We start from the raw sequence: 113,250 nt of genomic DNA, 5'->3' as shown, positions 1-113,250 counted from the left end.
CCGGGTACCCGATCGCCGAGATCCACGAGGACGGCTCGTCCGTCATCACCAAGCCCCCGGGCACCGGCGGCTTCGTCGACGTCGGCACGGTCACCGCGCAGCTCCTCTACGAGACGCAGGGCGCCCGGTACGCGGGCCCCGACGTCACCGCGCGCCTCGACACCGTCACCCTCACCCAGGACGGCCCCGACCGCGTCCGCGTCGACGGGGTGCGCGGCGAGGCCCCGCCGCCCACCCTCAAGACGGGCCTCAACCGGCTCGGCGGCTTCCGCAACGAAGTCGTCTTCGTCCTCACCGGACTCGACATCGAGGCCAAGGCCGCTCTGGTTCGCGCCCAGACCGAGGACGCCCTCGACCGCGCCAAATCCCGTCCCGCCGAGGTCCGTTGGGAGCTGGCCCGCACCGACCGCGCCGACGCGCCCACCGAGGAGAGCGCCAGCGCCCTGCTCCGCCTCGTCGTGCGCGACGGCGACCCGGACGCGGTGGGCCGCGCGCTCAGCGGCGCCGCCATCGAGCTGGCCCTCGCCAGCTACCCCGGCTTCCACGTGACCGCGCCGCCCGGCAAGGGCTCGCCCTACGGCGTCTTCGAGGCCGCGTACGTCGACCGGGACACCGTCGACCACGTGGCGGTCCTGCCCGACGGACGGCGCACACCCATCACCTCCGGCGCCGGAACCCTCGTACTCGAAGAGCCCGAACGGCCCCCGCTGCCCCCGCCGCTGCCGCCGGGGCCCACCCGCCGCGCCCCCCTCGGTCTCGTCGCCGGGGCCCGCAGCGGCGACAAGGGCGGCGACGCCAACGTCGGCCTGTGGGTGCGCGACGACGACGCCTGGCGGTGGCTCGCCCACGAACTGACCGTCGACCGCTTCCGCCTGCTGCTTCCGGAGACCGCGGAGCTGCCGGTAACCCGCCACGACCTGCCCAACCTGCGCGCCCTGAACTTCGTCGTCGAAGGGCTGCTCGGCGAAGGCGTGGCCGCACGGGCCCGCTTCGACCCGCAGGCCAAGGGCGTCGGCGAGTGGCTGCGCGCCCGCCACCTGGACATACCGGAGGTACTCCTGTGACCGTCCTCGCCTCCGCGCTCGACCCCGCGAGCGCCGAGTACGCCGAGCACCGCAGGGCCATGCTGGACCGGCTCGCCGAACTCGACGCCGAACAGGCCAAGGCGCTGCAAGGCGGCGGCGAGAAGTACGTCGCCCGGCACCGGGGGCGCGGCAAACTGCTCGCCCGCGAACGCATCGAGCTGCTCCTCGACCCCGACACGCCCTTCCTGGAGCTGTCCCCGCTGGCCGCCTGGGGCAGCGATTACCCCGTCGGCGCCTCCATGGTCACCGGCATCGGCGTCGTCGAGGGCGTCGAATGCCTGATCACCGCCAACGATCCGACCGTCCGGGGCGGCGCCTCCAACCCCTGGACGCTGAAGAAGGCCTTCCGGGCGCACGAGATCGGCCACGCCAACCGGCTGCCGTCCATCCACCTCGTGGAGTCCGGCGGCGCCGACCTGCCCTCGCAGAAGGAGATCTTCATCCCGGGCGGCGCCCTCTTCAAACACCTCACGCAGTCCTCCGCCGCCGGCATCCCCACCATCGCCGTCGTCTTCGGCAACTCCACGGCCGGCGGCGCCTACGTGCCCGGCATGAGCGACCACGTGATCATGGTCAAGGAGCGGGCGAAGGTCTTCCTCGGCGGCCCGCCGCTGGTGAAGATGGCGACCGGCGAGGAGAGCGACGACGAGTCGCTCGGCGGCGCCGAGATGCACGCCCGCACCTCGGGCCTCGCCGACCACCTCGCCGAGGACGAACACGACGCGCTGCGCCGGGCCCGCCGCGTCGTCGCCCGCCTCAACTGGCGCAAGGCGTACGCCGACCCGGACCCGGCGGCCGTCGCGCCCCCCGAGTACGACGAGGACGAACTGCTCGGCATCGTCCCCGACGACCTGAAGAAGCCCTTCGACCCGCGCGAGGTCATCGCCCGCATCGTCGACGGCTCCGACTTCGACGAGTTCAAGCCGCTCTACGGCAGCTCGCTCGTCACCGGCTGGGCGGCCCTGCACGGCTACCCCGTCGGGATCCTCGCCAACGCGCGGGGCGTGCTGTTCAGCGAGGAGTCCCAGAAGGCCGCCCACTTCATCCAGCTCGCCAACCAGCGCGACATCCCGCTGCTCTTCCTGCACAACACCACCGGCTACATGGTCGGCAAGGAGTACGAGCAGGGCGGCATCATCAAACACGGCGCCATGATGATCAACGCGGTCAGCAACTCCCGGGTGCCGCACCTTTCGGTGCTCATGGGGGCGAGTTACGGCGCCGGCCACTACGGCATGTGCGGACGCGCCTACGACCCCCGCTTCCTCTTCGCCTGGCCCAGCGCCAAATCCGCCGTCATGGGCCCGCAGCAGCTCGCGGGGGTGCTCTCCATCGTCGCCCGGCAGTCCGCCGCCGCGAAGGGGCAGCCCTACGACGACGAGGCGGACGCCGCGCTGCGCGAGATGGTGGAGCGGCAGATCGAGTCCGAGTCGCTGCCGATGTTCCTGTCCGGGCGGCTCTACGACGACGGGGTCATCGACCCGCGCGACACCCGCACCGTCCTCGGCCTGTGCCTCTCCGCGATCCACACCGCGCCCTACGAGGGCGCGCGCGGCGGCTTCGGCGTCTTCCGGATGTGAGGACCCCCTCCTATGCGTGATGCGAGGAACTCCCCATGATTACTTCCCTGTTGGTGGCCAACCGGGGCGAGATCGCCTGCCGCGTCTTCCGCACCTGCCGGGAACTCGGCATCGCCACCGTCGCCGTGTACTCCGACGCCGACGCGGACGCCCTGCACGTACGCGAGGCCGACACCGCGGTACGGCTGCCGGGGGCGGCGCCCTCGGACACGTACCTGCGCGGCGACCTCGTCGTGAAGGCCGCGCAGGACGCGGGCGCCGACGCGGTCCACCCCGGCTACGGCTTCCTCTCCGAGAACGCCGGGTTCGCCCGCGCCGTCCTCGACGCCGGCCTCGTCTGGATCGGGCCGCCGCCCGGCGCGATCGAGGCGATGGCGTCCAAGACGCGCGCCAAGGAGCTGATGGGCGTCGCACCGCTCGCCCATGTCACCGAGGCCGACCTGCCCGTCCTGGTGAAGGCGGCGGCGGGCGGGGGCGGCCGCGGCATGCGCGTCGTACGCGAACTCGCCGCGCTCGAAGGGGAGCTGGCGGCCGCGCGGGCCGAGGCCGCCGCCGCCTTCGGGGACGGCGAGGTGTTCGTCGAGCCGTACATCGAGGGCGGCCGCCACGTCGAGGTGCAGATCATGGCCGACGCGCACGGCACCGTGTGGCCGCTCGGCACCCGCGACTGCAGCCTCCAGCGCCGCCACCAGAAGGTCATCGAGGAGGCCCCCGCGCCCGGCCTCGCCCCGGAACTCGTCGCCGAACTCCACGAACGGGCCGTGCGCGCAGCCCGCGTCACCGACTACCGCGGCGCGGGCACCGTCGAATTCCTGGTGGCCGGCGGCCGGGCCCACTTCCTGGAGATGAACACCCGCCTCCAGGTCGAACACCCCGTCACCGAGGCCGTGTTCGGCATCGACCTGGTGGCGCTGCAGATCCGCGTCGCCGAGGGCGAAGCCCTCGACGCGGCGCCCCCGGCCCAGCGCGGACACGCCGTCGAGGCCCGCCTCTACGCCGAGGACCCGGCGGCCGGCTGGGCCCCGCAGACCGGCACCCTGCACCGCCTCGACGTCCCCGGCGACGTGCGCCTGGACACCGGCTACACCGCGGGCGACACCATCGGCGTGCACTACGACGCGATGCTCGCCAAGGCCGTCGCCCACGCGCCGACGCGCGCCGAGGCCCTGCGCAGACTGGCCGGCGCCCTGGAACGCGCCGCCGTCCACGGCCCCGTCACCAACCGCGACCTGCTCGTACGCTCCCTGCGCCACCCCGAGTTCACCGCGGGCCGCATGGACACCGGCTTCTACGACCGGCACGCCGCCGCCCTCACCACCACCACCCCCGACCCGCACGCACCGCTCGCCGCCGCGCTCGCCGACGCGCACGGCCGCTCCCGGTTCGGCGGCTGGCGCAACCTGCGCTCCCAGCCCCACCTCAAGCGCTACCGCACCGAACCCGACGGCACCGAACACGAGGTCCGCTACCACCACACCCGGCAGGGGCCCGCCGCCGAAGGCGTGACGGTGCTCGGCGTGAGCGAGGGGCTCGTGGTGCTCGAAGCCGACGGCGTACGGCGCACGTACACGGTCACGCGGTACGGGGACCGCGTCCACGTCGGCACACCCCGCGGGGACACCGCCCTCACCGCGCTGCCGCTGCTCCCCGAACCCACCGCCCACCGCGCGCCCGGCTCCCTGCTCGCCCCGATGCCCGGCACCGTCGTCCGCGTCGCCGAAGGGCTCACCGAGGGCTCGCCGGTCAGCGCCGGGCAGCCCCTCGTCTGGCTGGAGGCCATGAAGATGGAGCACCGCATCACCGCTCCCGCCTCCGGAACGCTCACCGCCCTGCACGCCGTACCCGGCCGCCAGGTCGAGGTCGGCGCGCTGCTCGCCGTCGTCCAGGAGGAAGAAGCCTCATGAGCACCGCTCGCACCACGTCGCGCAGCACCGTCCTCGAAACCGACGAGCACCGGGCGCTGCGCACCGCGGTCGCCGCCCTCGGCCGCCGGTACGGCCGCGACTACCTGGCCCGCGTCGCCGCCGCCGGCGGCCACCCCGACGAACTCTGGGCGGACGCCGCCGGACTCGGCTACCTGGGCGTCAACCTGCCCGAGGAGTACGGCGGCGGGGGCGGCGGCATCGCCGAACTCTCCATCGTGCTCGAAGAGCTGGGCGCGGCCGGCTGCCCGCTGCTGATGATGGTGGTCTCGCCCGCGATCTGCGGCACGGTCATCGCCCGCTTCGGCACCGAGGAGCAGAAGCGGACCTGGCTGCCCGGACTCGCCGACGGCTCGCGCACCATGGCCTTCGGCATCACCGAACCCGACGCCGGCTCCAACTCCCACCGCATCACCACCACCGCCCGCCGCGACCCCGACTCCGGCGACTGGCTGCTGACCGGCCGCAAGGTCTTCATCTCCGGCGTCGACATCGCCGACGCCACCCTCATCGTCGGCCGCACCTCCGACGCGCGGACCGGCAACCTCAAGCCGTGCCTGTTCATCGTCCCGCGCGACGCCCCCGGCTTCGGCCGGCGCCGGATCGACATGGAACTCCAGGCCGCGGAGAAGCAGTTCGAGCTCGTCCTCGACGACGTGCGGCTGCCCGCCGACGCGCTCGTCGGCGACGAGGACGCGGGGCTGCTCCAGCTCTTCGCGGGCCTCAACCCCGAGCGCATCATGACCGCCGCGTTCGCGCTCGGCATGGGCCGTTACGCGCTGTCCCGCGCCGTCGAGTACGCGCGGGAACGCAGCGTGTGGAAGTCCCCGATCGGCGCCCACCAGGCCATCGCGCACCCCCTCGCCCAGTGCCACGTCGAGATCGAACTGGCCCGCCTGATGATGCAGAAGGCCGCCCGGCTCTACGACGAGGGCGACGACGTCGGCGCGGGCGAGGCCGCCAACATGGCCAAACTCGCCGCCGCGGACGCCTGCGTGAAGGCCGTCGACCAGTCCGTGCACACCCTCGGCGGCAACGGCCTCACCAAGGAGTTCGGGCTCGCCTCCCTCATCGTGGCCTCCCGGGTGGCCCGGATCGCCCCGGTGAGCAGGGAGATGATCCTCAACTACGTCTCGCACCAGACGCTTGGCCTGCCCAAGTCCTACTGACCCGCCGAGGAGCTGCCATGAGTCTCGTCGTCTCCTCGCCGCGGCGCGGGATCACCGACCTCACCCTGGACTTCCCCGACCGCCGCAACGCGCTCTCCGCGGAGCTGGTCGGCGCCCTCGCCGAGGCCCTCGCCGGCCTAGGCGACGACCCGGCCGTCCGCGCCGTCCAGCTCACCCACACCGGCACGGCGTTCTGCTCGGGCGCCGACCTGAAGGCGCCACCCGACCCGCGGGACTTCGTACGGCTGCTGCGGCAGATCGTGGAGCTGCCCAAGCCCGTCGTCGCCCGGGTGGACGGCCACGTCAGGGCGGGCGGCCTCGGGCTGCTCGGCGCCTGCGACCTGGCCGTCGCGGGCCCGGCCGCCACGTTCGCCTTCACCGAGGTGCACATCGGCGTGGCCCCCGCGGTGATCTCCCTGCCCCTGCTGCCCCGCCTCGACCCGGCAGCCGCCTCCCGCTACTACCTCACCGGGGAGCGCTTCGACGCGGCGGAGGCGGCCCGGATCGGCCTGATCACGGCGTACGGGGCCGACGCCGGGGCCACCCTCGAACCGCTGCTCGACGGGTTGCGCGCGGCGGCGCCGGGCGCCCTGGCCGAGACGAAGAAGCTGCTCACGGCTAGGGTGCTCGACGCATTCGACAGCCAATCGGACGCCCTCGTGGCCCTGTCCGCGCGCCTCTTCGGCTCCGCCGAGGCGCGCGAGGGCATGACGGCGTTCCTCGAACGACGGGAGCGCCCATGGGTGCTGTGACCGCCGCCGACGGGACCGCGCGGGACCGCGCGCCCAAACAGGACCGCAGCCGCGCCACGCGGCTCAGACTCCTGGAGGCCGCCGTCTCCTGCCTCGCCGAACACGGCTGGGCGGGCTCGACGGTCTCGGTGGTCGCCGAGCGGGCGGGCGTCTCGCGCGGCGCGGCACAGCACCACTTCCCGACCCGGGAGGACCTCTTCACGGCGGCCGTGGAGTACGTCGCCGAGCAGCGCTCCACCGCGCTGCGCGCCCTCCCCGCAACCGACCCGGCCTCGGTGGTCGCGGCCCTGGTCGACCTCTACACCGGCCCGCTCTTCCGCGCGGCGCTCCACCTGTGGGTGGCGGCCTCGAACGAGCCCCAGCTCGGCACGCGGGTCACGGAACTGGAGGCCCGCGTCGGCCGCGAGACCCACCGCATCGCGGTGGGTCTCCTGGGCGCCGACGAGTCCCGCCCCGGCGTCCGGGAGACCATCCAGGGCCTCCTGGACATGGCGCGGGGCCTGGGCCTCGCCAACCTCCTCACGGACGACGGGGCGCGGCGGGAGCGGGTGGTGGCGCAGTGGACGGTGCTGGTGGAGGGGGCGCTGCGGTGAGCGTCGCCCGCTGAGCGTCAGCGCGCGATGTCCCCGAACCCGTCGATCTCCCGGGGGCTGCGGGAGCCCGGCCCCACGTACCGTGCCGAGGGGCGCACGAGCCGGCCCGTCCGCTTCTGTTCGAGGATGTGCGCCGACCAGCCCGCCGTCCGCGCACACGTGAACATCGACGTGAACATGTGCGCCGGCACCTCGGCGAAGTCCAGGACGATCGCCGCCCAGAACTCCACATTGGTGGCGAGGACCCGGTCGGGCCTGCGGGCGTGCAGCTCGTCCAGGGCGGCCTTCTCCAGCGCCTCGGCGACCTCGAAGCGGGGCGCCCCCAGCTCACGGGCGGTGCGCCGGAGCACCCGCGCCCGCGGGTCCTCGGCCCGGTAGACCCGGTGCCCGAAGCCCATCAGCCGCTCGCCCTTGTCCAGGGCCTGCTTGACGTACGCGACCGCGTCCCCGGTCCGCTCGATCTCCTCGATCATGCCGAGGACCCGCGAGGGGGCACCGCCGTGCAGCGGCCCGGACATCGCGCCGACCGCGCCGCTCAGCGCCGCCGCCACGTCCGCGCCGGTGGAGGCGATGACGCGGGCGGTGAAGGTGGAGGCGTTCATGCCGTGCTCGGCGGCCGACGTCCAGTAGGCGTCGACGGCCTGGACGTGTTTGGGGTCGGGCTCGCCGCGCCAGCGCTTCATGAACCGCTCGACGACCGTGTCCGCCTTGTCGATCTCCCGCTGCGGCACCATCGGCAGCCCCTGCCCGCGGGCCGACTGGGCCACGTACGACAGGGCCATGACGGCGGCGCGCGCCAGATCCTCGCGGGCCCGCTCCTCGCTGATGTCGAGCAGCGGGCGCAGCCCCCAGACGGGGGCGAGCATCGCGAGGGCGGACTGGACGTCGACGCGGATGTCACCGGAGTGCACCGGGATCGGGAAGGGCTCGGCGGGCGGCAGGCCGGGGTTGAAGGCGCCGTCGACGAGCAGGCCCCACACGTTCCCGAAGGAGACGTGGCCGACCAGGTCCTCGATGTCGACACCGCGGTAGCGCAGCGCGCCACCTTCCTTGTCCGGTTCGGCGATCTCCGTCTCGAACGCGACGACTCCTTCAAGTCCGGGTACGAAGTCGGACATCAGGCGGCTCCTCGTGATGGGTTCGACATGATGGTTTTCGAGTGAGGCAAGGCGATCAGCTCATGACCATCGGTCAGAAGTGGGCGAACACGGCCCGGTTACGCGGTCCAATCCGCCCATCTGTGGCGAATTCGTCGACTCGCGGTCCGGAACGTGCACTCCGGTGATGCCCAGTGAGGCTGGTGGTCACCCAACCGATTCGGCAGCAGGACGATATCCCTTGGTGCCACCTTTGGCGATGCGATACGGCACTCAGTGCCACACGTCACCTCGCCGGGCCGCACCGCGCCCGCGGGCCCGGCCCCCGATGCGGCAGGATGACTGTGTGACCGACGCCAGCGCCGCTTTCCCGACATCCCCGCCCGAGCCGGCCGACATGCGTGAGCAGTACGTCACCGAGGGGCTCACCGAGGACGACCTGCCCGCCGACCCCATGGAGCAGTTCGCGCGCTGGTTCAAGGAGGCGGCCTGCGAGGGCGGCGCCGTCCACGAGCCGAACGCCATGGTCGTCTCCACCGCCGACGCGACCGGCAGGCCCAGCTCCCGCACGGTGCTCCTGAAGGGCTTCGACGAGCGGGGCTTCGTCTTCTTCACCAACTACGGCTCCCGCAAATCCCGTGAGCTGGCCGCCAACCCGTACGTCTCGCTGCTCTTCCCCTGGCACGCGGTGGCCCGTCAGGTGATCGTCTCCGGCCGCGCGGAGCGCGTCGGGCGCGAGGAGACCGTCGCCTACTTCCGGACCCGGCCGCACGGCTCCCAGCTCGGCGCCTGGGCCAGCGCCCAGTCGTCGGTGCTCGGCTCCCGGGACGAACTGGACCGCGCCTACGCCGACTTGGCGGCCCGCTACCCCGAGGGTGAGCAGGTCCCGGTGCCGCCGGAGTGGGGCGGCTTCCGGGTGCGGCCGCTCGCGGTGGAGTTCTGGCAGGGCAGGGCGGACCGCCTGCACGACCGCCTGCGGTACGTACGCCGGGAGGCGGGGGAGGGGTGGCGCGTCGAGCGCCTGAGCCCCTGAGGCCCTTCAGGCACTGAGCCCCTGAGGCCCGTGGCGGGGCCCGCCTACGTCGGCGGGGCCCCCGTCAGGACCCCGTCCAGGAACGGTTCGATCGCCGCCCGCCACGCCGCGGGCTGGTCGTAGTGGACGAGGTGTCCGGCGTCCGCCACCTCCGCGTACTCCCCGCGGGGCAGGACGCGGACCATCTCCTGGGACTCGGCCCGGCCGAGCTCGCCGTCCTGGCCGCGCACGACGAGCGCGGGACAGCGGACCTGGATCAGCTCCTCCCAGTGCGCGTCGTGCACCCACGTCTCGCGGGACTCCAGCATCTGCGCGCGGTCGAAGACGGGCCGCCAGCCGTCCGGGCCCTCCGTCATCACCTCGGCGAAGAACTCGCCGCGCGCGGGGTTGGGCCGCTCCACCCAGGGGTCGTCCTCGCCGAACCACCTGCGGACGTCGGCGAGGGTCGCGAACGGCACCGGCCAGGACTTGAACCAGTCCTCCCACTCCCGCTGGGAGGCGGCCCCGAGCGCGGAGGCCCGCATGTCGCAGATGATCAGGCCCCGGACGAGGTCGGGGCGGCGCGCGGCGAGCTGCCAGGCGGTGAGCGCGCCCATGGAGTGGCCGACGAGGACGGCGGGCGCGAGGTCGAGCTGGACGAGGGCGGCCTCGGCGTCGTCCACGTATGCATCGCGGGTGTAGGGGCCCTCGGCGGGCTTCTCGCTCCTGCCGTGGCCGCGCTGGTCGAGGGCGACCGCGCGGTGCCGCTCGGAGAGCCAGCGGGCCGTACCGACCCAGTGGGAGGCGCGGCCCATCAGGCCGTGCAGCAGGAGCACCCCGCCGGGCGGCCCCTCGGCCTCCCTGAGCTTGGGAGGATCGGCGTACTCCCAGGCGGCGAGGCGTACGCCACCCGCGCCCGTCACGTCGATGCGCCGCACCATGATTCCTGGCACCCCCCTTGGTTCCGCTCGGGTTCCACGCCTGGTCCTGCTCCACGCCCCCGCACGTTATCGAACTTTCTTTCGAAAAAGGCCGGTTTGCCGGTAACACCCCTCGTTCGGGTGACCACGCTCAAGGATTGACCGGCGCGGCCGAGGGGAGATCTTCATCGGGAGGCGGACCGCTCGGGGAAACCGGTCCGAGGGGAATGACCCTGAGAGCTCGGGGCTCCGGGTCAGTACAGGGGAGGACAGGCCCCGGCGCTCACGGGCGCCGGGGCCCTCGCCTTCTCGCGGCAGGCGGGGCGCACACGGGCGCGCGCCGGGCGGGCGTCCGAGCTCACCAGACGGGCACATCCTCCAGCCCCCTCTCCGGCCGTGCGGCCAGACCTGGCGCCGACACGGTCAAGAGCCCTCAGGTCATATGCCTCTCGCGACAGCCTCGCACGCAAAACGCTCGGGCGCTGCGATTCCGCACACTGAATCTTGGACTCCGCAAGATCTCGTGGAGATCGTGAGGCCTTGTCAACTTCCCCTCCGACAACGGAAGTTGACCTCAGCCCTCCGCAAGGGCGCGAAACCGCCCGGGGCGGGGGCCCGGCCGCCGGGTGAGGACGGCCGGGCGGACCCGCGCGACGGTCAGCGCTTGGCCACGAAGACGTGCGAGGCGACCTCCGCGGTGAGCTCAGCGGCCTCGCCGCTGCTCCCCACCAGGACACCGCCCGCCGACTCCGTCACGCTCACCACGGAGCCCGGCTGCACGCCGGCCCGCCGCAGTGTGTACATCAGCTGGGCGTCCGTCTGGATCGGCTCGCCGATGCGGCGCACCACGACCGTCTTGCCCTCGGAGCCCGGGTCCAGCTCCGTCAGGGAGACCATGCCCTCGTCCAGGAACGGGTCCGCGCCGTCCTTCTCGCCCAGCTCCTCGAGGCCCGGGATCGGGTTGCCGTACGGCGACTCGGTGGGGTGGCGCAGCAGCTCGAGGACGCGGCGCTCCACCGCCTCGCTCATCACGTGCTCCCAGCGACAGGCCTCGGCGTGCACCTGCTCCCACTCCAGACCGATCACGTCGACGAGCAGGCACTCCGCGAGGCGGTGCTTGCGCATGACGCGGGTGGCCAGGCGGCGGCCCTCCTCCGTGAGCTCCAGGTGCCGGTCGCTGGCGACCGCCACCAGGCCGTCACGCTCCATGCGCGCCACGGTCTGGCTCACCGTCGGCCCGCTCTGGTCGAGCCGCTCGGCGATCCGGGCGCGCATGGGGACCACACCTTCCTCCTCCAGCTCGAGGATGGTGCGCAAATACATCTCAGTGGTGTCAATCAGCCCCGACATGGGTGCCCCTCAGAATTCGCTCGTGCGCTGGCCCTGCCCTCAATTCTGACGCATACCACTGACAAGCGTGCCGCGCCGGTGGAATTCCCGCCCCGGACCGGCCTGCGACAGTGTTGACAGGGTGCAGGTCCAGACCGCAACGTGATGCGAATGAGCTCGAAGAGCGAGAGCAAGCTGGCAGGTCAGTATTTCGACGCCGCGATCGACCTGCTGCGGCGGGTCCGCGACGAGGAGTCCGGGAACGTCACGGACGCGGGCACCCTGCTCGCCGACGCGGTCGAGTCCGGCGGCCGCCTCTTCGCCTTCGGCGCCGGCCACTCCTCCCTCGCCGCGCAGGACGTCGTCTACCGCGCGGGCGGCCTCGCCCTCATCAACCTCCTCGCCGTCCCCGGTGTCGTCGGCGTCGACGTCATGCCCGCCACGCTGGGCTCCGCCCTGGAGCGGGTCGACGGCCTCGCGGGCGCCGTCCTCGACTCCTCGCCGGCCCGCCCCGGCGACGTCCTGGTGATCGTCTCGCTCTCCGGACGGAACTCCCTGCCCGTCGAGATGGCCATGAACGCCCGCGCGCTCGGCCTGAAGGTGATCGGCGTGACCTCGGTGGCGTACGCCACGAAGACCCGGTCCCGGCACGTCTCCGGCACGTTCCTGAAGGACCACTGCGACGTCGTGATCGACTCCAAGATCGGGGTCGGGGACGCTGAGCTCACCCTCGACGGCGTCGACGCGCCGTTCGGGCCCGCCTCCAGCGTCGTCACCAACGCGCTGATGCAGGCCATGACGGCCGCCGCCATCGAGGAGCTGACCGCACGCGGCGTCCAGCCCCCGGTACTCCGTTCGGGCAACGTGGACGGCGGCCACGACTGGAACGGCCGGATCTTCCAGGAGTACGGCGACCGGATCTTCTACCGCCACTGATCCCCCTCCGGCCGGCCCGCAAGCCCCCGCGGGAAGCGGACGCGCACCGTCAGGCCGCCGTTGTCCGTGTTCGGGTGGGCCGTCGCCGCCGTTCCGTGGGCGTGGGCGATCGCCGCCACGATGGAGAGGCCGAGGCCCGCCCCCTCGCCCGGGGCGTGCGTGCGCTCCTGGGCGCGGCGGAAGGGCTCGAAGAGGTGCGGGACCGCCTCCGGCGGGATCACCGGGCCCGTGTTGGTGACCTCCAGCGTGCCGTCGCCGGTGACGCGGACCGCCACCCGGCCCTGCGGCACGTTGTACCGCACCGCGTTCGCCACCAGGTTGTGGATCAGACGGTCGAGCAGCACGCCGTCGCCCTCCACGGTCAGCGGATCGGCCCGCACCGACACGGTGACGCCCCGCCCCGCCGCCTCCCCGGCCAGGCCCTCCGCGACCGCGTGCGCCAGCACGTCCACCGCGACCGGCTCCCGCCGCTGAAGCCCCTGCTCCGACGTGGCGAGCAGCAGCAGCCCCTCGATGAGGCGCTCGCTGTCGTCGGCGACCGAGACGAGCTTCGTACGGATCCTCGCGACCTTCTCCGGGCCCGGCTCACCGGCGAGCCCGATCTCGGCGGCCGCCCGCTGCACCGCCAGCGGGGTGCGCAGCTCGTGCGCCGCGTTGGCCGCGAACCGCTGCTGCGCGCCGACGAGCCGCTCTATCCGGTCCAGCATCTCGTCGAAGGTGTCGGCCAGGTCCTTCAGCTCGCCCGGCGGCGCCTCCAGCGCGATCCGCTCGTGCAGGTTGGCCCCCGAGAGGCGCCGCGCCCTCCCCGCGATCACCGCCACCGGGCGCAGCACCCGCCCCGCCATCCACCAGGCAAGCGCGACCGACAGGACGGCGTACGCGGCGAGGACGATCACCGAGACCGTCAGGAGCCGGTTGAGCGCCGCCTCCCCCGCGAGGTCGCTGATCTCCGTGACGGCGAGGCCCTTGTCGAGGCCGGACGGCACCCCCTCCATCCGCCGGGCGGGCACCGCCGAGGCCACCGGCACGGGCACCGGCACCGTGTTCCACGGCGGCACGGTGCCCCGGGGCACGGCCGTGGTCACCGCCGTACTGATCGACGTGTACACGCCCTGCTGCACCAGCAGGTAGACCAGGCCGGTCAGCAGCGCCCCGGCGAGCACCAGCAGCCCCCCGTACAGGGCCGTCAGCCGGGACCGCTCGCCGCTCATCCGCATCCGGAGGCGCGCCGGCGCCCGCCGGATCACAGCGAACGCCCCGCGATCCGGTACCCGGCGCCCGGCACCGTCTCCACCACGGCCGGCTCGCCCAGCTTCGCGCGGAGCTTGGAGAGGGTGACCCGCACCGCGTTGGTGCGGTAGCTGGTGTCCTCCTCCCACACCTGTTCGATCAGGTCCTCGCCGCTGACCACCGCGCCGTCCGCCCGCAGCAGCGCCTCAAGGACCGCGAACTCCTTGCGGGACAGCGACAGATGACGCCCGTCCCTGCTGGCCTGGCGGCGCGCGGTGTCCAGGACGAGGCCCGCCCGCTCCAGCACCGGAGGCAGCGCGGGCCGTGCGCGCCGGCCGAGCGCCAGGACGCGGGCGAGCAGCTCGTCGTACGCGAACGGCTTGGTCAGGTAGTCGTCCGCGCCGAGCCCGAGCCCCGCCACCCGGTCACGCACCGTGCCCGACGCGGTCAGCATCAGGACCCTGGTCAGCAGCCGCTGCCCGACGACGCGGCGGCACACCTCGTCGCCGTGCAGGCCCGGCAGGTCCCGGTCGAGGATCATCACGTCGTACTCGCCGAACTGGAGTTTCCGCAGCGCGGACAGGCCGTCGGCCGCGACGTCGACGGCGAGCGCGTCGCGGCGCAGCCCCTCGGCGATCATCTCGGCCAGGAATTCCTCGTCCTCCACCAGCAGTACGCGCATGGGCCCCTGTGTACCTGAGAGTGACCTTTCGCCGGTGTAAGCGTCCCCGTTGAGAGAGACGAAACCCCGCTCCCCGCCAGCCTGTGCGCGTCAGTCACGTCACGCCGCATCCAAGGGGAAGCCACATGAGGACAGCCCGCACCACCCGTACCCGCTCGGTGGCCGTCGCGTCGGCCTTCGCCGCCCTCGCCCTGTTCGCCGGGGCCTGCTCGAACGACTCCGGCTCGTCGTCCGGCTCGGGCTCCGGCTCGTCGGACCGCGCCGACGGCGGAAAGGGCGCCGACGCCGACAAGGCGTTCAAGGAGCGCGAGTGCCTGCGCAAGCACGGCCTGAAGGTCGCCGAACCCAAGTCCGGCGAGGACGTCCGCGGCATCACCATCGGCGGCGACCTGAGCAAGGAGAAGATGCAGGCCGCCATGAAGGAGTGCGGCATGGGCGGCGGCTCCAAGGGCGGCGGCGTCTCCCAGGCCGACAAGGACAAGATGCTCGAGTACGCCCGGTGCATGCGCAAGAACGGCTTTCACATGCCCGACCCGAAGTTCGACGGCGGCGCCATGCAGGCCCAGCCGATGCCCAAGGGCGCCGAGGCCAAGAAGATGGAGAAGGCCGCCGAGGCGTGCAAGGGCATCGTCGGATGAGGCGCCGCACCGCGGTCGCCGCCACCGTCGTCACCTTCCTCGCGATCACCGGCGGCGGGGTCGCCGTCACCGCCCTCGCCGACGGGGGCGGCAAGCAGGACTCCGGCCACCGGGACGCGGGCCTGCCCCCGGCCACCACACCCGTCGAGCGCGGCGACCTCAGCAGCGGCACACAGGTCGACGGCACCCTCGGCTACGCCCAGGAGTGCAAGGTCAACGCGGGCACCACCGGCACCCTCACCTGGCGCACCGGCACCGGCTCCACCATCCGGCGCGACGGCCGGCTCTACGAGGTGAACGGCACCGCCGTCCGCCTGATGTACGGCACCGCGCCCATGTACCGCACCCTGAAGCCCGGCGACAAGGGCACCGACGTACGCCAGCTCGAACAGAACCTGGTGGCGCTCGGATACGGCTCCGGCCTCGCCGTCGACGACACCTACACCGATGCCACCGCGGCCGCCGTCAGAGCGTGGCAGAAGGCCCACGACCTCAAGCGGACCGGCCGCGTCGGCCCCGGGCAGATCTCCTTCCAGCCGTCCGCGGTCCGCGTGAAGTCCGCGGCCGCCACCGTCGGCGACCAGGTCGGGCCGGGCAAGCCGGTGCTCTCGACCACCGGCTCCGAACGGGTCGTACGCGTCGAACTCGACGTCGCCGACGGCGGTTCGGCGAAGAAGGGCACCAAGGTCACCGTCACCCTCCCGGACGGTGCCACGGTCGACGGCAGGGTCGCCTCCGTCGGCAGGACCGCCGAGCCCGGGGACGACCCCAACGACAAGACCCCCAAACTCCCCGTCACCATCGCCTTCGACGACCCCGGCGAGGTCGGCGGCTTCGACCAGTCACCGGTCACCGTCGACCTCACCGGCGAGACCCGCGAGAACGTCCTCTCCGTCCCCGTCAACGCGCTCCTCGCGCTGCCCGGCGGCGGATTCGGCGTCCAGGTCGTCGAGAACGGCCGCACCCGCGACGTCAAGGTCCGCCTCGGCATGTTCGGGCAGGGCCGCGTCGAGGTGAGCGGCGGCGGGCTGCGGGAGGGCATGAAGGTCGGGGTGCCCAGGGCATGAACGGCACCGAAACAACCGCGCCCGTCGTTGAGTTGAACGCCGTGACCAAGGAGTACCCGGGGGGTGTCGCCGCCCTCCGCGGCGTCGACCTGACCGTCACCGCGGGCGAACTCCTCGCCATCGTCGGCCCGTCCGGCTCCGGCAAGTCCACCCTCCTGCACATCGTCGGCACCCTCGACCGGCCCACCGCGGGTACCGTCGCCATCGCGGGACACGACGTCGCCGCCCTCGGGGACCGCAGCCTCTCCGCGCTGCGCGCCCGCCACATCGGCTTCGTCTTCCAGGCGTTCCACCTCGTCCCCGGCATCAGCGCCCGCGACAACGTCGCCGAAGGCCTGCTCTACTCCGGCCTCCCGCGCGCCGAGCGGCGCCGCAGGGCCGCGTACGCCCTGGAACGCGTCGGCCTCGCCGACCGCATGGGACACCGCCCGCACGAACTGTCCGGCGGCCAGAAACAGCGCGTCGCCATCGCCCGCGCGGTCGTCGGCGAACCCGACCTGCTGCTCGCCGACGAGCCCACCGGCGCGCTCGACTCCGCATCCGGCGAGGCCGTCATGGCCCTGCTGCACGAGCTCAACGCGGAGGGCGCGACCATCGCCGTCATCACCCACGACACGGAGATCGCCGGACGGCTGCCGCGGCAGGTCCGGATCAGGGACGGGCAGGTCGTCGCGGACACGCGGCGCGCGGAGGCCGCCGCATGAGGGCGCGCGGGCGTACGCGGCGGGGCGGGGCCCCGAAGGCGGCGCGGCTGAGCCCCCGCGACGTCCTGCACGTCGGCTCCGCCGGGCTGCGCAGCCGTCCCGTACGGGTCGTCCTCTCCGCGCTCGGCATCGCCATCGGCATCGCGACCATGGTCGCCGTGGTCGGCATCTCCTCCTCCAGCAAGGCCCAACTGATGGCCGAGTTGGATGAACTGGGCACGAACATGCTCGTCGCCTCGCCGGGCGAGGCGATGTTCTCCGGCGAGAAGGTGACGCTCCCCGAGGACGCGGCCGGCCGGGCAGCGCGCGTGAAGGGGGTCGAGGACGTCGGCGCCACCGGCGACCTCGAACGCTCCGTGCGGCGCAGCGAGAAGATCTCCGAGGACGAGACCGGCGGGATCACCGTGAAGGCCGCGACGGAGGGGCTGCTGAAGGTGCTGCGCGGAGAGACGGCGCGCGGCAGCTGGTTCAACGCCGCCAACAGCCGCTACCCGTCGGTGGTCCTCGGCCACGTCGCGGCGGAGCGCCTCGGCATCACCTCGCCGGGCCAGCAGGTGTGGATCGACGACCGGTACTTCACCGTCATCGGCGTCCTCGGCCCGCTGCCGCTCGCCCCCGACATCGAGCGGTCGGCGCTGACCGGCTGGGACGCGTCGAAGAAATTGCTCGGTTTCGACGGGCACCCGACATCGGTGTACGAACGCTCCACCGACGGCTCCGTGGGCGACGTGCGCAGGCTCCTCGCCCCCTCCATCGACCCGGAGAACCCGCGCAACGTCCAGGTCACCGACCCGTCGTCGGCGCTCAAGGCGAAGGCCGCGACGGAGGGCGCGTTCTCCACGCTGCTCCTCGGGCTCGGCGGGATCGCGCTGCTGGTGGGCGGGGTCGGCGTCGCCAACACCATGATCATCTCGGTGTTGGAGCGGCGGTACGAGATCGGCCTGCGCAGGTCACTGGGGGCGACGCGGGGCCAGATCCGCGTCCAGTTCGTGACGGAGTCGCTGATGCTGTCGGGTCTCGGCGGCCTGGCGGGCGTCGCGCTCGGCGCGGCGGCGACGGCCGCGTACGCGGTGTCCGGCGGACTGCCGTGGGTGGTGCCGCCCTGGGCCATGGCGGGCGGCTTCGGCGCGACCCTGGCGATCGGCACGGTGGCGGGGCTCTATCCGGCGGTACGGGCGGCACGGCTCTCCCCGACGCTGGCGCTGCACGCGGTGTAGCGCGGCGGGGACGGGCGCGGTCCCCGGCAGTCCCGGGCCTCGGCGATCCGGGCCCCGGAATCCCGGGCCCCTAGAAGGGAGCCAGGGCCGCGCCCGCCTTGTCCAGGAGGGTGAGGGTGCGCTGCACGAGCAGGCCGTCCTCGTCGAAGCCGAAGACGTCCACGGCCTTGGTGCCCCGCCGCGCCAGGCAGAGCGGGCGGCCCGTGGTGAAGCCCGCCCGCTTGGCGGTGATCGGCGACCAGGCCGCCCCGTCGTGCGTCGCCCAGCCCAGGTGGCCGGAGGCGAGCACGCCCACCAGCAGCACGCGGTTGCCGGTGGCCAGCAGCTGCAGGTTCATCCACCAGGCGGCGACCGGGTCCCCGCGCTCGGGGCGGTACAGCGGCGGCAGTTCACCGGTGGGGCCCTCACCGGTCTGCCAGTCCGATGCGGCGCGCTTCAGGGTGGCGTGCCGCAGCCGCGTACGCGACCGGTCCTGGACGACGACGTGCAGCGTGCGGTCGGCGGTGCGGACCGCCGCGACCCCGCTCGCCGCGGCGACGCCGTCGAGTCCGGGGACCGGGGCCGTGGCCGGTGCCGCCGGGCGGCCGCGGGCGAACGTCCAGCGGGTGTGCACCACCTGCCAGGCGCGCGGGTCGTTCCAGGGCGGCAGGGAGTAGTCGTGTCCGACGTGGAACGCGTCGAGCCTGCCCGCGTCGTGGACGGCGTCGGCGGGCGAGGGCAGCAGCGCGAGGTTGCTGCCGCCCGCGACGAGCAGCGGGTCCCGGCCGCCCGCCCTGCCGGGCGGCGGGACGGTCTGGACGTTGTTCGTCCAGTCCACGTCCGGGCCCGCCTGCGAGAACTGCCGTACGAGCCGGTGCTCGCCGTCGACGTACACCAGGTCGAGGGCGAGCGGGGTACGGGACGCGGCCGCCAGGGGGGTGCCCTTGCGGGCCGGGTTCCGGGCGGGGTTCACGGGCTGCGGGTGCGGCGGGTAGGGCTGACGCGGTGTCAGCCACCGGATACGGATCCGGCCGTCGGCGCCCAGCAGGAAGATGTGCCGGGACTGCGCGTCGGAACTGCTCGCGGCGATGCTCGTGGCGTCGAAGCCGTCGACGCCCTGCGGGGGCGGCGGGACGGTGTCCCGGGGCAGGACCGGTGTGACGCCGAGCGGGCCGGTCTTCCCCGCCTTGTCCCGTACCGCCGTGAGGAGGTGCTCGGTGGTCGCGGCGAAGAGCCGCACGCGGTCCGGGGCCGTGTGGTGCTGGGTCGCGGCCAGCGCGATCGCGGCCCTCGGGTGGGCGGGGTCGAAGACCTTCGCCTCGTCCCAGTCGACGTCCCGGAAGCTGCGCGGGACGCGGTGGTTCTGGGGCCGGCCGTCGGCGTCCGGCCAGGTCAGGGCGGCGCCCTTGGGCTGGGCGTACTGGACGGCGACCACGTTGTCCGCGTACTGCCAGCGTTCGGAGGTGCCGACGCCCCACTTCGGCAGCGGGTAGGGGGCGAGCCGGAAGGTGTTGTTGTTCCACTGGAAGCGGTCCACCTCCGGCACCGACACGGCGAAGAACACCGGCCGGAACGTGAGGACGCGCGGATCGAGGAGGGTACGGGGGTCCAGCTCGGCGCGGTAGCAGTAGAACCCGGGCCGGTACCCCGAGAGGGAGACCGCGAGCAGCCACGACAGGATGTACTCGGCCGTACCGGTGGCCGGGTTGGCCCAGGCCCCCGGCCCCTTGTTCAGATGTCCCTCGATGTCCAGATAGAGCGTGGCCCCGGCCTCCAGGCCGGCGCGCCGGGCGAGGCCGACGGCGGCGAGCCCGTCGTCCCCGCCGTCGACGGTGCGGAAGATGCCTCCCGGCACGGCGGGCTTGTTCTTCGCCGGGTCGGCCTTGGCCCCGTCGATCTGCGCCGCCCCGAAGGGGACCCAGATCGGCAGCACGGTCCAGCCCGGGTCCCTGAGGTCCCACAGCCGGGCGGACCAGGTCGTGGCGTCGTCCCCGCGGAGGTGGGCGAGGTAGAACCCGATGAAGCGCAGGTTCGAGCGGCGCCACAGCCACGACAGGCGGGGGTCCCAGACCATGATGTCCATGCCGGGATACGTGGTCGGCATAGCGGCCCGCTCAGTTGATGGTGGACAGGTTGCTCGTCACGGCGATGTCGGTGCCCGAGGTGGGGGTGTACTCGTTCCACTCGGCCATGAGTTCACCCTTCTCCGCGGGCTGCAGCACCGGGAACGGGGTGGTGGCGCCGTTGTGCGCCTTCGCCAGCCGGGCGACCTCGATCTGGGTCCCGGACAGGATCCGGGTGATCGTCGTCAGCTCCTGGCTGTTGGTCAGCTCGCGCGCGGAGTCGATGACGACCTGCGCCCCGGCGGTGAACCCCTCGCTGGACTCGACGCGGATCGCCACCGGCGACTGGCTCGGCCCGACGACGGAATTCGACTTGCTGATCACCGCGTCCTGGATCCGCACGGCGGAACGGCCGGGGTTGGCGGGCGGGATGCCCGGATAGTTGCGGTCGTCGTACGCGGCGATCTCCTGGGCGATCGTCCAGTACAGCGCGGGCGGTGACGGCTCGGCCGGGTCGTCGATGACGCCCCGCTCGACGAAGTTGACCCAGCGGGTCTCCCACCCCTTGCGCACGGTCAGGACGACCCGGGCGCTGCCGGCCCGCAGGAACGCCTGGCGGTTGGCGTCCGGGTGCTTGATGTCGCGGATGAACGCCCAGCTCTCGGGGATGTCCCAGAAGTACGAGTAGAGGAAGCTGACGACGTTCTCCCACTCGATGGCCTGGTTGACGAAGCGCACGAGGTTCTCGTACTGGCGCACCGTCGTCCACGCCGCGGCGTCCGGCTTCAGGGCGTCGGAGTCGAAGCTCGTCCCGTGGGTGATGTCCACCTTCGCGTCCTTGAAGGTGTCCACGACGTCCTTGGGCATGGTCGGGAAGCGGTTGCCGAGCAGATACCGCAGCACCGCCCGCATGACCTCGTCGTTCTCCTCGCGGCGCAGCGTGAGCGTGTCCACGCTGCCCAGGCGCTCCTCCAGGGCCGCGATCCGCCCCGCGATGTCCTGCTGCTGGTCGTAGTAGCGGGTCTGGGCGGCGGTGAACAGGCCGTTCCACACCTCGTCGCGCCACTGGTCGTAGGCGGCCCTGGTGGGGCGCACCTCGGCGGTGAGCACCAGGGACTGGGTGGAGACGCGGTCCCACACCAGGACCACCACCGGTGAGCCCGTCGCGCCCGCGAGGAAGTCGCCGCCGGTGTCCTTGTGCAGGACGGTGCCGGGGTCGAAGACCTTCTCGCCGAACGGGTCGAAGGGGATGTCCGTGCCGACGACGGTGAACTGGCCGAGCGCTCCCTGCAACGCGACCGCGCCGTCGTCCGGCGCGAAGTCGGTGCTGGAGAAGCTCGTCATGCGGCCGGCGATGGTGACGCGGACGATCTCGTACCCGTCCGGGATCTTCATCGTCACCTGGGTCGTCGCACGGCCGTTGGGCAGCGAACCGGAGTTGACGGCGTACGGCTGGGGCGGCAGCGGGACCGGGGGGCGGGGCAGGCCCTGGGCGCCGTACCGGTCGGCGAGGACCAGGTAGTGCGGCTGCTTCTCGGTCGGCGGATCGGTCTTCGGCGGGGCGGGGTCCTCCTTGCGGACCGCGTCGGTGATGTCGTTGTGCGGCACGTCGAAGGCGAAGGGCTTCAGCTGCGCCCGCAGGCTCTCCAGCTCCACGTAGGGCCTGCGCAGCGCGGCGCCCGGCTCCGGGACAACGATGTCGTACGTCTCGCGCAGCCCGTACCGGTAGAGCCTGACCCGCCACTTGCGCATCAGGCTGAAGTAGTCGATGCGCATCGGGTCGACGTCGCTGGGGTTCCGCAGCTTCCTGGTGGACGTCTGGGAGGAGCCGGTGACCGTGGTCGTGCTGATGGTGACCTTGTGCTCCTGCTTCGCCCGCGCCGAGGCCTTCTGGGTGAGCGTCGTCGCGTGCTTGCGGCTGTCCGTCGCGGACTGGGAGGACGAGTCCTGCGCGGTGTAACCGGAGGTGGCCGAGCCGGAGATGACGGGGATGCCGCCGGAGACGGTCCCGGTGACGTTGAACTGGTTGGAGTGCTGCTGCTCCGACGAGGTCGACTGCGCCAGCTCGGTGTTGTCCGTCACGCCCGTCTCGCTGAAGGTCTCCAGCTCGTCCGTGACGATGGAGGTGAACTCCTTCTTCTGGACCGACCACTCCTTCTGGACGACCGCGGTCTCCTCCAGCGGCGCCAGCGGGATGGTGGCGACGAGCTCACCGCGCTCGATGCCGGCCGGCACCATCTCCAGCCGCTCCAGGTTCATCAGCCCGACCCGGGACGAACCGGCGTTGGCGGTGAGGCCGTTCACCGCCACCACCGCGGAGTGCAGCGCCTGCCGGGCCGGCCCCGTGACCGTCCCGTTTGCGCCCGCCGCCTCGGCCTCCTCCAGGGCGGCCCTGCGGACGGCGACGACCTCCTCGCCGAGCGCCCGCAGCTCCCCGGCGGGAACCGCCGCCAGCGCCTCGGCCCGCGGCGGCTCGCCGCCCGCGCCGAGCAGGCCGATGAGGTCGCCGACGGCGGAAGAAGCATCTGGGGCCGCGGCGGCCACCCGGCCGCGGACGGCCGCCGCCTCGTCGGGCCGCAGGGCGAGCTGGCGGACGTACGCCGCCTTCACCAGCGCCTGGCCCACTTGGGCCGACTCGATCTCCAGGGGCACCAGAGTGGCCTTGAGGATCTCGCGGCCCGCCTGGGCGAGCGGCTGAGCCGGAGTCGGATTCGGGAGGCCGGGCAGCCCCCCGACGGTCCCCGCGCCCGCCGCCGCTCCCGCTTCCGCCGTGTCACGTACGTCCTGTCCACCCATCACACGCCCCTAGGCCACCGAGTGAGGTACGCGGGGCACCGCCGCGCCCTATGCCACCGTCAAGTGTGCCGTGCGTCACACCCCGTGAACATCCCCGATCTCAGGGACTGCCACCCGCCCCAACCATGTGGTAGGGAGCGGCAGTTGTGGGGAGAGCGGCAGTTGTGCGGGGAACGGCCGTGGTGTCAGGGCTCCAGTGACCGGGCCAGGTCCAGCGAGGCCGCGACCCGTGACGCCACGCTCTCCGCGTACGCCGCGTCGCTCCCGTCGAACTGCCCCCGCCCCGCCCCCCGCAGGAACGTCACCACGCCCAGCGTCCGCCCCCGGCTGCGCAGCACCGCGCACAGGGCGTGCACCGAGTCCTCGGGCCACTGCCGGGCCGCCGCCCACTCCCGCACCCGCTCCGGCGAGGCCCCCGCCCCCGCGGTCGCCCGCACCGACCCGACGCGGGCCACGCACTGCGGCGCCGGATGGCCCTCGGGGTAGCGCACCGGGATGCCCGCCATGGCGACCGGCAGGCACGGACCCGGCGGCCCCGCGGGCGTCGCCGCGACCCGCACGAGCCGCACCGGGTCCTCGCCCGCCAGCAGATCCACCAGGGCATGGTCGGCGAAACCGGCGAGGGCGAAGTCCAGCTGGACCGTGGCCGCCTCCGTCGGGTCCTCGCACTCGGCGGTGGCCCGCGCCGCCCGGTGCAGCTGCTGCGAACGGAACCGCAGCTGCGAGGCCACCTGCTCGGTCTGCTTCGCCTCCGTCACGTCCTGGAAGAGCCAGCCGACGCCCAGCGGCACCGGCTCCTCCGCCAGCGGCGAGGCGAGCCGCACGAAGCCGCTGCGCCAGCAGCGCCGCTCGACCGCGTCCTCCTGGCCCGCCCCCGACCGCACCGACACCCACAGCTCGGCCGGCGCGGGCGGCGTCCCCTCGGCCAGCACATGCGTCAGCGCGCTCTCCAGCTCCTCGACGCCCTGCCCGAGCAGATCGGCCAGGGGCCGCCCGAGGACGGTGGTGCGGCCCACCCCGAAGGCGCGGGCCGCGTGTTCGTTGACCACGGCGGGCCGCAGGTCCGCGTCGACGAGGACGACACCCCACGAGGCGGTCTCGAAGAGCGCCTCGCTCAGCGCGATGGACCGCTCCAGGTCGATCTGCGCGTGGACCTCGCTGAAGGCGCAGTACATCCCCGCGGGCTTGCCGTCCCCGCTGCGCACGGCCGCGGACTGCATCCGTACGAGCACCCGCCCGCCGTCCTTGGTCACCAGCGCGAACTCGTGCACCTGCCGCCCCGGCGCGTCCATCGCGGCGAGGAGCCGCTCCTCGACCTCCCCGGCGTCCGCGGCGCGCACCGCCCACCCGGTGAACCCGCGCCGCCCGACGGCCTCCGCGGCGGACCATCCGAGGATCCGCTCCGCCTCGCGGTTCCAGTGCGTCACCACGCCGTCGGCGTCGAAGGCGCACAGCGCCGCGTCCATCCCGTCGAGCAGCGCCGCGAGCAACTCGGCACCGCCGGGCCCGGGCTCCTCGGGCCCGAGTTCGTCAGTAGTCCCGCTCTGCCGCGAAGCACTCACCTGGAACCCCCTACAGGCCGTGTCCTCGTCCTCATGAGCCGCTCGTACTGCATGAGCTGCGCGATCTGCCGGTACCGCACGTCAGATCATTCAACTGGAACGTGACGCACCCCACAGGGAGTTCCCGGAAGTTGGAGGGAAATCGTTGTGCGGCCCCGGCCCGGAAAAACCGGTTGAACGCCCTCGCACCGCTTCCTAGGGTTGGCATCACTCGAAGAAAGGAGGTGATCCCGCGGTGATTTCATTGCGGACGCGAGAGGTGGCTGCGGGCTAGCGGCCTGCCACCCCACCCAGTGCGGTGCCGGGCCGGCGCGTGAGACGAGCGTGCAGCCGGCCCAGACCAAAGCAGTCACCCGACCCGCGAGCCGCCGGTACGTCCGGCCGGCTTCCTTTCGCCCGGCCCGTCCGGCGCGGCAGGAACCACGGCTCGCGGGTCGCCTGCGTTCCCCCGTCTCAGCCCTTGCTCACCGCCGTGAGGATCTCCGGCAGGCGCCCGGCAAGGCGCGGCGCCGCGAGCCGCAGACCCGCCTCCGTGACCGCCGCGCCGTACGCCGCGCCCAGCGGCAGCAGCAGCCAGCTCCAGGAGGACGCGCCCGAGGCGTGCAGCCAGATCGTGAGGGCGAGGACCGGCGCGCAGAGCAGCGCCGCCGCCACCATGCCGCCGAAGATGGAGATCCAGGCGAGACCGGCCTGGCCGGGGGCCACGTTCTTGTAGCCCTCCTGCGGGATCGAGTACGGGAAGCGGGTCGAGGACCACGCGCCCGTGGCCAGCATCGCGCCGAGCAGCGCGAAGGAGAGGCCCACGACCTCCGCCAGGGCGGGCCAGTCGCCGAGCATCGCGGTCGTCAGGACGGTGACCAGCGCGGCGTACGGGAGGGTGATGACCAGCAGCGCGAGGGCCCGGCCGCGCAGCTCCACGTACGCGTCGCGCGTCGAGGAGATCGTCGCCGCCACCATCCAGAACGCCGAGGTGTCCTGGCCGAACTGGTTGTACATGAGGACCCCGAGCATCCCCGCCGCGAAGCACGCGAAGTAGACGGATCCGGTGCCCTGGAGGGCGTTGAAGACCGGCACGATCAGGCCGATGGCCAGGGACGTCACCCAGGCCGCCTTCGTCTTCGGGTCCCGCCAGACGTAGCGCAGGCTGCGCTCCATGACGGTGCCGGTGCGGCCCGCGGGCAGCAGGCCGGCGAGGGCGCCCGAGGTGCGGGAGGTGCCCTTGTCCGGTTCCGCCGCCGCGAGCGTGGAGCCGTCCGGGGCGGTCATCAGACGGGTCAGGCTGCGCTGCCAGAGGGCGAGGAGGGCGGCGAGGGCCGCGGCGCAGAGCACGAGCTGGAGGCCCGCGGTGGCGTACGCGCCGTCGCTCACGGAGTCGACCGCGCCGAGCGCCGAGGCGGGCGGGAGCCAGCGGACGACGTCCGCCGCCGGGTCGAGCGTGGCGATCCCCGACGAACCGAGCCGCTGCGCCCCGAAGTTGACGACCTGCGCGCCGACCGCGATGACGAGCCCGCTGAGGACCGCGAGATCGCGGCCCTTGCGGCTGGTGAGCAGGCGGATGTTGGCGGCGGCGACCGCGCGGGCCAGCGCCACGCAGACCAGGAGGGTGAGGGCGACCGCGACGACGCCGGTGACGGCCGCCGCGGCGCCGTGGGCCAGCGCGACGGCCGCGCCGGCCGCGAGGCTGAGCGTGAACAGCGGCCCGACGCCCACGAGGGAGGCCACCAGCAGCGCGCGCACCAGGGGGCGCGGGCGCAGCGGCAGCATGACCAGGCGTGTGGGGTCCAGGGTCTCGTCGCCGCTGGGGAAGAAGAGCGGCACGACGGCCCACCCGAGCGCGAGCACCGCGGTGAGCAGGACGCAGACGGTGGCGGCGTGGGCGTCGCCGCGCAGCGCGATGAGGCCGAGGAGCTGGAGCGCGGCGAAGAGGAGCGCGAGGACGACGGAGACGACGTAGGCGGCGCGGCGGCCCGCGGACTGGCGCAGGCCGTTGCGCAGGAGGGAGAGCTTCAGGCGGACGAGGACCGGGGTGATGCGGGTCACCGGGCGCCGCCGCCCAGCCAGTCGAGGTCGGATGCCATGTCGCGGCCCCCGGCGCCGACGAGTTCGAGAAACGCCTGCTGCAGCGAGGGTGCCGTGCCCCGCACCTCGGTGAGGGGTCCCTGCGCGCGGATGCGGCCCGCGGCCATGACGGCGACCCAGTCGCAGAGCGACTCGACGAGCTCCATGACGTGGGAGGAGAAGACGACGGTGGCGCCGGAGGCGGTATAGCGCTCCAGGACGCCGCGGATGGTCTGCGCGGAGACGGGGTCGACGCCCTCGAACGGCTCGTCCAGGAAGAGGACTTCGGGGTTGTGGAGGAGGGCGGCGGCAAGACCGATCTTCTTGCGCATGCCGGTCGAGTAGTCGACGACGAGCTTGTGCTGGGCGCCCGCGAGGTCGAGGACGTCGAGGAGCTGGGTGGCGCGCTTGTCGACCTCGGCGCCGGGCAGTCCGCGCAGTCTGCCGGTATACGCGAGGAGTTCGCGGCCGGAGAGGCGCTCGAAGAGGCGCAGCCCCTCGGGGAGCACGCCGATGCGGGCCTTGACCTCGACGGGGTCGTGCCACACGTCGTGGCCGACGACCTCGACGGTGCCGCGGTCCGGCCTGAGCAGGCCGGTGGCCATGGAGAGGGTGGTGGTCTTCCCGGCGCCGTTGGGGCCGACGAGTCCGATGAACTTGCCCGCGGGCAGCGCCAGATCGATCCCGGCCACCGCGACCTGTTCGCCGAACCGCTTCCAGAGACCCTGGATCCGTACCGCCGCCACTTCGGTCACCGTGCCGCCCTTCGCCGCTTTCGCCCGTGTACCGCACGATACGACGGTGGCGGCCCCGGGGTGACGAGGGGTCAGCGGCGCGCTTCCCTGCCGCACGCGTACGCCAGCGGCGAGATGATCTCCTCCGCGTCGGGCAGCCAGCGGTTGGCGGCGGTGGGCCTGCACGCCCACTGGACCGCGCCGATCGCGCCGTACCGCGTGGGCGGGGCGGCGACGTAGGTGCCCTCGCCGAACGGGACCAGGTCGATGGCGGCGGGCGGCCAGCCCAGCTTGCGCACGAGATCGGGCACCTTGGCGGTGGCGCCGGGCAGCACGAAGAACTGCATGCGGCGGTTGGGGGTGCAGGTCACCGGGCCGAGCGTGAGCTCCATCCGCTCCATCCGGGCGAGCGCGAGGAAACCGGCGGTCTCGGGCACGTCGATCGCGTCGAAGGTACGCCCGGTGGGGAGCAGGATCGAGGCGTTGCCCTGCTTCTGCCAGAGCCTGCGGGCCACGGTCGCGCTGCCGGTGGCCTGGGTCGCCCAGTCCTCGCGGGCCGGGTGCGCGCCGGGCGCCTCGCACGCCGGGTCCCCGCACGAGCACCGCTCGACGCCGTCGACCGACTCGAGCCAGGTGCCGGGGAACACGTCCCAGTGGCGCTCCTCCGCGTATCGCACGGCCGTGTCCAGCAAGGCCTCTCCGCGCTGCTTCGGGATCTGCGCGGCTGACGTGACTCCGATGGTCTCTTCCACGCAGTTCTCAACTCCCGGTGCCACCTCGGGTTACGGGCGCACGCGTGGGCGGGGGAGGAGCATCGATCCTGCGAGCGGGGCGCATGGGTGCACGGGTGGGGGCGCGCATGGGGATTGGCATCCGGGGGCGGGTAGCCAGGTCAAGGGCAATCAGAGGACGCCTCGGAGGAAGCCCGGGGACCCGTCAGGTCCGCACAGATATGTGCTTGTAGTTCTTTATGGCTTCTTTTGCTTCTTTTGTGGCGCATCTTCGCCTTGCCCCAAGGGCATTGATCATCCTGAGGCGGTCCACCGCGGCCGCCCGTTCCGATGGTCCACGGTGCACACAGGGGGTTCGCCATGGCCGCCAGGCCGCTCGTCGCACGACAGCCCAACGAAAGGCTGCAGGCGCTCATCCAGGAAGCCGGCTGTTCCAACGCCGGACTCGCCCGCCGGGTCAACATGTGCGGCGCGGAACACGGACTCGACCTGCGCTACGACAAGACGTCGGTGGCCCGGTGGCTGCGCGGGCAGCAGCCGCGCGGGCGGGCCCCCGGCATCATCGCGGAAGCACTCGGCCGCAAACTCGGCCGGACCGTCACCATCGACGAGATCGGCATGGCGAACGGCAAGAACCTCGCCTCCGGCGTGGGGCTCCAGTTCTCGCCGACCGTCCTCGGCGCCATCGAGCAGGTCTGCGAGCTGTGGCGCAGCGACGTGGGCCGCCGCGACTTCCTCTCCGGGTCGTCCGTGGCCGCCTCCGCGCTCGTCGAACCCAGCAGGGACTGGCTGATCTCCTCGCCGGACTCGCAGGTCGGCCGGACCGCCGGGCCGCGCGTCGGCATGTCCGACGTCGAGGCCGTCAAGGCGATGACGGAGGCGCTGACCCAGCTCGACCACCGGTTCGGCAGCGGACACGTGCGGCCGGTCGTCGTGCACTACCTCAACTCCGTCGTCTCCGGACTGCTCGCGGGCTCCTACCGGGAAGCGGTCGGACGCGAACTCTTCGCCGCCGTCGCGCGGTTGACCGAACTCGCCGGATACATGGCGGTCGACACGGGGCAGCCGGGCCTCGCCCAGCGCTACTACATCCAGGCGCTCCGGCTCGCCCAGGCGGCGGGCGACCGGGGATACGGCGGATACGTGCTGGCCGCCTCGATGAGCCATCTCGCCGCCCAGCTCGGCAACCCGCGCGAGATCGCGCAGCTGGCGCGGGCCGCCCAGGAGGGGACGCGCGGCAGGGTCACGCCCCGCGCGCAGGCGATGTTCTACGCGGCCGAGGCGCGCGGGCACGCGCTGCTCGGCGACGCGCGGTCCACCCAAGTCGTGGCGGGGCGTGCGGTCGAGGCGATGGACCGGGCCTCCGGAGAGGCCGGCTCCGGCGACGACCCGGTGTGGATCCGGCACTTCGACCATGCGTATCTGGCCGATGAAATGGCGCATTGTCACCGGGACCTGGGCCAGGCCGACGCGGCGGCGCGCAGCGCCCAGGAGTCCCTGGACGGGCACCCGGAGACCCGGGCGCGGCGCCGGGCGATCGGCCTGGTCCTGCTGGCCACGGCGCAGGTGCAGAAGCGCGAGGTCGAACAGGCCTGCCACACGGGCCTGAAGGCCGTCGAACTGCTCGGCACCCTGCGGTCCAACCGCGGCGCGGAGTACCTGGAGGACCTCCAGGACCGCCTGGAGCCCTACCGGGAGGAGCCGGTGGTACGGGAGTTCGGGGCGCGCCTCGACGTCCAGGCGGCGTGAGGAGCCCGCGCGCGTCCCCGTGAACAGCGCCGGCGGAGGAGGATTCGTTACTGCCGCCGCCGGGCGCGGGGCGGCGGTCCTGGCTGCGTGGCAGAGGTATGTGGCGACCCGGTAGCGTGACCCGACGGTTCCGTAGGTCCCCCATATGTAGGAGTCCCGGTGACGCAGCAGAGCGGTCAGGGCGCTGCTTCCTCCGATCCGCAGCAGCCCGCGGCCCGGCCCGCCCACGAGGGCGTCGTGCTGCCCGCGGACGGCAGCGAGCCGCTGTTCCCCGGCACTACGGGCGGGCACAGCGCCCCGGCGGGCGGCAGCCCCTGGGGCCGCCCCTGGGGCCCCGAGGAGGCCGGCCCCCCGCCCGGCCAGGGCCAGGAGTGGACCACACCCCCGCAGCGCCCCACGGCCCAGCCCCTCCCGGCCGAGAACACGCCCCCGGCCCAGCCCTCGCAGTACGGCGGCTACGCCCCCACGGGCGCCCCCGACGCCTCGTACGGAGGCGGCCAGGGGTACGGGGGACAGCAGCAGTACGGGGGCCAGGGATACGGCGACCAGCAGTACGAGGCCCAGCAGTACGGGGCCCAGCACTCCGCGGGCCAGGGATACGGCCCGGGCCAGCAGCCGGGGCGGGCCGGTCAGCAGGGTTACTCAGGGCAGCAGGGGCAGTCGGATCAGCAGGCCTACCCGGGTCAGCAGGGTCAGCAGGACTATCCGAGCCAGTCGGGCCAGCAGGACTTCCCGGGTCAGCCGGGTCACCAGGGCCACCCGGGCCACCCGGGACACGCGGGTCCGCAGGCCCCTGGCCCGGACGGTCGGGGTGGCCCCGCCTACGGTGACCGGACCCGGCACGGCTCGCATCGGGCGTCCGGTGTCGCGCCGGTGCCGGCCCCCGGCGACTCCGCGTACCCCGGTCCGCAGGGGCAGGGCGCGCACGGGGCGCAGGCGGCGCACGGCGCTCACGCTGCGCCGCAGCAGGGGCAGGACGCCTCCGCGGGGCCGCGCTCGAGACCGGGCGCGCACGCCGCGCCCCACACCCGACAGCCGCTGCCGCCCGCCGCCGCGGCCCCGCCCAGCCTGCCGCTGCCGCCCGTCGCGGCGCCGGGCGCACCCTCCGACAGCGAGGCCACCCAGTACATCGCCCCCGTGCCCGCCACCCCGGCCGGCGGTGACGAGCAGGCCACCCAGTTCATCGCCCCCGTGCCCGCCGCCGGGACCGGCGGTGACGAGCAGGCCACGCAGTACATACCCCCGGTGGGACCCGGCGCCCTGCCGCCCGAGGCTCCCACCGGCGACGCCACGCAGTTCCTCGGCCGCACCCCCGCGCCCGGCGCCGCGTCCGACAGCGACCCCACCCAGTACATCGCGCCCATCCCCGGCGGCAACGGCCCCGCGGGGCCGGGTCCGGCGGAGCGCACCGCGCCGCCCGAGCCCGCCGCGGCGCCGTACGGCATACGCCCCGGCGCCCCCGGCGACCGGCAGCCGCCCGCCGAGTTCGACAGCCTCTTCCGCACCGAGCCGGAGGCCGAAGGCCCCGCCGCCACCCAGCAGATGCCCCGCGTCCAGGCCCAGGGCCCCGTACCCGTCCCCGAGCCCGCCGGCAACGGGCGCGGCAGCGGCGGCGGGCGGCGCGGCGGCCGCACCGGTTCGAAGGTGCCGCTGATCGCCGCGGTCGGCGTCGGCATCGCGGTGCTCGGCATCGGCGCGGGCGCGCTGCTCAGCTCCGGCGGCGGGGACGACGACGAGACACAGGACGAGGGCAAGCCGGTCTCCGCCTCCACCGACCCCGACGAGCGGCCCTCGCCGGCCGCCGACCCCGCCAAGGAGCAGGCCGTCGCCCTCGACCGGCTCCTTGCCGACAGCAACAACAGCCGTGACACGGTCATCGCCTCCGTGCGCAACGTGGGCAAGTGCCAGAACCTCGGCCAGGCCGCGAAGGACCTGCGCGGCGCGGCCCGGCAGCGCAACGGCCTGGTGACCCGGCTCGCCGCCCTGAAGGTCGACAAGCTCCCTGCCAACGACCGGCTGACCGCCGCCCTCAACAGGGCGTGGAAGGCCTCCGCGGCGGCCGACAACCACTACGCGGCGTGGGCGGACCAGGTCGCGGGCAAGAAGGGCTGCCACAAGGGCCACGCCCGCCCCACCTCGCAGACGGTCGCGGGCAACAAGCAGAGCAACGCGGCGACGACCTCCAAGGAGCAGGCCGCGAACCACTGGAACGCGATCGCCCGCAAGTACCACCTGACCGAGCGGACCAGGACCCAGCTCTGACGGACGGCGCCGGCCCGTCCGTCACACCCGGCCCGTCCGTCACACCGTCTGCTCCAGGGTCTTCTCCACGTTCACGAAGCCCTCGCGGGCCGGGACGAGCCGGCCGTCCCGCACCACCTGGAAGGTGACGCCCGAGTTGATCAGGCGCGGGAACTCGCTCGCCGCGAGCAGGTCCTCGAAGCGCCAGCTCAGCGTCGGCGTGAGGCCGCCCGTCGTGACCCGCAGACCCCCGTCGAGGGCGCGGCGCACGGTGCGGGACGACACCTCGCCGCCGTCGAGCGACTCCACGACCTGCTTCAGGACGGTGTACGCGACCCACGTCGTCTGCACGCCCGCGTCCGCCGGGTCGACCCGGTTGTCGCCGAACGCCTGCTCGCGGATGACCTCGCGCATCCGGTTCCACCGGGGGTCGCCAGTCGCCGGGTACCAGCCGGTGACGTACGCCCCTTCGTAGGGGCCGCTCGCGCCGCCGGTGCGGTCGACGAGGGACTGGTCGACGCTGCCGAGCACCGAGGAGATCCGTACCGGCGGATACTCCTTCCTGGTGCGGCGGAACGAGTCGTAGAAGGTGTCGGTGCGCGCCCCGAGCGCGGCGGTGACGCAGCCGTCGTCGGCGCCCGCGGCCCTCAGCGCCTGCTCGGCCTGCGGGGTGAGGTCGGTGCCGTCCTCGGGGGCCCGGATGTCCGCGACCGGCTTGTGGTGGCCGTCGGCGAGCCCCTGGTTGAGGAGCTTGGGCAGCTCGTCCCCGGCGAGGGTGTCGGGCCGGACGAGGGAGACGCGGTCGCAGCGGGCGGCGAGCTGGCGGCCGTTGCCGGCGAGGAGGGCCGGCTCACCGCCGTTGACCGGGTAGGAGAGCGGGCTGCTGAACTCGTCGTCGGTGATGCCGTAGCCGCCGATGTAGGGGATGCCGGCGCCCTCCAGCGGCGCGAGGAAGGAGCTGCCGTGCTGGCTGTAGGCGCCGACGACCGCCACCACGTCGTTGTCGACGGCCTCGCGCGCGCACTCCGCGGCGCCCACCGGGTCGTTGTGGTCGTTGCAGGTGAGGACCTTCAGCTCGTGGCCGTCGATGCCGCCGTGCGCGTTGACCCAGCGCGCGTACGCCTGCGCCATGGCGGGCACGCCCGGCTTGTTGGTGGCCTTGGTCTTCTCGGGCGCCCAGGTCATGACGGTGATGGGGTCGTCCCTGGTACCCCCCGTGGTGCCAGGGATGACCCCGCAACCGGATATCAGGGACGTACACGCCGCCACGGCGGCCGCGGAGAGCAGAGCGGTACGGGTGGGGCGGGGGAGGGGAGTGCGTCGCCAGCCGGTCATGTCCCTGCACGATTCCGCTGCGCGGCCAACCGTGGAGTGACGTGCGTTCAACGGACAGTGACATGAAGGTGAACGGGCGGGGTCCGGTTCGGGTGGGCGGGATGGGAACGTACGATCCATGACCGTGCAAGGTTCGGAGAACTCTTCCCGTCGCGGCCGTCGCTCCAGCACCATGGGTGGCATGCCGACCAACGACATGCCGTGGTGGCGCTGGCGCAGCAACGTGCGCTCGGCGCTGCACATGCTCTCCGACCCCGCCTTCCAGCGGGAGTGCTGGCTCGCGGGCCGCGAGGAGTACGGGGACGTGACCGACGCGGTGTACCGGCTCGTCGAGGACACCTGGCTCGACAACTGGTCCGCCGAGAAGTACGTGGGCACCATCTTCCGCGACCCGCAGGAGGCGGCCCTCGTCGACACGGCCGTGCTGCGGGTCCTGCGGATCATGCACGAGGTCGGGCCCGACGCGCAGGTCTCCGTCTACCTGGAACACCCGGGGTGGCCCGAGGCGGTCCGCGCGGCGCGCGACGCGCACGTACGCCTGGCGGCGGGCGACGGGGAGGACCCGGACGAGCCGCCGAAGACTCTCGAGGTGCTGCGGATCCTGACGCGGTCCGCCTGACGGCCCGACCGCCCGTCACACCGTCCGACCAGCTGTCCGCGCGACCGTCCGACCGGCGGGACGATTGCCCTCCGCGGTCTTCGCTGTGGGAACCTTGGCGGCATGAACGAGCAGTCCACCGCCCCCGCCGCCCCCGCTGAGCAGTACGTCCTCACCCTCTCCTGCCCCGACAAGCAGGGCATCGTGCACGCCGTGTCGAGCTACCTCTTCATGACCGGCTGCAACATCGAGGACAGTCAGCAGTTCGGCGACCACGACACCGGACTGTTCTTCATGCGGGTGCACTTCTCGGCCGAGGCGCCGGTGACCGTCGACAAGCTGCGGGCGAGCTTCGCCGCGATCGGCGACTCCTTCCACATGGACTGGCAGATCCACCGCGCCGAGGACAAGATGCGGGTCGTCCTGCTCGTGTCGAAGTTCGGGCACTGCCTGAACGACCTGTTGTTCCGCTCCCGGATCGGCGCGCTGCCCGTGGAGATCGCCGCGGTCGTCTCCAACCACACGGACTTCGCCGAGCTCGTCGCCTCGTACGACATCCCCTTCCACCACATCCCGGTGACCAGGGACAGCAAGCCGCAGGCCGAGGCGCGGCTGCTGGAGATCGTGCGCGAGGAGCGGGTGGAGCTCGTCGTCCTCGCCCGCTACATGCAGGTGCTCTCGGACGACCTATGCAAGGAGCTGAGCGGGCGGATCATCAACATCCACCACTCGTTCCTGCCGAGCTTCAAGGGCGCGAAGCCGTACCACCAGGCGCACGCGCGCGGTGTGAAGCTGATCGGCGCGACCGCGCACTACGTGACGGCCGACCTCGACGAGGGCCCGATCATCGAGCAGGAGGTCGAGCGGGTCGGCCACGGCGTCACCCCCGACCAGCTCGTCGCGATCGGCCGGGACGTGGAGTGCCAGGCGCTGGCGCGCGCCGTGAAGTGGCACGCGGAGCGCCGGATCCTGCTGAACGGCCGCCGCACGGTCGTCTTCGCCTGAGGACCCGGCCCCCCTACATCCGGCTCAGCGAGGCCGCCGCGAACAGCACGTCGCGGATGGCCTCGCGGTCGCCGTCCTGACCCGCGGCCGCCTCCTCCGGGGAGACGTGTCCTGCGGCCAGCCGGCAGAACTCCACGCCGTCGAGCGCCACATGGGCCACCTCGCGCTCGCGGGAGGCCCTCGCCGCCGGCGAGTCGAGCGGGATGAGCCACTCGCCGCCGCCGAGCCCCTCGATCTCCAGGCGCAGGCTGCGGCCCGGCGCGCCCGCCGCCACCAGATGGCGGGGCGGCGCGGCGAGCCCGGAGCGGCGGCGCCCGGCGAGAGTGCCGGGGAGCAGCCGCGCGGCGAGGTCGATCATGTGGTGGAGGTGCCGGGGCGCGGGCGGCGCGTACGGATAGTCGACGGCGGCCGCGATGTCGCCCGCGTGGATCCAGCACTCGAAGGCGCGGTCCACCATCGAGTCGCGCAGCGGCAGTTCGACGGTCTCGTGCGCCTCGGGGCCCGCGCCGCCGCCGGGCACGGCCACGGTGCCGTACGGCACGGGGAGGCGGCCGGAGCCGTCACCGGCGAACGAGACCGTGCGGGTCAGGTCGTGGGTCTGCTCGCGCCAGGGGGTGCGCACGGCGCGGGTGGGCGGGAAGTACGACGCGCGCCAGTACGCCTCGGTGCGGTGGCCGGGGTCCCGCGGGACCCGGACGTCGGTGCCGAGCGGGTCGTCGAGCCCCAGGGCCAGCCCGACCATGCCGTCGACCGCGAGGAGATGCGCGATGACGCCGGCCACGGTGGTCTTCCTGCTGACCGGGCCGTCCCCGTCGAACCAGCGCAGCCGCACCGGGGCGTGCCACTCCACGTCGGCGATGTCCTGAAGGAGCGCGTCGAGGCGGGCGGTCTCCGCGTCGTACGGGACGGCCCACTCGGGGACCGGGATGCGCGGCGGGCGGCGGCCGAGGCAGCTCTCCAGGACGCGGGTGCGCAGGCCCGGGTCGAGGTCGAGGCTCTCCTCGGGGTGGAGAAGTCCGACGGCGTCGCGCAGCCGCAGCGCCTCTTCGGCGCAGGGCCCGCAGTCGCCCAGGTGCTCCTCGACGGCGGTGGCCTCGTCGGCGGAGCAGGCGGAGAGTGCCCAGGCGCCGAGGAGGGACTTCAGGACGGGGTGCTCGAGGACGAGGGGCGCGGCCGTGGGCGGCGGGTCGGGCACGGGCCGTCCGGTGTCCTCGACGGAGGAGCGGGGCATCGGTATGCGCGGGCCCGCCTCGGTCTCGTGCGGGTCGCCCGCGGTGCCGCCCCCGGCGTTGTCGGAGCCGGTCACAGCGCTGTCCCGGGGCCGGGGGAGGTGCCCCGGGCCATGCCGGTGGAGGATGCGGCCGCGGTGTCGTTGGCCGTGGAGAGCAGCTGCAGGCCGAGCCGGAGCCTGCGGCGGGCCTCGTCCTCGGTGACGCCGAGGTCGGCGGCGGTCTGGCGGTAGTCGCGGCGCTGGAAGTACGCGAGCTCCAGGGCGGCCCGCAGCGGGGTGGGCATGGCGGTGACGATGTAGTCCGCGCGGGCGGCGGCGGAGGCCCTGCGCACCTTGCGCTCCAGGTCCTCCGTGGTGCCCTCGCCGCCGCGGGCGAGGGCGGCGGACTCGGTCTGGCGGAGCCTGCGGACGGCCTGCCGGTGCGTGAGCGTGGCGATCCAGGAGCGCAGCGGGCCCTGCCTCGGGTCGTACGCGTCGGGGTTCTCCCAGACGTGGGTGAAGACCTCGCGGGTGATGCGGTCGGCGGCGCGCTCGTCGCCGAGGACGCGGTGGGCGAGGCTGTGCACGAGCGAGGCGAAGCGGTCGTAGAGCTCGCCGAGCGCGGCGGCCTCCCCGTGCGCCAGCCGCTGCTGCATCCGGCGGTCCCAGCGCCGCGGCGCGTCCTTCGGCATGCGGCCCCCTCGTGCGCTTGCCCTGTTCTGCCTTCTTCGACGGTACTTCCCGTACGGCGCTCCGTGTCTCTGACGCCGCATCGAATGTAATCGGCGCCGCTGACGGCGGGCTTCGGTTTGCGGCAAAGTGCGCCCCTTGTCGGAGACCGGATGATATTGACGGGAGCCCACTGGTGTTTCATGGGGGAGTGGTGGGGCAGCTGAAGCAGAACGAAACGTAGGGACTGCTTCCGGATCATGCCGGGGCAGCGCGCTCCGGTCCGCGGACAGCAGGGCGAGTACAGGGACAGCAGGGCGAGCGAGAGGCGTGGCGCGTGACGCTCAAGGTGACGGTGGGCGAACAGGCCGGCTGGGCCGTGCTGTGCGTCTCCGGCGAGATGGACCTGCTGACCTCGCCCGTGCTGCGCCAGCGCGTGCACGAGGCCGTGGCCGACGGCCGCAGGCGCATCGTCCTCGACCTCTCCGAAGTGCTGTTCTGCGACTCCAGCGGCGTCGGCGTGCTGATCGCCACGCGGCGGCTGATCCGCTCCTTCCAGGGCCATCTGCGGCTGATACTGCCCGCGCAGGGTGCCGAGGACGGCTCCCACGTCAACCGGGTCCTCGCCGCCCTCGGCGTACGCCGCCTCTTCGAGGTCTTCCCCGACGTGCCGGCCGCACTCGACGACGGCGCGACCCCGCTCTCCGCCTAGGACACGTCCGCTCCCCGGGCCCGGTCAGGCGTCCTGCCGGAAGAGGCAGAACGGGTGGCCGTGCGGGTCGCGCAGGACCCGTACGTCCTTCTGCGGCTGGTGCTCCTCGACCGTCGCGCCCAGGGCGCGGGCCCGCTCGGTCTCCGCGTCCAGGTCGTCGACCGCCAGATCCAGGTGCGCCTGCATCTGCTGGGTGCCGGGGCCCTGGGGCCAGACCGGGGGCGTGTGGTCGCTCTCCAGCTGGAAGCTGAGGCAGGGGCGCTCCTCGCCCGCCGGCCGCAGGCGGACCCACTCCGGCTCCCGCTCGGCCTCCTGCCAGCCCAGCAGGGCGCGGTAGAAGTCGGCCAGGGCGGGCGGGTCGGGCGTGCCGAGCACATAGCCACCGAGTGTCGCAGTCATGCCACTCCCTTGCCCGCGAACCCGGCCCGCACGCCTGCGCGCGCCGATCATGTCGTCGTACGCGGATGACGTCAGAGACTCACGAGACGTGCCGTTTGGCCGCCGTCACAAAGGAGTTGATGGCATCGCGCGAGACGCGGCGCCGCTCGGCGAGCGCGTCCCTGTCCTCGGCCCGGTGCACGTCGGCCACCTGGTCGAGGGTCTCCCACGCCAGCCGGACCAGCTCGTCGTCGCTGGTCAGCAACTGCACCCGGAACAGCGCCTCCTGCGCCTCCGACCGCATCTCGTACGACCGGAAACGGGTCTCCTCGCTCTCCTCGTGGCGCCGCTCGGCCCTGTTGAACCAGCGGTCGACCAGCAGCCGCCGGTAGTTGACCAGCGCCCCCGCGTACGCGCAGTACGCGTCGATCCGTTCCTGGCGCAGCCGCTCGCCGCGCGTGAACCGCTCCGTCCGCTCGATCGCCCTCCGCTGGAAGGAGTGGGTGAGCCCCGCTCCCAGAAGAGTCCCAAGTACCGCTATGACACTCGCCGCAACCGCTTCCACGCCCGACAGTGCAGCACATCACACCCGTGCCACACCCTTGTCCCGGAATCTCGGCGGTCCTGACACAACCATCTCTTTCCCGCCTGCGGGTACCCGTCAGGACGTACGCTCGCTGCCGGGGAGACCCACCCCACGAGCAACCACCCAACCGCGGAAGTGAGGCGGCCCGAAGATCATGGACAGTGCCGAGTACGAGCGTAGGATCGCGGCCCGGTTCGCCACCTTCGACCAGGACGGCAACGGCTACATCTCCCGTGAGGACTTCAGCACGGCGGCGGCCGCGCTGTGCGCCGAGTTCGACGCGCCCGCGCGGTCCGAGCACGGCCAGGCCCTCTACATCGGGGCCGAGGCGTTCTGGCAGGGCATGGCCGGCATCGCGGACCGCGACGGGGACCAGCGGATCACCCGGGACGAGTTCGTGGGCGGCGCCGTGAAGCGGCTGCGGGACAACCCCGGCCGGTTCGCGGAGATCGCCCGCCCGTTCCTGGACGCGGGCCTCACCGTCGCCGGCGCCGACGCGGACGGCGCGGTGACCCCCGAGGCGGCCGGCCGCGCGCTCAAGGCGCTCGGCGTGCCCCAAGACGTCGCGGGCCAGGTGGCCGCCGCCCTGGACGCGGACGGCGACGGCCGGGTCACCGAGCAGGAGGTCGTGACGGCCTTCGCGCAGTACTTCACGGTCCCGGAGTAGGACGGGACGGTCCGCGTCAGGCGGAGAACCGCTCGCGCAGCTTGTACTTGAGGACCTTGCGCAGCGTCTCGTTGCGGGGGAGCGCCTCGACCAGCTCCAGCTGCTCCGGCAGCTTGTAGGTGGCGAGGCCTTCCCCGCGCAGGTACGAGGTGACCTCCCCGAGCGTCAACTCCCCTGCGCCCGCAGCCTGTTCGATGACGGCGCAGACGCGTTCGCCGCGCTCGGGGTCGGGGAGCCCGATGATGGCCGCGTCGCCGACGGCCGGATGCCCGTGGAGGAGATCCTCGATCTCCTTGGCGGAGATGTTCTCGCCCTTGCGGATGATGATGTCCTTGGCCCGGCCGGTGAGGACCAGATGGCCGCTCTCCCGGAGGTGGCCCAGGTCCCCGGTGATGAGGAAGCCGTCGTCGTCGAAGACGCCGGCGCTCTGCGCCGGATCGAGGTAGCCCCGGCAGACGGCCTCCCCGCGCAGCCGCACCTCGCCGTCCGTGCCGGGCGGCAGCTCCTTGCCGTCCGCGCCGGTGATCCGGATCTCCATGCCTTCCGGCGGCAGCCCCTCGGTGGTCGCGAGGTTCTCCGCGGTGTCGTCCGGCGCGCCCATCGTGATCATCGGCACCTCGGTCATGCCGTACCCGTGGGTGAGCTGACATCCCATCTCGCGCACCACCGCGTGGTAGATCTCCGGCGGTTTGGGCGCGCCGCCACCGGCGAGGAGGCGGAGGGTGGGGATGAGCCGTTCGCCCGGCGGCAGTCGCCGCTGCTCGGCGAGGAACATCGAGTAGAAGGCCGTGGAGCCGCCCGCCACCGTCACGCCGTGCCGCCGGTAGCCGTCGAGCGCGGCGGGCAGCGCGAAGTGCTCGAACATGACGGCGGGGAAGCCGTAGAGCAGCAGCATCACGGTGTAGTCGGGGCCCGCGATGTGCGCGAAGGGGAACGCCATCGAGCCGACGTCCGACTCGGTCAGGTGCAGGGCGTGGGCCAGGCACGAGCCGCCCGCGATCAGTGAACGGTCGGTGTGCAGGACGCCCTTGGGGTCGGAGGTGGTGCCCGATGTCCAGTAGATCCAGCGCACCGCTTCCCCGTCGGAGGGCGGCGGTGGCAGGACGGACGGGTCGCCGTCGGGCAGCGAGTCGTACGCCTCGAAGACCCGCGGTCCGGCGCCGGGCATGAGGCGGCGTGCCATCTCCGTGTGGTCGAAGCCGCGCCAGACGCCGGGCACCGCGAAGAACTCCGCCCCCGACTCCCGCAGCACGAAGCCGACTTCACGGTCGCGGTGGAAGGGGATCAGCGGGGACTGGACGGCGCCGATGCGGGCGAGGGCGAAGGAGAGCAGGGCGGTCTCGATGCGGGTGGGCAGCTGCCAGGCGACGACGGTGCCGGGCCGCACGCCCAGGGCGTGGAGGCCGGCGGCGACGCGCTCGGCGCGGTCGCGCAGCCCGCCGAAGGTGAGCGTGCGGTCGTCTGCGGGGTCGGCGGCGGACTGGACGAGCACGGGCCGGTCGGGGGTGAGCGCGGCCCGGCGCGCGATCAGCTCCCAGAGCGTGCGGGAGTCACCCAGTGCGTACGCGGTCTCGTTGCGCGCGGCCCCCATGCGTACCCCTCCCGGACTCACGAACATAACTGACGGATCGTCAGATGGTCCGGTGAGCGTAAGCCCCGGCGCCTTGTCGGTCCAGGGGTGCGGAGCTAGCCTGCCTCCTGACGGAGCGTCAGGTCGCGCGTCGGAACCCTTCCCGAAACCGGACCGCAGGAGCCGCATGGACCTCACGTACACCGAAGAGGAGGAGGCCTTCCGGGCCGGGCTGCGCGACTGGCTCACCGCCGTGCTGCCGAAACTCCCCGCCAAGCCCTCCCCGCGGGACTGGCCCGGACGCCGTGCCTACGACACCGCCTGGCAGCGCATGCTCTACGACGCGGGGTACGGGGAGGTCCACTGGGACGCCTCCCCCACCCAGCGGCTCATCTTCCTGGAGGAGACCGAGAAGGCCGGCGCGCCCTACGTCGGCGCCAACTTCGTCGGCCTGCTGCACGCGGGCCCGACCATCGCCTCCGAAGGCACACCCGCACAGCGCGCGCGGTGGCTGCCGCCCGTGCTCCGCGGCGACGAGGTGTGGTGCCAGGGCTTCAGCGAACCCGACGCGGGCTCCGACCTCGCGTCGCTGCGCACGCGCGCGTGGCGCGACGGCGACCACTACGTGGTCAGCGGCTCCAAGATCTGGACCTCGCACGCCGAGGTCGCCGACTGGTGCGAGCTGCTGGTGCGCACGGCACCGGTCAGCGAGGACGTGCCCAAGCACCGGGGCATCACCTGGCTCGCCATGAAGATGGACACCCCCGGCATCACCGTACGGCCGCTGCGCACGCTCGCCGGGTCCACGGAGTTCGCCGAGATGTTCCTCGACGAGGTGCGGGTGCCCCTCGCCCACCGCGTCGGCGCCGAGAACGACGGCTGGCGCGTGACCATGGTGACCCTCTCCTACGAACGGGGCACCGCCTTCGTCGGCGAGGTGGTGGCCTGCCGGCGCGTCCTCGGCGAGCTGGCCCGCGAGGCCCGCGGGAACGGCCGCTGGGACGATCCGGCGCTGCGCCGCAGGCTGGGCAGGCTGAGCGCCGAGTTCGCCGCGCTGTGGCGGCTCACCCAGTGGAACGTGAGCGAGGCCCAGCGCACCGGCGGCGTCCCCGGCGTGGGCGGCTCGGTCTTCAAGCTGCGGTACTCGCACGCCCGCCAGGAGCTGTACGACGCCGCCGCCGAGGTGCTCGGCGCCGGCGCGCTCGACCTCGACCAGGACTGGGTCCTGGACCGCCTCTCCTCCCTCTCGTACACGATCGCCGCCGGCACCTCGCAGATCCAGCGGAACATCGTGGCCGAGCGGATCCTCGGCCTCCCGAAGGGCCGGTGAGGACCCCATGGACTTCCAACTGACCGGAGAACAGGTGGCCTTGCGGGACGGCATGCGGCAGCTCCTGGCCGGCCGCTTCACTCTCCGTGACGCCACGGACCGTATCGACCGCGCGCTCTGGCACGAACTGGGCGAGGCCGGCTTCTTCTCGCTGGCGCTGCCCGAGACGGAGGGCGGCGTCGGACTCGGCCTCCCGGAGGCCGTGTTGGTCTTCGAGGAGGCGGGCCGCGCGCTGCTCCCTGGCCCGCTGGTGGCGTCCTTCCTGGCGGCGGGCGTCGTGCCCGGCGCCGCGTCGGGGGACGTCGTGGTGACCGCCGTCGACGGCCCCCTCGTGCCGTGGCTCGACGGCGCGGACGTGGTGCAGGGCGACACGACGGGCGCCGTGCCGCTGCGCTCCGTCGATCCGCTCACCCCGCTGCACCGGGTCCCCGACGCCGGGGGCCTCCCCCGAAGCGCGCTGCTCTACGCGGCCGAACAGCTCGGCAGCGCCGCCCGCACCTGCGACATGGCCGTCCAACACGCCCGGCGGCGCGAACAGTTCGGCCGGCCGATCGGCGCCTTCCAGGCGGTGCAGCACCTCTGCGCCGAGATGCTGGTCCGGGCCGAGCTGGCCCGCGCCGCGGTCTACGCGGCGGCCGTGACCGGGGACCCGCTGGACGCCTGCGCCGCCAAGGTGCTGGCCGACGACGCGGCCGTGCGCAATGCGCGGGACTGCCTCCAGGTGCACGGCGGCATGGGGTTCACCTGGGAGGCAGACGTCCATCTGCACCTCAAGCGGGCCTGGGTGCGGGCCGAACTGGGCCGGACGGCACGGGACGCGGAGGAGGAACTCGCAGCGGCGCTCTGAGGGGGCCGAGGGGGCTCCGGGAACCCGGCGGGTGAGGCAGTGGTCTGTCCGATATAGTGCGCTTTATCCGCTGTTTCGTCGATCGGGCCCGTCCACGCGGACGCTTACTGAGCGTCGATATCGGGTTGTGTCCTACGCGTGACTCGTCACGGCATGGAGTCGGCGCCCGGCTCTAGTACCTTGTGTGGGATGCGAGTGGTTCTGAGGCCGGGCCATGCCGGTGTTGCCCGTGAGGCGGCGCCGGGTCCGGCGATGCGCGCCGCTCGCAGCGCAGGGCGGGGTTTCGCCCCCGCCTGTTCGACCCCCTGCGGTGCGCGTCGCACAGTATGCAGCACGCGTACTCCTTCGCGCTGGAATATGCCCGAAGCGCTTGTTGGGGTGACTGAACGTCAATCATGCTGTCTCCCAAGGGAATCACGTTCCGTGACCCTGTGGAGTCGCGAGGCGATGTGTCCGCCGGTTCGGATGGTGTGAGCGGTGCAGGTGCTTCAAGTTCAGCTGGAGGTCGGGGCTGATCCCGCCGAGGTGGGACGGGCCCGGCGATGGGCCCGTTCGAGGCTCGCGGGATCGGGCATAGAGGCCGACGAGCCGGTCGCCGAGACGCTGATCCTGTTGATCTCGGAGCTCGTGACCAACGCCGTCGTGCACACGGGCTGCCCGGCCGTGCTGCGCATGCTGTTCCCCGGCGTCCCCACCGAGGTGCCGGGGACGGTCCGGGTCGAGGTCGCCGACCGCAGCGCCCGCCCGCCCGCGCAGCGGCATGCCGACGGCGACGACACCAACGGCCGGGGCCTTGAGCTCGTCGACGGCCTCGCCGACCGCTGGGGCTGGCAGCCCGAGGGCGCCGGCAAGAGCATCTGGTGCGAGGTCGACCGGTGCGACGGCGGCGTCGAGGCGGTGACCTTCGAGGGGACCACCCACGACGGCGCGGCCTACGAGGCGGCGGCCTGCGACGGCCCGGTCTTCGGGGGCCCGGCCTTCAGCGGTCCGGTCTTCGGTGGTCCGGTCTTCGAGGTGACGCCGCGGGGCATGACGGCCTGCGACGGGGCTGCTTATGGAGCGGCGCTCTACGGCAGGACGGCCCACCTGGACGCCGACGTCGCCTACGAGGCGGTCTGACCGGGGCTGCCCGGACGGTACGACCGGGACCGCCCGGACCGAGCCATCGGTCCCCGGGTGGGTGTTGACGTACCGTGTCCGATTGATCACGCTTGTGTGCAGCGATTCGCCGCGAGGGGACGTCGAGGGCGCTCCATCCCGTACTCGGTGACGGAGGTCCTCGGCGAGGTGTGGGTCGCGCGTCCGGCGCCGGTCCCGTCGTGGCCGCACGGCGGCAGGGCCGGGCGTCGGAGCCGGATGGCGGCGTGCGCGGCGGCGCGCTCGGGGCGCAGGCCGCCGCGTCGCCGTCCGGGAGCGGTCACAGGACGGCGACCGGGGCCACCGGGGTGCCCGTGCCGCCGACGAATGGCTCCGGCATCGCGGAGAGCAGGAAGCCGTACCGGGAAAGTTCTGCACAGGCTGTGGACAAGTTCTCCAGATTCCAGTTCTGGCCCTGGAGCATGCCCATCTCGACGAGGTCGAGCGCGTGCACGGGCAGCCACAGGTCCTCGATCTCCGGCGGGAAGATCTCGAAGGTGAGGGTGTCGTTGGCGACGGCCGCCACGTCCCGCGCGTGGAACCACTCGGGCGTGCGCAGCGAGAGCCCGGGCGACGGGTGGGCGTACGCGTGCTTGTCGCCCGCGAGGTAGACCTGCACCTGTCCCGTGCGTACGAGGACGATGTCGCCGGCCCGGACGGTGACACCGCCGAACTCCGCCGCCTCGTCGAGGTCTTCGGGCGTGACGGCGTGGTCGCCGGGCAGCCGGTCGAGGCCCTTGGCGCGGGCCACGTCGAGGAGCACGCCGCGCGAGACGACGTGGCGCGCCTTGTCGATGCCGCTGAACCGCGCCCCGGAGTGAGCCGTGATGGTGGTCGCGGGGCGGCCGTTGTAGATCTTCCCCGAGTGGGAGGCGTGCGTGAGGGCGTCCCAGTGGGTGGCCGTCTGCAGGCCCATCGTCACCGCGTCGTCGCTGGTGGCGACCGTGCCGGGGCCGAAGAGCTCCTGGTTGATCTGCACCATGGCGTGCAGCGGGTTCACCCGCCCGGGGATCATGCCGGTCTGGACGCCGTCCTCCTTGAGCGGCAGCGCGAGCGGGACGCGGCGCCCGGTGCGGACCTCGGCGGTGGCCGCGCGGACCACCTCGTCGGTGACGAGGTTGAGGGTGCCGATCTCGTCCTGCTCGCCCCAACGCCCCCAGTTGTTCACGCGTTTGGCGATGTCGTGGAACTCCTCCGGCAGTGACATGGGTCCTCCGCGGGGCTTGTCTTCGGGTATCCGACGGGTCATAGAATCTAACGGTCCGTCAGAAACCGCGGGAAGGGGCCGGGCGTGGGGAACTTCTTGGCAGGCAAGGTGGTGGCCGTGACCGGCGCCGGGCGCGGCATCGGCAGGGCCGTCGCGCTCGCCGCGGCGGCCGAGGGGGCGAAGGTCGTCGTCAACGACTACGGCGTCTCCATGGCGGGCGGCGAACCCACCAGCGAGGTGGCCGACGCCGTGGTCAAGGAGATCCGGGCGGCGGGCGGCGATGCCGTCGCCGTCGCCGACGACATCTCCACCATGGCGGGCGGGCAGCGCGTCGTCGACGTCGCGCTCGCCGAGTACGGGCGCGTCGACGGAGTGGTGTGCGTCGCCGGGATCCTGCGGGAGCGGATGCTGTTCAACATGTCCGAGGAGGAGTGGGACCCGGTGGTCGCCACGCACCTGAAGGGCACGTTCACCGTGTTCCGGGCCGCGTCGGCGGTGATGCGGAAGCAGGGCTCGGGCACCCTCATCGGCTTCACCAGCGGCAACCACCAGGGCTCCGTCGCCCAGGCCAACTACAGCGCGGCGAAGGGCGGGATCATCTCGCTGGTGCGGAGCGCGGCGCTCGGCCTGAACAAGTACGGGGTGACCGCCAACGCGGTGGCCCCCGTCGCCCGGACGCGGATGTCCGCCAACGTACCGATGGAGCTGAAGGAGATCGGGGAGCCGGAGGACGTCGCCGCGCTCGTGGTCTACCTGCTGAGCGAACGCGCCCGCGAGGAGAGGATCACCGGCCAGGTCTACACGATCGCCGGCCCCAAGATCGCCGTATGGGCGCAGCCGCGTGAACTGCGCGCCGGGTACGCCGACGGGGCCTGGACCCCCGAGAAGATCGCGGACTTCCTGCCCGGGACGGTGGGCACCGATCCGATGCCGATGCTGGCGCAGCTGGAGGCCATGGCGAAGGCGGCGGCCGGCAAAGACCGGCCGAACGCGTAGGCGGGCGGGGCGGAGCGGGGCGGGGGAGGGACGGTGGACTTCGGCTTCGGAACCGAGGACGAGGAGTTCCGCGCCGAGGCGCGGGGATGGCTCACGGAGCACCTCACCGGCGAGTTCGCGACGGCGGCGAGGCGGGGCGGGCCGGGGAGCGAGCACGAGGGGGGTGCGGTTCGGCGGGCGTGGGAGCGGGAGTTGGGGCGGGGTGAGTGGATCGGGTTGGGGTGGGGGGTGGGGGTGGATGGATCGGGTTCGGGTTCGGGCTGTGTGCCGGGGGCGGGGGTGTACGGGAATCGGGTCGCCACGTTGACCCAGCAGGTCGTCTGGGCCGAGGAGTACGCGCGGGCGAAGGCGCCGGGGCGGTACGGGCACATCGGGGAGAACCTGCTCGCGCCGACCCTCCTCGCGTACGGCAGCCAGGAGCAGCGGGACGAGTTCCTGCCGCCGATCGCCCGGGGCGAGGCCCTGTGGTGCCAGGGGTACAGCGAGCCGGGGGCCGGCTCCGACCTCGCGGGGGTGCGGACGCGGGCGGAACGGGACGGGGCGGAATTCCGGGTCACCGGGCAGAAGATCTGGACCTCGCTGGCGCGGGAGGCGGACTGGTGCTTCGTGCTGGCGCGTACGGGGGGCAGTGCGGGGCGGGGGCACGAGGGGCTGTCGCTGTTGCTGGTGCCGATGGATCAGCCGGGGGCCATCGAGGTGCGGCCCATCCGGCAGCTGACCGGCACCAGTGAGTTCAACGAGGTCTTCTTCGACGGGGCACGCGCGCGTGCGGAGCATGTGGTCGGTGGCGTCGGGGCGGGGTGGCGGGTCGCCATGGGGCTGCTCGGCTTCGAACGGGGCGTCTCCACGCTGGTCCAGCAGATCGGCTTCGCGGAGGAGCTGGCGGAGGTGGTGCGGGAGGCCGTCGCGTCCGGGGCGGTCGGGGACCCCGTGGTGCGGGAGCGGCTGGTGCGGCAGTGGGCGGAGCTGCGGGTCATGCGGTGGAACGCGTTGCGGACGCTGGGAGGTTCGGGGGCCGGGGGTGGAGGGTGTGGAGTCGGTGGCGGGGGCGGGGCGCCCAGTGTGGCCAAGCTGCTGTGGGGGCGGTGGCATCAGCGGCTCGGGGAGCTGGCGATGACGGTACGGGGGGCGGCAGCCGCCGTGGGCCCCGCCGACTGGGACGCCGCCGTCCCGTACGAACTCGACGCCCTGCAGCGGCTCTTCCTCTTCAGCCGCGCGGACACCATCTACGGCGGCTCGGACGAGGTACAGCGGAACATCATCGCCGAGCGGGTGCTCGGTCTGCCGAGAGAGGCCAGAGGGCCTCGGTGAGGGGTGCGGGATGAGGGGCGTTGTCTTCGACGGGACGCGGGCCGAGGTGGTCGACGACCTGGAGATACGGGAACCCGGGCCCGGCGAGGTGCTGGTCGCGGTGGCCGCCGCGGGGCTGTGTCACAGCGACCTCTCGGTGATCGACGGGACGATTCCGTTTCCGCCGCCCGTGGTGCTGGGGCACGAGGGGGCCGGGGTCGTCGAGGCGGTCGGCGCGGGGGTCACGCATGTGGCGCCGGGGGACCATGTGGCGCTGTCCACGATCGCCAGCTGTGGGGCGTGCGCCGACTGCAACCGGGGGCGGCCGACGATGTGCCGGAAGGCGATCGGGGCGCCGGACCAGCCGTTCTCGCGGGGCGGGAAGCCGGTGTACCAGTTCGCGGCGAACTCCGCCTTCGCGGAACGCACGATCGTGAAGGCGGTGCAGGCCGTACGGATCGCGGACGACATTCCGCTCACGTCGGCGGCGCTGATCGGGTGCGCGGTCGTGACGGGGGTGGGCGCCGTGCTGAACCGGGCCGCGGTCGGGCTCGGGGACACGGTGGTGGTGATCGGTACGGGTGGGATCGGGCTCAACGTGTTGCAGGGGGCGCGGATCGCGGGGGCGCGGACGATCGTGGCGGTCGACGCGAACCCGGAGAAGGAGGCGGTGGCGCGGCGGTTCGGGGCGACGCACTTCTTCCGGTCGACGGAGGGGGTGCGGGGGGTGCTGCCCCAGGGGGCCGACCACGCCTTCGAGTGCGTGGGGCGGGTCGAGCTGGTGCGGGAGGCGGTGGACCTGCTGGACCGGCACGGGCAGGCGGTGCTGCTCGGGATGCCGGGGGCGACGGCGGAGGCGTCGTTCGTGGTCGCGTCGATGTTCCTGGACAAGTCGATCCTGGGATGCCGGTACGGGAGTTCGCAGCCACAGCGGGACTTCGCGCTGTACGCGGAGCTGTACCGGGGCGGGCGCCTGCTCCTGGACGAACTGGTGACGGCCACGTACCCGGTGGAGGACTTCGCCAAGGCGACGGAAGACGCGGCGACGGGCCGGGTGGCACGGGCGGTGCTGAGGTTCTGACGGGTGGGGTTGGGCTGAGGTCTGCGCCTTGGGTTCGGTTGTGGGTGCGGGGCCGCGGGGGTATGTACGTACTCGCTATCCCTGCGCCACGCTGCACGAACAAAGACGCTAGCGTCTGCTCGGTGCTCCGTGCGCACATACCCCCACGTCCCCTCCCGTCTCGCACGCGAGTGCGAGACGGTGGGGCGTAGCTGCCGCCGGGTTACCGTCCCTACCCCAACCCTGCGTCGCGGGGTAAACGGGTGGGTGGGTGGGAGATATCCGCCGCGGAGCGGCGGGACTGTTCGTGCCCGCAGAGGGGGGCCGGGACCCGCCCGCCCCCCAGCCCCCCCCCGAGCCCCGGGTAAGTCCAGCCCCCCCCGCCCCCCGAGCCCCGGGTAATTGGCGCGACGTTGTCCCCGGGGACGAATAGCTTCGGGCGATGAGTTACCGCCAAGTCCTCTCCGCCGAAGTCGCCCGCTGGGCCACCGTGGCCGTCGCCGCGCGGCTCCCCGTCGCGGCCGCCCCCCTCGCCCTCGTCTTCCTCGTCCGGGAGCGCCCCGGCGGCTACGCCCTGGGTGCCGCGCTCGCCGCCGCGTACGTCGTGGGCGAGATAGCCGGCGCCCCCCTGCTCGGGATGCGGATGCGGGCCGAGCGGGCGCGGCCGCACCTGGCCGCGGGGCTCGCCGTGGGCGCTCTCGCCTTCGCGGGCCTCGGCGCGCTGCCGGACGCCCACCCCGTGGCGCTCGGCGCCCTCGCCTTCCTCGCGGGTGCCGCGCCGGCCGCCGCCCCGGGCGGGCTGCGCGCGCTGCTGACCGCGGTCGTGCCGGACAAGGCCGTCGCCCAGGCACTCGCCGTCGAGTCGATGCTGACGTTCGTCATCTGGGCGGTCGCCCCCGCCGCCGTGACGGGGCTCGCCCTTGGCGTGTCCGCGGGGCTGCCGCTGCTGCTCGCGGGCCTGTTGATGGCATCGTCCGTGGCCGCGCTCTGGATGCTGCCCGCGGGCTGGCGGTCGGACGCGGACGACCGCGGCGGGGAGTCCATGGCGCGGATCCTCGTGCGGGCCTGGCCCATCTTCGTGACGGGCGCGGCCAGCCTGTCGATGCTCGCCCTCGCCGAACTGGTGCTGCCCGCGCTGCTGGAACAGCGCGGCATCGGCGTCGGCTGGGCGGGCCCGCTGCTCGCGGGGCTCGCGACGGGGTCCGCCGTGGGGTCGTTCGTCTACGGGCTGCGCCGCTGGCCGGGGCGGCTGCGGACGCAGAGCATGGTGCTGATGGCAGGCGTCTCGGCGTGCCTGGTCCTCGTCGCCGTGGCGCCCGGTCTCGGCTGGCTCTTCGCCGCGCTGGGCGTCGCCGGCGTGCTGCAGGCGGGGGCCATGCTCACCCGGAACCTCTCGCTGCGCGAGGTGCTGCCGCCCAGCGCCCTCGCCGCGGGCTATTCGGTGATGTACGCGTCGGTGAGCGCCGGTTACGCGGCGAGCGGGTCGCTCGCCGGCGGGCTGCTGAGCGTGGTGTCGCCGGCCACGGCCATGCTGGTGGGGGTGGGTCTCGGCGTGGTGCTGACCGTGGTCGGGGCGTTGGGTGAGGTGCGGCCCGCGGCGGAGCCGTCAGCCGGTGATGACGTCCCGGAACGTACGCCGGTAGGTGGTGGGGGTGACCCCGAGGGCGGCCTGTAGGTGCTGCCGCATCGACTGGGCCGTGCCGAAGCCCGCCTCGCGGGCCACCTGGTCGACGGAGAGGCCGGTCGACTCCAGGAGGTGCCGGGCCCGTTCCACGCGCTGCTGCGTCAGCCACTGGCCGGGGCTGACGCCCACTTCTTCCCGGAACCGCCGGGTGAAGGTGCGGACGGACATCGCTTCCTGCGCGGCCATGTCGCGCAGTTGCAGCGGCTGGTCGAGCCGGCCGAGCGCCCACGCCCGCGCCGTGCGCGTCGTGGCCAACTGCGGTTCGGGCACAGGGCGTTGGATGTACTGCGCCTGGCCGCCGTCGCGGTGCGGCGGTACGACGGTGCGGCGGGCCACCTCGTTGGCGACGCCGGTGCCGTGGTCCCGGCGTACGACATGGAGGCACAGGTCGATCCCGGCGGCCACCCCCGCCGACGTCAGGACGTCGCCGTCGTCGATGAACAGCACGTCCGCGTCCACCTCGACCCGCGGGAAGAGCTCCTGGAAGTGCTCGGCCGACGACCAGTGCGTGGTCGCGGGCCGGCCGTCGAGGTGGCCCGCGGCGGCCAGGACGTAACCGCCCGTGCAGATGGCGACCAGCCGTGTGCCGGGCCTGATGTGGGCGAGGGCGGCGGCCAGTTCGGGGGTGAGGCGGCCCTCCTCGTACACCGGGCCGAGTTCGTACGACGCCGGGATCACGACCGTGTCCGCGGCAGCCAGCGCCTCGGGGCCGTGCTCGACGAGGATCGCGAAGTCGGCGTCGGTGCGGACCGGGCCCGGTGGGCGGATCGAGCAGGTCACGACCTCGTAGAGGTGGCGTTGCTCGGGGGTGCGTGCCCCGTTGAAGATGCGCTGCGGGATGCCCAGTTCGAAGGGGATCACGCCGTCAAGGGCGAGGACGACGACGCGGTGGGCGGGCGCGGGTCCGCCGGTGGCGGGGGCGGCGGTGTGGGCCATGGCCCGATCCTAGCGAATGCTGTCCCTCGGGCCACTCGTTCGGGATGCAACGGTTGCCGATGCTGTGTGACGTGACCCAGACAACCGAGACGGCCGCGCGGAGCTCCGCCCCGCCGAACGCGCCCAGGCTTCGTACTCCCCGTATCCACCGCGCGTGGTTCGTCGCCGCCGTCACCTTCGTGACGATCATCGGCGCCGCCGCGTTCCGCTCGCTGCCCGGTCTGCTCTTCGACCCGCTGAAGGAGGATTTCGGCTGGTCGCGCGGGACCGTGGGACTCGCGGTCTCCGTCAACCTCGCCCTGTACGGACTGACCGCGCCCTTCGCCGCCGCGCTCATGGACCGGTTCGGCATCCGCAAGGTCGTCGCGGTCGCGCTGACCGTGATCGCCTGCGGGTCCGGACTGACGGTGTGGATGAACTCCGCCTGGCAGCTGCTGCTGTGCTGGGGGCTGCTCGTCGGGCTCGGCTCCGGTTCGATGGCGCTCGCCTTCGCCGCCACCGTCACCAACCGGTGGTTCACCGAGCGGCGCGGCCTCGTCAGCGGAATCCTCACCGCGGCCTCCGCCTCCGGCCAGCTGATCTTCCTGCCGGTCCTCTCCTGGATCGTCGAGACGTACGAGTGGCGGCCCGCCGCCGTCACCGTCGCGCTCACCGCCCTCGCGGTCGTCCCCTTCGTCTGGCTGCTGCTGCGGGACCACCCGGCCGACGTCGGCCTGAAGCCCTACGGATCCGAGGAGTTCGTCCCGAAGCCGCCGCCCGTGCCGGGCGCGGCACGGCGCGCGGTCACGGCCCTCTTCAAGGCCGCCCGCACCGGGCCCTTCTGGCTGCTCGCGGGCAGCTTCGCGATCTGCGGGGCCTCGACGAACGGGCTCATCCAGACCCACTTCGTGCCCGCCGCGCACGACCACGGCATGGGGGTCAGGGCCGCCGCCTCCCTGCTCGCCGTCATCGGGATCTTCGACATCGTCGGGACCGTCGCGTCCGGCTGGTTCACGGACCGCTTCGACTCGCGGCGGCTGCTCGCCGTGTACTACGCGCTGCGCGGTGTCTCGCTGCTCTTCCTGCCGATGCTGCTCGCACCGGACGTCCGCCCGCCGATGATCTTCTTCATCGTCTTCTACGGCCTGGACTGGGTGGCCACCGTCCCGCCGACCCTGGCCCTCTGCCGGGAGCAGTACGGCGACGACAGCGCCATCGTCTTCGGCTGGGTCCTGGCCTCGCACCAGCTGGGCGCCGCCCTGGTCGCGTTCCTGGGCGGTGTGGCACGGGACGCCTTCGGCTCGTACAACGTGGTCTGGTACGGCTCGGGGGCGCTGTGCGCGGCGGCCGCGCTGATGGTGCTGGTGATCAGGCGGCAGACCCCGGGGCGGGCGGCGGCCGCGGTCGCCGTGTGAGGCGCGCGCGGCGGGTGGGGCGGGGCCGGGTGGTCGTCCGGGCTCGGATGCGCGCGGCTCAGGGGGTGAAGCCGCCGAACCGGCCCCGGTGGAAGAGCAGCGGGGCCGGGTCGGCGTCCGACGTGCCGAGGGCGTCCACCCGGCCCACCACGATGAGGTGGTCGCCGCCGGTGTGCACGGCCTGCACCGTGCAGTCGATCCAGGCGGGGGCGCCGGCCAGCCGCGGGGAGCCGGAGACGGGCGCCGCGTCGAAGGCGACCCCCGCGAACTTGTCGGCGCCGCTCACCGCGAACGCGCGGCAGAGCTCGCCCTGGGCGGCACCGAGGACGTTGACGCAGAAGGCGCCCGCGCGCGCGATGCGCGGCCACGTCGTCGACGTACGCGCCACCATGAAGGAGACGAGGGGCGGGTCGAGGGAGAGCGAGGAGAACGACTGGCAGGCGAAGCCCGCCGGACCGGTGCCGTCCTCGGTGGGCGGTGCCGTGATCACGGTGACGCCCGTCGCGAAGTGCCCGAGCACCCGCCGGAACTCGTTCCGGTCGAGCGGCGCCCGCTCGTCCTCGCCGACCGCGCGCAGCCGGGGTCGCGGCAGCGCCTCGACGGGAGCCGTGGTGGTGCTGGCTCCGACCGACCTGAGGTATCGAACGGCCGTGGCCGCCATCCCTGCGTGTCCCATCACCGTTCCATTGAAGCTGACGGGGCGTCAGATGTGAAGGGCGTGGCCGGATCGCTACGGGCCCACCAGTATCTTCGGCCTCATGAAACGGGGGAACAGGCGGCGGATCCTGGGCGAAGGCGACACACGGGCCGCCGCGGCGGCGTGCGCGGCACAGCTGCCGGTGGCCGGACTCATCGCCTTCGCGCTGACGCTCGACGACGATGACTACGGCGTCGGCGAAGGCCCGTATCTCGGCGTCCTGTGCGTACTCGTCTTCGCGCCGCTGGTGCTGCCGCTCCTCGGCCTGGCGCACACGGCCCTGGTGACGTTCCCGGCCGGCTGGTGCGGGCGGCGGGTCGCTGCCTTGCGCGGGCGCGGGCGCGGGTGGGGGTGGGGGTGGGGGCCCGGTCCCGGGTGGGTCTGGGCGCTGGTGTTCCTGCTGCCGGTCGGGGCCGCGTGGGGCGCCTTCCTCGCCGTGCTCGGCGCCCCCTTCACGGGGACGGCGCTGTGGGTCACGGCGAGCGGCATCGTGCCCACGCTGAACGTCGCGTACTGCGGACGGCGCGAGAAGCGCCTCGGCAGACCGCCGCGGAAGGTCTGGCTCCTGTCGGGGCTCGTCTCGTTCGTCCTCTCCATGGCCGTCATCGCCCTGTCGGTCCTCGCCACGAAGGCCGGACTCATCACGGAGTACGAGCCTCCGCAGCTCGCCCCCGAGCAGGTGGCGGGCGCGTGGCGGGGCGAGGACGGCGACGGGATCCGCTTCCGGCTGCGCGAGGACGGCCGCGCGGAACTGCCGGGCTGCCGGGGCGCCGCCGCCACCGGTACGTGGACGATGGACGTCGACGAGTCGCTGGGGCGGCCGGCCGTGGTGGTGGACGCGGGGGGTGGGACGTCTGGGAGTGGTGGGGCGGCCGGGGCTGGCGCGGACGGTGATGACTGCCGTGGGCGGACGAGCTGGCTGGTGGGCGGCACGGAGCACGACCCGGAACTCTTCGTGAACACCGGAGACGTGGACTCGCCCGACATCGTCAAGCTGCGACGGGAACGCTGAGCGTCGGCGGTACCGGTACGGGTGGGGGCAGCGGTTCCGGTACGGGTGGAGGGGAGCGGTCCCGGTACGGGTGGAGGGGAGCGGCCTCCGTATGGCTGGGGGTGGCGGTCCCGGTGCGGATGGGTGTCAGCGGCCTCGGTATGGCCGGGGGAGTGGCTCGGCACGGCTGGGAGCCAAGTGGCCTCGGTGCGGATGGAGGTCGGCGGTTCCGGTGCGGGTGGGGGCGGCGGTTCTGGTACGGGTGGGGGGAGCGGCCTCCGTATGGCTGGGGGTGGCGGTCCCGGTGCGGGTGCGATCAGTTGCCCCGGTAGGAGGGAGTGCGGCGCTCCACGAAGGAAGCGACGCCCTCGTTCGCGTCCCGCGTGGTCATGTTGATCTCCTGGGCCGCCGCCTCGGCGGCGAAGGCCGTCGCCCGGTCCGACTCCAGGGAGGCGTTGACCAGCTGCTTGGTCAGGGCGAGGGCACGGGTCGGCCCGGCCGCCAGCCGCTCCGCCCACTCCCGCGCCGTCTTCTCCAGCTCGTCCGCCGGTACGACCCGGTTGACGAGCCCCATCCGCTCCGCGTCGGCGGCGGACACCGAGTCCCCGAAGAACATCAGCTCCTTGGCGCGCTGCGGCCCGATCAGCCGGGGCAGCAGATACGCGCCGCCGCCGTCCGGCACCAGACCCCGGCGTACGAACACCTCGATGAACCGGGCCGGTTCGGCCGCCACCACCAGATCGCAGGCGAAGGCCAGATGGGCGCCGATGCCGGCCGCGGTGCCGTTGACCGCGGCGATCACCGGCTTCTCGCAGTCGAGGACCGCGGAGACGAGCCGCTGCGCGCCCTGTCTGATGGTGCGGGCGACATCCCCCGGCACGCGTTCACCCGTGGCGGGCGCCCCGCGCAGATCGGCGCCCGCACAGAACCCCTTGCCGGTCGCGGTGATCACGACCGCCCGCACCGCCGGGTCACCGGACGCCTCGGCGAGCAGGGCGATGACGCGTTCGCGCTGGTCCCACGTGAGGGCGTTCATGGCCTCGGGGCGGTCGAGCGTGATCCACGAGACGCCGTTGTCAGTGGTGTGCCGTATCAATGAATCGAGGGGGGCCGGGGTGTCGGGGGTCCCTGGGGTGGTGGGGGTGTCAGGGGTGTTGGGGGAGGCTGTCATGGGGGAATGGCTCCGTTTCGCGTGGAGGCGGGCTCGGTGCTGGGTGCGGGGCCGCGGGTGGGTACGGGCCCGCGGACAGGTACGGGCCGGGAGCCGGCTAGCGGCAGACTGCGAACGCGTCGAGCGCGACCGCGCCCTGCCCACGAGGCAGCACCATCAGGGGGTTGATGTCCAGCTCCGCGAGGTCGTCGGCCAGTTCGAGGGCCATGCGCTGCACTCGCAGCACCACCTCGACCAGCGCGTCGACATCCGCCGGAGCCGCGCCCCTGACCCCGTCCAGCAGGCCGTGCCCGCGCAGTTCGCGGAGCATCGCCCTGGCCTGGTCCTCGCCGAAGGGCGGCACCCGCACGGCCGCGTCCCGCAGGACCTCCACGAGCACACCGCCGAGCCCGACCGTCACGGTGGGGCCGAAGAGTGGATCCTGCGTGACGCCGACGACCATCTCGACGCCCCGCTCGACCATCTGGCAGACCAGGACGCCGTCGAGCGTGACGCCCTCGTAGCGGGCGATGTCCATGAGCTCCCGGTAGGCGTCCCGCACCTGGCTCGCCGAGGTCAGCCCGACCTTGACCAGGCCCAGTTCGGTCTTGTGCGCGAGCTGCGCCCCCGACGCCTTCATGACGACCGGATAGCCGACGAGCCCGGCCGCCCGGACGGCCGCCGCCGCGCTGGTCACCAACTGCTCCCGCGGCACCCGGATCCCGTACGCGCGCAGCAGCTGCTTCGCCGCGTGCTCGCTGAGCTGCTGGCCGGGCCGCATCAGGGCCTGCGCCTTGCGGAAGGACGGGGAGGGGGTGCGCGGCGCCTCGTCGAACGGCGAGCGGTAGCGGGCGGTGAAGCGGTGGTGGTCGAGATGGGCGCGTACCGCCGTGATGCAGTTGGCGAAGGTGCGGAAGGTCGCGACGCGCGAGGAGCCGAGGAGCGTCTTGCGGTAGGCGTCCTCGGTGCCGACGGGCGAGCCCCACACCACGCACACCAGCTTGTCCGTCCGCTCCGCGGCGTCCACCAGGTCCTGCGCCAGCTTGTCGCTCATCGGCGGGAAGGGGCCGGTGATCGGGCAGATCAACACGCCCACCTGCGGGTCGTCCAGGATCGCGTCGATGATCTTTCGGCCGCGCCAGTCGCCGACGGGGTGCCCGCCGTTGTCGATGGGGTTGGCGACGTTCAGGTACTCCGGTATCCACTGGTGCAGCTCCGCCTGCTTGGCCTCGGAGAGCGTGGGGAGGCGCAGCCCCGCCTCGGTCGCCAGGTCCGAGAAGTGCGCGCCCGTGCCGCCCGAGATCGAATAGACGGCGACGCCGTCGGCCTGCGGGGTGCGCGCCCGCGCCAGCAGGGCGGACGTGTCCTGGAGCTCGTCGAGTCCGTCGACGCGGATCACTCCGAACTGCCGCATCGCCGCGTCCACCACCGTGTCGGCGCCGGTCAGTTTGCCGGTGTGTGAGGCGGCCGTCCTGGCGCCGGTCTCGGTGCGGCCGACCTTCACCGCGACGACCGGCACGCCGCGCCGGGCCGCGCGGTCGGCGGCGAGCAGGAAGGCGCGGCCGTCCTTGAGTCCCTCGACGTAGCAGGCGATGGCGCCGACCTCGGGGCGTTCGGCGAAGTAGGAGATGAAGTCGGAGGTCTCGAGGTCGGCCTCGTTGCCGGTGGGCGCCCAGTGGGAGAGGCGTACGCCGAGCTCCTGCAGGGCGAAGACGGGGCGGCCCTGGTGGCCGGACTGGGTGATCAGCGCGATGGCGGGGCCGTCGAGGTCCTCGCGGAACTCCTCGAAGGCGTTGAGATTGGTGTTCGGTCCGAGCAGGCGGAGGCCCGAGCGCCGGACGGCGGCCGCGAGCCGGTCCTGGGCGGCGGCGCCCTCCTCGCCGGTCTCGGCGAACCCGGAGGCGAAGGCGACGGCGAACTTCACCTTCGCCTCGGCGAGTTCCTCGATGACGGGCAGCGGGTCGCCGACGAGCAGCGCGGCGAGGTCGACCTGTTCGGGCAGGTCCGCCACGGAAGGGACGCAGGGGATGCCGAAGACCGTGGAGCGGGTGGGGTGTACGGGGTGCAGTCGCGCGCCGACCCGCTCGGCCCAGGCGATGAGCTGGCGGGTGATGCCGGTGTTGGGGCGGCCCTCGGCGTCCGACGCGCCGATCACGGCGACGGAGGCGGGGCGGAAGAACCGGTCGAGGTCGGGTACGCCGGCGTACAGCGGCCGGCCGCTGACGTCCAGGTCGTCCGCCGTGACGGCTCTGCCGTGGACGGCGTGGGGTGGGAGTTCGCCGCAGGCCACAACATGCGCGCGGCGGGGGTCGGTGGTGAAGGTGCCGTGAGTCGATCCAAGCATCGGTCCGCCCGCTCCTGTGTGACAGCACTTAGCACTTAACTGACGCATAGTCAGATTACTGAACTGACGCTGTGTCAGGAATGGGGCTGCAGGCAAAGCCTGGCGTGGGGGCCTGGCTGGGGGGGCGGGGCTGGGGTGGGGCGGAGGTGCGGAGTGGTGCGGGTGTCTACGGAACCGTAGGGTCCGGGGCTTGCCAAGGGGGTGAATCAGCCGTCCGGGGTGGTGGTTGGCGCGTGAAGGGTGGGTGGGGGCCGTGCTGCTTCGGCGGCTGCCGGCGCGTTTTGGCCGGGTTTCCGTGGTGCGGGGCCGCGGGGGTATGTGCGTACTCGCCATCCCTGCGCCACGCCGTGCGGACAAAGGCGCCAGTGTTTGCTCGGTGCTCCGTTCGCACATACCCCCACGTCCCCTCCCGTCTCGGGGGCCGGTGCGGGTCGGTGGTCCGGGCTACTTGGCTATCGCCTTCGCTATCTTCCGGGCGTCCCGGGCCAGTTCGCGGAACATGCCGCTGAGGGGGTTCGTGAAGCCGGTGAAGTAGAGGGCCTTGGCGTGCTTCGCGGTGCGGCGGCCGTGGGTGGTCGGGCGGCCGTGTGCGTCGAGGACACCGAGGTCGCCCACGAGTCCTTCGAGGGCGCGGCGGTAGCCGGTGGCGGCGATGACGACGTCCGGGCCGATCCTGCTGCCGTCGGCGAGGGCGACCTTGCCGTCCTCGAAGGATTCGACGGCGGCGACCGGTTCGACCCGGCCCTGGCGCACGGCGTCGATCAGGCCGACGTCCTGGACCGGGATCGCGCCCTGGCGGGCGCGGGTGTAGAGGCCGGTGGTGGGGCGGGGGAGCCCCTTGTGCGACAGGTCGGGGACGCCGGCCCTGGTGACCGGCCCCGCGAGCCGGTCGACGAGGGCGACCGGGAGCCTGCGGCACAGGATGCCGGAGAGCTGCGCGGGCCACCCGGCGGTGGAGCGGCGCACGATGTGCGGGGCGGTGCGCACCGCGAGGCGGACTCGGGCGGCGCCGCCCTCGGCGAGGTCGACGGCGATCTCGGCGCCGGTGTTGCCGGCGCCGACGACGAGGACGTCCTTGCCGGTGTAGGGGCGGGGGTTGCGGTAGCCGGCGGCGTGCAGGAGTTCGCCGGTGTACGTGTCGCGGCCGGGCCAGTCCGGCAGGTGGGGGGTGTGGTTGTAGCCGGTGGCGACCACCACGGCGCGGGCGGTCAGCTGCCGTCCGCCGGTGGCGTGCAGCAGCCAGCCGGTGCCGTCGGCGGGTTCGAGGGCGGTCACCTCGACTCCGGTGACGATGTCGAGCCGGTGGTGCTCGGCATACTTCTCCAGGTAGCGGATGACGTTGTCGCGCGACACCCAGCGCCCTGACGACCGCGGGATGGGCAGTCCGGGGAGTGCGGAGAGGCGGCGGGTCGTGTGCAGGTGGAGGCGGTCGTAGTGGCCGCGCCAGGAGGCGCCGACGTGCTCGGACTTCTCCAGGACGACCGCGCGGACGCCGCGTGCGCCCAGGGCCGCCGCGACGGCGAGGCCGCCGGGTCCGCCGCCGATGACGTAGACGGGGTGCTCCTGCTGGGGTGGAGTAAGCGGAGGGGACGAGTCGGCCATGACTGGAGAGTAACCGCGCGACTACTTGATGGGTGACGGTCAAGTCCGAAACCGGTTGCGAATTGATCACGAGGGTCCCTCTTGCGCGGGGGGTGGTGAGTGAGATGAACTGACGTACCGTCAGGTGGTGGGTGTGGGTGGTGTGTTCGGGTGGTGTGGGGTCTTCTTCGGTAGTTCGTCGCTCTTTGATGGGACCTGTTTGCATGGAGCAGCGCTTTGACCTTCCCGAGATCGATGACTTCACCCGGCCCTACTGGGATGCCGCCGCCGAGGGCCATCTGTTGATCCGACGCTGTGGCGCGTGCGGGGTGGCCCACCACTACCCGCGCGAGTTCTGCCCGCGCTGCTGGAGCGAGGACGTCGCCTGGGAGCGGGCTAGCGGGCGGGCCACGCTCTACACCTGGTCGGTCGTGCACCGGAACGACCTGCCGCCGTTCGGCAGCCGCGTCCCGTACGTCGCCGCCGTCGTCGATCTGGCGGAGGGACCGCGCATGATGACGGAAATCGTCGGGTGTGAGGAGGGTGTTTTGAGGGTCGGGATGGCGGTGGAGGTTGCGTTCCGGGAAGCGGCCGAGGGCCTTGCCGTTGCGGTGTTCCGGCCCATTTGACGCGGAAGAATTCGGAGGCGGGGGGCGCGGGGGAAGATGGGACATGCCCGTAGATCCTTCAGTACTCACGATGTCGACCGTTCCCGGCTGGGAGTTCACCGGCGATCTTGATGGTTTTCTTGGTCGCGCCGGTGCATTTCTGTACTCCGAACCCGCTCTGCATACCGTTCTGTTGAGCGTCACCGAGGTGTTGCGGATGCGTGGGCTCCGGGCGTACGGGGACGGGGATCCCCTCTTCGGTACGTATGTCGAGGACGGTGCCGTCCGGGGTGCCTTCTTGCGGACCCCGCCGCACCGTGTGACCCTCACTCCGGTCGGTTCCGAGGCCGCCGGTTCCCTTGTCCGGCAGCTCGCTCCGGTCGCCCCCGACCTGCCCGGAGTCGCCGCCGAGCGGGACACCGCCGAGGCCTTCGCGCGGGCCTGGCAGGAGCACACGGGGGCGCCCGGCTCGCTCGGCGTGCGCCAGCGCCTGTACCGGCTCGGCAAGCTCGCGCCGCCCGAGCCCGCCCCGGCCGGCCGCGCCCGCGTGGCCACGGCGGCCGACCGGGAGCTGCTGGGCCGCTGGCACGAGGAGTTCGGCGAGGCCGTCGGCGAGCGTCCCGCCATGGCCCCGGGCGACTGGGCGGACGCCCGTATCGCCTACGGCGGCGTCACCCTCTGGGAGACCCCCGACGGCACCCCCGTCGCCATGGCGGGCGTCACGCCCCGCGTCGCGGGCCAGGTCCGCGTGGCCCCCGTCTACACCCCCGCCGGGCTCCGCGGCCGCGGCTACGGCGGTGCCGCCACCGCCGCCGCCACCCGCGCCGCCCTTGACGCGGGCGCCGACGAGGTGCTGCTCTTCACGGACCTGGGGAACGCGACCAGCAACGGCCTCTACCAGCGCATCGGGTACCGCCCCGTCCGGGACTTCGCCCAGTACGACTTCGGCTAGGGCGGGTCACGGCCACAGCAGCTCCTTGAGCCAACGGCCCTCCGTCCGCCGGTACCGCAGCCGCACGTGCCGGCGTCGTGCGTCCCCCTGGAAGAACTCCGCCTCTACGGGGTCGAGGACGTACAGCGTCCACGTCGGCGCGTCCGCGTCCGGTTCCGCCCGGGCGCGCTCCCAGGCGGCCTCGGACGACCGCGCCAGCTCCCCGTACTCCGCGAGGATGTCGCTCTGCCGGCCCACCAGCGCGGCGGCCAGCGCCCCGGTCGACCTGGCGTGCAGGTCGGCGAGGCTCTCGGCGTGGGGTGCCGTGGTGACCCGGCCCCTGATCCGGATCTGCCGGCCCTGCGCCGCCCAGTAGAAGTGCAGGGCGGCCTCCGGCCTGGCCGCGAGCTGGCGGCCCTTCCTGCTGGTCGCGTGCGAGGCGAAGTGCCAGCCGCGGTCGTCCGCGTCGTGCAGCATGACGGTGCGCGCGTCGGGGCCGCCGTCCCGCGCCACGGTCGCCAGGGTCATGGTGTGCGGTTCGGCCTGTCCGGCGGCGACCGCCTCCGCGAACCACGCGTGGAACAGGGGGAGCGGGGCGTCGGGCGCGGCGGCGGTGTCGAAGGCGGGCAGCTCGACGTCCCAGACCCGCTGGGCCCTGAGCAGCCGCCGGAACGCGGCGGCGGGGGTGTCGGCGGCGTCGGGCCCGGGGGGTGGGGCGGGTGTCGTCATACGGTGATTGTCCTCGGGGCGGCTCGGCTTCTCTCACCCCCGGCCGAGGATCACCGTCCCCGACGAGCAGAACCAGCCGCCGGTCCCGGACGCCACCGCCAGTTCGGGCAGGGTGCCGTCGGCGCGTCTGACCTGGCCCTCGCCCGCGCGGCCGCGCAGTTGGCGTACCGCCTCGACGAGGAGGAACAGGCCCCGCATGCCCGGGTGCTGGGCGGAGAGGCCGCCGCCGTCCGTGTTGGTGGGGAGTCCGCCGTCCCGCAGCAGGCGGCCCTTCTCGACGAAGGAACCGCCCTCGCCCTTCGCGCAGAAGCCGAGGTCCTCCAGGGTCACCAGGGTCATGTACGTGAAGGCGTCGTAGATCTCCGCGATGTCGATGTCCGCGGGGCGCACCCCCGCCCGCTCGAAGGCGAGGCGGCCGCTGACGGCCGCCGGGGAGACCGTGAAGTCGTCCCACTCCGACATGGTGGTGTGCGAGACGTGCTCGCCCGCGCCGAGCACCCACACCGGTTCGGCGGCGCAGTCCCGCGCGTACTCCTCCGCGGCGAGCAGCACGGCGCAGCCGCCGTCGGAGCGGATGCAGCAGTGCAGCTTGGTGAACGGGTCCGCGATCATCGGTCCGCCGAGCACCTCGTCGAGGGTGATCGGGTCGCGGAACATGGCGTCCGGGTTGGTCGCCGCGTTGGCCCTGGCCTGGACGGCCACCGAGGCGAGCTGCTCCAGCGTCGTGCCGTACCGGTGCATGTGGCGGCGGGCCGCCATCGCGTACTTGGCGATCAGGGAGTGGCCGTACGGGACTTCGAACTGGAGCGGGCCGCGGGCGCCGAAGGAGAGGTTCGAGGTGCGGCGCCGTGCCTTGATGTCGGCGCGGGCGGTGGATCCGTAGACGAGCAGGACGGCGTCGGCCCGGCCCGCCGCTATCGCCTCCGTCGCGTGGGCGGCCATGACCTCCCAGGTGGCGCCGCCGACCGAGGTCGAGTCGGCCCAGCGGGGTTTGAGGCCCAGGTACTCGGCGACCTCGATCGGGGCGAGGGTGCCGAGGCCGGCCGAGGCGATGCCGTCGATGACGTCGCGGCCGAGGCCGGAGTCGGCGAGGGCGCGGCGGGCGGCCTGGGCGTGCAGGGCGTAGGGCGTGGCCTCGTCGACCCGGCCGCAGTCCGAGAGGGCGGCACCGACGACGGCGACCTTGCGGGAGGTGGAGCGGGTGGGAGCAGCCATGAATCTGACGGTACATCAGATGAGGGAGTGTGAGGCAGGGGCGGTGGTCCGTCGTGGGGTGTCATCGCTCTGTGCATATCGGTGTCACCGGCCTAGCATGACGCCCCGTCAGATTCGGGTCCGGGTCGCCGTGCCCGGGGGAGGAGCCTGCCGATGGACGCCGCCTTCAGCGCGGAGCAGGGCGAGATCCGCCGCACCCTTCGCGAGATGATCACCAAGCGGTGCGGGCCCGACGAGGTCAAGGCGGCCGTCCGCACCCCGGCCGGGCACGACGCCGCGCTCTGGACCGCCCTCGCCGAACAGCTGGGCCTGCCCGGCCTCGCGATCCCCGAGGTCTACGGAGGCGTCGGCTGTACGGCGGCGGAACTCGCCCTCGGGTGCGAGGAGTTGGGGCGTGCCCTCGCGCCCACGCCGCTCTTCGCCACCGCCGTACTCGCCGCCCCCCTGATCCTCGCGCTCGGCACCGAGGAGCAGCGCACCGGCCTCCTTCCCCGGATCGCCGCCGGTGCGCTGACCGCCGCCCTCGTCGTCCCCGGCACCGGACTCGCCACCGCGCTCGGCCTCGCCGGGGACAACCGGGGCGACTGGGCGGGGGGCGGCCGGGCGGGCGGCGTGCAGGCGCGGCAGGCCGACGGGGGGTGGCGGCTGTACGGGCAGGCCGAGCAGGTCATCGACGGCCACAGCGCGGGGCTGCTCGTGGTGGCCGCGCACGCGGGCGGCTTCGCCCGCTCCCGTACGCTCCTCTTCCTCGTACGCGAGGGAGCGCCCGGCATGGTGCGCACACGGCAGACCGCCCTCGATGAGACCCGCACCCAGGCCCGCGTCGAACTGCGCGACGTGGCGGCGGAGTTGCTCGGCGACGAGCAGGCCGACGTGCCGGCCGCGCTCGCCGCCGCGGGGGACGTCGCCGCCACCGTCGTCGCGGCGGAGGCCGTCGGCGCGGCCGACCGGGCGTTGGAGCGCACCGTCGAATACGTCCGGCAGCGCGAGCAGTTCGGGCGGGCGATCGGCTCCTTCCAGGCGGTGAAGCACCGGCTGGCCGATGTGTACGTACAGGTGCAGGCCGCGCGGTCGGCCGCCTACTACGCGGCGTGGGCCGCGGGCGCCGAGGCCGCCGGGTTCGGCGGGCAGGGCGCCGAACGGGCCGGCGGGCTCGCGCTGGCGCAGAGCCTCGACGCGCTGCGCACCGCCGCCGCCGAGGCCGTGCAGCTGCACGGCGGGATCGGCTTCACCTGGGAGCACGAGGCGCATCTGTACTTCAAGCGGGCCTCCGGCGACGAACTGCTCTTCGGCCCGGTGCACCGGCTGCGGGCGCGGGCCGCCGAACGGGCCGGCCTCTTCGCGGACCGCAGGGGCGCCGACGGCCCGGGGGAGGGCGGAGGTCAGGGTGAGGGCTCGACCCCGGCCGAAGGCTTGACCCCGGCCGAGGGTGACGGGGCCGCCGCGTCGGCCGTGCTCGGGAAGGCCGGCTGATGCCGCCCGGGCTGCGGATGGTGCAGAAGGTGTCGTCCACCCGCGCCTTCGCCAGGATCGCCCCGCACTTCATCCCCGCGATGGACCGGGCCGTGCACCGCCTGACCCGCGGCAAGGTGCTCCTGAGCGCGCGGATGCTGCCCGGCGTCATCCTGACCGCGCGGGGCGCGAAGAGCGGACTGCCGAGACGTACGCCGTTGGCGTGCATGCCCGAGGAGGGTGGGGCGGGGACCTGGCTGCTGGTCGGCTCCAACTTCGGGCGGCCCGGCCACCCCGCGTGGACGGCCAATCTGCTCGCCCACCCCGATGCGGAGATCAGCTGGCGGGGCACCGACGTGCCGGTGCGGGCGCGGCTGCTCGACGGGGAGGAGCGGGCGGCGGCCTGGGCGGCGGCGCTGGAATTCTGGCCGCCGTACGCCGCGTACCAGTCCCGGGTGGACCGGGAGATACGGCTGTTCCGTCTGGAGCGGCGCTGACCGGGACGGCGCCGGAGGGGGGTACGGGGGGGTACAGACCACAGCGGCGGATCACCTCGGTGATCCGCCGTCGGGCTGACAGGACTGGGGGGCTGGGGAAGGGGTGTGCCCGGTCGGGGCTACTTCGCCGGCTTCTTGCCGGTGACGCCCAAATGCACCAACAGGGCGAGATTGGGCTTGAGTTCGGCCTGCTTCACGCCCCACGTCTGGAAGCCGCGCTGGTGGGAGGCGACGGCGGCGAGCATCGCGACGAGGGAGCCCGCCATGGCCGCGGGGCTCACGTCCTTGTCGACCTTGCCCTTGGCCTGCAGCTCCTTGACGGTGTCCGTAAGGGAGTTGTTGACCGAATTGAGGATCTTCATCCGGATCTTGTAGAAGCGCTTGTCGCCCTCGGCGGCACCGAGGTCGACGACCCGGAGGATCGCGTCGTTCTTGCGCCAGAAGTCGAGGAAGCCCTCGACCAGGTCCTGGGAGGTCTGCCACCCCGCCTTGCCCACCCAGGAGCGGCCGTCGAGCAGCTGGGTCAACTCGGCGCCCTCCGCGGCCATTTGCTCCGCGATCTCCAGGACGGCGCCCTCCACGTCCGGGAAGTACTGGTAGAAGGTCGCGGGTGAAGTCCCCGCCTTCCGGGCGACGTCGATGACTTTGACGTCCCGGTATGGCGAGGAGCTGAGCATCTCGCTGAGGCAGTCGAGCAGCTTCTGACGCGTCGCCTGACCGCGCCGACCGGCCACGCGGCCGTCGACGGTACGTACCTGTCCTGTCATGCCGTCAGCTTACCGAGGGGTGATCGGAGCGCGATTCGGCCGAGTGCAAATGGGGTTGGGGCGCGTGAGCGCGGCGGGGGCTCACCCCACGGGAATGGAGCAAGTGTTCGAATATGTGCGGTGCGGGGGGCCGGGGCGGGAGCTAGCTTGACTGGCATGGACTACGCAGAGCAGGACACAGGGGGCGGATTCGCGCAGGGCGTGCCCTGCTGGACCGACGCGATGCTCCCCGACGTCGAGGGCGGCAAGCGGTTCTACGGTGAGCTCTTCGGGTGGACCTTCGACACCGGCCCCGGACCCGGGCCCTACGTCCAGGCCTACCGCGAGGGCCTGCCCGCCGCCGCGCTCGCCCCCAAGGCCGACGGCCGCATGCCCACCGTATGGACCGTGTACCTGGCCACGCCCGACGCGGCCGCGCTCGGCGAACGGATCAGGGCCGCCGGCGGCTCGATGATCAGAGAGGCCGTACCGGTCGGCCCCGCCGGCACGATGGCCCTCGCCGCCGACCCCGAGGGCGCCGTCTTCGGCCTCTGGCAGGCCGGCACCCACCAGGGCTTCGGCGTGCGGCGGCGCCCCGGCGCGTACCGCTGGACCGAGGTCCGCTCCCGCGACAAGGACCTGGTCGACCCCTTCTACGAGGGCGTCTTCGGATACCGCGGCACCGACCTCGACCTCGGCGGCGAGGAATTCCGCGCCTGGTCACCGCCCGGCACCGAACCCGGCCCCGGCACCGCCATCGGCGGCCGCGCCCTGCTCTCCGGCTCCGCATCCGCCGCCCGCATGCCCCCGCACTTCCTCGTCCACTTCGCCGTCACCGACGCCGACGCCACGGCCGCTGCCGCCGTCCGGCTCGGCGGACGCGTCCAGGCACCGCCCGCCGACACCCCGTACGGCAGGACCGCGGTCCTCACCGACAATCAAGGGGCGACGTTCGCCGTCCTCCAGGACTGAGCGGCCGTCCCCGGGCCCGTACGGGCCGCCCCACGGCCCCCGGCAGTGGGGTTTTGTCCCTAGACACCCCGATCCCGCCCCGGGTTCGCAACGACCGGCTCGGACAGGAAGAATCAGGGTGCGTGCCGCCGTAGCGGCTCGGTGGTGAGACGCTGCACGGGGCTGTCTTCTTCGGCGGCCGCGTACGGGGAGGTGGCAAGGCAAGTGGTGGATCAGCTGACGCAGCACGATCCGAGGCGGATCGGGCCGTTCGAGGTCCTCGGCCGACTTGGTGCCGGTGGCATGGGTCTGGTCTATCTCGCGCGCTCCGCGTCGGGGCGCCGCGTGGCGATCAAGACGGTGCGGACCGAGCTCGCCGAGGACCAGCTGTTCCGTGTCCGCTTCACGCGCGAGGTCGAGGCGGCCCGCGCCGTGTCCGGCTTCTACACGGCGGCGGTGGTCGACGCCGACCCGCGGGCCGCCGTGCCCTGGCTCGCCACGGCGTACGTCCCCGCGCCCTCCCTCGAAGAAATAGTGAATGAACACGGGCCGCTGCCCACCCAGGCCGTGCGCTGGCTGGCGGCAGGCGTGGCCGAGGCCCTGGAGTCCATCCACGGCGCCGGACTCGTCCACCGTGACCTCAAGCCCTCCAACGTCCTCGTCGTCGAGGACGGACCCCGCGTCATCGACTTCGGCATCGCCTCCGGCGTCTCCAACACCCGGCTGACCATGACGAACGTCGCCGTCGGCACACCCGCGTACATGTCACCCGAGCAGGCCAAGGACTCGCGCAGCGTCACCGGCGCCAGCGACGTCTTCTCGCTCGGCTCCACCCTCGTCTTCGCCGCCACCGGGCACGCGCCGTTCCACGGCGCCAACCCCGTCGAGACCGTCTTCATGCTGCTGCGGGAAGGGCCCGACCTCGAAGGCCTCCCCGACGAACTGCGCCCCCTCATCGAATCCTGCATGCAGATGGAGGCGACGCTGCGGCCGAGCCCCGCCGACCTCCAGGCGCAGCTCGCCCCCCACCTCTTCGCCTCCGAGAGCGCCGACAACGACGACAGCGGCACGGCATCCGCCTGGCTCCCCGAACGCGCCGTCGCCCTCATCGAGGCCCGCCGCGGCGGCCGGCCGCCCGCCCGCGTCCCCGTCTCCGCGGGCCGCAGCGGCGGCCGGGGCGCCGCCGCGGCCGCCCCGCCCGTCACCGCGCCGCCGCCCCCGCAGCTGCCGCCGCCCGCCCCCTCCCGGCCGCCCTTCGCCGTCACCCCCGACGCCGGGCCCGTGCGGCTCGCCGGCGCGAAGGTGCCGATCGGACCAGGGCCGCGCCCCGCCGACGCCCGCGGCCACGCCGCCGTCGCCGGCGACTTCGGCCTCGCCGCCTCCTGGTCGCGCTCCTCCCAGCACCGGCCCGCGGGCCACGCCGCCGAGCCGGCCGCCCCCGCCGTACCCGCGCCCGCCCCCGCACCCGACGCGGGCCCCACGTCGTGGCGGCCGTGGCGCTTCCGCATGTCCAACGACGTCTGGGGCACCCCGGCCGTCTCCGGCAACCTCGTCTACGTCACCTCCTTCGAGGTCCACGCCCTGGACGTCGGCACCGGCCGCCGCAGCTTCAAGACCCGCGACGTCGCCTGGTCCATGGCGGTGGCCGACGGCCGCATCCACGCCTCCGACGGCCCCACCCTCTACGCCCTCGACGGCGCCGACGGCTCCGACCTGTGGCGGCTCTCCACCGACGCCTGGGTCTACTCCCTCCAGGCCGACCGGGGCACCGTCGTCACCGGCACCCGCGGCGGCGGCGTCCAGGCCTGGGAGGCCGCCAACGGCGAGAAGCTCTGGGAGATCACCGGCGCCCAGACCGACTTCGAGACACCCGAGGCCGGACCCGCGGTCATCGACGGCACGGTCTACGTCTGGAAGGACGCGCGGCTGCGCGCCCTGGAGGCGCGGACCGGCGAGGAACGCTGGTCCTACCCCGTCGGCGACGCCGCCTCCTGCGGAGGCGTACCGGTACGGCTCACCCAGGCGCAGGACGGATACGTGTACGTGGCCGCGGGCAGCCGCGTCCTCGCGATCGACGTGATCAGCGGGCACGTCCGCTGGCACTTCGAAGCACCCGCCGCCTTCCTCTGCCCGCCCGCCTTCGCCCCCGGCCCCGCCGTCACCGGCGGCGGCGTGTACCTCGCCGACTACCTCGGCACGGTGTACGCCCTCGACGCGACGGACGGCCGCGACCGGTGGCGCATCGCCACGGAATCCCGCTCGTCGATCGAGCCCGTACTCGTCGCCGACGGCCACGTCCACGTCGGCAGCGGCAAGGGCCTCTACACCCTCGACGCCGTCACCGGCACCCCGAAGTGGCGCTTCCAGGCGGGCGGCGAAGTCGTCGGCGCGCCCGTCGTCGCCGACCGCCGCATCCACTTCGGCTCCACGGACCACCTCCTGTACACCCTCAAGGCCGACGACGGCCGCCTCCGCTGGAAACTGGCGACCGGCGGCGAGATCACGGGGGCGCCGGTGGTACGGGACGGAGTGGTGTACGCGTGCAGCAAGGACCGCTGCGTGTACGCGTTGGACGCGGAGCGGGGGACGGGGACGGTGCCGCGGGCCTAGGCGGGGGCCGGGGGGCCGGGGGGCTGGGGGCGCCTGGCCTAGTACTCCGGGGGCCTTGCCCCGGGCGGTGGCGCCGCCGGTGGTGGTGGCGGTGGTGTGGGCCAGGTTCTCGTGTCGTCCTCGTACGGGGGGACCTCCTGGGTCCCGTACGGGTCCGGGTGCGGCGGCGCCGGAGTCGGGACCTCCTGGGTCCCGTACGGGTCCGGATGCGGGGGCGGCGCCGGAGCCGCGTAAGGCGCCGGGTCCTCGTAATCCTGCCCGCCGGCCCCGCGCCGGCCGCGCCGCCCCCGCACCCGCCCCCTCATCACCGCCGCCGCGATCAGCAGCAGTGCTCCGCCCCCGAACGCCCCCAGCACACCCTGCCCGAGCCCCGAGCCGTCACCCGCGACGGACAGGCTGCCTCTCGCCTGGCCCTGGCGGACCATCCACAGCACCGTGAAGCCGAGTACCAGGACGCCCGCCACCGCCACGAGCAGCCGGGATCTGAGGAGCAGTCCGGCCAACGTCAGCAGTGCCGCGAAGGCGAACGGCAGGAAGAGTGAGGCGAAGAGGTTCGCCCCGGCGTCCGTGACCCCGTCGGCGGAGAACAGTTCCCCGATGCGGAAGTCACGTCCGTGACGGCCGTCGTACCAGGCTCGGAAGGGGCTCCATACGGCGGCCGTCGCTCCGATGAGAGCGAGGACCGACCCGACGACGTTGCGGACCATGGCGGGTGGCCTCCTGTGCGTGCGTCCGTGCGTCCGTGCGTGCGTAAGTGTCGCGGTGCGCAATTCGTACGCTTCTCTCAAGATCGACGCTACGCCGAGTGCGTGACCCCCGCCATGTGGCCAGACTGACCCCATGGACCAGGAAGAACGCCGCCGCGCCCGCCTCCGTGCCTGGTGGTCCCACCGGCAGGGCCTGGACGGCCGGCTTCTCGGCAGCGGTCCCGCCGACGCCCTCGCCCGCACCGGCTGGGCCCGCTCCGTCGGCGGCTCGGGCCCCTACCTGGGGCTGCGTGCCCGCTGCGGCGCCTCCCGGGAGGAGATCGACGCCGCTGTCGCACGGCTGGAGATCCACGAGCTGCCCTCCGCCCGCGGCTGCGCCTACGTGCTGCCCGCCGCCGACTATGCCCTCGGCCTCACCGTCGGCGCCCACGCCCCGGAGGCCGAGGCCCGGCAGGCGGCGAAGCATCTGGGGGTCACCCCGGCCGAGCTGGACGGCCTGTGCGAGGCCGTGCGCGGCGCCCTCGGTGACGTACCCCTGGACCCCGCGAGGATCAAGGCCGCCACCGGCGACGCCGTGCGCTCCCTCGGACCCGAGGGCAAGAAGCGCGGCCTCAGTACGACGCTGCCGCTCGCCCTCGGGCTGCTGCAGGCGCGCGGCCGGATCCGCCGCGTCCCGGTGGACGGCCGCCTCGACCAGCAGCGGTACGGCTACGTCGCCTGGGACATCGACCTCGGCGGCCTCACCCCGGAGGCCGCCCGTGCCGCTCTTGCCCGCCGCTACTTCGACTGGGCGGCGCCGGCCTCCCTCGCGCACTTCCGCTGGTTCTCCGGGCTCACCGCGGCGGCGGTGAAGGCGGCCGTCGCCGGGCTCGGCCTGGTCGACGTGGGGCAGGGGATGCTGATGCCGCCGGAGCTGGTCGACGCGTTCGAGGCGTTCGCCGCGCCCGAGGACCCCTCGTACGCCCTGCTCGCCGGCGTCGACGGCATCCACCTCCTGCACCGCGACTTCGGCCGGATCGTCGAACCGGCCGATGCCGAGCGGGAGTTCGGCGGGCGGCGCCTCGGCGGCCTGGCCGACGCGCCCGCGCACATGATCGTGGACCGGGGTCGTCTCGTCGGGCTCTGGGAGTACGACGTCGAGCGGGGCGAGGTGGTGTGGCGCGTCTTCGACGGCGCGCGGCGCGCCGGTGACCGCGCCCTGCGCGAGGCCGTGGCCGCCACCGAGGCCTTCGTGCGCGACGAACTCGGCGACGCCCGCGCCTTCAGCCTCGACTCCCCGAAGAGCAGGGCGCCGCGCGTCGCCGAGTTGAGGGCGTGAGTCGTGGCCCCCGGGGGTCCGGCCGTCTATCGCGTGCGGAACTCTCTGCCGCGCCGGGCCGCGAACAGTTCCGCCTGCCGGTCCGGCGGCAGGTTGCCCAGCGCGATCAGGTGCGGCGCGTGCGCCAGCGCCTGAGTGCGTGCCGCCTCCTTCGCCGACCAGAGAGCCCGTACCGTGCCCTGGACCGCCTCCGTGGGATGCGACGCGATCGTGACGGCGGCCCGGACCGCCGCGTCCAACGAGCCACCGGCAGGCGTCAGTTCGGAGACGAGGCCCGTCTCGTGGGCCCGGCGCGCCGAGATACGTTCCGCCGTCCCCATCAGCGCCATCCTCGCCACCTCGCCGAACGGCATGCGCTGCGCCATGTGGATCGTCTCGTACGCGCTGACCATGCCGTACGTCGTGTGCGGGTCGAAGAACGTGGCGTGCTCGTCCGCCACCACGAACTCGGCCTCGCCGATGAGGTAGAAGGCGCCTCCGCACGCCATGCCGTTGACCGCGGCGATCACCGGCTTCCAGAGGTCGTTCGCCTTCGGGCCGATCGTGAGGAGCGGATCGTCGATCGTGTACGGGGAGTCGGGCTGCGGGACGTCCGCGTCGCGATCGATGCCCGTGCAGAAAGCCCGTTCGCCCGCGCCCGTCACCACCACCGCCCGCACGGTGTCGTCGCGGCGGAACCGCCGCCAGACGCGGGAGAGTTCGGCGGCCGTGTCCAGGCCGATGGCGTTGTGGTGCTCCGGGCGGTCCAGGGTGAGGACCGCCACGCCGGTCTCCTCGTCGACCGCCACCCGCAGCCCGGCTCCCCCCATCTCCCGCGGTGTCACGGGCGCTCCAGGATCCAGCGCGGGACCACGGTCCCGCCGACGTCCGCGAAGACGACCTGCACCTTCGCGCCGATGCGGAGCCGTTCCGGGGCCACGGAGTCGAGCGGGGCGTCGGGGGCCGCGACGAGGTTGCCGACGAGACGGATGCGGGGTGCTTCGGCGAGTTCGACGACGATCGCGTTGTACGGGGCCTGGGCCGCGTAGGCGGGCAGCAGGGGCGGGTGCGGGAAGACGTAGGACCAGATGCGGCCGCGGCCGCTCATCCTGCGCCACTCGCTGTCGAAGGACCGGCAGTGGGGGCAGCAGGGGCGGGGCGGGAAGCGGAGTTCACCGCAGGCGGGGGCCGCGCAGGCCTGTATGCGGAGTTCGCCCCGGGCGGCGTAGGACCAGAAGGGGGCGCCGTCGTCGTCCACGGTGGGCGTCAGGAGGGTCTCGGTCGTCGGTGTCGCGTCTGCCATGGGAGTGTCCCTTGCCGAGTGCGGGCTTCTTGTGCTTCCTGGTGGGTGCTTGCGCGGTGGCCCCCGCCGCTCACGGGGCCCGGAGCAGCAGCGCCGAGGTGGGGACCCCCTCGCCCGCCGTCACCAGGCAGGTGGAGGCGTCGGGGACCTGCGCCGTGGAGGTGCCGCGCAGCTGTTTCACGCCTTCGTTGATGAGGTTGAAGCCGTGGACGTACGCCTCGCTGAGGCCGCCGCCGCCCGTGTTGATCGGCAGCCGTCCGCCGCTCTCCAGCGCGCCGCCCTCCGTGAAGGCGCCGCCCTCGCCGCGCCCGCAGAAGCCGTAGCCCTCCAGGGAGAGCGGGATGAGCGGCGTGAACGCGTCGTAGATCTGGGCCACGTCCACGTCCTGCGGACCGAAGTCCGCCTGTTTCCACAGGTGTCGGGCGGCCGTCCAGGCCGGTCCTGAGAGCGGGTCGTCGTTCCAGTAGTTGACCATGCCGTGGTGCTGGGCGGGCAGGCCCTGCGCGACGGAGTGGACGTACACGGGCCGTTGTCGGCAGTCGCGCGCCCGCTCGGCGGAGACGACGACGCAGGCCAGCGCGCCGTCGGTCTCCAGGCAGTTGTCGAAGAGGCAGAGGGGCTCGCTTATCCAGCGCGAGGTCATATACATGTCGCGGGTCAGCGGACGCTCGTACATCATCGCGGCCGGGTTCTGGTTGGCGCGGTTGCGGCAGGCGAGGGCGACGTTGAAGAGGTGGTCGCGCGTCGTGCCGTACTCGTGCATGTGGCGGCGGGCCAGCATCGCGATCTCGTCGGCGGGCCTGAGGAGGCCGAAGGGGCGCGTCCACTGGCCGGGCGTGGGCAGTTGCACGGTCGTGTTCTTCCAGGGGCGCGGTCCGCTGCCGCGCTTGCGCGAGCGCCAGGCGACGCCGACGCCCGCCTGCCCGGTGGCGATGGCGGCGGCGAGGTGCGCGACGGTGGCGCACGAACCGCCGCCGCCGTAGCCGACCTTGCTGAAGAAGGTGACGTCGCCCGCGCCGATGGCCTTGGCGACCTCGACCTCGTCGGTCTCCTCCATCGTGTACGAGGCGAAGGCGTCGACCTCGGCCGGGGCGATGCCCGCGTCGTCGAGGGCGGCGACGATGGCCCGGCACGCCAACTCCTTCTCGGTCTGCGGGAGTTGCTTGGCGAACGGGGTCTGGCCGATCCCGACGATCGCTGTAGCGTCCTTGAGTGAAGCCATGGGCAACGGCACCTCCGGAATGCGGGCCCCTGTCGCGGCCTGCCACCATGTCGCGGGCGCGTCCCGCCTGCTGACAGGGCGTCAGGCTACAGCTAATCTGACGGGTAGTCAGCTACACGTCGGGAGGGGCTTGCGATGCGCGGCGACCTGGAGTGGGGCAGCGTCCCGGGACTGGTGCGGGCGGCCGTCGAACGGTACGGCCCGCGCGAGGCCGTCGTCGAGGGCCGCACCCGCGTCTCATACACGCAGCTCGGCGAGCGCGTCGAGCGGGCCGCGGCCGCCTGCATGGCCGCCGGCGTCGAACCCGGCGACCGCGTGGCCGTCTGGGCGCCCAACACCCTCGACTGGATCGTCTCCGCGCTCGGCGCCGTCTCGGCCGGCGCGGTCCTCGTCCCCCTCAACACCCGCTTCAAGGGCGCGGAGGCGGCGTACGTCCTGGCCCGCAGCCGCGCCAGGCTCCTCTTCGTCACGGGCACCTTCCTCGGCACGTCCTACGTCGCATCGCTGCGCCGGGCGGCGGCCGAAGGACCGGGGGAGGGGCCGCTGCCCGGCCTGCCCCACCTGGACCAGGTGGTCGTGCTCTCCGACGACGCCCCGCCGTCCTTCCGCACCTGGAAGGAGTTCCTCGCGGGCGGCGACGGCGTGGACACGGCCGCGGTCCGCACCCGGGCGGAGTCCGTCGAGAGCTCCGCCCCCTCGGACATCATCTACACGTCAGGCACGACGGGCCGCCCCAAGGGCGCCGTCATCACCCACGCGCAGACCCTGCGCTGCTACGACGTGTGGAGCGACCTCGCCGGGCTGCGCGAGGGCGACCGCTATCTCATCGTGAACCCGTTCTTCCACACCTTCGGCTACAAGGCCGGGATCATCGCCTGCCTGATGCGCGGCGCCACGATGGTCCCGCAACCGGTCTTCAACGTGGACACGGTCCTCGCCAACGTCGCCGCGGAACGCATCTCCGTCCTGCCGGGCCCGCCCACCCTGCACCAGTCGATCCTCGACCACCCCGCCCGCGACCAGCACGACCTGTCCGCCCTGCGGCTGGTGGTCACCGGCGCCGCGGTGGTGCCGCTGCGACTGGTGGAGCGGCTGCGGACCGAACTCCGCGTCGCCACCGTCCTGACCGCGTACGGACTCTCGGAGGCCGGCGGCATCGTCACGATGTGCCGCCGCGGCGACCCGGTGGAGGTCGTCGCCGCCACCTCGGGCCGGGCCATCCCCGGCACGGAGGTCCGGGTGGTGACAGCCTCGGGCGAACCACCGGCACCCGGCCTGCCGGGCGAGGTCCTCGTCCGCGGCCACAACGTCATGCAGGGCTACTTCGAGGACCCGGCCGCCACGAAGGAGTGCCTCGGTCCCGACGGCTGGCTGCGCACCGGCGACGTCGGCGTCCTCGACGCGGACGGCAACCTCCGCATCACGGACCGCATCAAGGACATGTTCATCGTCGGCGGCTTCAACGCCTATCCGGCCGAGGTAGAACAGCTCCTCGGCCTCCACCCCGACGTGGCCGACGTCGCGGTGATCGGGGTGCCCGACCCCCGGCTCGGCGAGGTCGGCAAGGCGTACGTGGTGCGGCGCCCCGGATCCCTCGTCACGGCGGACGACCTGATCGCCTGGGCACGCCGCGAGATGGCGAACTACAAGGTCCCGCGCACGGTGGAATTCCTGGCGGCCCTGCCCCGGAACGCGAGCGGCAAGGTGCTCAAGGGCGAACTGCGGAACCGCCGGGCTGGGGCGGCCGGGGTTACTTCGTAGGGGCGGGGGTTACTCCGCAGCAGCGGACGCCGTAGCGCCCTCGGCCTCCCGGGCGATGATGGCGGCGCGCTCTTCGGCGCCGCACTCCACGCAGAACTCGTTGCCCTCCGGGTCGGCGAGGAGGACCCAGCCCCGTCCGTTCGGCCGCCGGTGATCGGCGACCTGCTTCGCGCCCAGCGCGAGGAGCCGCTCGACCTCCGCGTCGCGGTTGCGGTCCTGCGGCTGGAGATCGACGTGCAGCCGGTTCTTGACGGTCTTGCCCTCCGGCACTGTCACGAAGAGCAGCGCGATGCCGTCGGCCTCGACGAGGACCTCCGGATCACCGGGGTGGTGGTCGTCGTCGAGCGACGCGTCGAGGACCTGGGCCCAGAAGGCCGCTTGGCGGTAGGCGTCGTGGGAATCAAAGGTGAGGTGGCGCACACGGGAAACCATGGGCTGCACTATCGGCCCGGCGGAGGGAAGCTGTCCACGGAATATAGGGGCGGGACCCCTGAGCCTCCCCGCCTCCGTATCCCCACCCGTCCCCCCGGCCCCCTCCTCCTCTGCGATTCAGTGGCCGGTCGGGGGCTCGATGCAGCCGGTCTCCATGTACCGGCCGTTGGCCTTCACCTCGTAGTTGGTCTTCTGTACGAAGGCGGTGACGCAGGCGTCGTCGCCCACGTAGAGGCCGATCATCGTGCCCTCGGGGGTGATGTACTCGCTGTTCTCGTAACGCGGGTACATGTCCCGCACATCGAGCTCGCCGCCGAGCAGCTCGCCCCTGCCGGTCGTCTTGCGGACCTCGTACCCGAGCTTGCCGGTGAGCGCGGTGCGGACGCTGTCCGGATCCCACTTCTTCTGCCGCCAGAGCCGCTTCAGGACGGGCTCCATGCGGGCGACCTCGGCCTGCGCGGCCTTCAGGTCGGCGGGGGAGGTGTCGCCGGGGCGGCGGTAGGCGTTGTTGTCCCCGTTGTGGGGCGCGCCGTCGACGACTCCGGGTTCCACGTAGGGGGAGGCGCCCGGCGAGGTCTCCGCGGCCGTGGGGCCTGCGGCCGGGGCGTCTGTGGCTGTGTCGGCCGAGGCGGCGTTGGGGCGCTCGTCGCCGCAGCCGGCCAGGACGGCGGTGGCGGTCAGGAGGAGGGCGGGGACGGCGAGGCGTCTTCGGTGCGGGGCGCGTCGGGGCGCGGATGTGGCGACCATGTCCATGACTCTGCCATGGGGCCGGTACCGCCCGGTCACGACCATGCGTGCGCCTCTGCAACGATTGTGCGATGCGCAACCCGCACGTACAGACTCCCCACCCCCGCCCCCGGATCCTCTTCGTGACGGACCTCGCCTACCAGGCGAAGGGCCGCCGCTACTGCGACGAGGACATCTACCTCACCACCCGCCTCCGCGAGGACTTCGACGTGGCCCTCTGCCACCCGCTGGACGCGGCGGCCCTGGTGGAGACGGGCGCCTTCGACACGGTGGTGGTCCGCAACAGCGGCCCGGTCCTCAACTACGCGGCGGCCTGGGACGACTTCAAGGAGCGCGCGGCCCGCGCCGGCACCCGCGTGTACAACCGGCTCACCGGCCGGGCGGACATGGTGGGCAAGCAGTACCTGCTGGACCTGACGGCGGCGGGCCTGCCCGTGATCCCCACGGTCGACGACTCCCGGCACGTGGACCGCCTGCCCGAGACGCCCACGTACGCGGTGAAGCCGAAGCTGGGCGCGGACTCGATCGGCCTGGAGTTCGTGGCGCGGGAGGACCTGCCCGTCGACGCGGAGCCCGGGAGCCTGCTGATCCAGCCGCGGATCGACTTCGCGTACGAGGTCTCGTTCTACTTCGTCGACCGCACCTTCCAGTACGCCCTGTACGCCCCCGACCCCGCCCGGCGCTGGCACCTGGAGCGGTACGCCCCCACCCCCGCCGACCTGGCCTTCGCCCAGCGCTTCATCGAGTGGAACACGATCGACCACGGCATCCAGCGCGTGGACGCCTGCCGTACGAGGACCGGCGAACTCCTCCTGGTCGAACTGGAGGACCTCAACCCGTACCTGTCCCTGGACCTGGTGGACGACAGAACAAGGGAAAGGTTCGTGACGACCCTGAAGAACTCCCTGGCAGCACCCGCCTAGCCCCTGCTCCTTTCCGGGGCCGTTCGGGAGTTATCCACAGCCAAACCCACACCACCCCGTCATGCGGCAGCCTTACGGGATGGGGGATTCACGCGAGACGGAGGCGCGGCCCCGGCCCGCGCTGCGGGAGCTGGCCGTCGAGGGCGTGCTGCTCACCCGCTGGGCGAGGGAGGCCGGCTGGTCGCGGAACAGGCTGTTCCGGGAGCTGGCCGCCGAGGGGTGGACGCGTCTTCCCGGGGGCGGCTGGGCGGAACCGGGGCGCACGCCCGACGTGCCGCTGCGCCAGTGGGCGGGCCAGCTGACCACGCCGGGGCTGGTGGCGAGCCACCTCTCCGCGGCGGAGCTGTGGCGGATCGAAGTGCCGGCCGATGCGGTGGAGTTCACGGACCCTCTGTGCCGCCGCCGCAAGGCGGGCGCGCGGGTGCACTGGCTCGCGCTGCCGCCCGAGGAGGTGACCGTGGTGCGCGGCCTGAGGGTGACGACGGTGCCGCGTACGCTCGCGGACCTGCTGCGGCGCGGCCCCCGTGACGGGGCGCTGGTCGCGCTCGACTCGGCGCTCGGCCACCGCAGGGTCGGCGGTGTCCGCCGGGCGCCGCTGGTCGACGGCCCGGACGTGGTGCGCGCGGCTCTGGAGGCCCCGTTGCCGGGTGCGGCACGGGCGCGGAAGTGGCTCGCGCTCGCCGACCCGGCCGCCGGTTCGCCGGCGGAGACCCTCGCCCGCCTGCGTCTGCGGGACGCGGGCCTGCGCCCGGAGTCCCAGGCGGTGCTGCACACTCCGGCGGGGCGTTGCGTGCGCCCCGACTTCCTCTTCCGGGACGAGGGGGTGGCCGTGGAGATCGAGGGCTACCCGTACCACGGCACGCGCGAGGCCCACCACCGTGACCTGGCCCGTTTCAACGAGCTCGGGATGTGCCCCGAGATCGAGACGGTGCTCCGCTTCACGGCCGAGGACGTCTTCCACCACCCCGACCGCTTCGTGACCCACGTCCGCACGGCCCTGCTCACCCGCACAGGCTGGGGCCAACGACAACGAGGCCGAGGCTGGGTGCAGGAAAGTCTCACGGGCCGGGCACGTGACCTGGGGTGATCTGGAGGGAGGTGAGAATTTTCGGTGGTTGAGTCTTGTCAGGCCTGAGGGCCGGTCGGTGCGTGGGCCGCATTCAGTGGTGGGGCCGGCATGTGACTGTCACCCATCGTGGCGGGCGAGCTGTTCTCCGGCGGTGTCGGCATGTGGCTGTCGGCCAGAGCCGGAGAAGCGACCGCGCAGGCGACTGCGGCTGCTGCGGCGAAGGTGGCAAGTATCTGCTTCGTACGTGACATTCCAGCTCCTTGGAGAGGCGGATACCCAATGCCCGGTGCCCTGACGAAGGGGCGGCCAAGCGTTCGGTTCCATAGAGCGGCCGGGCGGTAAACCTCGTGCGCCCGTGTTCGGACATGCGTCGGCCGCGACGGCTCCCCCTCCGCGCCGCCGCGGCCGACCCCCGTCGGGATGAAAGTCTCAGGCGTCCTCGGCCGGCGGGGTGGGCATGTGGCCGTCGCTCTGGGTGGTGATGCCCTCCGTGGGCGGGGCCGGCATGTGGCCGTCGCGCTGCGGAGTGGCCGTGCCGTCCGTGGGCGGGGCGGGCATGTGGCCGTCCCGCTTGATGCTGATGTTCTTCTGGACTTCGCTCATGGTGGCGACTCCTCGGGATGCGACAGGTCTGGGGCAGAACACCCGTTCGGCAGCTCCCCCGAGGGCCGCCGAACGGGCGTTCTTGGGCCGCTCACCTTAGCTGTGGGGCCCCATGCGACCCGTCTGCCCCCCGACGCGACGGATCGATAGGTAGAGAGTGGCAGCCGCCCATAAACGTTCGATGAACGCCGGGGCGGCCCGTATCAGGCGGCCGCGACGGGGTCGAGGAGCGCCCGCACTTCGTCGGCTTCCACCGCGCCGGCACCCTCGTGGAGGGCCAGTGCTTCCTGCCAGCAGGCCCGCGCCCGGTCCAGCTGCCCGAGGCTGTCGAGGGACTTCCCCAACACGGTCAGAACGTTGGCACGCATCCAGTCGCCGCCGATGCAGCCGGTGGCGAGAGCCTGTTCCGCGTGCTTCGCCGCCTGTGCCGGCCGACGGGCCTGAAGGTGTACCTGAGCGATCCGGTAGTGGGAAGTGCCCTCCCACAGCCGCTGTCGATTCTCCACGAACATCTGTAGGGCGTGCGTGAGTTGGTCGAGAGCCTCTGAATGGCGGCCGGCATGGCTGAGCCCGATCCCCAGGGCGTACTTCGCGTTGGCCAGGCGGAGCGTGAGTCCGAGGTCGTCGTAGATGTCCACGCCCTGTTCGGCGATCTCGATCGCCTTGCCGGTACGCCCGACCGAGACGAGGACACGGGAGAGGTTGCACAGCGCACTTGCCTCCCCGGGGCGGTTCTCGTCGGCACGGAAGGCTTCGATGGCCTTGAGGAAAAAGCTCTCGCTCGCGGCGTACTGCTTCATGCAGGCGGCGGTGATCCCCTGCTCGTTCGGAGCATTTCCGCTGGTCCAAGGGTCCTGTGACTCGAGAGCCAGTTGCGCGGCACGCTCCAGTTCGCGGGAGGCCGCTTCGAAGTGGCCGCCGATGCGCATGATCACTTGAGCGAGGCTGACACGGGCCCGTCCCTCGGCGTGGGCGTCCCCTGCCGCCGCCGCGGCGTCCCGCGCCGCCGACGTGGCCAGTTCGTAGCGGAGTGAACTCGCCCCCGACTCCGCCAAGTCCTTGGAGGCCAGCAGCAGGTCCACCGCTCGCCGCAGCGTCCCGGGCCCGAGCGACTGCTGGACGCACGCCAGGATGCACGCCGCCTCCGAGTGGAGCCAGTCCAGGGCCTTCGTGTCGTCGGTGAAGTCCTGGCCCGCGTGCTCCGTGACCTCCAGGTGGTCCACCGTCCGGTCCCCCGGCCGCTCTATCGCGTAGACGCGGGCCGCCGAGGCCAGGTAGAAGTCGAGGAGGCGGGACATCGCCGCGTGCTGTTCGGTGGGGGGCTGTTCGTCGCGTTCGGCGCACGAACGCGCGTAGAGGCGTACGAGGTCGTGGTAGCGGTAGCGGCCGGGGGCCGCCGATTCGACCAGGGACGTGTCCACCAGGGATTCCAGGACGTCCTCGGTCTCCTCCAGGGGGAGGTCGAGGACGGCCGCGGCCGCCGCGAGGGAGAGGTCCGGGCCGTCCGCGAGGCCGAGGAGGCGGAAGGCGCGGGCCTGGGCCGGCTCCAGCTGGCCGTAGCCGAGTTCGAACGTCGCCTTGACCGCGAGGTCGCCCGCCTGGAGCTCGTCCAGGCGGCGCCGCTCGTCCGCCAGCTTCGCCGCGAGCGTGGAGACCGTCCAGGTGCGGCGGGCCGCGAGGCGGGACGCCGCGATCCGGATGGCGAGCGGCAGGAAGCCGCAGGCCGCCACGACGTCCAGGGCCGCCTCGCGCTCCGAGGTGACCCGCTCCTCGCCGACGATGCGGGTGAAGAGGAGGAGGGCCTCCTCGGGGGACATGACGTCCAGGTCCACCAGGTGCGCGCCGGCCAGGTCGACCATCCGGACGCGGCTCGTGACGAGGGCCGCGCAGCCCTCCATGCCCGGCAGCAGCGGCCGCACCTGCGCCGCGTCGCGGGCGTTGTCGAGGAGGACGAGGACGCGGCGGCCGTCAAGGACCGAGCGGTAGAGGGCGGCCCGCTCCTCCAGGGAGTCCGGTATCGCCGAGTCCGCCGTGCCGAGGGCGCGCAGGAACGCGCCAAGGACCGTCTCCGGTTCCGCGGCCCGGGCCCCCGCGCCCTGGAGGTCGACGTAGAGCTGGCCGTCGGGGAAGTGGGCGCGGGCCGCGTGGGCGACGTGCACGGCGAGGGTCGTCTTGCCGACGCCGCCGATCCCCGCGAGCGCCGAGACCGCCATCACGCGGCCCTCGGCGGCGGAGAGGATGTCGCTGAGCTCGTCCACGAAGGAGCCGCGCCCGGTGAAGTCGGGGACCGTCGCGGGGAGCTGGGCCGGGCGCACCACGGTCGCCGCCGGTTCCTGGGCGGGCGCGGAGGGCTCCGCGAGGCCGGGGTCGGCCTGGAGGATGCGCTGCTGGAGTTCCTTGAGTCCGGGCCGCGGGTCCACGCCGAGCTCGTCGGCGAGGAGGCGGCGCGTGTCGGCGTAGACGGCGAGGGCCTCCGCCTGGCGGCCGCTGCGGTACAGGGCGAGCATCAGCAGTTCGCGCAGGCGTTCGCGGAGCGGGTGCGCCGCCGTCAGTGCCGTCAGCTCGGAGACGGCCTCGGCGTGGCAGCCCTGTTCCAGGTCCATGTCGAGCCGGGACTCGATGAGTTGCAGGCGCCATTCGTCGAGGCGGGTGCGCTGGGTCTCGGCGTAGGGGCCGGGGACGTTGGCCAGGGGTTCGCCGTCCCACAGGCCGAGGGCCTTGTTGACCAGCGTGCGCGCCTGGCAGAGGTCGCCGACGCCGCGGGCCTTTTCCGCGGCGGCCCACAGGTCCTCGGCGACGGCCAGGTCCAGGGCGCCGTCCGCGGCCTGGATCGCGTACCCGCCGGCCTCGCTGACGAGGACTCCCGGGGGCAGCACCTTGCGGAGCCGGGAGGCGTACGTCCGTACCGCCGCCAGCGCCTGCGACGGGGGCTCCTCGCCCCAGAGGGCGTCGATCAGCTCCGAGGCCGTGGCCGTGCGGCCGTCCCGCAGGAGGAGGGCCGCGAGCAGGGCCCTCTGCTGGGGGGAGCCGGTGTTGAGCTGTTCAGAGCCGTGCCACGCGCGCACCGGTCCGAGCACGCTGAAGCGCGACGCCAGGACCTCGGGGGGGTGCCCCTCGGTCCGCTCCCCGGGGGTCTCCCCCGGGGCCGGACGCCGCTGCTCCGGTACGCGCGGTACATCGACCATCGCTCCCCCTGCCGCCCTGCCGTTCCCGATCCTGCCGGTCGCGGGTCTGCCCGCCCGCGGTGGTGCTCCGTAGTCCTTGCTCGGTTCTTGCTCCCCGCCAGTTTGCCTTGTTCATGGCGGATGCGTCAGCCGTGCGAGACGGCTCTCACAGGGTCCTCGCACGACATTCCGCATCGCTTTCCCGCCACCGGCGGCGCCCGGGCGGCCGGGGGGCGGTGGCGGTACCGCTTCAGGCGGCCGCGCCCGAGTAGCTGACGGGTCGTCAGATCGACGCTACCGTGGGCCGTATGGAGACCATGGAGAGCTTCCCGAAGATCATCTCGGTGGACGACCACACGGTCGAACCCCCCAACGTCTGGCGTGACCGGCTCCCGTCGAAGTACCGGGACCGCGGCCCCCGGATCGTCCGCGCCCCCTTGAGGGAAATGACCTTCATGGGTGGAAAGTTCGCCCCGGTGATGGGGGAGAAGGGCGAGGACGGGCCCATCGGGGACTGGTGGGTGTACGAGGACCTGCACCGCCCGCTCACCCGCCTGGACACCGCGGTCGGCTACGCCAGGGACGAGATCAAACTCGAGGTCATCACGTACGAGCAGATGCGGCCGGGCTCCTTCAGCGTCCCCGACCGGCTCGCCGACATGGACGTCAATCACGTCCAGTCCGCTCTCTGCTTCCCGACCTTCCCCCGCTTCTGCGGCCAGACGTTCACCGAGGCGAAGGACCGCGAACTCGGACTCCTCGCGGTCCAGGCGTACAACGACTGGATGGTGGAGGAATGGTGCGGCCCCGAGGCCCGCGGCCGCCTCATACCGCTCACCCTCATCCCCCTCTGGGACGCCGAACTCGCCGCCACGGAGGTACGGCGCAACGCCGCGCGCGGGGTGCGGGCCGTCGCCTTCTCCGAGATCCCGCCGCACCTCGGGCTGCCGTCCATCCACACCGACGCGTGGGACCCCTTCCTGCGCGCCTGCGACGAGACCGGCACGGTCGTCGCCATGCACATCGGCTCGTCCAGCAAGATGCCGTCGACCTCGGCGGACGCGCCGCCGGCCGTCGGCTCCACGATCACCTTCGCCAACTGCTGCTTCTCGATGGTGGACTGGCTGATGAGCGGCAAGTTCGAACGCTTCCCCCACCTGAAGATCATGTACGCGGAGGGCCAGATCGGCTGGATCCCGTACATCCTGGAGCGCGCCGACGTCGTCTGGGAGGAGAACCGCGGCTGGGGCGGCGTCGCGGACAAGGTCACGCGTCCGCCGTCCGAACTCTTCACGGAGCACGTCTACGGCTGCTTCTTCGACGACGCCTTCGGCCTGCGGAACCTCGACTCCATCGGCGTCGGGAACGTCCTGTACGAGACGGACTACCCGCACTCCGACTCCACCTGGCCGAAGTCACGGCAGGTGGGGGAGGAGCAGATGGGCCACCTGGCCCCGGACGTGGTGGACCGCATAGTCCGCCGCAACGCGATCGACCTCCTCGGCCTTACGGCGGAGGGACTCTGGGCGGGGGCGTAAAAAAGGGGGGGCGCCGGGGGGCATGTCCCGTGATGCGGAGCCCGCCCCGGGGGCCTCGCGGCGATACCCCCACCGGCCCGCACCCGCCCCCGAAACGGGAGGGGACGTGGGGGTTTGTGCGAACGGAGCACCGAGGAGTCGCTGGCGTCTTTGTTCGTGCGGCGTGGCGCAGGGATGGCGAGTACGCACACACCCCCCGCGGCCCCGCACCCACATCCGAACCCGGGGCGCAGACACGAGCCCAAGCCCACCCGCACCCGCCCACAGCACCCCGTGCCCCGCCCCACCTCTTGCCTGACGGCCCGTCAGCTACCACGATGGGCGGGCGTGCGACGAAGTGACGTAGCGTCAGATACGTAAGAGGAGTGGGACCTCCATGCTCGTATACGGAATGCAGCTCCCGATCCAGTCGCAGAGCTCGCTCTACGCCGAGGCGTGGGAACAAACCGCCACCCCCGACGACCTCGTCGCGATCGCCCGCACCGCCGACCGCGAGGGCTTCGACTACATCGCCGGCTGCGACCACGTCGCCATCCCCCACCGCCTCGCCGACGCCATGAGCACCATCTGGTACGACCCCGTCGCCACCCTCTCCTTCCTCGCCGCCGCCACCGAGAACGTCCGCCTGATGAGCCACGTCGCCATCGTCGGCCTGCGGCACCCGCTCGTCTCCGCCAAGCAGTACGCGACCCTCGACCACCTCAGCGGCGGCCGGCTGATCCTCGGGGTCGGTGCCGGGCACGTACGGGAGGAGTTCGAGGTGCTCGGCGTCGACTTCGAGCGGCGCGGGCCGATCCTCGACGAGGCCGTCGACGCGCTGAAGGCGACCCTCGGCCCGGACGAGTACCCCGAACACCACGGCGACCGTTACGACTTCAGCGGCCTCGGCCAGCGTCCCCGCCCCGCCCAGCCGCACGTACCCATCTGGGTCGGCGGCTCGTCCCCGGCCGCCGTTCGCCGCGCCGCGACCCGGGGTGACGGCTGGCTCCCGCAGGGCGATCCGCGCGACAAGCTCCCCGCCCAGATCGCCCGCCTCCGGCAGCTGCGGGAGGCGGCGGGGATCGAGGCGCCGATCACCGTCGGCGCCATCACCGAGGTCCTCCACGTGGGCGAGCCCGCCTGGCCCGTGGGGCGCCGCACGCTCGCCGGCAAGCCCGACGCGCTCGCCGAGTCCCTGCGGGAGTACGCCGCGATGGGCGTCGACCAGATCCAGGTGCGCTTCCGCAGCCGGAGCCGTACCGAACTCACCGACCAGATGGCGGCGTTCGCGGCAGACGTGGCCCCGCACCTCAACGACTGACGACCGCACCGACCACCACCGCACCAGCGACCCACCGCACCGACCACCATCAGGGAGTACGCATGGGCAAGTTGGACGGCCGCGTCGTCATCGTGACCGGCGCCGCGCGCGGGCAGGGCGAACAGGAGGCGCGCCTCTTCGTGGAGGAGGGGGCCCGCGTCGTCATCGCCGACGTCCTCGACGAGCAGGGCGAGGCGCTCGCCAAGGAGCTGGGGGAGGGGTCGGCGCGCTACGTCCACCTGGACGTGGGGGACGAGGCCGGCTGGCGGCGGGCCGTCGACGCGGCCAAGGGCGCCTTCGGGAAGATCGACGGCCTCGTCAACAACGCGGGCATCCTCCGCTTCAACGAGCTGGTCAGCACCCCGCTGGAGGAGTTCCAGCAGATCATCCAGGTCAACCAGATCGGCTGTTTCCTCGGCATCCGCACCGTCGCCCCCGAGATCGGCGCCGCGGGCGGCGGCACCATCGTGAACACGGCCTCGTACACCGCTCTGACGGGCATGGCGTTCGTCGGCGCGTACGCCGCGACCAAGCACGCCATCCTCGGCCTCACCCGGGTCGCCGCCGTGGAGCTCGCGGGCCGCCGGATCCGGGTCAACGCGGTCTGTCCGGGGGCGGTCGACACCCCCATGACCAACCCCGCGCAGCTCGACCCGGACGCCGACCCCGAGGCGGCGCGGGAGGCGGTCGCGGAGCTGTACAGGAAGCTGGTGCCGCTCGGGCGGATCGGACGGCCCGAGGAGGTCGCGGCCCTGGCGCTCTTCCTCACGGGGGACGACTCGGCGTACATCACCGGGCAGCCGTTCGTCATCGACGGCGGCTGGCTGGCGGGCGTCAGCATCATGTGACCCGGCCCGGCGCTAACCGGCCCGGCCCGGCCCTCGGATCCGCTTGTCCTGACGCTGCATCAGCTATTGACGCTCTCCCGCGCCGGTGAAACAGTCGACGCATCGCAATCTGACGGGTCGTCAGAAACCGTCGGATCCTCACGAGGACGGTGAACCTCCTTGGAATTCGGTCTCTTTGTACAGGGATACGTGCCCGCCCAGCGGGCCAAGGTCGACCCCGAAGCGGAGCACAAGGCGCTCATCGAGGAGACCGAGTACGTCATCCAGGCGGACAAGTCCGGCTTCAAATACGCCTGGGCCTCCGAACACCACTTCCTGGAGGAGTACTCGCACCTCTCCGCCAACGACGTCTACCTCGGATACCTCGCCCATGCGACCGACCGCATCCACCTCGGTTCGGGCATCTTCAACCCTCTCGCGCCCGTCAACCATCCGGTGAAGGTCGCCGAGAAGGTCGCCATGCTCGACCACCTCTCCGAGGGCCGGTTCGAGTTCGGGACGGGGCGCGGTGCCGGTTCGCACGAGATCCTCGGCTTCATGCCGGGCATCACGGACATGAACCACACCAAGGAGATCTGGGAAGAGACCATCGCCGAATTCCCCAAGATGTGGCTCCAGGACGAGTACGTCGGCTTCCAGGGCAAGCACTGGTCCCTGCCGCCCCGCAAGATCCTGCCCAAGCCGTACGGGAGGTCGCATCCGGCCATGTGGTACGCGGCCGGGTCCCCCTCCTCGTACGCCATGGCGGGCAAGAAGGGGCTCGGGGTCCTCGGGTTCAGCGTGCAGAAGGTCTCCGACATGGAGTGGGTCGTCGAGTCCTACAAGACGGCCGTCAAGGAGGCCGAGGCGATCGGCGACTTCGTCAACGACAACGTCATGGTGACGTCCACGGCGATCTGCGCCGAGACGCACGCGAAGGCGGTCGAGATCGCCGTCGGCGGCGGCCTCAACTACCTCCAGTCGCTGCTCTTCCGCTACCACGACACCTTCCCGCGGCCCGAGGGCATCCCCCAGTGGCCCGAACTGCTCCCCGAGTACAGCGAGGAGATCATCGAGCTGCTCATCGCCGAGGAGCTGATGATCTGCGGCGACCCGGACGAGGTGCTCACGCAGTGCAAGCGGTGGGAGCAGGCCGGCGCGGACCAGCTCAGCTTCGGGCTGCCGATCGGGATCTCGCCCGAGGACACGAAGAACACGATCAAGCTGATCGGTGAGCACGTGATTCCGAAGATCGACACGGATCCGGTGCACCGGACCACGCGGTTCCGTAAGGCGGCGGGCGCGTAGTCCTCTTGGACCGGCCCCGGCTTCCCCTCCCGGACGGAGGCCGGGGTCCTGGCCGGACGGGGGGCGGTGCGCACGGGGTTGCCGTCACGGGGGCTCCGCCCCCGGGCCCCCGGTTCATCGCCCTCCGGGCTCGTCCTCAAACGCCGGACGGGAAATCCACCCGCACCCCGGAAGCTCGCACCCACGTCGGAAGGGCTGAAATCCACCCGCACCCCGGAAGCTCGCACCCACGTCGGAAGGGCTGAAATCCTCCCGCACCCCGGAAGCCCGCACCCACGCCGGACGGGCTGGAATTCCCCGCACCCCGGAAGTCCGCATCCCAGGCCCGCCTCCCGCCGGGCGGGCTGAAATCCCCCCACACCTCGGAAACCCGCCCCCCCCGCCGGACGGGCTGAAATCCCCCCGCACCCCGGGCCTGTCCGTCCGCCGGACGGGCTGAAGCCCCCACACCCCACACCCCACACCCCCCACACCCCCACCCCGGCCCGTCCGCACACCCTGGAAGGGGATCTTCCCGTCATGCTCGACCACCTCATCAAGGGCGCGACCGTCGTCGACGGGACCGGCGCCCCCGCGTACACCGCCGACGTCGGGCTGCGCGACGGCCGGATCGCCGTGATCGCCGAGCCGGGTGCCGTCGCCGAGGAGGCGCGGACCAGTGAGGACGCGCGGGGGCGGGTGCTCGCGCCCGGGTTCGTCGATCCGCACACGCACTACGACGCCCAGCTCTTCTGGGACCCGTACGCGACGCCCTCCCTCAACCACGGCGTGACCACCGTCGCGGGCGGCAACTGCGGGTTCACGCTCGCGCCGCTCCACCCGGACCGGCCCGGCGACGCCGACTACACGCGGCGGATGATGTCGAAGGTCGAGGGCATGTCGCTGGTCGCGCTCGAGCAGGGCGCGCCGTGGACGTGGAGTTCGTTCGGCGAGTATCTGGACGCCCTGGAGGGGCGCATCGCCGTCAACGCCGGGTTCATGGTGGGGCATTGCGCGCTGCGTCGGTACGTGATGGGCGCGGACGCGGTCGGCGGGCAGCCGTCCGCCGAGCAGTTGGACGAGATGCTGCGGCTCTTCCACGAGGCGATGGACGCGGGGGCGTGGGGGCTGTCCACCACCCAGTCCTCCACCCACTCCGACGGCGACGGGCAGCCCGTGGCGTCCCGGCACGCGCGCCCCGCCGAGCTGCTCGCGCTCAGCCGGGCGGTCGCCGAGCACGAGGGGACGCAGCTGGAGGCGATCGTCGCGGGGTGTCTCGACCAGTTCAGCGACGAGGAGATCGATCTCTTCGTGGAGATGAGCGCGGCCGCCGGGCGGCCCCTCAACTGGAACGTGCTCACCATCGACGCCGCCGTTCCCGAACGCGTGCCGCGCCAGCTCGTGCCCAGTGAGCGCGCCCGCAAGGCGGGCGGCCGCGTCGTCGCGCTGACCATGCCGATCCTCACGCCCATGAACATGTCGCTCGGCACGTTCTGCGCCCTGAACCTCATACCGGGCTGGGGCGACATCCTCGGCCTGCCGGTGCCCGAGCGGATCGCGAAGCTGCGTGACGCGGGCGTCCGTGCCGAGATGCTGCGGCGTGCCGGCAGCAAGGAGGCGGGCGTCTTCCGGCGCCTCGCCCGCTTCGACCGGTACGTCATCGGAGACACGTACTCCGACGCGAACGAGGGCCTCACCGGGCGCGTGGTCGGCGACATCGCGGCCGAGCGCGGACAGGAGCCGTTCCACTGCCTCGTCGAGATCTGCGCCAACGACGAACTGCGCACCGTGCTGTGGCCGATGCCCACCGACAACGACCCCGACTCGTGGGCGCTGCGCGCCGAGACCTGGCAGCACGAGGACGTCATGCTGGGCGGCTCGGACGCCGGCGCGCATCTGGACCGCATGTGCGGGGCCCCGTACACGACGCGGTTCATCGGGGACTGTCTGCGGGGGCGGAAACTGGTCGGACTCGAACAGGCCGTGAAGATGCTGACCGACGACCCGGCGCGGCTCTTCGGGCTGCGCGAGCGGGGGCGGATCGTCGAGGGGTTCCACGCGGACCTGGTCCTCTTCGACCCGGAGCGGATCGACGCGGGCAAGGCCACGCTCGTGCACGATCTGCCCGGTGACTCGCCGCGCCTGGACTCCAGGGCGATCGGTGTCGAGGCAGTCTGGGTCAACGGCGTCGAGGCGATCCGCGACGACGTGGTGACGGGGGCCGTGCCGGGGAAGGTGTTGCGCTCCGGGCGCGACACCCGGACGGTGAGCACCAGGTGAGCGGGGTCTCGCGGGTCCGGCGGCCCGGCCGGCTGTTCATCGGCGGCGAGTGGACCGAACCGCAGGGCGGGCACTACGAGGTGGTTAACCCGGCCACCGAGGAGGTCGTCGGTCTCGCGCCGGAGGCGAGCCGCGGGCAGGTCAGGGCGGCGGCGTCGGCGGCCCGCGAGGCCTTCGCGGGCTGGTCGCGCACGGAGCCGGCGGAGCGGGCGGCGATCCTGGAGCGTGCGGCCGCCGTGCTGCGGCGTGACTTCGACGAGTACGCCGAGCTGGCCGGCGCGGAGAGCGGCGCGACGACCGGCACGGCGCGCGGCATGCAGGTGGCGGTGGCGGTGGCGCGCTTCGAGCGGTACGCGAAGGGGGCGCTGGAACCGGTCGAGGAGGCGCTCCCGCCGCAGATCAACGAGGCGGGGCCGTTCGGGAAGGCGGGCGTCATGGGGGCGCTCGCGGTCCGGCGGCCGGTCGGTGTCGTCACCTGCATCACCTCCTACAACAACCCCTGGGCCAACCCGGCGGGGAAGGTGGCGCCGGCGCTCGCGATGGGCAACACGGTCGTCGTGAAGCCGGCCCCGCAGGACCCGCTGTCCGTCTACGGGATGGCGGCGGCCCTGGCGGAGGCGGGCGTCCCGCCCGGTGTGGTGAACGTCGTCTCGGGCACGGACACGGCCGTCGGCGAGGAGGCCGTGGCCTCGCCGGACGTCGACATGGTGAGCTTCACCGGGTCGACGGCGGTCGGGCGGCGCATCGGCGAGGTGTGCGGCCGCGATCTGAAGCGGCAGCTGATGGAGCTGGGCGGCAAGGGCGCGGCGATCGTCTTCGACGACGTGGGGGAGGCGGGGCTGGCGTCCGCGGTGGCGGGCATCGGCACGACGTTCTCCTTCTACAGCGGCCAGATCTGTACGGCGCCGACCCGCGTCATCGCCCAACGGGGCGTGTACGAGCGGCTGGTGGAGCAGCTCGCGGCGTACGTCCGGCACCTGCGGGTGGGTGATCCGGCGGCGGAGGGCACCGTCGTGGGCCCGGTGATCTCGGCGGCCCACCGCGACCGCGTCGAGGCGTACGTCGACCTCGGCCGCAAGGAGGGCGCGCGCCTGGTCACGGGCGGTGAACGCCCGGCGTTCACCAAGGGGTTCTACGTCGCCCCGACTCTCCTCGCCGACTGCACCCCCGACATGCGGGTGGTCCGGGAGGAGATCTTCGGCCCGGTGGTGGCGGTCGTCCCCTTCGACGCCGCGTCCCCGGCCGAGGCGGAGGAAACGGCGATCGCCCTCGCGAACGACAGCGACTACGGCCTCATCGACTACGTCTGGTCGGGCGACGTCGCCCGGGCCTTCCGGGTGGCGGGCCGGCTGCGCGCGGGCGGAGTCGGCGTGAACACGATCGGCCGGAACATGGAGGCCCCGTTCGGCGGCTTCAAGAAGAGCGGAGTGGGCCGCGACGTCGGCTCATACGCCCTACACGCCTACAGCGAACTCCAGTCCCTGGTCTGGCCGGGGTGAGCGGGCGACAACCCCCTCCGCACCATATGCCCCACTTTGCAGTCCCCGAGAAAAAGTTCGCTCTGGCGAAACCACCGCCCCCACCACTAGCGTCAGTCGTCTTGGTCGGAACTTTTGTCTCAACAGGGGGAACGGAACGGCATGGGCGACCCGGACCTGACGGTCGACTATGACTTCCTCGCGGACTGCGAGCGCAAGCTTGGCCAGCTCAAGAAGACCTTCGAGGACATCGAGAACCGCCGTGACGACATGAAGGAGCACTGGGGCTCCGGTGCCGTCGCCGGGGCCATGGAGGACTTCGTCGACAACTGGGACGACTACCGCACCAAGCTCGTCGAGTCCATCGACTCCGTCGGCAAGCTCGTGACCGGCAGCAAGAAGGCGTTCGCGGACCTCGACGAGAAGCTGGCCAAGACGGGCAAGAAGCAGCAGAAGAAGTGACGCCATGACACCGACATCCAAGCGCCGTCCGGTGGACTGGCAGCCGCTGTGCGACTCCGATCCCGTTCCCGGTGATCCGGAGGAGATCCGCGACGAGGTCAAGCACATGATCTCGGTGGCCGGGAAGCTCCGGGACCAGGCGCGGAACCTCAAGGCGATCAGCGACGACGAAACGCTCAAGGGCAAGTACGTGACGTCCCTGCGCGAGGAGTCCTCGACGCTGGAGAAGCACATGCGGGAGGTGGCCGGGCGGTATGAGCGGGTGCACGGCCATCTGACCAAGTGGTCCAACGAGCTGGAGGACTTCCAGAGCGACGCGGACAAGATCCTGCGCCAGGCCAAGGAGAAGCAGGACGAGGTCGAGGCCGACAAGGCCAAGAAGTCCGGCTCGAAGGACGAGGACGCACCGGACGACCCCCTTGAGTCGTACCGAACCCGCCTGCACACCGTCACCAGTGACCGGGACACCCGCGCCAACCACTACGCGGGCGAGATCCGTGACGAGATCGACGACGTGATCGAGGACTCGTGGTGGGACGACATCAAGGGCTGGGTCCATGACAATGCGGACCTGATCAAGGCCTTTATGGACGTGCTCGGCTGGGTCGCGACGTTCGCGGGCTTTCTGGCGCTCGCCATTCCCGGCTTGAACCTTCTCGTCCTCGGGATCGCGGCGCTGACGATCGTGCTGAGACTCCTGCTGGTGGCGTCCGGTGATGCCACCTGGACGGACGTCATCTTCGATGTCGTGGGCGGGCTGCTCGTCGTGGGCGGCCTCGGGGCCGCCGCGAAGCTCGCCAGCGGGGCCAAGGCCACCGTGGGTGCCGCCCAGGCGGCCCGGACTGCCGGCCTGAGCCGCGGGCTCAGTGGCGTCAAGGGTGTCTTGGACGACATGGGACGGCTGATGTCCAAAATGCCCGAAGGGGCAGGGCGACAGGTCATCGGTACGGCCCGGAACGGCATCCGCAAGTCCATCTCCCAGAACGTGGGCCTGGTGGCCAAGGGGCCTCTGCAGGTCAGCCCGCTGTCGACCCTGTTGCACCTCGGCGACAAGGAAATGGCCGGCATGGCCAAGATGCTGAAGGCGAACAGAGCTGCTTTTCCGGAGGCTGCCGGGGCCGCCGCGGACAAGGCGTACAGGTCCTACCAGGCGGGCCTCGGTGTCGCATGGGCCGGCATGGGGATGGACGCCACGGACAAGGTGCTGGGCAAGAGCGACATGACGAGCTGGACACACGAAAACCTCGGAACCGGCGAGAAGCCTTACAACCAGGGGTATTCCGACTGGAAGGACAACACCCTGAAGCCCGCCCCCGACACTCACTGGTAAGGCGTGATCATGGACCTGCACTCTGCGCAACGCATCGCCGAAGCCGAAGCTGCCCGCACGGGCCTCGGAACCGGCCCCAACCGGCGGCTCAGGCTGACTCTGTTCATCGGAATGCCGTTGGTCTTTCCGGTCATCGGGATCATGATTCTCGTGCCGAAATTCCTGAGAGATGACGTTCTTTACGTCTATGAGGCCGGGATCATCGGCTGTCTCCTCCACTATGTCTGGGTCTTCGGGAAGTACCCGCGATATGCGGATCGTCCGCCCTACCTCACCCGGGATCTGGCCATGGGCGGCGGCTTCTTCCTGCCCTCTTTGATGCTCGGCTTCTGGCCGGGCATGATCACCGCCCCGGCGTGGGCACTCTTCGTAGGCATTGCCTATGCCGTGGAAGTCACGCGGGAGCACCGTGGCCATCGCTGAGCAGCGCCGGACCCCGAACGGCTTCAACCTGGTGCCGCCGCCCGGCTGGGACGTGATTCCGCTGCGCACGGGTACCCAGGAGGCGATCGACCGCATCGTCCGCAAGGCGGTCGGACAGCTCCCGGCCGGTTTCCCCAAGGACGACATTCCCAAGGCCCGGCTGAAGCTCCTCCAGGAGATGAAGAAGGTCGTACGACGGGCCCGGGCAAAGGGCGGCATGACCCTCTACCTCCCCACCGAACGCCTCCACGGCGTCGCACTGCCCGTCTCGATCGTGGCCTCCGAACCGATCGAGATTCCGGGGGTCAGGATCGGGAGCGGCCCGGAAGCGGTCCTGGCGGCGCTCGCCTCCGTCACCCCTGGCGCTGAGATGCGAGAGCTGGACGACACCGCAGCCCTGCGATCGGAGCGGGATGTAGCCGCGGACGCGGCCCAGGGCGTCGATGTCGCTCACCGTCGGGTCGAGTACTTCGTACCTGTTCCGGACAGCACACCCGACCAGTACCTCGCCTTCTCCTTCAGCGCGCTGATCGCGCCCGGCTCTGATCCCGCCTTCTACGACACGCTCGTGGAGCTGTTCGACGCCGTCATGAGCACGTTCCGCTGGTCTTATGCCTGATGGCGATCCCGTCCCCGCTGTCCGCGTCCTGATGAAAGAGACCGCTCATGTCTGAAGGCACCCTGTGGAGCGCCGACCTCGGTGCGCTTCACATCGACACGGATGCCAACAAGGGCCTCTGGGGCTACCTCTGGCTCCAGATGGACAAGAAGACGTTCAAGGACTGGCTGGACGCGTCTCTGACTGATCTGGCCGCCGCGCACAACGTCGAACTCACCCGTAAACTCCGTCGGTTCCACAAGAGTTTCTACGAGCGGATGATCGTCACGCTGCGGGACAAGCTCCAGGCCGATGAGGCGTTCATCTACCATCCCGTTCCGCTGACCTATATGCCGCTGGTGGTGCACGCCACCCGTATCCACTGTGATGCCCCTGACGCGGTCTCCTGTGAGGGGAGCGCCGCGCTCGCGGTGCCGCATCCGGAGATCCCCGAGTGGCAGCAGCGCAGCGGCAGCGTTCCGTTCGCCTCGCCCCACCTCGGGGCGGACGGGGTCCGGGTCACCCGGTCCTACCCCGCCGACAGTTCCGTCATGATGACCTCGGTGTCGTACCACTGGCACACCCCGGCCGGTCTCCCCGATGTCCAGCTCCGCGGGCACCACGACGATCCGGAGTTGATCGCCGCGGTGACGGAGCCTCTGGACGACTTCGCGCGGACGCTCAGGCTTCCCGGGTAGGGGCGGCTCGGGTCAGTCGCCCAGGAAGATCGGGTTGGTGAATGCCGTCAGGGCGCCGGGGAGTGGGGGTGTTGTCGCGGGGTGGCGGACCTCCGCTCGGACGTACGCCGCGTACGACGCCGTGGTGCGCCATTCCACCGTGCCCGCGCCCGAGTCCGGCAGGGGCGGGCTCGTGTACAGGACGCCCTGGTCGGTGACGAAGCGGGCCGTGCAGCCTGGGGCGCCCTTGACGGTCAGGCGGACCGTCACCGGGGTGTCGCGGTCGACGTGGAGGCGGTCGCCGATGCCCGCGTGGTGGCCGCGGCCGCCCGCCGCGGAGAAGGTGAGCTCGACGGATTTCGATTCGGCGACGTAGGAATGGCCGCGCCGCAGGCCGTCCTGGATGGCCTCGCGGGTCAGGTCGTCGGCGAGGACGACGGTCTGCGGGCCGCCGATGCGGTCGGGGTCGCGGTGGGCGTCGCTGTTGCCCATCGCCGGGATCCAGGGCCTGCCGCCGCGTACGGAGGCGACGAGGGTGCTGTCCCAGTCGGCGAGGGCGATCTCGTCGTCCGGGGTGTACACGCCGTTCCACGCCTCGATGACGTCGGCCTCGCCGAAGCCGAACTTCCAGTTGCAGCCGACGCAGGTGGCGTGCGGGTGGGCGGGGACGACCAGGCCGCCCGCCTCGCGGACCTTACGGGCGTACTTGCCGAAGCGGTTGTCGCGGGCCCGGTAGCGCCAGTCGACGAAGGTGCCGGGGTCGGTGCCGAGGGCGACCACGTGGCCGTTGCGCGTGGTCACCTCCTCGCCGACCATGATCAGCAGGTCGCCGCCCGCGTGTTCGGCCCAGTGGGCGTGGGCGGAGTGGGTGTTGTGCTCGGAGCTGTTGATGAAGTCCAGGCCCGCCGCGCGGGCGAGGGCGGCGATCTCGGCGAGGGTGCGTTTGCCGTCGGAGTGGACGGAGTGCAGGTGGCAGTCGCCGCGGTACCAGGCGCGGCCGCGGCCCTTGGCCCGCTCGGGCGGGTAGGCCGGCTTCGGGGTCCTGCCCGGCGTCCCGTAGGTGAGGGTGATCGTCACCTCGTAGGGCAGGCCCTCGGGGGCGACGGTGTACGGGCCGAGCGCGATGTGCCAGGTGCCCTCGCGGACCGGGCCGGGGATGTAGCCGGGCGTCGCGTCGTCGGCGCGGATGAAGAACTCGGTGCGGGCGCCGCCGGACCAGCCGCGGAATCCCTTGCCGCCGAGATCGGTGCCGCGCTCGTCGAAGACGCCGATGTCGAGGGCGTTGCCCTGGGTGCCGGGCGGCACGGCTGGCTTCTGGTAGGTGTACGCGACGTGCAACTCCCGTACTCCGCGCGGCACGTCGACCGGCAGATACACGTAGTCGGGGGAGCCGGTGGGCAGCGTGCCGCGCACCGTTCTCGTCTCCTTGGTACCCGGCGCCCCGCCCCGCGCGGGACCGCGCCCCTCGGCGCCTTCGGCGAAGCTCACGGTTCCCAACGTAAGCGCGGCGGCGGCTCCCGTCACGAACAGTCCGCGCCGGTTCAGTCCCGCGTGTCGCGGGTGGAGGTCCTCGCACATGCTGCGGCTCCCAGGGTGTCGGTGATGACATGGGTGGGATGACATGGGTGGTGCGTGCAACCCTGGTATTGAGCCGTGAACCGCGCCTCAAGGGAAGGTGGTTGGCGGTTTTACGCCCGGTTGCCGGGCGGGGGGGGGAGGGGGGATCTACGCCCGGTTGCCGGGCGGTGAGTCCGTTGCTCCCGCCGCCAGCAGCGCGGCGATCGTCCGCGGGTGCGGCCCCCCGGCGCCGTGGCGCGCCCACCACAGCGGCGTGTGTCCCGTGCCGTGGTCCTCGCGCAGGTCGGGGGCGGCGCCGTGGGCGAGGAGTTCGGCCACCACGGCGTGGTGGCCCCAGGCGGCGGCCGCGCACAGCGCGGTGCCCTCCGTGGGGCCGGCGCTCTCGGTGTCGGGGCGGGCGCCCGCCCGCAGCAGGGCCCGCGCCGTGGAGGCGGCGCCGTGCACCGACGCGGCGTACAGGGCCGTCGTGCCCTCGGCGGTGGGCAGTTCGGGGTCGACGCCGGTGCGCAGCACGGCCCGGACGGTCGTGGTGTCGCCGACCGCCGCCGCCCACACCAGCCGGTGGGTGAGCTTCTTCTGCTTGCGTCTGTTCACCGGCGCCAGGCTAATGAGGGACCCAGGCCAATGAGGGCCCAGCCATGGACCAACCGACTTTCCGGGGATAGGAAGAGTGCCCCGCACCGACCGACACTCCCGGACACGCTCGGAGGAATCGTGCGCATCTCCGCGACGCTCTACCTGACCGACAGGACGATCGGTCCGATACGGCTGGCCGAGGAGGTGGAGCGGCGCGGTCTCGCCGGGCTCTACCTTCCCGAGCACACGCACATCCCGGTCCCGCGCGAGACCCCCTACCCGGGTGGTGACCTGCCGCCGGAGTGCGCCCGCATGCTCAGCCCGTTCATCGCGCTCGCCCAGGCCGCCGCCGTCACCGAGCGGATCGCGCTCGGCACGAACATCGCCCTGGTCGCCCAGCACGACCCCATCGACCTGGCCAAGCAGATCGCGACCCTCGACCACCTGTCGGGCGGGCGCGTCACGCTCGGCGTCGGCTACGGCTGGAACCGGGAGGAGGCCGAGGACCACGGCGTGCCGTGGCCGCGGCGGCGGGCTGTCGTGCGGGACCGGCTCGCGGTGATGCGGGCGCTGTGGGCGGACCATCCGCTGCCGTACGAGGGCGAGTTCGGTGCCGTACGGGCGAGCGAGGTGCATCCGAAGCCGCGGCGGACGCCCCGCAAGCGGCCGGCGAAGGGCCCGCTGTACGGGCCGCGCACGCTCATCGGCGGGGCGGCGGGGCCGGGTCTCTTCGCGCACGTCGCGGAGTACGCGGACGGCTGGATGCCCGTCGGCGGCAGTGGTCTGCGCGAGGCGCTGCCGGTGCTCCGGCAGGCGTGGGCCGGGGCGGGGCGCGAGGCGGGCGACCTGTATGTGGCGGTGACGGCGGTCGAGCCGGACGCGGGAAAGCTGGCGTACTACGCGGATCTGGGGGTGAACGAGGTGATCGTGCAGCTGCCGCCCGGCGGGGAGGCGGAGGTGTGCGCGGCGCTCGACGGGCTCGGCCGGTATCTCGACGGGCTCGGCCGGTATGTGGGGCGGTGAAGTTTCCCGTGTGACCGGAGTGATGTTTCCGGTGTGACCAGAGTGATGTTTCCCGTGTGGCCACAGTGACGTGCGGGTACAGGGGTTTCCGCGCAGGCGGAAGTATCCGTGGGAGGCCGGTGTTCTCGCTCGTATGCTCGGAGACATGACCAACAGCGCGCAGCCCCCGCAGGCCGGACCACCCACCGCCAACGCCATGCGGCGCGCGCTCAGAAGGGCCAGGGACGGCGTCGCGCTCGACGTGACGGAGGCCGCCGTCCTGCTGCAGGCGCGCGGCGAGGACCTCGACGACCTGACGGCGTCCGCGGCCCGGGTGCGCGACGCGGGCCTGGCGGCGGCGGGCCGGCCGGGCGTGATCACGTACTCGAAGAGCGTGTTCATCCCGCTCACCCGGCTCTGCCGCGACAAGTGCCACTACTGCACGTTCGCGACCGTGCCCGGCAAGCTGCGGCGCGAGGGGCACGGCATGTTCATGTCCCCGGACGAGGTACTCGACATCGCGCGGCGCGGCGCCGAACTGGGCTGCAAGGAGGCCCTCATCACCCTCGGCGACAAGCCGGAGGACCGCTGGCCCGAGGCGCGCGAGTGGCTGGAGGCCGAGGGGTACGACGACACCATCGCCTACGTCCGCGCCATCTCCATCCGCATCCTGGAGGAGACGGGGCTGCTGCCGCACCTCAACCCGGGCGTCATGACCTGGACGGACTTCCAGCGGCTCAAGCCCGTCGCGCCCAGCATGGGCATGATGCTGGAGACCACCTCGGAGCGGCTCTGGAGCGAGCCGGGCATGCCGCACTACGGCTCGCCCGACAAGGAGCCCGCGGTCCGGCTGCGCGTCCTGGAGGACGCGGGGCGTTCGTCGGTGCCGTTCACCAGCGGGCTGCTCATCGGGATCGGCGAGACGTACGAGGAGCGCGCCGATTCGCTGTTCGCGCTGCGCCGCGTCGCCCGCTCCTACCACGGCATCCAGGAGCTGATCATCCAGAACTTCCGCGCCAAGCCGGACACGGCGATGCGCGGCATGCCCGACGCCGAGATCGACGACCTGGTGGCGACGATCGCCGTGGCCCGGCACATCATGGGCCCCTCGGGCAACATCCAGGCGCCGCCGAACCTCATCGCGGGCGAGTACGAGCGGCTCATCGGCGCCGGCATCGACGACTGGGGCGGCGTCTCCCCGGTCACCATCGACCACGTCAACCCCGAGAAGCCCTGGCCGCGGCTGGCGGAGCTCGCCGAGCGGTCCGCGGCGGCCGGCTTCACGCTCGCCGAACGCCTCTGCGTCTACCCGGAGTTCGTGCGGCGCGGCGAGCCCTGGCTCGACCCGCGCCTCCTGCCGCACCTGCGGGCCCTCGCCGACCCGGAGACCGGGCTCGCCCGACCCGACGCGGTGGTCGAGGGCCACCCCTGGCAGGAGCCCGACGAGGGGTACGTCGCCTCGTCCGGCCGCACCGACCTGCACCGCACCATCGACACGGACGGCCGCACCTCGGACCGGCGCGAGGACTTCGACGAGGTGTACGGCGACTGGGAGGCGCTGCGCGAGCAGGCCGCGCCCGGCATGGTGCCCTCCCGCATCGACGGCGACGTGCGCGCGGCCCTGAAGCAGGCGGCCGACGACCCGACGAAGCTGACCGACGACGAGGCGCTGGCGCTGCTGCACGCGGACGGGCCCGCGCTCGACGCGCTCTGCTCGGTCGCGGACGACATCCGCAAGACGGTCAACGGCGACGACGTCACGTACATCGTCACGCGCAACATCAACTTCACCAACGTCTGTTACACCGGCTGCCGCTTCTGTGCCTTCGCGCAGCGCAGGACGGACGCCGACGCCTACACGCTCTCCCTGGACCAGGTCGCCGACCGGGCCGCGCAGGCCTGGGACGTCGGCGCCGTCGAGGTCTGCATGCAGGGCGGCATCCACCCCGACCTGCCGGGCACCGCCTACTTCGACATCGCGCGGGCGGTGAAGGAGCGCGTGCCGGGCATGCACGTGCACGCCTTCTCGCCGATGGAGGTCGTCAACGGCGCGACGCGGACGGGCCTTTCGATCCGCGAATGGCTCACCGCCGCCAAGGAGGCGGGGCTCGACTCGATCCCGGGCACGGCCGCCGAGATCCTCGACGACGAGGTGCGCTGGATCCTCACCAAGGGCAAGCTGCCGACGGCCACGTGGAAGGAGGTCGTCTCCACCGCCCACGAGCTCGGCATCCGGTCGAGCTCCACGATGATGTACGGGCACGTGGACCAGCCCCGGCACTGGCTCGGCCACTTCCGCACGCTTGCCGCCATGCAGGAGTCGGCGCTCGCCAAGGGCGTGGCGGGGTTCACGGAGTTCGTGACGCTGCCCTTCATCCACACCAACGCGCCGGTCTACCTGGCGGGGATCGCCCGCCCCGGCCCCACCACCCGCGACAACCGCGCGGTGACGGCGATGGCGCGCGTCCTGCTGCACCCGCTGATCCCCAACATCCAGACCAGCTGGGTCAAGCTCGGCCAGGAGGGCGCAGCCGAGATGCTCAGGTCCGGCGCGAACGACCTGGGCGGGACGCTGATGGAGGAGACCATCTCCCGTATGGCGGGCTCCAGTTACGGCTCGTACCGCTCCATCGAGGACCTCGTCGCCATCGCGGACGCGGCGGGCCGCCCCGCCAAGCCGCGCACCACGCTCTACGGCGAGGTGCCCGAGGAGCGGCGGCGGGCGGCCGAGGCGTCGGACGGGCACCTGCCGGAACTGCTGCCGGTGCTTGAGCCGTAGGGGCTGTGCGGCCGGGGCGGGGGGAACGTTCCCCCCGCCCCGGCCCCGGGTGTCAGCCGGCCAGGCCGTCACCGAAGCGGACGCCGGCCCCGGCCGGGGCGTGGACGGCCGCCGGGCCGAAGGAGTCGATGCCCGTGACGGTCAGACCGCTCGCGGAACCGCGCAGGTGCCAGACGGCGCCGGTGTTCGCGGCGTCGCCGTCCTCCTCGGGCGCGGCCACCGTCAGGTCGGCCTTGCCGTCCTTGTTCGGGTCCGAAAGCAGGACGTGGGCGCCGAACTTGTCGCTCTTCTCGGAGGCGCCGGGGACACCGGGCTTGGACTGGTCGAAGGCCTGCGAGCCGGTGCCGGTCAGGCCGGTGCGGGAGCCCTTGAGGAGGACGACGCTGCCGGCGTCGGCGGTGGTCTCGATGTCCTCGCCGGGGACACCGACGGCCACGTCGGCGAAGCCGTCGCCGTTCACGTCGCCCGCGCTGATGGAGGCGCCGAACTCGTCGCCGTCCTCACCGGCGCCGGGGACGCCCGCGGTGTCCTGGGTGATCTTCGTGGTGCGGTCCGTGAAGCCGTCCGCCGAACCGTAGCGGACCAGGACGGTGCCCTTCTGGTACGGCATGTCCTCGAAGTTGGAGCCGATGTCGCGGGTGACGAAGTCGCCGTAGCCGTCGCCGTCGATGTCCGCGATCGCGCCGCCGAGGGAGGGCGCGAACTTCTGCGAGGTGGTGGCCACCCCGTCCTTGCCGCCCTTCCACAGCTGGCTCTTGTGGGCCATCTCCTCGAAGCCGTGGCTGGAGACGATGTCGTCGATGCCGTCGCCGGTCACGTCACCCGTGACGAAGTCGCCGGGGCCGAAGGTCTGGCTCGTGACGACCGGCTGGGTGCTCGCGGGCTTCCCGTCCCGCTGGAACGGGCCGTACGCGATGGTCATGCCGGCGTCGTCGTTGTCCATCGGGTCCTCGGGCGCCGGGTACTCGGACGTCACCAGGTCCCGCTTGCCGTCGCCGTTGAAGTCACCGGCGGCGACGCGCGCGCCGTTCGAGTTCAGCTCGACGCTGCCCGTGCCGCTGAGGCCCTGGGCGGAGCCCCACAGGACGACGGCCTTCTCGCCGCCGTTGACGACGAGGTCGGTGTAGCCGTCGCCGTCGAGGTCGGCGGCGGCGGTGTGGTTGCCGAAGTGGCCGCCGTCCGCGGCGGAACCGGGCACGCCGGCCGTGTCACGGCTGATGGTGACGGCGTGCGCCTTGTCCGGACCGTTGGCCGAGCCGTACACGACGGAGACGCTGCCGGGGACATCGTTGTCGTAGTTGCCGGGGGCCGATATGGCGAGGTCCGCGTACCCGTCCCTGTTGAAGTCGGTGACCGGCTTCTTCGGCGGCAGGGGCGCGGCCGACGCGGAACCGGTGGCGAACAGAGCGAGCGGTGCCGTGAGCGAGGCGACTGCCACGGCGGTGATGAGACTGCGGCGCACTGGTCCTCCTGGTGGGAAATTCTGTGGCATATGGGGAGACAAGCGGTCGGGGGGAATGGTTGTACACCGCGATGGCATCCGCGGTGCGCGTGCGGGTCGTTTCGCGGCCGGACGCCGTTCACTTCCCCGTGCGACTCAACTGGCTCCGTTTGTCAGGACGTTGATGTGACGTTGGCGGTTGCACCTATTTCCCGTGGATGTGTTCCGTAACAGCTGCGAAGCTCCCGTGAACGTCGTCCAAAAAGCCGCCTCACGGGCGACTCTTCGCATACCACTTGGCACCTGAACCGATCGTTCGCGGTCGATTACAGTGCTGCAAAGTCGCTACCGGCCGAGGAGACGTTCGAGGCACGGAAGGGGGTCCGGTGGGCACTGCAGCAGCCACCGGTGTCTGGGGCCGCGCCGAGCAGCAGGACTTCCGCAGCCGGGTGCGCGGCACCCTCCTCGGGGCCGCCGTGGGCGACGCCCTGGGGGCGCCCGTCGACGGCCTCTCCCTGGACGCGATACGCGAGGCGCACGGCGTCGATGGGCTCACCGGCCCCGCACCGGCGCACGGCAGACTCGGCGCCGTCACCGCCGCCACCCAGCTCGCCCTCTTCACCGTCGACGGACTCATCCGCGCCCAGGTGCGCCGCGACACCGGCGCCTGGCACCCGCCGACCGACCTGCACCGCGCCTACCGCCGCTGGGCCGCGACGCAGAGCGACTGGGGCCCGGACGAGCGGCGCAAGGAGGACGGCTGGCTGGCCCGCGAGGAGTGGCTGTACGCGCGGCGCAACCCGCCCCGCGCCTGCCTCCTCGGGCTCGGCAACGACGTCATGGGCACCCTCGACGTCCCCAAGAACCCCGGTGAGCGCGGCCCCGGCGCCGCCGTCAGGTCCGCGCCCTTCGGTCTCCTCGTCGGCTGGGAGCCCCAGCTCGTGCTGCAGCTCGCCGTCGAGTGCGCCGTCCAGACCCACGGCCACCCCACCGCCTATCTGGCGGCCGGCGCGCACACCGTCATCGTGCACGGGCTCGCCCGCGGGGAGTCTTTGGACGGCGCCGTCCAGCGGTGTCTGGCCCTGCTCGCCGCCCGCCCCGGCCACCAGCCCGTCACGGACGCGCTGCGGCACGCGCTGGGCGCCGTACGGCAGGGCCTGCCCACGCCGGCCCGGGTCGAGGAACTCGCCGCGGACGGTACGGCGGAGGGGGCGCTCGCGGCCGCCGTGTACTGCGCCCTGGTCGGCGAGGACATCCGGCACGGGCTGCGGCTCGCCGTCAACCAGGGTGGCCCTTCGGCCGCGTGCGGCGCCCTGTGCGGGGCGCTGCTCGGCGCGCTGCACGGGGAGACCGCGCTGCCGCCCGCGTGGCTCACCGAGCTGGAGGGGCGGCCCACCGTCCTGGAGCTCGCGGACGACTTCGCGATGGAGATGACGCAGGGCCCGGCGCTGCACGGCCCCGCGCTCTCCTCGCCGGGATGGCTGACCCGCTACCCGCGGGCCTGACGCGCTAGTGCGCCGCTTCCGCGGTGTCCTGGGCCGGGAAGGTGCGGCTCAGCAGGTCGTGGAGGGTGGCGCGCTCGTCGTCGGTCAGCGCTTCGAGGCCGGCCAGTGTGGTGTGCATGCTGGCGCGGATCGCGTCGACGGCCCGCTCGCCGTCGGGCGTGATGAGCACGTTCTTGACGCGGCGGTCCGTGGGGCTCGGCTCCCGGTGCACCAGGCCGCGCTTCTCCAGCCGGTCGATGATCCCCGTCATGTTCGACGCGTCGCAGGCGAGCGTCCGGGCGAGGACGCGCATCGCGGCGGGGCCGCGGCGCAGCACGCTGAGCGTCTTCCCCTGGCTCGCGGTGAGGTTCTCGCGCGCCGCCGCTTCCGTGAAGTCCCCGTAGTAGGCACCTAGCGACACCGCGAGCAGCTCCATGAGCCGCGCCGTGTCGACGCGTGGGGTTCCAGACATGTGAGCCACCTTACGCCATAAAACTTGACGTTCTCAACTATTGAGGCTTACCTTCTTCTACGTTACTTGAAGTACTCAAGTATCGAGGTCCTTAAGTAGTCGCTCGGGCAGCCGCTCGGGCAGCCGGAGAGAAGAAGTCACCGTGTCCCACGCACAGCACGCGGCCACGCCGAAACCCACCGGACAGACCGCGGTCGTCCTGGTGCTCGGCCTCGCCGCCATGGTCGTCTCGATGATGCAGACGCTGGTCGTCCCGATCCTGTCGATCATCCAGAACGACCTGGACGCCACCACGGCAGGCGTCAGCTGGGTGACCACCGCCACCCTGCTCTCGGCCGCCGTCTTCACCCCGCTGCTCGGCCGCTTCGGCGACCAGCACGGCAAGAAGCCCACCCTGATCGGCGTGCTGCTCGTGATGATCGCGGGCTCCGTGCTCGCCGCCACCACGACCTCCCTGACCTGGCTGATCGTCGGCCGCATCATGCAGGGCGCGGCCACCGCGATCTTCCCGCTCGCGCTCTCCGTGCTCCGCGAGGAGATCAGGCCCGAGAAGCTGCACGGCGCCATGGCGCTGGTCAGCGGCACCCTGGCCTTCGGCAGCGGTCTCGCCCTGGTCGGCGCCGGCCTGCTGACCCAGGGCTCCGACCCCGACTACCACCGGGTGTTCTGGCTCGCGGTCGTCCTCGCCGTCCTCGCCCTCGTCGGCGTGATCTTCGCGGTGCCGGCATCGCGCTCCAAGACCGGCGGACGCACCGACTGGCTGGGCGCCGGGGCGCTGGCGCTGCTGCTCGTCCTGCTGCTCCTGCCGATCTCGCAGGGCCACGAGTGGGGCTGGACCTCCGGCCGCACCCTCGGCTCCTTCGCCGGCGCCGTCGTCATGGTGGGCGTCTGGGTCCTGACGGAGCTGAAGGTCAAGGAGCCGATGGTGGACATGAAGATGTTCGCCCACCGGCCCGTCCTCTTCACCAACCTGGCCGGACTGCTGCTCGGCTTCGCGATGTTCGCCCAGTTCATCGGCGTCTCGTACCTCGTGCAGATGCCCGAGAGCGTGGCCGGGTACGGCTTCGGGGCCTCGGTGCTCGGCGCCTCCGTCGTCTACCTGCTCCCGACCACCGTCGTCTCGCTCCTCGGCGCGCAGTTCGGCGGCATCCTGGTCCGCCGGATCGGCGCCCGCTTCACCCTCGCGATCGGCGCCGCCTTCGGCGTGCTCGGCTTCGCCTGGCTGACCCTGGCGCACGGCACCAGCGCCTCCGTGATCGGCGCGGGCATGGTCATCGGCCTCGCGATCAGCTTCGGTTACGCCTCGATGCCGGCCCTCATCGTGGCCAGCGTCCCGGCCCACCAGACCGGCATCGCCAACGGCATCAACTCCATCTCCCGCTCGGTCGGCAGCGCCGTCGCCAGCGCGATGATCACGTCGCTGCTCGCGTCGAAGACCATCCCGCTGCCCAAGGGCATGCCCGCCCTGCCGCAGGAGAGCCAGTTCACGCTGAGCTTCGCCATCGCCGGCGCCGCCTTCGTCCTGGTGGTGGCCGTCGCCCTGGTCGGCCTCACCGCCCGGCACGCCCCGCGCACGCCGAGCCCGCTCCCGGTGACCCCGGCCGTGCCGGAGCGCGCGGGTGTCTGACCGCGCCCCGTAAGGGGCGCGGGGAACTGCGCGAGCTACCAAAGAAGAGCCGCGGCCGCGTCTGCCGGGATCCCCGCAGACGCGACTGCGGCTCTTCGCGTGCTGAGCGCGCAGTTCCCCGCGCCCCTACGGGGCACGGCGCCCCCCCCGTTCGCGTATGTCAGTCCTTCACGGGCAGCGCCACCGCGTCACCGTGCGGCTGCGCAGGAGTGGGCACAACGGCTGCACCGGAACCGTCGTCGTCCGTGTTGAGCCGCTCGATGAGCGCGTCCCGCTCCGGGGTGTCCTCCGGCTTCACCCAGCCGACGACGACGAAGAGGACGAGCGAGACGGCCAGCGGGACGGAGACCTGGTACTGGAGCGCGACACCGCCCTCGACCGCTTCGTCGATGGGGTAGTTGACCAGGTAGAAGGCGACGAGGCCGAGCCCCCAGCTGGTCAGCGCCGCGGTCGGCCCGGACTTGCGGAACGTACGCAGCAGCCCCAGCATCATCGGGATCGCGATCGGCCCCATCAGCCCGGCCACCCACTTGATGACGACCGTGATGATGTCCTTGAAGGCCGGGGAGTTGACCTGCGTGGCGACCGCCATGGAGAGCCCCAGGAAGACCACCGTGGTCAGTCGCGCGGCGACCAGCCCCCTCTGTTCGGTCCAGCCCCGCGCCCTGGCGGAGAACGCGGGCGCCACGTCCCGGGTGAAGACCGCGGCGATCGCGTTGGCGTCGGAGGAGCACATGGCCATGGTGTGCGAGAAGAATCCGACGATGACCAGGCCCAGCAGCCCGTGCGGCAGCAGCTGTTCGGTCATCAGGGCGTACGCGTCCGAGCCGTCGGGCTTCTTGGCGTCGACGAGCAGCGGCGACATCCACATGGGGAAGAAGAGGACGACCGGCCACACCAGCCAGAGGGCGGCGGAGAGCCGCGCGGAGCGGGCGGCCTGCTTGGCGTCGGCGGTCGCCATGTAGCGCTGCGCCTGGTTGAGCATGCCGCCGTTGTACTCGAAGAGCTTGATGAAGAGGAACGCCAGCAGGAAGACCGTGCCGTACGGGCCGACCAGCGGCTTTCCGTGGCCGGCGAGTTCCGGCTCGTCCCAGACGCCGAAGAAGCCGCCGTGCGGGCCGAGCTTGGCGACGACCGCGACGAACATGGCGACACCGGCGAGGAGTTGGATGATGAACTGGCCCAGCTCGGTCAGGGCGTCGGCCCACAGGCCGCCGATGGTGCAGTAGATCGCGGTGATCACGCCGGTGATGAGAATGCCCTGGTTGAGCGAGACGCCGGTGAAGACGGAGAGCAGGGTCGCGATGGCGGCCCACTTGGCGCCCACGTCCACGATCTTGAGGAGCATGCCGGACCAGGCGAGTGCCTGTTGGGTGCCGAGGTTGTAGCGGTTCTTCAGGTACTCCAGCGGTGAGGCGACGTGCAGCCGTGAGCGCAGCCGGTTGATGCGGGGGGCGAAGAGCCGGGCGCCGATGGCGATGCCGAGGGCGATGGGGAAGGACCAGGTGACGAAGGACGTCACGCCGTAGGTGTACGCGATCCCCGCGTACCCGGTGAACATCACCGCGCTGTAGCCGGACATGTGGTGCGAGATGCCCGAGAGCCACCAGGGCATCTTCCCGCCGGCGGTGAAGAAGTCGCTGACGTCGTCGACCCGCTTGTGGGACCACAGGCCGATCGCGACCATCACGCCGAAGTAGCCGATGAGCACGGCCCAGTCGAGACTGTTCATGTGGCCCTCCAGGGGTCCGCCTGGTGAACTGCGCATAACTGGCTCGCACTTCGCCAGGAGCGGCCCGCGGGACCGGGAGTGGCCCGGAAGTGCCCGCTCATCGTGGGTTCGGGCGCAGGTCGCCGACAACCGCCCGCGAGGTCAAGAGCGAGTAAAATCGTTCTGTTCGCTGACCTGTGTTCATGGATGTGACCACTGCGAGGCCTGCCCCGGAACACGCGGAAGCCGTACGGGAGTTGATTCCCGTACGGCTCCGGGGTCCTGGTGGGCGCGGCTCAGCGCATGATCTCTCCCGCGTTCACCAGCAGCGACTGTCCGGTGATCGCCCGTGCCCGGTCGGAGGCGAGGAACACCACCGCGTCCGCCACGTCCCCGTCCGACGCGAGGTCCGGCAGGGCCATGCGGCAGGCGAGGCGGTCCCGTACCTCCGCCTCCGGTACGCCTTCGGTGTGCGCGGTGAACTGCACGTACGCCTCGACCGGCGGGCCCCACATCCACCCCGGCAGCACGGTGTTGACGCGGATCCGGTCCGGCCCCAGCTCGTGTGCCAGCGAGTACATCGCGGAGGTCAGCGCGCCCTTCGACGCCGCGTACGCGGCCTGCCGCACCTGGGAGGGGGCGGCGATCGCCGACTGGGTGCCGATGAAGACCACCGAACCGCCGCGCCGTTCCCGCAGCGCGGGCAGACAGGCCCGCGTCATGCGCAGGGTGCCGAGCAGGTTGACGTCGACTACCTGCCGCCAGGTCTCGAAGTCCGCGTCCTCCAGACCGCCGAAGAGGCTGTCCCAGGCGGCGACATGGACGACGGCGTCGATCGCGCCGAAGCGCTCGACGGCCAGCCCGGCGAGGTCGCGGCACTGCTGTTCGTCGGTGATGTCGGTGGGGCGGTACGCGGTGCGGGTGCCGCCCGGGTCGATCTCGGCGGCACTCTTGGCGAGGTTCGCCTCCGTGCGCGCGCCGAGGGCCGCGTTGCCGCCGTCGCGCACGACGGCCGCCGCCACCTGGTGGCCGAGCCCGGCGCCGACGCCCGAGACGACGACGGTCTTTGACTCGAGGAGCGACGACGGCATGGGCGCCTCCCGGCTCTGGCAGTTTTCCTGACGGGGCGTCAGAGTATGGTCGTCCACCGCAGGAAGGAAGAGGGAGGCAGGGGAGAGGCATGAGCGAGGAGACCCGCAGCGACGTCTACGCCGAGCTGGCCGCCGTCGGGCCCTACGGCGTCCACCCGGGGCACGCCCTGATCACCATGGTCGAGCCGCACCCGGGACACGAGTACGCCTACAACCGCTGGTACGAGGACGACCACTACTACGCCGGCGCGATGGCCATGCCCTGGATGTACGCGGGGCGCCGCTGGGTGGCCACGCGCGAACTCCAGCTCCTGCGCCGCCCCGCCGAGTCAGCCGTCGCCGAGCCCGTCACCGCCGGGTGCTACCTCTCCACATACTGGGTGACCGAGGGCCGCTACGACGACCACATGAAGTGGACCGTCGGCATCAACAAGCGGCTCAACCGCGACGGCCGCGTCTACCGGGACCGCACCCATGTCTTCACCGCCTTCCAGGACCACGAGGCGACCGTCTACCGGGACGGCGCGGCCGGACCGCGCGACTTCCACGCGCTGGACCACCCCTACCGCGGCCTGGTCCTCGAGGTGATCGACGCCGACGGGCCGGAGCGGCGCGCCGAACTCCTCGAATGGCTGCGCTCCAGGAACCTGCCGAAGGCCCTCGCCCCGGCGGGGGGCGCGGCGGCGCCCGCCGCGATGGTCACGCTGTTCCGGCCGACGCCGCTGCCGGGGGACCGGATGACGTACGTGAAGCAGGTCGAGGGCGTGGACACCCGGCTGACGCTGCTCTGGTTCCTGGAGGAGGATCCGCGGGAGTGCTGGGAGGCGCATTTCGCGGGGCGGGAGGAGGTCGTTGCGGAGTCGGGGCTCGGGCACGTGGAGCTGGTGGCGCCGTTCATCCCCACCGTGCCGGGGACGGACACCTACGTCGACGCGCTGCGCTGAGGCGGCGGGGACGAGACCGTGGTGACGAGGCCGAGCCCCCTCGGCCGGGACGGCGGGCCAGTCGAGAGGGCTCATACGGTGCTGTCTATGCGGTTGTTCCTCTGGTCTGCCGGGTGAGCTGCCTGCTGTCTCACGCGAGGTCGGCAGCCCCCTTGCTCACCTCGCCGACGAACGCGTTCCACGAATCGGCGGGGAAGGCGAGGACCGGGCCCTCGACGACCTTCGAGTCCCGCACGGAAATGCCCTGCTTCACCGGGGACTTGACCTCGACACACGCGCCGTTGCCGGTGGAATACGAGGACTTGACCCAGGTGTGCGAGGAACCCTGCTGAATTGCCATGTCTGCTCCGGTTTTCCCAGTCGTCCAGTAGCTGTCGCCGCAGAACCGCGGTGACGCCAACGCTCTTGCTCGATGGCGTGAATGACGCTACTCGCCAACATCGTGGCGTGAAGGGATCGTTCACTCGACCGGATGGCATATTCCAGAGGGGTCTTCCGCGCCGATGCGACAAGGGTGTACCGTGCGGCTTTTTCCCGCGCGGGGGCCTGCGGAAGCGTTCCTCCGCTCAGCGGGCGTACTCCTTCGCGATCTGCGAGATGAGCTGTCTGGACTGCTCGACGTTGAGTGCCTGGGCGCGCAGGTGCTCGTACATGACGCTGTACTGCTGGACGTCGTTGGCCTTCTCCAGATACAGGTCGCTGGTGACGCCCTCGATGTAGACCACGCTGGAATCGGCGGCGTCGGGGAACTCCAGGATCGCGTACTGGCCGTTGAGCCCCGGGTGCGCGCCCATCTCGAAGGGGATCACCTGCACGGTCACGTGCGGCAGTTGGGACCTCTCGACGAGGTGCTCCAGCTGGTCGCGCATCAGATGCCGGGAGCCGACGACGCGGCGCAGCGCCGACTCGTCGAGGACGGTCCACAGCCGCAGCGGATTGTCCGGCGCCGCGATGCGGTCCTGGCGCCGCATGCGCACCTGGACGCGCTTCTCGATGTCGGTGGGCGTGGTCTCCGGGAGCGCGCCGGTGATCAGCGCCTCGGCGTACGCGCGGGTCTGCAGCAGACCGGGGACGACCTGCGGATCGTAGACGCGCAGCGACGCGGCGTCCGTCTCCAGACCGATGTACACGCTGTACGGGATGTCGCCGAAGGAGTGCCACCAGCCCTGCTGGCGCGAGTCCTTGGCCATCTGCATGAGGGAGTCGACGACCCGGTGGTCCTCGACCTCGTAGACACCGCACAGGTCGCGGACGTCGCGCTGGCTGATGGAGCGGCGGCCGTTCTCCAGCCGGCTGATCTTCGACTGCGAGACGAGCAGGCGCTCGGCGACCTCCTCGGCCGTCATGCCCTTGAGCTCGCGGAGCCGACGGAGCTCCTGGCCCAACCGGCGTCGCCTGACAGTGGGATTGACATTGGACGCCACGGGACGTGCACCTCCGGCTTGCCTGCCTCTGCTTTGCGTATCTACCGCTCAGCAGAGTGCCACCAACCGGGCGCGCACCGCTGGGAAACAGCGGATATGCGGACGTCGGGGCGGGTGTGCAGGGGTGGTGCGCTCCCGCTCCGCGGCGCCACGAGGTGTGCTGCCGCGCGGGGCGGTGGTACCGGAGTGCCGTCGTCGGACGGTCCGGTACCGCCGCCCGCGCGGCGCTGGTGCGTGCGGTGCCGAGCGGTTACGTGATGGTGGTGCGGAACGGCGCTGTGCTCAGTGAGCGACGGCGCGCGCCATGGATCCGCGGCGCGGCTGCATGGGCACCCCGCCGGGGTCCGCCGTCGCCCGCGCCGGCTGCCGGCCACCGCCCGGCCCCGTGGGGCCCGCCGGTGCGGCGCTGCGGCGCGGCTGAGCCGCCACGCCGTTCTGGACGTCCATCACGGCGTGTGCCACGAGGCCGCCCATCGGGTCGTGCCTGATGAGATCCCGGAGCCGGGAGCGCGATGAACGCCCCTCGTTCCCGGGGTACAGATGCTTGCCGAGTCCGACCGCGTGGGCCAGGGCGGCGAGCGCGGCGGTCCGCGGGTCCGGCGGTACACCGGTGCGGATCGCCGAATCGAGCCGGGACCTGATTTCCCGGCTGATGGCCGTGTCCGTCGCTTGGTAGCGAGTCGTCGGCAGCACCCCGCACATCTGGCCCGCCACGGCATGAACCATGCCGCACCGCTCCAGGTGCGAGAGGTACGTCTGGCGGAGCCCCAGCCGGGGCCCGCCGATCCAGTGGACGGCCCGAACCGGGCTGCCGCGCCTGCGCAGCAGTTCCAGTGCGGAGTCCAGAGTCGGATCTCCGGTCGGCCGTGGCATCACCACGGCGATACGATCCCCGTCAGGGGCTATCCGTCCGGCCAGCGCCAGCTCCACTAGCTGTGCTCCGGCCAGACCGAGGTCGAGCGACTGCGGCTGCGCCGTGGTACCCGTGGCCGGGTCCAAAGCGAGCAGCAGAAGCTCCTCCGGAATTGTTCTGCGGCTCCTGCCCATCCATGCCTCCCCGCGTGGATGAATGACAGGGTGACCCCTCTCACATTGGTCTGTCGAGAGCGCGTGGGCGGGATGTACGGGAACCAGTAGGTATGTCGTTCTCGTCTACCACGGGGGTTAAGCCCCCACACAGGACACTGGTACACGGTTCGGACAGTGGGGTCCGGCCGGATTCGGCTTACGGCATGGCGTACGAGGAGGCATCGGTGGCGGGCGAGACCCCCGACAGGTCGAAGCAGCGGAAGTCGTCGGGGAACCCGACTACGGCGGATCCTTCTGAGCCGTCGCCGGAGGAACGGGACCCGCGCCTCGCGATGACCCGCGAGACGCCGCAGGTTCGGGAGGACAGCGCGACCGCGGTCTTCTCCACGAAGGACGTCAAGGGAGCGGCGGCCGGTTCCGACGGCGCGGATTCGGGTTCTGGCTCCGCGTCGGATTCCGGTTCAGGTTCCGATTCGGTTGCGGATTCCGATGAGGGCGCGGACGCGGACACGGGATCGGACGCGGAATCGGACGAGGGATCGGAGCAGGCCGAGGAGGCTCCCAAGGCGGGGGCCAACGGTGACGCGCGGCTGCGGAACGCGGTGGCGGCGTGGGTCGCGACCTCGGACGAGCCGGCGCCCGACGCCGCGGCACCGGGAAGTGACGCTTCTGCGGCGGACGACGCCGAGGAGGACTCCGAGGAGGACGACGCCGCGAAGGCGGACGCCCCGGCCGACGACGACTCCCCGGCCGAGGACGACGCCGAACCGGCCCGGGTCGACCGGGCCACGGCTGTCTTCAAGGCGCTGCCCCCGAAGGACGCCGCGAAGGCGCCCGTGAAGGACGCGGCCCCGGCGGCGGACGACGCCCCGACCGAGGACGCCACCGACACCGACACCGACGCGGATGCCAAGGACGACGCCAAGGCGACCGGGGTCGACCAGGCGACCGCCGTCTTCAAGGCGCTGCCCCCCGAGGCCGCCGCCAAGGCGCCCGTGAAGAAGCCCGGCAAGGGCGTCGACCAGCCCACCACCATGCTCAAGCTGGGCGACCACACGGGCGCGAAGGGCTCCAAGGGCGCGCAGGCCTCCGAGGACGCCGATGACGCCGAGGGCAAGAGTGCAAAGGGCACTGCAAAGCCCGAGACGGACGCCGAGCGGACCAGCAAGTTCGTCGCCCTGAAGCCGCTCGACCAGCCCTCGGCCAAGCCGGCCCCCAAGGCCACCCCCGCCGGACCCTCCGAGTCCGCGCGGCCCAAGAGCGGACCCGAGGCCGGACCCGACACCGGGTCCAAGGCCGGGTCCAAGACCGGTTCCAAGGCCGGGCCCGCGGCCGGAGCCGCCGCTGCCGCCGGTGCGGCGTCCGCGCCGGCCGGTCCCGCCGTGCCCCCGCCGGTCGAGCGGACCACGCAGCAGCCGCTGCCGCCGAAGCCGCCGATCGACCTGCTCGCCGAGCTGACCAACACCCCGCCGCCGCCGGAGACCCCGGTCCGCACCGCCGTGCGCCGGGTCAAGATCTGGACGCCGCTGGTGCTGCTCCTGGTGGTCGTCTTTGCAGTCGTACAGGCCGTGCGCCCGCTGCCGACGCCCACGCTGCAGCTGACCGCGAAGGAGACCGCGAAGTTCGAGGGCGGCAAGCCCGACGTGCCGTGGCCGGCCGACGGCCAGGCCGCGATGGACGTCAACGGCATCGGCACGTTCGGTAC

At 72.6% G+C, this 113,250-nt stretch carries 95 protein-coding genes and 2 pseudogenes (2 of these 97 cut by a window edge); 54 read left to right on the top strand and 43 right to left on the bottom strand.

Going from position 1 to position 113,250, the window contains the following annotated elements:
• The 6 genes in view from ACZ7DY_RS27175 to ACZ7DY_RS27150 are tightly spaced (at most 35 nt apart) and all read left to right on the top strand, a layout consistent with a single transcriptional unit that may run on beyond the window.
• Positions 1–1,064, top strand: the 3' portion of a protein-coding gene (locus ACZ7DY_RS27175; protein WP_471139388.1) for an acyclic terpene utilization AtuA family protein. The gene continues 658 nt to the left of window position 1, outside the view; only the last 1,064 of its 1,722 coding nucleotides appear in the window; its start codon lies off the left edge, out of view; it ends in the stop codon at positions 1,062–1,064.
• Complete coding sequence (locus ACZ7DY_RS27170; RefSeq protein ID WP_471139385.1) at positions 1,061–2,665, top strand: acyl-CoA carboxylase subunit beta; 1,605 nt, start codon at positions 1,061–1,063, stop codon at positions 2,663–2,665. Before ACZ7DY_RS27175 ends, ACZ7DY_RS27170 begins: the two co-directional genes overlap by 4 nt.
• 35 nt (positions 2,666–2,700) lie before the next feature.
• Positions 2,701–4,569, top strand: coding sequence for an acetyl/propionyl/methylcrotonyl-CoA carboxylase subunit alpha (locus tag ACZ7DY_RS27165; protein WP_471139383.1), 1,869 nt, complete (start codon positions 2,701–2,703; stop codon positions 4,567–4,569).
• Positions 4,566–5,756 (top strand): acyl-CoA dehydrogenase family protein, encoded by a 1,191-nt coding sequence (locus ACZ7DY_RS27160; RefSeq protein ID WP_471139381.1) that lies wholly within the window; start codon positions 4,566–4,568, stop codon positions 5,754–5,756. Before ACZ7DY_RS27165 ends, ACZ7DY_RS27160 begins: the two co-directional genes overlap by 4 nt.
• A 17-nt stretch (positions 5,757–5,773) precedes the next feature.
• Positions 5,774–6,508 (top strand): enoyl-CoA hydratase family protein, encoded by a 735-nt coding sequence (locus ACZ7DY_RS27155; RefSeq protein WP_471139379.1) that lies wholly within the window; start codon positions 5,774–5,776, stop codon positions 6,506–6,508.
• Positions 6,496–7,101 carry a TetR/AcrR family transcriptional regulator gene (locus tag ACZ7DY_RS27150; RefSeq protein ID WP_471139376.1) on the top strand — a complete coding sequence of 202 codons (606 nt, stop codon included), beginning with the start codon at positions 6,496–6,498 and terminating at the stop codon, positions 7,099–7,101. The genes ACZ7DY_RS27155 and ACZ7DY_RS27150 overlap by 13 nt, the downstream gene beginning before the upstream one ends.
• Positions 7,102–7,118: 17 nt before the next feature.
• Here ACZ7DY_RS27150 and ACZ7DY_RS27145 read toward each other — a convergent pair whose 3' ends face one another.
• On the bottom strand, positions 7,119–8,219 hold the full coding sequence (locus ACZ7DY_RS27145; protein WP_471139375.1) for a citrate synthase 2: 1,101 nt from the start codon (positions 8,217–8,219) through the stop codon (positions 7,119–7,121).
• Positions 8,220–8,526: 307 nt separating this feature from the next.
• Between ACZ7DY_RS27145 and pdxH the strand changes: the two genes are divergently transcribed.
• Positions 8,527–9,231: a pyridoxamine 5'-phosphate oxidase gene (pdxH, locus tag ACZ7DY_RS27140; RefSeq protein ID WP_471139374.1), complete on the top strand. Its 705-nt coding sequence runs from the start codon at positions 8,527–8,529 to the stop codon at positions 9,229–9,231.
• A gap of 44 nt (positions 9,232–9,275) precedes the next feature.
• On the opposite strand, the gene ACZ7DY_RS27135 is transcribed toward pdxH, so the two are convergent.
• Both ACZ7DY_RS27135 and ACZ7DY_RS27130 read right to left on the bottom strand, forming a co-directional pair.
• Positions 9,276–10,151: an alpha/beta fold hydrolase gene (locus ACZ7DY_RS27135; RefSeq protein WP_471139371.1), complete on the bottom strand. Its 876-nt coding sequence runs from the start codon at positions 10,149–10,151 to the stop codon at positions 9,276–9,278.
• Between the two features lie 636 nt (positions 10,152–10,787).
• Positions 10,788–11,480, bottom strand: coding sequence for a metal-dependent transcriptional regulator (locus tag ACZ7DY_RS27130; RefSeq protein ID WP_355807864.1), 693 nt, complete (start codon positions 11,478–11,480; stop codon positions 10,788–10,790).
• A gap of 150 nt (positions 11,481–11,630) precedes the next feature.
• On the opposite strand from ACZ7DY_RS27130, the gene ACZ7DY_RS27125 reads away from it, so the two are divergent.
• Positions 11,631–12,395: an SIS domain-containing protein gene (locus tag ACZ7DY_RS27125; RefSeq protein WP_471139369.1), complete on the top strand. Its 765-nt coding sequence runs from the start codon at positions 11,631–11,633 to the stop codon at positions 12,393–12,395.
• Here the strand turns inward: ACZ7DY_RS27125 and ACZ7DY_RS27120 are convergent.
• Positions 12,383–13,606, bottom strand: coding sequence for a sensor histidine kinase (locus ACZ7DY_RS27120; RefSeq protein WP_471139367.1), 1,224 nt, complete (start codon positions 13,604–13,606; stop codon positions 12,383–12,385). The genes ACZ7DY_RS27125 and ACZ7DY_RS27120 overlap by 13 nt on opposite strands.
• 32 nt (positions 13,607–13,638) lie before the next feature.
• A complete protein-coding gene (locus ACZ7DY_RS27115) occupies positions 13,639–14,307 on the bottom strand; it encodes a response regulator transcription factor (protein WP_471139365.1) in 669 nt (222 codons plus the stop codon).
• A 125-nt stretch (positions 14,308–14,432) separates the two neighbouring features.
• Between ACZ7DY_RS27115 and ACZ7DY_RS27110 the strand changes: the two genes are divergently transcribed.
• Genes ACZ7DY_RS27110 through ACZ7DY_RS27095 form a run of 4 tightly spaced genes read left to right on the top strand, consistent with a single transcriptional unit; the run spans position 14,433 to position 17,933 of the window.
• Entirely contained in the window at positions 14,433–14,945 is a 513-nt protein-coding gene (locus tag ACZ7DY_RS27110) for a hypothetical protein (RefSeq protein ID WP_471139363.1), read from the top strand.
• Complete coding sequence (locus ACZ7DY_RS27105) at positions 14,942–16,012, top strand: efflux RND transporter periplasmic adaptor subunit (RefSeq protein ID WP_471139361.1); 1,071 nt, start codon at positions 14,942–14,944, stop codon at positions 16,010–16,012. Before ACZ7DY_RS27110 ends, ACZ7DY_RS27105 begins: the two co-directional genes overlap by 4 nt.
• A complete protein-coding gene (locus ACZ7DY_RS27100; RefSeq protein ID WP_471139360.1) occupies positions 16,009–16,716 on the top strand; it encodes an ABC transporter ATP-binding protein in 708 nt (235 codons plus the stop codon). The genes ACZ7DY_RS27105 and ACZ7DY_RS27100 overlap by 4 nt, the downstream gene beginning before the upstream one ends.
• Positions 16,713–17,933 (top strand): ABC transporter permease, encoded by a 1,221-nt coding sequence (locus tag ACZ7DY_RS27095; protein WP_471139358.1) that lies wholly within the window; start codon positions 16,713–16,715, stop codon positions 17,931–17,933. The genes ACZ7DY_RS27100 and ACZ7DY_RS27095 overlap by 4 nt, the downstream gene beginning before the upstream one ends.
• A gap of 70 nt (positions 17,934–18,003) precedes the next feature.
• Here ACZ7DY_RS27095 and ACZ7DY_RS27090 read toward each other — a convergent pair whose 3' ends face one another.
• The 6 genes from ACZ7DY_RS27090 to ACZ7DY_RS27065 all read right to left on the bottom strand — a co-directional run bounded on the left by ACZ7DY_RS27090 (position 18,004) and on the right by ACZ7DY_RS27065 (position 27,877).
• On the bottom strand, positions 18,004–20,016 hold the full coding sequence (locus tag ACZ7DY_RS27090; protein ID WP_471139357.1) for a glycoside hydrolase domain-containing protein: 2,013 nt from the start codon (positions 20,014–20,016) through the stop codon (positions 18,004–18,006).
• Positions 20,017–20,026: 10 nt separating this feature from the next.
• The gene (locus ACZ7DY_RS27085; RefSeq protein WP_471139354.1) at positions 20,027–22,771 is read right to left on the bottom strand and encodes a hypothetical protein; all 2,745 of its coding nucleotides are present in this window, start codon (positions 22,769–22,771) and stop codon (positions 20,027–20,029) included.
• Positions 22,772–22,956: 185 nt separating this feature from the next.
• Positions 22,957–24,333 (bottom strand): PAS domain-containing protein, encoded by a 1,377-nt coding sequence (locus tag ACZ7DY_RS27080; protein ID WP_471139352.1) that lies wholly within the window; start codon positions 24,331–24,333, stop codon positions 22,957–22,959.
• A gap of 453 nt (positions 24,334–24,786) precedes the next feature.
• The gene (locus ACZ7DY_RS27075; protein WP_471139350.1) at positions 24,787–26,373 is read right to left on the bottom strand and encodes a transporter; all 1,587 of its coding nucleotides are present in this window, start codon (positions 26,371–26,373) and stop codon (positions 24,787–24,789) included.
• Positions 26,370–27,146 carry an ABC transporter ATP-binding protein gene (locus ACZ7DY_RS27070; protein WP_471139348.1) on the bottom strand — a complete coding sequence of 259 codons (777 nt, stop codon included), beginning with the start codon at positions 27,144–27,146 and terminating at the stop codon, positions 26,370–26,372. The genes ACZ7DY_RS27075 and ACZ7DY_RS27070 overlap by 4 nt, the downstream gene beginning before the upstream one ends.
• A gap of 71 nt (positions 27,147–27,217) precedes the next feature.
• Positions 27,218–27,877 (bottom strand): bifunctional DNA primase/polymerase, encoded by a 660-nt coding sequence (locus ACZ7DY_RS27065; RefSeq protein ID WP_471139346.1) that lies wholly within the window; start codon positions 27,875–27,877, stop codon positions 27,218–27,220.
• Positions 27,878–28,216: 339 nt separating this feature from the next.
• On the opposite strand from ACZ7DY_RS27065, the gene ACZ7DY_RS27060 reads away from it, so the two are divergent.
• Together ACZ7DY_RS27060 and ACZ7DY_RS27055 are read left to right on the top strand one after the other, a co-directional pair.
• The gene (locus ACZ7DY_RS27060; RefSeq protein WP_471139344.1) at positions 28,217–29,605 is read left to right on the top strand and encodes a transcriptional regulator; all 1,389 of its coding nucleotides are present in this window, start codon (positions 28,217–28,219) and stop codon (positions 29,603–29,605) included.
• Positions 29,606–29,764: 159 nt separating this feature from the next.
• Positions 29,765–31,867, top strand: a complete 2,103-nt coding sequence (locus ACZ7DY_RS27055; protein WP_471139342.1) for a DNA polymerase III subunit gamma/tau domain-containing protein — start codon at positions 29,765–29,767, stop codon at positions 31,865–31,867.
• Positions 31,868–31,906: 39 nt separating this feature from the next.
• Here the strand turns inward: ACZ7DY_RS27055 and ACZ7DY_RS27050 are convergent, their stop codons facing one another.
• Entirely contained in the window at positions 31,907–33,181 is a 1,275-nt protein-coding gene (locus ACZ7DY_RS27050; RefSeq protein ID WP_471139341.1) for an ABC transporter substrate-binding protein, read from the bottom strand.
• Between the two features lie 118 nt (positions 33,182–33,299).
• Here ACZ7DY_RS27050 and ACZ7DY_RS27045 point away from each other — a divergent pair, with 118 nt between their 5' ends.
• Both ACZ7DY_RS27045 and purU read left to right on the top strand, forming a co-directional pair.
• Positions 33,300–33,800, top strand: coding sequence for an SCO4402 family protein (locus ACZ7DY_RS27045; protein WP_471139339.1), 501 nt, complete (start codon positions 33,300–33,302; stop codon positions 33,798–33,800).
• Positions 33,801–33,902: 102 nt separating this feature from the next.
• Positions 33,903–34,784 carry a formyltetrahydrofolate deformylase gene (gene purU / locus ACZ7DY_RS27040; protein ID WP_471139338.1) on the top strand — a complete coding sequence of 294 codons (882 nt, stop codon included), beginning with the start codon at positions 33,903–33,905 and terminating at the stop codon, positions 34,782–34,784.
• A 13-nt stretch (positions 34,785–34,797) separates the two neighbouring features.
• Here purU and ACZ7DY_RS27035 read toward each other — a convergent pair whose 3' ends face one another.
• Together ACZ7DY_RS27035 and ACZ7DY_RS27030 are read right to left on the bottom strand one after the other, a co-directional pair.
• A complete protein-coding gene (locus ACZ7DY_RS27035; protein ID WP_471139336.1) occupies positions 34,798–36,090 on the bottom strand; it encodes a zf-HC2 domain-containing protein in 1,293 nt (430 codons plus the stop codon).
• A complete protein-coding gene (locus tag ACZ7DY_RS27030; RefSeq protein WP_471139335.1) occupies positions 36,087–36,686 on the bottom strand; it encodes a sigma-70 family RNA polymerase sigma factor in 600 nt (199 codons plus the stop codon). The genes ACZ7DY_RS27035 and ACZ7DY_RS27030 overlap by 4 nt, the downstream gene beginning before the upstream one ends.
• Before the next feature lie 314 nt (positions 36,687–37,000).
• Between ACZ7DY_RS27030 and ACZ7DY_RS27025 the strand changes: the two genes are divergently transcribed.
• Positions 37,001–37,375, top strand: a complete 375-nt coding sequence (locus ACZ7DY_RS27025) for an STAS domain-containing protein (protein ID WP_471139332.1) — start codon at positions 37,001–37,003, stop codon at positions 37,373–37,375.
• A 24-nt stretch (positions 37,376–37,399) separates the two neighbouring features.
• Here ACZ7DY_RS27025 and ACZ7DY_RS27020 read toward each other — a convergent pair whose 3' ends face one another.
• Positions 37,400–37,774: a VOC family protein gene (locus tag ACZ7DY_RS27020; RefSeq protein ID WP_471139329.1), complete on the bottom strand. Its 375-nt coding sequence runs from the start codon at positions 37,772–37,774 to the stop codon at positions 37,400–37,402.
• 79 nt (positions 37,775–37,853) lie between these two features.
• Positions 37,854–38,318, bottom strand: coding sequence for a hypothetical protein (locus tag ACZ7DY_RS27015; protein ID WP_471139326.1), 465 nt, complete (start codon positions 38,316–38,318; stop codon positions 37,854–37,856).
• A 175-nt stretch (positions 38,319–38,493) separates the two neighbouring features.
• Between ACZ7DY_RS27015 and ACZ7DY_RS27010 the strand changes: the two genes are divergently transcribed.
• The gene (locus ACZ7DY_RS27010) at positions 38,494–39,006 is read left to right on the top strand and encodes an EF-hand domain-containing protein (RefSeq protein ID WP_471139324.1); all 513 of its coding nucleotides are present in this window, start codon (positions 38,494–38,496) and stop codon (positions 39,004–39,006) included.
• A 16-nt stretch (positions 39,007–39,022) separates the two neighbouring features.
• Here the strand turns inward: ACZ7DY_RS27010 and ACZ7DY_RS27005 are convergent, their stop codons facing one another.
• A complete protein-coding gene (locus tag ACZ7DY_RS27005; protein WP_471139321.1) occupies positions 39,023–40,597 on the bottom strand; it encodes a class I adenylate-forming enzyme family protein in 1,575 nt (524 codons plus the stop codon).
• A 166-nt stretch (positions 40,598–40,763) separates the two neighbouring features.
• Here ACZ7DY_RS27005 and ACZ7DY_RS27000 point away from each other — a divergent pair, with 166 nt between their 5' ends.
• The 3 genes and pseudogenes from ACZ7DY_RS27000 to ACZ7DY_RS26990 form a co-directional block, all read left to right on the top strand.
• Entirely contained in the window at positions 40,764–41,906 is a 1,143-nt protein-coding gene (locus ACZ7DY_RS27000) for an acyl-CoA dehydrogenase family protein (RefSeq protein ID WP_471139320.1), read from the top strand.
• 7 nt (positions 41,907–41,913) lie between these two features.
• Positions 41,914–42,753 carry an acyl-CoA dehydrogenase family protein gene (locus ACZ7DY_RS26995; RefSeq protein WP_471139317.1) on the top strand — a complete coding sequence of 280 codons (840 nt, stop codon included), beginning with the start codon at positions 41,914–41,916 and terminating at the stop codon, positions 42,751–42,753.
• Between the two features lie 477 nt (positions 42,754–43,230).
• A pseudogene (locus ACZ7DY_RS26990) lies at positions 43,231–43,629 on the top strand (ATP-binding protein); the annotation flags it as partial.
• A 541-nt stretch (positions 43,630–44,170) separates the two neighbouring features.
• On the opposite strand, the gene ACZ7DY_RS26985 reads toward ACZ7DY_RS26990, so the two are convergent.
• Entirely contained in the window at positions 44,171–45,097 is a 927-nt protein-coding gene (locus ACZ7DY_RS26985; RefSeq protein ID WP_471139314.1) for a cyclase family protein, read from the bottom strand.
• Between the two features lie 84 nt (positions 45,098–45,181).
• Here ACZ7DY_RS26985 and ACZ7DY_RS26980 point away from each other — a divergent pair, with 84 nt between their 5' ends.
• From ACZ7DY_RS26980 to ACZ7DY_RS26965, 4 genes are all read left to right on the top strand, one after another.
• Complete coding sequence (locus ACZ7DY_RS26980; RefSeq protein ID WP_471139312.1) at positions 45,182–46,093, top strand: SDR family NAD(P)-dependent oxidoreductase; 912 nt, start codon at positions 45,182–45,184, stop codon at positions 46,091–46,093.
• 33 nt (positions 46,094–46,126) lie between these two features.
• Complete coding sequence (locus tag ACZ7DY_RS26975; RefSeq protein WP_471139309.1) at positions 46,127–47,404, top strand: acyl-CoA dehydrogenase family protein; 1,278 nt, start codon at positions 46,127–46,129, stop codon at positions 47,402–47,404.
• Positions 47,405–47,414: 10 nt separating this feature from the next.
• Positions 47,415–48,464 carry a Zn-dependent alcohol dehydrogenase gene (locus ACZ7DY_RS26970; RefSeq protein ID WP_471139308.1) on the top strand — a complete coding sequence of 350 codons (1,050 nt, stop codon included), beginning with the start codon at positions 47,415–47,417 and terminating at the stop codon, positions 48,462–48,464.
• 421 nt (positions 48,465–48,885) lie between these two features.
• On the top strand, positions 48,886–50,118 hold the full coding sequence (locus ACZ7DY_RS26965; RefSeq protein WP_471139306.1) for an MFS transporter: 1,233 nt from the start codon (positions 48,886–48,888) through the stop codon (positions 50,116–50,118).
• Here ACZ7DY_RS26965 and ACZ7DY_RS26960 read toward each other — a convergent pair.
• Entirely contained in the window at positions 50,050–51,063 is a 1,014-nt protein-coding gene (locus tag ACZ7DY_RS26960) for a GlxA family transcriptional regulator (RefSeq protein ID WP_471139303.1), read from the bottom strand. The genes ACZ7DY_RS26965 and ACZ7DY_RS26960 overlap by 69 nt on opposite strands.
• Positions 51,064–51,122: 59 nt before the next feature.
• Here ACZ7DY_RS26960 and ACZ7DY_RS26955 point away from each other — a divergent pair, with 59 nt between their 5' ends.
• Positions 51,123–52,457 carry an MFS transporter gene (locus ACZ7DY_RS26955; protein ID WP_471139300.1) on the top strand — a complete coding sequence of 445 codons (1,335 nt, stop codon included), beginning with the start codon at positions 51,123–51,125 and terminating at the stop codon, positions 52,455–52,457.
• 58 nt (positions 52,458–52,515) lie between these two features.
• Here ACZ7DY_RS26955 and ACZ7DY_RS26950 read toward each other — a convergent pair whose 3' ends face one another.
• Positions 52,516–53,133 (bottom strand): flavin reductase family protein, encoded by a 618-nt coding sequence (locus ACZ7DY_RS26950; protein WP_471139298.1) that lies wholly within the window; start codon positions 53,131–53,133, stop codon positions 52,516–52,518.
• An 82-nt stretch (positions 53,134–53,215) separates the two neighbouring features.
• Between ACZ7DY_RS26950 and ACZ7DY_RS26945 the strand changes: the two genes are divergently transcribed.
• On the top strand, positions 53,216–54,166 hold the full coding sequence (locus tag ACZ7DY_RS26945) for a hypothetical protein (RefSeq protein WP_471139296.1): 951 nt from the start codon (positions 53,216–53,218) through the stop codon (positions 54,164–54,166).
• 295 nt (positions 54,167–54,461) lie between these two features.
• Here the strand turns inward: ACZ7DY_RS26945 and ACZ7DY_RS26940 are convergent, their stop codons facing one another.
• From ACZ7DY_RS26940 to ACZ7DY_RS26930, 3 genes are all read right to left on the bottom strand, one after another.
• Entirely contained in the window at positions 54,462–55,316 is an 855-nt protein-coding gene (locus ACZ7DY_RS26940) for an enoyl-CoA hydratase/isomerase family protein (RefSeq protein WP_471139293.1), read from the bottom strand.
• 97 nt (positions 55,317–55,413) lie between these two features.
• Positions 55,414–57,639: an acetate--CoA ligase family protein gene (locus ACZ7DY_RS26935; protein WP_471139290.1), complete on the bottom strand. Its 2,226-nt coding sequence runs from the start codon at positions 57,637–57,639 to the stop codon at positions 55,414–55,416.
• Positions 57,640–58,083: 444 nt separating this feature from the next.
• Positions 58,084–59,241, bottom strand: a complete 1,158-nt coding sequence (locus ACZ7DY_RS26930) for a flavin-containing monooxygenase (RefSeq protein WP_471139288.1) — start codon at positions 59,239–59,241, stop codon at positions 58,084–58,086.
• Positions 59,242–59,444: 203 nt separating this feature from the next.
• Between ACZ7DY_RS26930 and ACZ7DY_RS26925 the strand changes: the two genes are divergently transcribed.
• Positions 59,445–59,849 (top strand): Zn-ribbon domain-containing OB-fold protein, encoded by a 405-nt coding sequence (locus ACZ7DY_RS26925; protein ID WP_471139285.1) that lies wholly within the window; start codon positions 59,445–59,447, stop codon positions 59,847–59,849.
• Between the two features lie 70 nt (positions 59,850–59,919).
• Positions 59,920–60,780 carry a GNAT family N-acetyltransferase gene (locus tag ACZ7DY_RS26920; protein WP_471139283.1) on the top strand — a complete coding sequence of 287 codons (861 nt, stop codon included), beginning with the start codon at positions 59,920–59,922 and terminating at the stop codon, positions 60,778–60,780.
• A 6-nt stretch (positions 60,781–60,786) separates the two neighbouring features.
• On the opposite strand, the gene ACZ7DY_RS26915 is transcribed toward ACZ7DY_RS26920, so the two are convergent.
• Positions 60,787–61,488, bottom strand: coding sequence for a pyridoxine/pyridoxamine 5'-phosphate oxidase (locus ACZ7DY_RS26915; RefSeq protein WP_471139281.1), 702 nt, complete (start codon positions 61,486–61,488; stop codon positions 60,787–60,789).
• Between the two features lie 33 nt (positions 61,489–61,521).
• On the bottom strand, positions 61,522–62,703 hold the full coding sequence (locus ACZ7DY_RS26910) for a thiolase C-terminal domain-containing protein (protein WP_471139280.1): 1,182 nt from the start codon (positions 62,701–62,703) through the stop codon (positions 61,522–61,524).
• 153 nt (positions 62,704–62,856) lie between these two features.
• Between ACZ7DY_RS26910 and ACZ7DY_RS26905 the strand changes: the two genes are divergently transcribed.
• Positions 62,857–64,176 (top strand): acyl-CoA dehydrogenase family protein, encoded by a 1,320-nt coding sequence (locus ACZ7DY_RS26905; RefSeq protein ID WP_471139277.1) that lies wholly within the window; start codon positions 62,857–62,859, stop codon positions 64,174–64,176.
• Positions 64,176–64,652 (top strand): nitroreductase family deazaflavin-dependent oxidoreductase, encoded by a 477-nt coding sequence (locus ACZ7DY_RS26900; protein WP_471139275.1) that lies wholly within the window; start codon positions 64,176–64,178, stop codon positions 64,650–64,652. The genes ACZ7DY_RS26905 and ACZ7DY_RS26900 overlap by 1 nt, the downstream gene beginning before the upstream one ends.
• Before the next feature lie 119 nt (positions 64,653–64,771).
• On the opposite strand, the gene ACZ7DY_RS26895 is transcribed toward ACZ7DY_RS26900, so the two are convergent.
• On the bottom strand, positions 64,772–65,419 hold the full coding sequence (locus tag ACZ7DY_RS26895; RefSeq protein ID WP_471139274.1) for a TetR family transcriptional regulator: 648 nt from the start codon (positions 65,417–65,419) through the stop codon (positions 64,772–64,774).
• Between the two features lie 156 nt (positions 65,420–65,575).
• On the opposite strand from ACZ7DY_RS26895, the gene kbpA reads away from it, so the two are divergent.
• Positions 65,576–66,370 (top strand): AfsK-binding protein KbpA, encoded by a 795-nt coding sequence (gene kbpA / locus ACZ7DY_RS26890; RefSeq protein ID WP_471139272.1) that lies wholly within the window; start codon positions 65,576–65,578, stop codon positions 66,368–66,370.
• A 204-nt stretch (positions 66,371–66,574) separates the two neighbouring features.
• Complete coding sequence (afsK, locus tag ACZ7DY_RS26885) at positions 66,575–68,959, top strand: protein serine/threonine kinase AfsK (protein WP_471139269.1); 2,385 nt, start codon at positions 66,575–66,577, stop codon at positions 68,957–68,959.
• Between the two features lie 38 nt (positions 68,960–68,997).
• On the opposite strand, the gene ACZ7DY_RS26880 is transcribed toward afsK, so the two are convergent.
• The gene (locus ACZ7DY_RS26880) at positions 68,998–69,666 is read right to left on the bottom strand and encodes a hypothetical protein (RefSeq protein WP_471139267.1); all 669 of its coding nucleotides are present in this window, start codon (positions 69,664–69,666) and stop codon (positions 68,998–69,000) included.
• A 133-nt stretch (positions 69,667–69,799) separates the two neighbouring features.
• On the opposite strand from ACZ7DY_RS26880, the gene ACZ7DY_RS26875 reads away from it, so the two are divergent.
• Complete coding sequence (locus ACZ7DY_RS26875; RefSeq protein WP_471139264.1) at positions 69,800–70,984, top strand: DNA glycosylase AlkZ-like family protein; 1,185 nt, start codon at positions 69,800–69,802, stop codon at positions 70,982–70,984.
• A 26-nt stretch (positions 70,985–71,010) separates the two neighbouring features.
• On the opposite strand, the gene ACZ7DY_RS26870 is transcribed toward ACZ7DY_RS26875, so the two are convergent.
• The 3 genes from ACZ7DY_RS26870 to ACZ7DY_RS26860 form a co-directional block, all read right to left on the bottom strand.
• Positions 71,011–71,793, bottom strand: a complete 783-nt coding sequence (locus tag ACZ7DY_RS26870) for an enoyl-CoA hydratase/isomerase family protein (protein ID WP_471139913.1) — start codon at positions 71,791–71,793, stop codon at positions 71,011–71,013.
• Positions 71,794–71,804: 11 nt separating this feature from the next.
• Positions 71,805–72,266 carry a Zn-ribbon domain-containing OB-fold protein gene (locus tag ACZ7DY_RS26865; RefSeq protein WP_471139262.1) on the bottom strand — a complete coding sequence of 154 codons (462 nt, stop codon included), beginning with the start codon at positions 72,264–72,266 and terminating at the stop codon, positions 71,805–71,807.
• Between the two features lie 70 nt (positions 72,267–72,336).
• Entirely contained in the window at positions 72,337–73,488 is a 1,152-nt protein-coding gene (locus tag ACZ7DY_RS26860) for a lipid-transfer protein (RefSeq protein WP_471139261.1), read from the bottom strand.
• A 135-nt stretch (positions 73,489–73,623) separates the two neighbouring features.
• Between ACZ7DY_RS26860 and ACZ7DY_RS26855 the strand changes: the two genes are divergently transcribed.
• Positions 73,624–75,249 (top strand): FadD3 family acyl-CoA ligase, encoded by a 1,626-nt coding sequence (locus tag ACZ7DY_RS26855; protein ID WP_471139258.1) that lies wholly within the window; start codon positions 73,624–73,626, stop codon positions 75,247–75,249.
• A gap of 57 nt (positions 75,250–75,306) precedes the next feature.
• Here the strand turns inward: ACZ7DY_RS26855 and ACZ7DY_RS26850 are convergent.
• Positions 75,307–75,681, bottom strand: a pseudogene (locus tag ACZ7DY_RS26850) (VOC family protein); the annotation flags it as partial.
• 117 nt (positions 75,682–75,798) lie between these two features.
• Entirely contained in the window at positions 75,799–76,428 is a 630-nt protein-coding gene (locus ACZ7DY_RS26845) for a hypothetical protein (RefSeq protein WP_471139255.1), read from the bottom strand.
• 71 nt (positions 76,429–76,499) lie between these two features.
• Between ACZ7DY_RS26845 and ACZ7DY_RS26840 the strand changes: the two genes are divergently transcribed.
• On the top strand, positions 76,500–77,351 hold the full coding sequence (locus ACZ7DY_RS26840; protein ID WP_471139252.1) for an ATP-grasp domain-containing protein: 852 nt from the start codon (positions 76,500–76,502) through the stop codon (positions 77,349–77,351).
• A 79-nt stretch (positions 77,352–77,430) separates the two neighbouring features.
• A complete protein-coding gene (locus ACZ7DY_RS26835) occupies positions 77,431–78,438 on the top strand; it encodes an endonuclease domain-containing protein (RefSeq protein WP_471139251.1) in 1,008 nt (335 codons plus the stop codon).
• A 411-nt stretch (positions 78,439–78,849) separates the two neighbouring features.
• Here ACZ7DY_RS26835 and ACZ7DY_RS26830 read toward each other — a convergent pair whose 3' ends face one another.
• A complete protein-coding gene (locus tag ACZ7DY_RS26830; RefSeq protein ID WP_471139249.1) occupies positions 78,850–79,023 on the bottom strand; it encodes a hypothetical protein in 174 nt (57 codons plus the stop codon).
• 203 nt (positions 79,024–79,226) lie between these two features.
• Positions 79,227–82,208, bottom strand: a complete 2,982-nt coding sequence (gene afsR / locus ACZ7DY_RS26825; RefSeq protein ID WP_471139247.1) for an SARP-family global regulator AfsR — start codon at positions 82,206–82,208, stop codon at positions 79,227–79,229.
• Positions 82,209–82,504: 296 nt separating this feature from the next.
• Here afsR and ACZ7DY_RS26820 point away from each other — a divergent pair, with 296 nt between their 5' ends.
• The 11 genes from ACZ7DY_RS26820 to ACZ7DY_RS26770 all read left to right on the top strand — a co-directional run bounded on the left by ACZ7DY_RS26820 (position 82,505) and on the right by ACZ7DY_RS26770 (position 94,408).
• Positions 82,505–83,725: an amidohydrolase family protein gene (locus ACZ7DY_RS26820; RefSeq protein ID WP_471139911.1), complete on the top strand. Its 1,221-nt coding sequence runs from the start codon at positions 82,505–82,507 to the stop codon at positions 83,723–83,725.
• Between the two features lie 376 nt (positions 83,726–84,101).
• Positions 84,102–85,025: an LLM class F420-dependent oxidoreductase gene (locus tag ACZ7DY_RS26815; RefSeq protein WP_471139244.1), complete on the top strand. Its 924-nt coding sequence runs from the start codon at positions 84,102–84,104 to the stop codon at positions 85,023–85,025.
• 62 nt (positions 85,026–85,087) lie between these two features.
• Complete coding sequence (locus tag ACZ7DY_RS26810; RefSeq protein ID WP_471139241.1) at positions 85,088–85,873, top strand: SDR family NAD(P)-dependent oxidoreductase; 786 nt, start codon at positions 85,088–85,090, stop codon at positions 85,871–85,873.
• Between the two features lie 159 nt (positions 85,874–86,032).
• Positions 86,033–87,160 (top strand): LLM class flavin-dependent oxidoreductase, encoded by a 1,128-nt coding sequence (locus tag ACZ7DY_RS26805; protein WP_471139239.1) that lies wholly within the window; start codon positions 86,033–86,035, stop codon positions 87,158–87,160.
• 519 nt (positions 87,161–87,679) lie between these two features.
• On the top strand, positions 87,680–89,419 hold the full coding sequence (locus tag ACZ7DY_RS26800) for an N-acyl-D-amino-acid deacylase family protein (protein ID WP_471139236.1): 1,740 nt from the start codon (positions 87,680–87,682) through the stop codon (positions 89,417–89,419).
• Positions 89,416–90,918, top strand: coding sequence for an aldehyde dehydrogenase family protein (locus ACZ7DY_RS26795; RefSeq protein WP_471139234.1), 1,503 nt, complete (start codon positions 89,416–89,418; stop codon positions 90,916–90,918). Before ACZ7DY_RS26800 ends, ACZ7DY_RS26795 begins: the two co-directional genes overlap by 4 nt.
• 141 nt (positions 90,919–91,059) lie before the next feature.
• Entirely contained in the window at positions 91,060–91,359 is a 300-nt protein-coding gene (locus tag ACZ7DY_RS26790; protein WP_471139233.1) for a WXG100 family type VII secretion target, read from the top strand.
• A gap of 4 nt (positions 91,360–91,363) precedes the next feature.
• Complete coding sequence (locus ACZ7DY_RS26785; RefSeq protein ID WP_471139230.1) at positions 91,364–92,689, top strand: hypothetical protein; 1,326 nt, start codon at positions 91,364–91,366, stop codon at positions 92,687–92,689.
• Between the two features lie 9 nt (positions 92,690–92,698).
• Entirely contained in the window at positions 92,699–93,112 is a 414-nt protein-coding gene (locus ACZ7DY_RS26780) for a hypothetical protein (RefSeq protein WP_471139229.1), read from the top strand.
• Positions 93,099–93,731, top strand: coding sequence for a hypothetical protein (locus ACZ7DY_RS26775; RefSeq protein WP_471139228.1), 633 nt, complete (start codon positions 93,099–93,101; stop codon positions 93,729–93,731). Before ACZ7DY_RS26780 ends, ACZ7DY_RS26775 begins: the two co-directional genes overlap by 14 nt.
• A 47-nt stretch (positions 93,732–93,778) precedes the next feature.
• Complete coding sequence (locus ACZ7DY_RS26770) at positions 93,779–94,408, top strand: hypothetical protein (RefSeq protein WP_471139226.1); 630 nt, start codon at positions 93,779–93,781, stop codon at positions 94,406–94,408.
• A gap of 12 nt (positions 94,409–94,420) precedes the next feature.
• Here ACZ7DY_RS26770 and ACZ7DY_RS26765 read toward each other — a convergent pair whose 3' ends face one another.
• Together ACZ7DY_RS26765 and ACZ7DY_RS26760 are read right to left on the bottom strand one after the other, a co-directional pair.
• Positions 94,421–95,965 carry a CehA/McbA family metallohydrolase gene (locus ACZ7DY_RS26765; RefSeq protein ID WP_471139223.1) on the bottom strand — a complete coding sequence of 515 codons (1,545 nt, stop codon included), beginning with the start codon at positions 95,963–95,965 and terminating at the stop codon, positions 94,421–94,423.
• Positions 95,966–96,112: 147 nt separating this feature from the next.
• Positions 96,113–96,559, bottom strand: coding sequence for an ankyrin repeat domain-containing protein (locus tag ACZ7DY_RS26760; protein ID WP_471139221.1), 447 nt, complete (start codon positions 96,557–96,559; stop codon positions 96,113–96,115).
• A 120-nt stretch (positions 96,560–96,679) separates the two neighbouring features.
• Here ACZ7DY_RS26760 and ACZ7DY_RS26755 point away from each other — a divergent pair, with 120 nt between their 5' ends.
• Both ACZ7DY_RS26755 and ACZ7DY_RS26750 read left to right on the top strand, forming a co-directional pair.
• Positions 96,680–97,564, top strand: a complete 885-nt coding sequence (locus ACZ7DY_RS26755) for a TIGR03619 family F420-dependent LLM class oxidoreductase (RefSeq protein ID WP_471139219.1) — start codon at positions 96,680–96,682, stop codon at positions 97,562–97,564.
• Between the two features lie 133 nt (positions 97,565–97,697).
• Positions 97,698–100,322 (top strand): bifunctional FO biosynthesis protein CofGH, encoded by a 2,625-nt coding sequence (locus ACZ7DY_RS26750; RefSeq protein WP_471139217.1) that lies wholly within the window; start codon positions 97,698–97,700, stop codon positions 100,320–100,322.
• Positions 100,323–100,374: 52 nt separating this feature from the next.
• Here ACZ7DY_RS26750 and ACZ7DY_RS26745 read toward each other — a convergent pair whose 3' ends face one another.
• Entirely contained in the window at positions 100,375–101,784 is a 1,410-nt protein-coding gene (locus ACZ7DY_RS26745) for an FG-GAP-like repeat-containing protein (protein WP_471139216.1), read from the bottom strand.
• A gap of 365 nt (positions 101,785–102,149) precedes the next feature.
• On the opposite strand from ACZ7DY_RS26745, the gene ACZ7DY_RS26740 reads away from it, so the two are divergent.
• Entirely contained in the window at positions 102,150–103,268 is a 1,119-nt protein-coding gene (locus ACZ7DY_RS26740; RefSeq protein ID WP_471139213.1) for an ADP-ribosylglycohydrolase family protein, read from the top strand.
• A gap of 4 nt (positions 103,269–103,272) precedes the next feature.
• Here the strand turns inward: ACZ7DY_RS26740 and ACZ7DY_RS26735 are convergent, their stop codons facing one another.
• The gene (locus ACZ7DY_RS26735; protein ID WP_471139211.1) at positions 103,273–103,719 is read right to left on the bottom strand and encodes a MarR family winged helix-turn-helix transcriptional regulator; all 447 of its coding nucleotides are present in this window, start codon (positions 103,717–103,719) and stop codon (positions 103,273–103,275) included.
• Positions 103,720–103,861: 142 nt separating this feature from the next.
• Here ACZ7DY_RS26735 and ACZ7DY_RS26730 point away from each other — a divergent pair, with 142 nt between their 5' ends.
• Positions 103,862–105,346 carry an MFS transporter gene (locus ACZ7DY_RS26730; protein ID WP_471139208.1) on the top strand — a complete coding sequence of 495 codons (1,485 nt, stop codon included), beginning with the start codon at positions 103,862–103,864 and terminating at the stop codon, positions 105,344–105,346.
• Between the two features lie 160 nt (positions 105,347–105,506).
• On the opposite strand, the gene ACZ7DY_RS26725 is transcribed toward ACZ7DY_RS26730, so the two are convergent.
• Positions 105,507–107,078 carry a sodium:solute symporter family protein gene (locus tag ACZ7DY_RS26725; protein WP_471139207.1) on the bottom strand — a complete coding sequence of 524 codons (1,572 nt, stop codon included), beginning with the start codon at positions 107,076–107,078 and terminating at the stop codon, positions 105,507–105,509.
• 275 nt (positions 107,079–107,353) lie between these two features.
• Entirely contained in the window at positions 107,354–108,148 is a 795-nt protein-coding gene (locus tag ACZ7DY_RS26720; protein WP_471139205.1) for an SDR family oxidoreductase, read from the bottom strand.
• Between the two features lie 89 nt (positions 108,149–108,237).
• Between ACZ7DY_RS26720 and ACZ7DY_RS26715 the strand changes: the two genes are divergently transcribed.
• Positions 108,238–109,092, top strand: a complete 855-nt coding sequence (locus ACZ7DY_RS26715) for a hypothetical protein (protein WP_471139204.1) — start codon at positions 108,238–108,240, stop codon at positions 109,090–109,092.
• A 130-nt stretch (positions 109,093–109,222) separates the two neighbouring features.
• Here the strand turns inward: ACZ7DY_RS26715 and ACZ7DY_RS26710 are convergent, their stop codons facing one another.
• From ACZ7DY_RS26710 to ACZ7DY_RS26700, 3 genes are all read right to left on the bottom strand, one after another.
• Complete coding sequence (locus ACZ7DY_RS26710; protein WP_471139202.1) at positions 109,223–109,432, bottom strand: DUF397 domain-containing protein; 210 nt, start codon at positions 109,430–109,432, stop codon at positions 109,223–109,225.
• Positions 109,433–109,658: 226 nt separating this feature from the next.
• Positions 109,659–110,516 (bottom strand): helix-turn-helix domain-containing protein, encoded by an 858-nt coding sequence (locus tag ACZ7DY_RS26705; protein ID WP_471139200.1) that lies wholly within the window; start codon positions 110,514–110,516, stop codon positions 109,659–109,661.
• A 282-nt stretch (positions 110,517–110,798) separates the two neighbouring features.
• Complete coding sequence (locus tag ACZ7DY_RS26700; RefSeq protein ID WP_150169050.1) at positions 110,799–111,563, bottom strand: GOLPH3/VPS74 family protein; 765 nt, start codon at positions 111,561–111,563, stop codon at positions 110,799–110,801.
• A gap of 185 nt (positions 111,564–111,748) precedes the next feature.
• Between ACZ7DY_RS26700 and ACZ7DY_RS26695 the strand changes: the two genes are divergently transcribed.
• Positions 111,749–113,250, top strand: partial view of a D-alanyl-D-alanine carboxypeptidase gene (locus ACZ7DY_RS26695; protein WP_471139198.1) — the 5' portion only. The gene runs 1,018 nt beyond the window's last position; the window shows 1,502 of its 2,520 coding nt (coding positions 1–1,502); its start codon is at positions 111,749–111,751; its stop codon lies beyond the right edge, outside the window.

It is taken from the genome of Streptomyces sp. NPDC037013, assembly GCF_055607265.1.
Note: the sequence above shows the minus strand (reverse complement) of the source record. Positions and strands in the feature narration are given on the sequence as shown.

Coding starts and splice junctions, on each gene's coding strand:
- ACZ7DY_RS27030 (WP_471139335.1), bottom strand. CDS start 36,686: ATGCCGAAGGACGCGCCGCGGCGCTGGGACCGCCGGATGCAGCAGCGG.
- ACZ7DY_RS27120 (WP_471139367.1), bottom strand. CDS start 13,606: ATGAGCGGCGAGCGGTCCCGGCTGACGGCCCTGTACGGGGGGCTGCTG.
- ACZ7DY_RS26835 (WP_471139251.1), top strand. CDS start 77,431: ATGGGGGATTCACGCGAGACGGAGGCGCGGCCCCGGCCCGCGCTGCGG.
- ACZ7DY_RS27130 (WP_355807864.1), bottom strand. CDS start 11,480: ATGTCGGGGCTGATTGACACCACTGAGATGTATTTGCGCACCATCCTC.
- ACZ7DY_RS26910 (WP_471139280.1), bottom strand. CDS start 62,703: ATGGCTGCTCCCACCCGCTCCACCTCCCGCAAGGTCGCCGTCGTCGGT.
- ACZ7DY_RS27000 (WP_471139320.1), top strand. CDS start 40,764: ATGGACCTCACGTACACCGAAGAGGAGGAGGCCTTCCGGGCCGGGCTG.
- ACZ7DY_RS26950 (WP_471139298.1), bottom strand. CDS start 53,133: ATGGGACACGCAGGGATGGCGGCCACGGCCGTTCGATACCTCAGGTCG.
- ACZ7DY_RS26870 (WP_471139913.1), bottom strand. CDS start 71,793: ATGGGGGGAGCCGGGCTGCGGGTGGCGGTCGACGAGGAGACCGGCGTG.
- ACZ7DY_RS26925 (WP_471139285.1), top strand. CDS start 59,445: ATGGAGCAGCGCTTTGACCTTCCCGAGATCGATGACTTCACCCGGCCC.
- ACZ7DY_RS26865 (WP_471139262.1), bottom strand. CDS start 72,266: ATGGCAGACGCGACACCGACGACCGAGACCCTCCTGACGCCCACCGTG.
- ACZ7DY_RS26860 (WP_471139261.1), bottom strand. CDS start 73,488: ATGGCTTCACTCAAGGACGCTACAGCGATCGTCGGGATCGGCCAGACC.
- ACZ7DY_RS27095 (WP_471139358.1), top strand. CDS start 16,713: ATGAGGGCGCGCGGGCGTACGCGGCGGGGCGGGGCCCCGAAGGCGGCG.
- ACZ7DY_RS27090 (WP_471139357.1), bottom strand. CDS start 20,016: ATGCCGACCACGTATCCCGGCATGGACATCATGGTCTGGGACCCCCGC.
- ACZ7DY_RS26855 (WP_471139258.1), top strand. CDS start 73,624: ATGCGCGGCGACCTGGAGTGGGGCAGCGTCCCGGGACTGGTGCGGGCG.
- ACZ7DY_RS26995 (WP_471139317.1), top strand. CDS start 41,914: ATGGACTTCCAACTGACCGGAGAACAGGTGGCCTTGCGGGACGGCATG.
- ACZ7DY_RS26790 (WP_471139233.1), top strand. CDS start 91,060: ATGGGCGACCCGGACCTGACGGTCGACTATGACTTCCTCGCGGACTGC.
- ACZ7DY_RS26895 (WP_471139274.1), bottom strand. CDS start 65,419: ATGACAGGACAGGTACGTACCGTCGACGGCCGCGTGGCCGGTCGGCGC.
- ACZ7DY_RS26700 (WP_150169050.1), bottom strand. CDS start 111,563: ATGGGCAGGAGCCGCAGAACAATTCCGGAGGAGCTTCTGCTGCTCGCT.
- ACZ7DY_RS26935 (WP_471139290.1), bottom strand. CDS start 57,639: ATGCTTGGATCGACTCACGGCACCTTCACCACCGACCCCCGCCGCGCG.
- ACZ7DY_RS27050 (WP_471139341.1), bottom strand. CDS start 33,181: ATGACCGGCTGGCGACGCACTCCCCTCCCCCGCCCCACCCGTACCGCT.
- ACZ7DY_RS26780 (WP_471139229.1), top strand. CDS start 92,699: ATGGACCTGCACTCTGCGCAACGCATCGCCGAAGCCGAAGCTGCCCGC.
- ACZ7DY_RS26735 (WP_471139211.1), bottom strand. CDS start 103,719: ATGTCTGGAACCCCACGCGTCGACACGGCGCGGCTCATGGAGCTGCTC.
- ACZ7DY_RS27115 (WP_471139365.1), bottom strand. CDS start 14,307: ATGCGCGTACTGCTGGTGGAGGACGAGGAATTCCTGGCCGAGATGATC.
- ACZ7DY_RS26985 (WP_471139314.1), bottom strand. CDS start 45,097: ATGTCACTGCCGGAGGAGTTCCACGACATCGCCAAACGCGTGAACAAC.
- ACZ7DY_RS26880 (WP_471139267.1), bottom strand. CDS start 69,666: ATGGTCCGCAACGTCGTCGGGTCGGTCCTCGCTCTCATCGGAGCGACG.
- ACZ7DY_RS27125 (WP_471139369.1), top strand. CDS start 11,631: ATGAGCTCGAAGAGCGAGAGCAAGCTGGCAGGTCAGTATTTCGACGCC.
- ACZ7DY_RS27145 (WP_471139375.1), bottom strand. CDS start 8,219: ATGTCCGACTTCGTACCCGGACTTGAAGGAGTCGTCGCGTTCGAGACG.
- ACZ7DY_RS27165 (WP_471139383.1), top strand. CDS start 2,701: ATGATTACTTCCCTGTTGGTGGCCAACCGGGGCGAGATCGCCTGCCGC.
- ACZ7DY_RS27020 (WP_471139329.1), bottom strand. CDS start 37,774: ATGACTGCGACACTCGGTGGCTATGTGCTCGGCACGCCCGACCCGCCC.
- ACZ7DY_RS26900 (WP_471139275.1), top strand. CDS start 64,176: ATGCCGCCCGGGCTGCGGATGGTGCAGAAGGTGTCGTCCACCCGCGCC.
- ACZ7DY_RS26720 (WP_471139205.1), bottom strand. CDS start 108,148: ATGCCGTCGTCGCTCCTCGAGTCAAAGACCGTCGTCGTCTCGGGCGTC.
- ACZ7DY_RS26715 (WP_471139204.1), top strand. CDS start 108,238: ATGAGCGAGGAGACCCGCAGCGACGTCTACGCCGAGCTGGCCGCCGTC.
- ACZ7DY_RS26750 (WP_471139217.1), top strand. CDS start 97,698: ATGCTCGGAGACATGACCAACAGCGCGCAGCCCCCGCAGGCCGGACCA.
- ACZ7DY_RS27150 (WP_471139376.1), top strand. CDS start 6,496: ATGGGTGCTGTGACCGCCGCCGACGGGACCGCGCGGGACCGCGCGCCC.
- ACZ7DY_RS26945 (WP_471139296.1), top strand. CDS start 53,216: ATGAAACGGGGGAACAGGCGGCGGATCCTGGGCGAAGGCGACACACGG.
- ACZ7DY_RS26830 (WP_471139249.1), bottom strand. CDS start 79,023: ATGAGCGAAGTCCAGAAGAACATCAGCATCAAGCGGGACGGCCACATG.
- ACZ7DY_RS27010 (WP_471139324.1), top strand. CDS start 38,494: ATGGACAGTGCCGAGTACGAGCGTAGGATCGCGGCCCGGTTCGCCACC.
- ACZ7DY_RS26710 (WP_471139202.1), bottom strand. CDS start 109,432: ATGGCAATTCAGCAGGGTTCCTCGCACACCTGGGTCAAGTCCTCGTAT.
- ACZ7DY_RS27060 (WP_471139344.1), top strand. CDS start 28,217: ATGGCCGCCAGGCCGCTCGTCGCACGACAGCCCAACGAAAGGCTGCAG.
- ACZ7DY_RS26875 (WP_471139264.1), top strand. CDS start 69,800: ATGGACCAGGAAGAACGCCGCCGCGCCCGCCTCCGTGCCTGGTGGTCC.
- ACZ7DY_RS26920 (WP_471139283.1), top strand. CDS start 59,920: ATGTCGACCGTTCCCGGCTGGGAGTTCACCGGCGATCTTGATGGTTTT.
- ACZ7DY_RS26785 (WP_471139230.1), top strand. CDS start 91,364: ATGACACCGACATCCAAGCGCCGTCCGGTGGACTGGCAGCCGCTGTGC.
- ACZ7DY_RS27100 (WP_471139360.1), top strand. CDS start 16,009: ATGAACGGCACCGAAACAACCGCGCCCGTCGTTGAGTTGAACGCCGTG.
- ACZ7DY_RS27155 (WP_471139379.1), top strand. CDS start 5,774: ATGAGTCTCGTCGTCTCCTCGCCGCGGCGCGGGATCACCGACCTCACC.
- ACZ7DY_RS27110 (WP_471139363.1), top strand. CDS start 14,433: ATGAGGACAGCCCGCACCACCCGTACCCGCTCGGTGGCCGTCGCGTCG.
- ACZ7DY_RS26810 (WP_471139241.1), top strand. CDS start 85,088: ATGGGCAAGTTGGACGGCCGCGTCGTCATCGTGACCGGCGCCGCGCGC.
- ACZ7DY_RS26915 (WP_471139281.1), bottom strand. CDS start 61,488: ATGACGACACCCGCCCCACCCCCCGGGCCCGACGCCGCCGACACCCCC.
- ACZ7DY_RS26725 (WP_471139207.1), bottom strand. CDS start 107,078: ATGAACAGTCTCGACTGGGCCGTGCTCATCGGCTACTTCGGCGTGATG.
- ACZ7DY_RS26820 (WP_471139911.1), top strand. CDS start 82,505: ATGGAGAGCTTCCCGAAGATCATCTCGGTGGACGACCACACGGTCGAA.
- pdxH (WP_471139374.1), top strand. CDS start 8,527: ATGCGGCAGGATGACTGTGTGACCGACGCCAGCGCCGCTTTCCCGACA.
- ACZ7DY_RS26905 (WP_471139277.1), top strand. CDS start 62,857: ATGGACGCCGCCTTCAGCGCGGAGCAGGGCGAGATCCGCCGCACCCTT.
- ACZ7DY_RS27005 (WP_471139321.1), bottom strand. CDS start 40,597: ATGGGGGCCGCGCGCAACGAGACCGCGTACGCACTGGGTGACTCCCGC.
- ACZ7DY_RS26965 (WP_471139306.1), top strand. CDS start 48,886: ATGAGTTACCGCCAAGTCCTCTCCGCCGAAGTCGCCCGCTGGGCCACC.
- kbpA (WP_471139272.1), top strand. CDS start 65,576: ATGGACTACGCAGAGCAGGACACAGGGGGCGGATTCGCGCAGGGCGTG.
- ACZ7DY_RS27160 (WP_471139381.1), top strand. CDS start 4,566: ATGAGCACCGCTCGCACCACGTCGCGCAGCACCGTCCTCGAAACCGAC.
- ACZ7DY_RS26840 (WP_471139252.1), top strand. CDS start 76,500: ATGCGCAACCCGCACGTACAGACTCCCCACCCCCGCCCCCGGATCCTC.
- ACZ7DY_RS26970 (WP_471139308.1), top strand. CDS start 47,415: ATGAGGGGCGTTGTCTTCGACGGGACGCGGGCCGAGGTGGTCGACGAC.
- ACZ7DY_RS26770 (WP_471139226.1), top strand. CDS start 93,779: ATGTCTGAAGGCACCCTGTGGAGCGCCGACCTCGGTGCGCTTCACATC.
- ACZ7DY_RS26930 (WP_471139288.1), bottom strand. CDS start 59,241: ATGGCCGACTCGTCCCCTCCGCTTACTCCACCCCAGCAGGAGCACCCC.
- afsR (WP_471139247.1), bottom strand. CDS start 82,208: ATGGTCGATGTACCGCGCGTACCGGAGCAGCGGCGTCCGGCCCCGGGG.
- ACZ7DY_RS26955 (WP_471139300.1), top strand. CDS start 51,123: ATGCTGTGTGACGTGACCCAGACAACCGAGACGGCCGCGCGGAGCTCC.
- ACZ7DY_RS27045 (WP_471139339.1), top strand. CDS start 33,300: ATGACCGTGCAAGGTTCGGAGAACTCTTCCCGTCGCGGCCGTCGCTCC.
- ACZ7DY_RS26940 (WP_471139293.1), bottom strand. CDS start 55,316: ATGACAGCCTCCCCCAACACCCCTGACACCCCCACCACCCCAGGGACC.
- ACZ7DY_RS26960 (WP_471139303.1), bottom strand. CDS start 51,063: ATGGCCCACACCGCCGCCCCCGCCACCGGCGGACCCGCGCCCGCCCAC.
- ACZ7DY_RS27105 (WP_471139361.1), top strand. CDS start 14,942: ATGAGGCGCCGCACCGCGGTCGCCGCCACCGTCGTCACCTTCCTCGCG.
- purU (WP_471139338.1), top strand. CDS start 33,903: ATGAACGAGCAGTCCACCGCCCCCGCCGCCCCCGCTGAGCAGTACGTC.
- ACZ7DY_RS26765 (WP_471139223.1), bottom strand. CDS start 95,965: ATGTGCGAGGACCTCCACCCGCGACACGCGGGACTGAACCGGCGCGGA.
- ACZ7DY_RS27135 (WP_471139371.1), bottom strand. CDS start 10,151: ATGGTGCGGCGCATCGACGTGACGGGCGCGGGTGGCGTACGCCTCGCC.
- ACZ7DY_RS27085 (WP_471139354.1), bottom strand. CDS start 22,771: ATGGGTGGACAGGACGTACGTGACACGGCGGAAGCGGGAGCGGCGGCG.
- ACZ7DY_RS26815 (WP_471139244.1), top strand. CDS start 84,102: ATGCTCGTATACGGAATGCAGCTCCCGATCCAGTCGCAGAGCTCGCTC.
- ACZ7DY_RS26800 (WP_471139236.1), top strand. CDS start 87,680: ATGCTCGACCACCTCATCAAGGGCGCGACCGTCGTCGACGGGACCGGC.
- ACZ7DY_RS26845 (WP_471139255.1), bottom strand. CDS start 76,428: ATGGTCGCCACATCCGCGCCCCGACGCGCCCCGCACCGAAGACGCCTC.